Source organism: Ruminiclostridium cellobioparum subsp. termitidis CT1112, from assembly GCF_000350485.1.
GTDB lineage: Bacteria > Bacillota > Clostridia > Acetivibrionales > DSM-1351 > Ruminiclostridium > Ruminiclostridium termitidis.
The window spans coordinates 1-100,417 of the sequence record NZ_AORV01000043.1; the positions used below are offsets into that span (position 1 = coordinate 1).

General features: G+C 41.7%; 96 protein-coding genes and 2 pseudogenes. 9 read left to right on the forward strand and 89 right to left on the reverse strand.

All coding sequences use genetic code 11. The features are described from left to right. Window positions 1-25: 25 nt before the first annotated feature. The 6 genes from CTER_RS15695 to CTER_RS15720 form a co-directional block, all read right to left on the reverse strand. On the reverse strand, window positions 26-778 hold the full coding sequence (locus CTER_RS15695; protein ID WP_004627137.1) for a TMEM165/GDT1 family protein: 753 nt from the start codon (window positions 776-778) through the stop codon (window positions 26-28). Between the two features lie 219 nt (window positions 779-997). Beyond that, on the reverse strand, window positions 998-2,374 hold the full coding sequence (locus tag CTER_RS15700) for a PhoH family protein (protein WP_040761360.1): 1,377 nt from the start codon (window positions 2,372-2,374) through the stop codon (window positions 998-1,000). Window positions 2,375-2,447: 73 nt separating this feature from the next. Continuing rightward, window positions 2,448-3,287: a histidinol-phosphatase HisJ family protein gene (locus CTER_RS15705; RefSeq protein ID WP_004627084.1), complete on the reverse strand. Its 840-nt coding sequence runs from the start codon at window positions 3,285-3,287 to the stop codon at window positions 2,448-2,450. A 126-nt stretch (window positions 3,288-3,413) separates the two neighbouring features. Continuing rightward, on the reverse strand, window positions 3,414-3,923 hold the full coding sequence (locus CTER_RS15710) for a hypothetical protein (RefSeq protein WP_004627121.1): 510 nt from the start codon (window positions 3,921-3,923) through the stop codon (window positions 3,414-3,416). A 263-nt stretch (window positions 3,924-4,186) separates the two neighbouring features. Beyond that, window positions 4,187-5,014 carry a TerC family protein gene (locus CTER_RS15715; RefSeq protein WP_004627106.1) on the reverse strand — a complete coding sequence of 276 codons (828 nt, stop codon included), beginning with the start codon at window positions 5,012-5,014 and terminating at the stop codon, window positions 4,187-4,189. A 191-nt stretch (window positions 5,015-5,205) separates the two neighbouring features. Then, window positions 5,206-5,847 carry a DedA family protein gene (locus tag CTER_RS15720; protein WP_004627101.1) on the reverse strand — a complete coding sequence of 214 codons (642 nt, stop codon included), beginning with the start codon at window positions 5,845-5,847 and terminating at the stop codon, window positions 5,206-5,208. A 295-nt stretch (window positions 5,848-6,142) separates the two neighbouring features. On the opposite strand from CTER_RS15720, the gene CTER_RS15725 reads away from it, so the two are divergent. Continuing rightward, complete coding sequence (locus CTER_RS15725; protein ID WP_004627158.1) at window positions 6,143-6,751, forward strand: CAP domain-containing protein; 609 nt, start codon at window positions 6,143-6,145, stop codon at window positions 6,749-6,751. A gap of 106 nt (window positions 6,752-6,857) precedes the next feature. Here CTER_RS15725 and CTER_RS15730 read toward each other — a convergent pair whose 3' ends face one another. From CTER_RS15730 to CTER_RS15780, 11 genes are all read right to left on the reverse strand, one after another. Continuing rightward, complete coding sequence (locus CTER_RS15730; RefSeq protein WP_004627165.1) at window positions 6,858-7,091, reverse strand: glutaredoxin domain-containing protein; 234 nt, start codon at window positions 7,089-7,091, stop codon at window positions 6,858-6,860. Window positions 7,092-7,239: 148 nt separating this feature from the next. Then, entirely contained in the window at window positions 7,240-7,884 is a 645-nt protein-coding gene (locus CTER_RS15735) for a DedA family protein (protein ID WP_004627085.1), read from the reverse strand. A gap of 186 nt (window positions 7,885-8,070) precedes the next feature. Beyond that, on the reverse strand, window positions 8,071-9,180 hold the full coding sequence (locus CTER_RS15740) for a serine hydrolase (protein ID WP_004627071.1): 1,110 nt from the start codon (window positions 9,178-9,180) through the stop codon (window positions 8,071-8,073). Window positions 9,181-9,374: 194 nt separating this feature from the next. Then, the gene (locus tag CTER_RS15745; RefSeq protein WP_004627115.1) at window positions 9,375-10,118 is read right to left on the reverse strand and encodes a GntR family transcriptional regulator; all 744 of its coding nucleotides are present in this window, start codon (window positions 10,116-10,118) and stop codon (window positions 9,375-9,377) included. Window positions 10,119-10,274: 156 nt separating this feature from the next. Further along, window positions 10,275-11,702 (reverse strand): adenylosuccinate lyase, encoded by a 1,428-nt coding sequence (purB, locus tag CTER_RS15750; protein ID WP_040761364.1) that lies wholly within the window; start codon window positions 11,700-11,702, stop codon window positions 10,275-10,277. Window positions 11,703-11,902: 200 nt separating this feature from the next. Next, on the reverse strand, window positions 11,903-13,183 hold the full coding sequence (locus CTER_RS15755; RefSeq protein WP_004627166.1) for an aspartate aminotransferase type Ic: 1,281 nt from the start codon (window positions 13,181-13,183) through the stop codon (window positions 11,903-11,905). Between the two features lie 251 nt (window positions 13,184-13,434). Further along, window positions 13,435-14,370 carry a dipeptidase gene (locus CTER_RS15760; RefSeq protein WP_004627053.1) on the reverse strand — a complete coding sequence of 312 codons (936 nt, stop codon included), beginning with the start codon at window positions 14,368-14,370 and terminating at the stop codon, window positions 13,435-13,437. 23 nt (window positions 14,371-14,393) lie between these two features. Next, window positions 14,394-14,774 carry a YraN family protein gene (locus CTER_RS15765; RefSeq protein WP_004627038.1) on the reverse strand — a complete coding sequence of 127 codons (381 nt, stop codon included), beginning with the start codon at window positions 14,772-14,774 and terminating at the stop codon, window positions 14,394-14,396. 78 nt (window positions 14,775-14,852) lie between these two features. Continuing rightward, on the reverse strand, window positions 14,853-15,152 hold the full coding sequence (locus CTER_RS15770) for an EscU/YscU/HrcU family type III secretion system export apparatus switch protein (protein WP_004627073.1): 300 nt from the start codon (window positions 15,150-15,152) through the stop codon (window positions 14,853-14,855). A gap of 28 nt (window positions 15,153-15,180) precedes the next feature. After that, window positions 15,181-17,049 (reverse strand): flagellar hook-length control protein FliK, encoded by a 1,869-nt coding sequence (gene fliK / locus CTER_RS15775; protein WP_004627151.1) that lies wholly within the window; start codon window positions 17,047-17,049, stop codon window positions 15,181-15,183. A gap of 21 nt (window positions 17,050-17,070) precedes the next feature. Next, window positions 17,071-17,838: a ribonuclease HII gene (locus tag CTER_RS15780; RefSeq protein ID WP_004627074.1), complete on the reverse strand. Its 768-nt coding sequence runs from the start codon at window positions 17,836-17,838 to the stop codon at window positions 17,071-17,073. 172 nt (window positions 17,839-18,010) lie between these two features. Between CTER_RS15780 and CTER_RS15785 the strand changes: the two genes are divergently transcribed. Then, window positions 18,011-19,528 carry an ABC transporter substrate-binding protein gene (locus tag CTER_RS15785; protein ID WP_004627105.1) on the forward strand — a complete coding sequence of 506 codons (1,518 nt, stop codon included), beginning with the start codon at window positions 18,011-18,013 and terminating at the stop codon, window positions 19,526-19,528. Between the two features lie 110 nt (window positions 19,529-19,638). On the opposite strand, the gene ylqF is transcribed toward CTER_RS15785, so the two are convergent. The 13 genes from ylqF to CTER_RS15845 all read right to left on the reverse strand — a co-directional run bounded on the left by ylqF (window position 19,639) and on the right by CTER_RS15845 (window position 32,150). Continuing rightward, window positions 19,639-20,556 carry a ribosome biogenesis GTPase YlqF gene (ylqF, locus tag CTER_RS15790; RefSeq protein ID WP_004627125.1) on the reverse strand — a complete coding sequence of 306 codons (918 nt, stop codon included), beginning with the start codon at window positions 20,554-20,556 and terminating at the stop codon, window positions 19,639-19,641. Window positions 20,557-20,596: 40 nt separating this feature from the next. Then, window positions 20,597-21,280 carry a signal peptidase I gene (lepB, locus tag CTER_RS15795; protein WP_004627169.1) on the reverse strand — a complete coding sequence of 228 codons (684 nt, stop codon included), beginning with the start codon at window positions 21,278-21,280 and terminating at the stop codon, window positions 20,597-20,599. A gap of 214 nt (window positions 21,281-21,494) precedes the next feature. Then, on the reverse strand, window positions 21,495-21,845 hold the full coding sequence (gene rplS / locus CTER_RS15800) for a 50S ribosomal protein L19 (protein WP_004627168.1): 351 nt from the start codon (window positions 21,843-21,845) through the stop codon (window positions 21,495-21,497). A 160-nt stretch (window positions 21,846-22,005) separates the two neighbouring features. Then, the gene (gene dcd / locus CTER_RS15805) at window positions 22,006-22,527 is read right to left on the reverse strand and encodes a dCTP deaminase (protein ID WP_004627172.1); all 522 of its coding nucleotides are present in this window, start codon (window positions 22,525-22,527) and stop codon (window positions 22,006-22,008) included. A gap of 78 nt (window positions 22,528-22,605) precedes the next feature. Further along, window positions 22,606-23,595, reverse strand: coding sequence for a Gfo/Idh/MocA family protein (locus CTER_RS15810; RefSeq protein ID WP_004627066.1), 990 nt, complete (start codon window positions 23,593-23,595; stop codon window positions 22,606-22,608). A gap of 132 nt (window positions 23,596-23,727) precedes the next feature. Next, on the reverse strand, window positions 23,728-24,582 hold the full coding sequence (locus tag CTER_RS15815; protein ID WP_004627067.1) for a class I SAM-dependent methyltransferase: 855 nt from the start codon (window positions 24,580-24,582) through the stop codon (window positions 23,728-23,730). Continuing rightward, complete coding sequence (locus CTER_RS27055; protein ID WP_004627056.1) at window positions 24,583-25,569, reverse strand: GNAT family N-acetyltransferase; 987 nt, start codon at window positions 25,567-25,569, stop codon at window positions 24,583-24,585. Between the two features lie 23 nt (window positions 25,570-25,592). Further along, the gene (rsgA, locus tag CTER_RS15825) at window positions 25,593-26,645 is read right to left on the reverse strand and encodes a ribosome small subunit-dependent GTPase A (RefSeq protein WP_004627044.1); all 1,053 of its coding nucleotides are present in this window, start codon (window positions 26,643-26,645) and stop codon (window positions 25,593-25,595) included. After that, window positions 26,645-26,794 (reverse strand): hypothetical protein, encoded by a 150-nt coding sequence (locus CTER_RS28340; protein WP_004627133.1) that lies wholly within the window; start codon window positions 26,792-26,794, stop codon window positions 26,645-26,647. The genes rsgA and CTER_RS28340 overlap by 1 nt, the downstream gene beginning before the upstream one ends. Before the next feature lie 628 nt (window positions 26,795-27,422). Further along, window positions 27,423-28,895 carry a sulfatase gene (locus tag CTER_RS15830; RefSeq protein ID WP_004627119.1) on the reverse strand — a complete coding sequence of 491 codons (1,473 nt, stop codon included), beginning with the start codon at window positions 28,893-28,895 and terminating at the stop codon, window positions 27,423-27,425. Between the two features lie 29 nt (window positions 28,896-28,924). Then, on the reverse strand, window positions 28,925-29,803 hold the full coding sequence (locus CTER_RS15835) for a carbohydrate ABC transporter permease (RefSeq protein ID WP_004627155.1): 879 nt from the start codon (window positions 29,801-29,803) through the stop codon (window positions 28,925-28,927). A gap of 11 nt (window positions 29,804-29,814) precedes the next feature. Then, complete coding sequence (locus CTER_RS15840) at window positions 29,815-30,708, reverse strand: carbohydrate ABC transporter permease (RefSeq protein ID WP_004627162.1); 894 nt, start codon at window positions 30,706-30,708, stop codon at window positions 29,815-29,817. 98 nt (window positions 30,709-30,806) lie between these two features. Continuing rightward, the gene (locus tag CTER_RS15845) at window positions 30,807-32,150 is read right to left on the reverse strand and encodes an ABC transporter substrate-binding protein (protein ID WP_004627094.1); all 1,344 of its coding nucleotides are present in this window, start codon (window positions 32,148-32,150) and stop codon (window positions 30,807-30,809) included. Between the two features lie 343 nt (window positions 32,151-32,493). On the opposite strand from CTER_RS15845, the gene CTER_RS15850 reads away from it, so the two are divergent. Continuing rightward, window positions 32,494-34,305, forward strand: coding sequence for a cache domain-containing sensor histidine kinase (locus CTER_RS15850; protein WP_004627098.1), 1,812 nt, complete (start codon window positions 32,494-32,496; stop codon window positions 34,303-34,305). A gap of 20 nt (window positions 34,306-34,325) precedes the next feature. Then, window positions 34,326-35,891 (forward strand): response regulator, encoded by a 1,566-nt coding sequence (locus CTER_RS15855; protein WP_004627054.1) that lies wholly within the window; start codon window positions 34,326-34,328, stop codon window positions 35,889-35,891. 11 nt (window positions 35,892-35,902) lie between these two features. Here CTER_RS15855 and CTER_RS15860 read toward each other — a convergent pair whose 3' ends face one another. The 53 genes and pseudogenes from CTER_RS15860 to CTER_RS16115 all read right to left on the reverse strand — a co-directional run bounded on the left by CTER_RS15860 (window position 35,903) and on the right by CTER_RS16115 (window position 85,970). Continuing rightward, on the reverse strand, window positions 35,903-36,439 hold the full coding sequence (locus CTER_RS15860) for a chromate transporter (protein ID WP_004627171.1): 537 nt from the start codon (window positions 36,437-36,439) through the stop codon (window positions 35,903-35,905). Between the two features lie 13 nt (window positions 36,440-36,452). Beyond that, window positions 36,453-37,037, reverse strand: a complete 585-nt coding sequence (locus CTER_RS15865) for a chromate transporter (protein WP_165585968.1) — start codon at window positions 37,035-37,037, stop codon at window positions 36,453-36,455. A 632-nt stretch (window positions 37,038-37,669) separates the two neighbouring features. Continuing rightward, window positions 37,670-38,956, reverse strand: coding sequence for a glutamate-1-semialdehyde 2,1-aminomutase (gene hemL, locus CTER_RS15870; RefSeq protein ID WP_004627031.1), 1,287 nt, complete (start codon window positions 38,954-38,956; stop codon window positions 37,670-37,672). 38 nt (window positions 38,957-38,994) lie between these two features. After that, on the reverse strand, window positions 38,995-39,957 hold the full coding sequence (gene hemB, locus CTER_RS15875; RefSeq protein ID WP_200859474.1) for a porphobilinogen synthase: 963 nt from the start codon (window positions 39,955-39,957) through the stop codon (window positions 38,995-38,997). A gap of 22 nt (window positions 39,958-39,979) precedes the next feature. Further along, the gene (gene cobA, locus CTER_RS15880; protein WP_004627148.1) at window positions 39,980-41,533 is read right to left on the reverse strand and encodes a uroporphyrinogen-III C-methyltransferase; all 1,554 of its coding nucleotides are present in this window, start codon (window positions 41,531-41,533) and stop codon (window positions 39,980-39,982) included. 2 nt (window positions 41,534-41,535) lie between these two features. Continuing rightward, window positions 41,536-42,444: a hydroxymethylbilane synthase gene (gene hemC / locus CTER_RS15885; RefSeq protein ID WP_004627128.1), complete on the reverse strand. Its 909-nt coding sequence runs from the start codon at window positions 42,442-42,444 to the stop codon at window positions 41,536-41,538. A 90-nt stretch (window positions 42,445-42,534) separates the two neighbouring features. Continuing rightward, window positions 42,535-43,167: a precorrin-2 dehydrogenase/sirohydrochlorin ferrochelatase family protein gene (locus CTER_RS15890; protein ID WP_004627082.1), complete on the reverse strand. Its 633-nt coding sequence runs from the start codon at window positions 43,165-43,167 to the stop codon at window positions 42,535-42,537. A 31-nt stretch (window positions 43,168-43,198) separates the two neighbouring features. Beyond that, on the reverse strand, window positions 43,199-44,122 hold the full coding sequence (locus tag CTER_RS15895; protein WP_004627112.1) for a glutamyl-tRNA reductase: 924 nt from the start codon (window positions 44,120-44,122) through the stop codon (window positions 43,199-43,201). After that, the gene (locus CTER_RS28345; RefSeq protein ID WP_165585969.1) at window positions 44,082-44,243 is read right to left on the reverse strand and encodes a hypothetical protein; all 162 of its coding nucleotides are present in this window, start codon (window positions 44,241-44,243) and stop codon (window positions 44,082-44,084) included. Before CTER_RS28345 ends, CTER_RS15895 begins: the two co-directional genes overlap by 41 nt. A gap of 249 nt (window positions 44,244-44,492) precedes the next feature. After that, window positions 44,493-45,389, reverse strand: a complete 897-nt coding sequence (locus tag CTER_RS15900; RefSeq protein ID WP_004627095.1) for an NAD(P)/FAD-dependent oxidoreductase — start codon at window positions 45,387-45,389, stop codon at window positions 44,493-44,495. 73 nt (window positions 45,390-45,462) lie between these two features. Next, window positions 45,463-46,701 (reverse strand): O-acetylhomoserine aminocarboxypropyltransferase/cysteine synthase family protein, encoded by a 1,239-nt coding sequence (locus tag CTER_RS15905; protein WP_004627152.1) that lies wholly within the window; start codon window positions 46,699-46,701, stop codon window positions 45,463-45,465. A 19-nt stretch (window positions 46,702-46,720) separates the two neighbouring features. Continuing rightward, window positions 46,721-46,972, reverse strand: coding sequence for a sulfurtransferase TusA family protein (locus CTER_RS15910; protein ID WP_004627139.1), 252 nt, complete (start codon window positions 46,970-46,972; stop codon window positions 46,721-46,723). 104 nt (window positions 46,973-47,076) lie between these two features. After that, window positions 47,077-47,940 (reverse strand): 4Fe-4S dicluster domain-containing protein, encoded by an 864-nt coding sequence (locus tag CTER_RS15915; protein WP_004627163.1) that lies wholly within the window; start codon window positions 47,938-47,940, stop codon window positions 47,077-47,079. A 157-nt stretch (window positions 47,941-48,097) separates the two neighbouring features. Next, window positions 48,098-48,514 (reverse strand): M67 family metallopeptidase, encoded by a 417-nt coding sequence (locus CTER_RS15920; protein ID WP_004627149.1) that lies wholly within the window; start codon window positions 48,512-48,514, stop codon window positions 48,098-48,100. 170 nt (window positions 48,515-48,684) lie between these two features. Next, window positions 48,685-49,500 (reverse strand): HesA/MoeB/ThiF family protein, encoded by an 816-nt coding sequence (locus CTER_RS15925; protein ID WP_004627164.1) that lies wholly within the window; start codon window positions 49,498-49,500, stop codon window positions 48,685-48,687. After that, the gene (gene thiS / locus CTER_RS15930; protein WP_004627062.1) at window positions 49,497-49,712 is read right to left on the reverse strand and encodes a sulfur carrier protein ThiS; all 216 of its coding nucleotides are present in this window, start codon (window positions 49,710-49,712) and stop codon (window positions 49,497-49,499) included. The genes CTER_RS15925 and thiS overlap by 4 nt, the downstream gene beginning before the upstream one ends. 34 nt (window positions 49,713-49,746) lie before the next feature. Continuing rightward, complete coding sequence (locus CTER_RS15935) at window positions 49,747-51,555, reverse strand: GTP-binding protein (RefSeq protein WP_004627036.1); 1,809 nt, start codon at window positions 51,553-51,555, stop codon at window positions 49,747-49,749. Then, entirely contained in the window at window positions 51,556-52,437 is an 882-nt protein-coding gene (gene cysD / locus CTER_RS15940; RefSeq protein WP_004627129.1) for a sulfate adenylyltransferase subunit CysD, read from the reverse strand. Window positions 52,438-52,489: 52 nt separating this feature from the next. Beyond that, window positions 52,490-53,206: a phosphoadenylyl-sulfate reductase gene (locus CTER_RS15945; RefSeq protein WP_004627103.1), complete on the reverse strand. Its 717-nt coding sequence runs from the start codon at window positions 53,204-53,206 to the stop codon at window positions 52,490-52,492. Window positions 53,207-53,252: 46 nt separating this feature from the next. After that, window positions 53,253-54,452, reverse strand: a complete 1,200-nt coding sequence (locus tag CTER_RS15950; protein WP_004627050.1) for an ROK family protein — start codon at window positions 54,450-54,452, stop codon at window positions 53,253-53,255. Window positions 54,453-54,503: 51 nt separating this feature from the next. Beyond that, on the reverse strand, window positions 54,504-55,577 hold the full coding sequence (locus CTER_RS15955) for a sulfate/molybdate ABC transporter ATP-binding protein (protein WP_004627176.1): 1,074 nt from the start codon (window positions 55,575-55,577) through the stop codon (window positions 54,504-54,506). 117 nt (window positions 55,578-55,694) lie between these two features. After that, window positions 55,695-56,573, reverse strand: coding sequence for a sulfate ABC transporter permease subunit CysW (gene cysW / locus CTER_RS15960; protein WP_004627167.1), 879 nt, complete (start codon window positions 56,571-56,573; stop codon window positions 55,695-55,697). A gap of 57 nt (window positions 56,574-56,630) precedes the next feature. Continuing rightward, complete coding sequence (gene cysT / locus CTER_RS15965) at window positions 56,631-57,479, reverse strand: sulfate ABC transporter permease subunit CysT (protein WP_004627141.1); 849 nt, start codon at window positions 57,477-57,479, stop codon at window positions 56,631-56,633. Window positions 57,480-57,496: 17 nt separating this feature from the next. Beyond that, window positions 57,497-58,588: a sulfate ABC transporter substrate-binding protein gene (locus CTER_RS15970; RefSeq protein WP_004627042.1), complete on the reverse strand. Its 1,092-nt coding sequence runs from the start codon at window positions 58,586-58,588 to the stop codon at window positions 57,497-57,499. Between the two features lie 276 nt (window positions 58,589-58,864). Next, window positions 58,865-60,190, reverse strand: a complete 1,326-nt coding sequence (locus tag CTER_RS15975; RefSeq protein WP_004627076.1) for an O-acetylhomoserine aminocarboxypropyltransferase/cysteine synthase family protein — start codon at window positions 60,188-60,190, stop codon at window positions 58,865-58,867. A gap of 274 nt (window positions 60,191-60,464) precedes the next feature. After that, window positions 60,465-61,373, reverse strand: coding sequence for a PLP-dependent cysteine synthase family protein (locus tag CTER_RS15980; protein ID WP_004627070.1), 909 nt, complete (start codon window positions 61,371-61,373; stop codon window positions 60,465-60,467). Window positions 61,374-61,425: 52 nt separating this feature from the next. After that, complete coding sequence (locus CTER_RS15985; protein ID WP_004627150.1) at window positions 61,426-62,610, reverse strand: trans-sulfuration enzyme family protein; 1,185 nt, start codon at window positions 62,608-62,610, stop codon at window positions 61,426-61,428. 5 nt (window positions 62,611-62,615) lie between these two features. Then, complete coding sequence (locus CTER_RS15990) at window positions 62,616-62,948, reverse strand: NifB/NifX family molybdenum-iron cluster-binding protein (protein ID WP_004627136.1); 333 nt, start codon at window positions 62,946-62,948, stop codon at window positions 62,616-62,618. A gap of 18 nt (window positions 62,949-62,966) precedes the next feature. Next, window positions 62,967-63,812, reverse strand: a complete 846-nt coding sequence (locus CTER_RS15995) for a MetQ/NlpA family ABC transporter substrate-binding protein (RefSeq protein ID WP_004627110.1) — start codon at window positions 63,810-63,812, stop codon at window positions 62,967-62,969. 60 nt (window positions 63,813-63,872) lie between these two features. Continuing rightward, window positions 63,873-64,583: a methionine ABC transporter permease gene (locus CTER_RS16000; RefSeq protein WP_004627132.1), complete on the reverse strand. Its 711-nt coding sequence runs from the start codon at window positions 64,581-64,583 to the stop codon at window positions 63,873-63,875. After that, a pseudogene (locus CTER_RS16005) lies at window positions 64,580-65,372 on the reverse strand (methionine ABC transporter ATP-binding protein). Before CTER_RS16005 ends, CTER_RS16000 begins: the two are co-directional and overlap by 4 nt. An 8-nt stretch (window positions 65,373-65,380) precedes the next feature. Further along, window positions 65,381-66,697 (reverse strand): nitrogenase component 1, encoded by a 1,317-nt coding sequence (locus CTER_RS16010; RefSeq protein ID WP_004627156.1) that lies wholly within the window; start codon window positions 66,695-66,697, stop codon window positions 65,381-65,383. Beyond that, window positions 66,681-68,162, reverse strand: coding sequence for a nitrogenase component 1 (locus CTER_RS16015; protein ID WP_004627033.1), 1,482 nt, complete (start codon window positions 68,160-68,162; stop codon window positions 66,681-66,683). Before CTER_RS16015 ends, CTER_RS16010 begins: the two co-directional genes overlap by 17 nt. Window positions 68,163-68,218: 56 nt before the next feature. Next, on the reverse strand, window positions 68,219-69,097 hold the full coding sequence (gene nifH, locus CTER_RS16020) for a nitrogenase iron protein (RefSeq protein WP_004627179.1): 879 nt from the start codon (window positions 69,095-69,097) through the stop codon (window positions 68,219-68,221). 198 nt (window positions 69,098-69,295) lie between these two features. Continuing rightward, window positions 69,296-69,652 (reverse strand): NifB/NifX family molybdenum-iron cluster-binding protein, encoded by a 357-nt coding sequence (locus tag CTER_RS16025; RefSeq protein WP_004627161.1) that lies wholly within the window; start codon window positions 69,650-69,652, stop codon window positions 69,296-69,298. Window positions 69,653-69,734: 82 nt separating this feature from the next. Then, window positions 69,735-70,640: a radical SAM protein gene (locus CTER_RS16030; protein ID WP_004627182.1), complete on the reverse strand. Its 906-nt coding sequence runs from the start codon at window positions 70,638-70,640 to the stop codon at window positions 69,735-69,737. Window positions 70,641-70,835: 195 nt separating this feature from the next. Then, window positions 70,836-71,000 carry a YezD family protein gene (locus tag CTER_RS16035; protein ID WP_004627154.1) on the reverse strand — a complete coding sequence of 55 codons (165 nt, stop codon included), beginning with the start codon at window positions 70,998-71,000 and terminating at the stop codon, window positions 70,836-70,838. A 207-nt stretch (window positions 71,001-71,207) separates the two neighbouring features. Beyond that, window positions 71,208-72,716: a nitrogenase component 1 gene (locus tag CTER_RS16040; RefSeq protein WP_004627160.1), complete on the reverse strand. Its 1,509-nt coding sequence runs from the start codon at window positions 72,714-72,716 to the stop codon at window positions 71,208-71,210. A gap of 72 nt (window positions 72,717-72,788) precedes the next feature. After that, window positions 72,789-74,132, reverse strand: coding sequence for a nitrogenase component 1 (locus CTER_RS16045; RefSeq protein WP_004627174.1), 1,344 nt, complete (start codon window positions 74,130-74,132; stop codon window positions 72,789-72,791). A 145-nt stretch (window positions 74,133-74,277) separates the two neighbouring features. Then, on the reverse strand, window positions 74,278-75,213 hold the full coding sequence (cysK, locus tag CTER_RS16050) for a cysteine synthase A (RefSeq protein WP_004627173.1): 936 nt from the start codon (window positions 75,211-75,213) through the stop codon (window positions 74,278-74,280). Window positions 75,214-75,463: 250 nt separating this feature from the next. Continuing rightward, window positions 75,464-76,105 carry a CBS and ACT domain-containing protein gene (locus CTER_RS16055; protein ID WP_004627060.1) on the reverse strand — a complete coding sequence of 214 codons (642 nt, stop codon included), beginning with the start codon at window positions 76,103-76,105 and terminating at the stop codon, window positions 75,464-75,466. A 210-nt stretch (window positions 76,106-76,315) separates the two neighbouring features. Continuing rightward, a complete protein-coding gene (locus CTER_RS16060; protein ID WP_004627027.1) occupies window positions 76,316-77,020 on the reverse strand; it encodes an ABC transporter ATP-binding protein in 705 nt (234 codons plus the stop codon). Next, window positions 77,013-77,797: pseudogene (locus tag CTER_RS16065) on the reverse strand (ABC transporter ATP-binding protein). Before CTER_RS16065 ends, CTER_RS16060 begins: the two are co-directional and overlap by 8 nt. Then, window positions 77,798-78,766, reverse strand: a complete 969-nt coding sequence (locus CTER_RS16070; RefSeq protein ID WP_004627147.1) for a branched-chain amino acid ABC transporter permease — start codon at window positions 78,764-78,766, stop codon at window positions 77,798-77,800. 4 nt (window positions 78,767-78,770) lie between these two features. Continuing rightward, window positions 78,771-79,655: a branched-chain amino acid ABC transporter permease gene (locus CTER_RS16075; RefSeq protein WP_004627157.1), complete on the reverse strand. Its 885-nt coding sequence runs from the start codon at window positions 79,653-79,655 to the stop codon at window positions 78,771-78,773. A 160-nt stretch (window positions 79,656-79,815) separates the two neighbouring features. Beyond that, window positions 79,816-80,985 (reverse strand): ABC transporter substrate-binding protein, encoded by a 1,170-nt coding sequence (locus CTER_RS16080; protein ID WP_004627048.1) that lies wholly within the window; start codon window positions 80,983-80,985, stop codon window positions 79,816-79,818. A gap of 124 nt (window positions 80,986-81,109) precedes the next feature. Continuing rightward, window positions 81,110-81,805, reverse strand: a complete 696-nt coding sequence (trmD, locus tag CTER_RS16085) for a tRNA (guanosine(37)-N1)-methyltransferase TrmD (protein WP_004627045.1) — start codon at window positions 81,803-81,805, stop codon at window positions 81,110-81,112. Then, window positions 81,805-82,314 carry a ribosome maturation factor RimM gene (gene rimM, locus CTER_RS16090; RefSeq protein WP_004627099.1) on the reverse strand — a complete coding sequence of 170 codons (510 nt, stop codon included), beginning with the start codon at window positions 82,312-82,314 and terminating at the stop codon, window positions 81,805-81,807. Before rimM ends, trmD begins: the two co-directional genes overlap by 1 nt. Before the next feature lie 251 nt (window positions 82,315-82,565). Then, window positions 82,566-82,796: a KH domain-containing protein gene (locus tag CTER_RS16095; RefSeq protein ID WP_004627144.1), complete on the reverse strand. Its 231-nt coding sequence runs from the start codon at window positions 82,794-82,796 to the stop codon at window positions 82,566-82,568. A gap of 74 nt (window positions 82,797-82,870) precedes the next feature. Further along, complete coding sequence (gene rpsP, locus CTER_RS16100; RefSeq protein WP_004627175.1) at window positions 82,871-83,116, reverse strand: 30S ribosomal protein S16; 246 nt, start codon at window positions 83,114-83,116, stop codon at window positions 82,871-82,873. An 84-nt stretch (window positions 83,117-83,200) separates the two neighbouring features. Next, a complete protein-coding gene (ffh, locus tag CTER_RS16105) occupies window positions 83,201-84,547 on the reverse strand; it encodes a signal recognition particle protein (RefSeq protein ID WP_004627081.1) in 1,347 nt (448 codons plus the stop codon). Between the two features lie 65 nt (window positions 84,548-84,612). Continuing rightward, on the reverse strand, window positions 84,613-84,969 hold the full coding sequence (gene ylxM, locus CTER_RS16110; RefSeq protein WP_004627090.1) for a YlxM family DNA-binding protein: 357 nt from the start codon (window positions 84,967-84,969) through the stop codon (window positions 84,613-84,615). Window positions 84,970-85,202: 233 nt separating this feature from the next. Next, window positions 85,203-85,970, reverse strand: coding sequence for an NYN domain-containing protein (locus tag CTER_RS16115; protein WP_004627153.1), 768 nt, complete (start codon window positions 85,968-85,970; stop codon window positions 85,203-85,205). 586 nt (window positions 85,971-86,556) lie between these two features. On the opposite strand from CTER_RS16115, the gene CTER_RS16120 reads away from it, so the two are divergent. The 3 genes from CTER_RS16120 (at window position 86,557) to CTER_RS27060 (ending at window position 89,893) form a co-directional block, all read left to right on the forward strand. Further along, a complete protein-coding gene (locus tag CTER_RS16120) occupies window positions 86,557-88,194 on the forward strand; it encodes an OPT/YSL family transporter (protein ID WP_004627122.1) in 1,638 nt (545 codons plus the stop codon). Between the two features lie 57 nt (window positions 88,195-88,251). Further along, a complete protein-coding gene (coaW, locus tag CTER_RS16125) occupies window positions 88,252-89,094 on the forward strand; it encodes a type II pantothenate kinase (protein WP_004627117.1) in 843 nt (280 codons plus the stop codon). A 115-nt stretch (window positions 89,095-89,209) separates the two neighbouring features. Further along, window positions 89,210-89,893 carry a hypothetical protein gene (locus CTER_RS27060; protein ID WP_004627108.1) on the forward strand — a complete coding sequence of 228 codons (684 nt, stop codon included), beginning with the start codon at window positions 89,210-89,212 and terminating at the stop codon, window positions 89,891-89,893. A gap of 141 nt (window positions 89,894-90,034) precedes the next feature. On the opposite strand, the gene fabF is transcribed toward CTER_RS27060, so the two are convergent. Further along, window positions 90,035-91,267 (reverse strand): beta-ketoacyl-ACP synthase II, encoded by a 1,233-nt coding sequence (gene fabF / locus CTER_RS16135; RefSeq protein WP_004627058.1) that lies wholly within the window; start codon window positions 91,265-91,267, stop codon window positions 90,035-90,037. Window positions 91,268-91,382: 115 nt separating this feature from the next. On the opposite strand from fabF, the gene CTER_RS16140 reads away from it, so the two are divergent. Further along, the gene (locus CTER_RS16140) at window positions 91,383-92,321 is read left to right on the forward strand and encodes an AraC family transcriptional regulator (RefSeq protein WP_423219205.1); all 939 of its coding nucleotides are present in this window, start codon (window positions 91,383-91,385) and stop codon (window positions 92,319-92,321) included. 26 nt (window positions 92,322-92,347) lie between these two features. Here CTER_RS16140 and nrdG read toward each other — a convergent pair whose 3' ends face one another. Together nrdG and CTER_RS16150 are read right to left on the reverse strand one after the other, a co-directional pair. Next, entirely contained in the window at window positions 92,348-92,857 is a 510-nt protein-coding gene (gene nrdG / locus CTER_RS16145) for an anaerobic ribonucleoside-triphosphate reductase activating protein (RefSeq protein WP_004627078.1), read from the reverse strand. 406 nt (window positions 92,858-93,263) lie between these two features. Continuing rightward, window positions 93,264-95,573 carry an anaerobic ribonucleoside triphosphate reductase gene (locus tag CTER_RS16150; protein WP_004627088.1) on the reverse strand — a complete coding sequence of 770 codons (2,310 nt, stop codon included), beginning with the start codon at window positions 95,571-95,573 and terminating at the stop codon, window positions 93,264-93,266. Window positions 95,574-96,028: 455 nt separating this feature from the next. Between CTER_RS16150 and CTER_RS27730 the strand changes: the two genes are divergently transcribed. Further along, on the forward strand, window positions 96,029-96,202 hold the full coding sequence (locus tag CTER_RS27730) for a DUF1540 domain-containing protein (protein WP_004627047.1): 174 nt from the start codon (window positions 96,029-96,031) through the stop codon (window positions 96,200-96,202). 520 nt (window positions 96,203-96,722) lie between these two features. Here CTER_RS27730 and CTER_RS16155 read toward each other — a convergent pair. The 3 genes from CTER_RS16155 to CTER_RS16165 form a co-directional block, all read right to left on the reverse strand. Then, the gene (locus tag CTER_RS16155) at window positions 96,723-96,944 is read right to left on the reverse strand and encodes a YdbC family protein (protein ID WP_004627113.1); all 222 of its coding nucleotides are present in this window, start codon (window positions 96,942-96,944) and stop codon (window positions 96,723-96,725) included. Window positions 96,945-97,006: 62 nt separating this feature from the next. Beyond that, window positions 97,007-97,987, reverse strand: a complete 981-nt coding sequence (locus CTER_RS16160; RefSeq protein WP_004627178.1) for an ROK family protein — start codon at window positions 97,985-97,987, stop codon at window positions 97,007-97,009. A gap of 78 nt (window positions 97,988-98,065) precedes the next feature. Then, window positions 98,066-99,934 (reverse strand): APC family permease, encoded by a 1,869-nt coding sequence (locus tag CTER_RS16165; RefSeq protein ID WP_004627159.1) that lies wholly within the window; start codon window positions 99,932-99,934, stop codon window positions 98,066-98,068. Between the last annotated feature and the right edge of the window lie 483 nt (window positions 99,935-100,417).

The window sequence follows — 100,417 nt, forward strand, 5'->3', positions numbered from 1 at the left end:
ATATGTCCGGCAATTTTTTTAAGAGCTATTTTTTTGCTGCATCCGGCTTTTGAAGTTTTACCTTGCAGTATTGGCCCACAATCCTGTTTTGTTCTTCAACAACTTTATTGTTCTTTATTAATAAATATGCAGCTATACCTGTAACAATGATAATTGAAATCATACAGACAATAATGGCCCAAAGCGGAAGCTGAAGCATATCACCGGCCACCTGGTAACTGCCTATCAAACCAAAGAAAATAAATACTCCGGCCGATATAAGTTTAATAGTTCTCTCAGGTATTTTCCTGCACATGACCACCCCGACTATAATGCCGATCCCATCCGCAATTAACATTCCGGTGGTGGTTCCTGTCAAAATCCCAATGGGGCTGGCAGGGAACTTTGCTGCAAGGGCAATAGTGGCCAGCTGGGTTTTATCACCCATTTCGGCAATAAAAAATGCTATTGCAACCGTCACTACCGCTCCAAATTTTGTTGTCCTGTTCTCCTCGCCCTCCAGTCTGTCACCTCTGATTGTCCACAATCCAAAAAATATGAAGGATAATGAAGCAATTGCCTGTATCCAGATTTGAGCCGCTTCAAAACGGGTTATAAAATTACCTACTGCAACAGCTAACGCATGGTTTAAAACGGTAGCTATAAATACGCCTGCCAATACTTTTGCCGCTTTGTACCTGGTGGCAAACGCCATTGCCAGCAGTTGCGTCTTATCCCCCATTTCAGCCAGGACAACTGTCCCGGTTGAAAACAGGAATGCAATTAAATTAGAATACATTTTTACACCCTCTCGGTTTCTACATAATAAAAAAATATATTAAAAAAGACTTTTAACATAACCCCTCTAGAAAAGGTTATGTCAAAAGTCTCGTTACCCAATCGGTTACAAAGCCAGGCATTTACGCCAGTATGTTGACTTTGTATTAAAAACTACTCCCTTTTAACATGTTCAATGATAATATATTAATTGATGGCTTGTCAATACAATATTCAGATTTTACATTCTCTTTGCCGCTTCATAGGCAAGCTCCGAGCGTTCACATTCTTCATCGGTAAGAGTAATCTGGTAACACAGGGGACTTCCCTTCATTTTTTCAGCTGCATAACTCAGTCCGTTTGTCCTTATATCGAGAAAAGGATGGTCTATCTGCTCGGGGTCACCTATCAATATGATTTTTGTGCCCCTTCCGGCACGTGTAATAATCCCTTTTACTTGCTTCGGAGTCAGATTTTGTGCTTCATCGATGATTATCCACTGTTTTACGATAGACCTGCCTCTTATAAAGGCAATAGCCTCGGTATTGATTATCTTCCGGTCAAAAAGTTCATCTATTTTATCCTTCAATTCCTTTTCACTTTTATACCGTTCGTTTTCGTCATTGTCAATCAACACCTCCAGATTGTCTATTACAGGCCGGAGAAAGGGAGCTATCTTTTCCTGCTCGGTGCCTGGCAAAAAGCCTATATCCTCATCGAATTTCACATTGGGCCGGCATACCAGTATCTTCCGGTAGGACTTGTTGTTCTCGGCAACCATTTTATGAAGGCCTACAGCAAGTGAATAAAACGTTTTTGCAGTGCCGGCCGAGCCCTTTATTATGACAAGTGGTGCTTTTTCGGCATCCAGCATCAAAGCTTCCTGTATAAATTTTTGTCCCGCATTTCTGGGAGATACACCAAAGGGGTGCTCATGCATGAAGTTGAGAGGAACGACCTCCTTGCCGTCAAACCGTGCCAGAGCAGTATGTTTTTCATTTTTGACAGAGTGGATTATCAGGAACTGGTTTGCAAAAAGTTCGACTTTTTCCTTTTTGTCCGAATTATTAGGGAAATAAAACAGATCCTCTGCTAAAAGCTTTGAGTTCTTGTAAAAATCATTCAGTTTCTTCTCGGTAGTATAAGCTTCCACACGCCCTCTGTACTGCTCATCGTACACAGGCACCTGTTCTGCAAAAAAATCCTGTGCGGCAATTCCCAGAACATCGGCTTTGATTCTGGCAAAAAAATCTTTTGTAATCAGAAATACTTTTTCTCCATTTTCCTTTAAGCCCTTGCATACTTTCAGTATCCTGTTATCGTTCACACTGCCTATCCAGCTCTCGGGAAGCTTTACCTCGTGAAAATTCATCTCTATACGCAGGAGACCTCCGTTATCGAGCTTGACACCCTTGTTCAGATTTCCTTTTTCCCTGAGTCCGTCAATAAGCCTTGCTACATGCCTTGCATTTGCTCCAAGCTCGGTATTGTCCTTTTTAAATTTGTCCAGTTCCTCCAGTACCACCTCGGGTATAACAATGTTATTATCGGCAAATGAATATAGTGCATACGGAGTATGCAATAAAACGTTAGTATCCAGAACAAAAGTCTTCTTCAATTTCTTCATTAGTTACCGCCCCTGTCCATATTTTTTTAATTACATGGTAAACCGCCTGCTCTGTGAAAATACATCAGGCGTATTGCTTGTTGTAACCACCAATAGAAGCTTTCCGGGATATTTTTATCATAGAGGGCTGCCTGTTTACATAAACGGTTATATAATCAAATCCTGCCTGCTCAATCATTTCGATTCCTTCCCTGATACCTTTTCCCACATCCTCTGCAGTATGCGCATCAGAGCCTACCGTAATTATCTCTCCCCCCAGCTGCCTGTACAGGCTCACTATGTCAAGGTCGGGCAAACAGGCTTTTGCAAACTGTCTCAAGCCTGATGTATTCACTTCAATTCCTTTACCGTTCTGAATGATTTTTCTCAGAATTTCTTCAAGTCTGTCTCTGTAATCAATTAAATTGGCCTTGATTTTATAAATGGAGGTATACCTTTTGATAAGATCCAGGTGGCCTACGCAGTCAAATTTATTCCAGCTGACCAATGCCTTTAGTTCTTCAAGATATCTGATGCAATAGTATGGTGTATTATGTTCATTGTACGTTATTTCCCCAAAATCCAGGTTATCGCTCATTTTATGGGCTGAAGCCAGAACATAGTCATACTTGTGTGCTTCAAGCAATTTTTCGGAATATTCCGGATATATGTGCGGTTGTCCAAGTTCAACTCCTCTTTTTAGTTTAATATCTTTCGCAAAAACCGACTCAGCACTTGAAATCTCCTCAAAATACCTGTCGGCATCATAAAATGGATATTTTTCATTTCCTAAAGAAGGCTCGAAATGGTCAGTTACGGCAATTTCTTTTAAACCTGAATCAATAGCTTTTACGCACATATCATATATTTTGTTCTTTCCATCACTTGAATTATCCGAATGCGTGTGGTAATCAATTAGATACATATATAATTCCTTTCTTGATCCAGCTGTTTTTTCTTTACAATTATAGAATAATACCTTAATATTAATAATTCATTAAAGCCTCCTTAATTTAAGGTAAATTCTAAAGAAGTTTAAATTATATCAAGCTCAGTCTTCTGCAAAATAATCGAAATCAAAATGCTCCTTCTTACTGCTGTGTTTTACACCAAGGATCTCACTATCCTCGAAGCCATCATAATGTTCTTTTACAGCATCAAAGGATTTTTCTTTCTCATCTTTAAGGGATTTCTCTTTTATATCCTTATAGGATTTCTCTTTTACATTATATTCCTTCTCTTTATTTGATTTATGTTTTGAGTTTATGTTAAATTCTTCATATTCATTTTCATGAAATCCATCAAATTCATCGGTTTCAAGCAATTCATCCAGGATGCCCTTTTCCTTTAACAGCAATAATAAAATGAGCCCCTCCCATAAGGTTAATTTTTGATTTTTACATTTCTTCTTATGTTTTCTCGTTTCTTCCTCATAATATTGCAGAATAAGCTCCTTAAGTATCTTATCATTGTTAGCATGCATATCAGGAGCCTTGTTTTTATCTTTAAATGTTGAATTATTGACTTGCGTATGCGGCCTTTTTCTGCCATGTCTTCTCATACATATCGCTCCTTGCCCAAAATAGTGCCATAATATTATATGAATAGTTAACATAAATTGTAACAAAAAACCAGATCCGCAAACTTTGAATAGATCTGGCCAAAGATTTAAGTTGACTTTATTCCAAGGATTTTTAATCCTTACTGACTGAGGTTCTCCCTGAAAAACGCCGGGTTAATATCACCTCTGTATATTTTATGTCAACTTATAAATATTTGTTACAAACTTTTATACTAAATTACATAGCAGAGGTTTTATTAACTCTATGCCTTTCCCGTTTTTCGGCTAATCATCACCGATGCCACAATGCTAACGGTTAAAATAGAAATAATCACAGCCAGGGAAAGTCCAACGGGTATGTGTACACTGAACATTAACAGTGCCAGCTTAAGACCGGTAAACGTGAGAATCAGGGCTACACCATACTTCACATATTTGAATTTTTCATGAAGATTTCCCAGTACGAAGTACATGCTTCTAAGCCCCAAGATTGCAAATATATTTGATGTATAAACTATAAACGGATCAAGTGTTATTGAAAAAATAGCCGGTATGGAGTCCACTGCAAATATTATGTCTGTGAACTCAATGACAATAAGAACTGCCAGCAGAGGTGTAGCGTATAATACTTTGTTTTTTCTCACAAAAAATCTGTCGCCCTCCAGACTGTCACTGACCGGAATAAGCCTGCCAATAACCTTTAGTATCCTGCTGTCCTTGACATTGTTATCCTCATGTCCGAACATCATTTTGATACCGCTGAAAATAAGGATGGCTCCGAATATGTAGAGCATCCAATGGAACTTATTAATAATTGTTACTCCCAACAGCACAAATATCAGCCTTAAAACGAGAGCTCCGGCAATTCCGTAATTCAGTACCCGCCTTTGATATTCCGGTTTTATTCCGAAACTGCTGAAAACCATAATAAAAAGGAATAGGTTATCAATGCTCAGGCTTTTCTCAATTACAAAGCCTCCCATGAACTCCAGAGCCTTTTCCTGTCCCATGAAGAAATAAACTCCCGTATTAAATACCAGTGCCAAACCGATCCAGAACGCCACCCAAATCAGGGCTTTTTTTGTTGACATACATGTACCTCCAGTTTTTTTATTTATATAAAAAGACTCTGAGACAAAACCTGATGGTTTTGTCTCAGAGTCTCACGAATTGTGGATATACCGGGCAAATTGCCGTAATGACGGTTAATCCTCTGTCGTTGTTACAGACCGTTACTCCCTCTGTTTGCTGCTTTAATACAATTAGTTCAGCCAGTTATATTTTAGGATTTGTTTCTTCTGTTTGCCAGCCACGTAATAACAACCGGCAATAGGGAAATACCTATTATAGCAAGTATAACCAATGTGAAATTCTCACTCACTACCGGAATGTTCCCAAAAAAGTAGCCTGAAGCCACGCAGATGGATACCCATGCTACTCCGCCTGCTATATTGTAAAGTATGAATCTGCCGTAGGACATACTGCCCATTCCCGCAACAAAGGGTGCAAAAGTCCGTATAACAGGGATAAACCTTGCCATAATAACGGTTTTCCCTCCATGCTTACGGTAGAATTCATGAGCTTTATCCAAATGTTTTCTATTTAAGAATCTGACATTTTGCTTTTTAAAAATCCTGGGCCCCAGGAACTTGCCAATGTGGTAATTCACCGTGTCACCTATGACAGCCGCCGCAATCAGAACACCGGTTATCAACCATATATTCATGGTCCCTGATGCCGATAGGGCACCAACTACGAAAATCAGAGAATCACCCGGCAGAAAGGGAGCCATAAACAGGCCTGTCTCGCAAAAAATAATCAAAAATAAAATTACATATGTGAACCCTCCAAAATTGTTTATCAATTCTGTCAGATGTTTATCCAAATTAATTATGAAGTCAAGCAGCGTGTAGATTATGTCCATTCTTCCTCCGTGTTTTATAAGTATATCCAAAATGTATCCATCTATTAAAATACTATTAAAATAAAAGCAGTAAATCAAAAAAGATACTTATAGAAGTGTTTAAAAATAAGCTGTTTGGCCACTGTATCAAGATTGTAATATGTTAAGTGTGATTTTGTCAATTAAAATAATGTTAATTAATTGTAAAGAACTTCTTAACAAATGCTTTTAATGCATAATATTTCAATTTTTTTAAAAATTTGTTGGTCATATTATTGCAACAAACACAAATAATAGTCATTGAGGTGATATAATTTTGAAAAAAATATTGATTATAGCAACATTGGTTTTCAGCTTGCTGACAGTAGGAGTTTTTGCTCAAACCTATACTTGCAAGCGCGGTGACACCTTGTCCGGAATAGCTGCCAAGCACGATACCACCATAAGCAGGTTAAAATCCTGTAATCCACAGCTTAAAAATTCCAATGCCGTTAAGCCGGGACAAAAGCTGACAATACCTGACCAAGGCAGTATCTCCGATTATGAAAAGGAAGTTGCAAGGCTTGTTAATGTGGAAAGATCCAAAAGAGGCCTGCAGACTCTAACTTTAAATGCGCAGATATCAAAGGTAGCCAGATTAAAGAGTCAGGACATGGTTAACAAGCACTATTTCTCCCATACCTCACCAACCTACGGATCTCCTTTTAAAATGATGGAATCCTTCGGTATCAGGTTCTCAACAGCAGGCGAAAATATCGCCTATGGACAGAAAACACCTGCTGAGGTTATGAACGGCTGGATGAATTCACCGGGACATAGAGCAAATATTCTGAGCTCCACCTACACAAATATCGGTGTCGGTCTTGCTAAAACAAGCACCGGCGTCAAGTATTGGACTCAAATGTTTACAAAACCTCTAAAGTAGGTATTGTATTGATCCCAATCAGTTTCCAGGTATAAAATAAAAGCAGTGTCCTTGAGCCGGCTCATTGGATACTGCTTTTATTTATGCTTTTAATTCTCAAGATGTTTTAAGAAGCGTCAAGAAGCTTGTCTATATATTCCTTATCATAACCTACAATTATGTTACCATCGATGTCAATTACCGGGACAGCCCGCTGACCTGACTTTTTTATCATTTCCAAAGCCCCTTTGGTGTCCTTTGAAACGTCAACGTCCACGTACTTTATGTTGTTGGAATCCAGGTGTTCCTTAAGTACATTGCACCATTTACAGGTCGGTGTGGAATAAACCTTTATTGCCATACAAATCCCCCCTTAATCAGCAAAACATTTCCATTTCTCCTTTTGCCAAAATAGTGTAAATCCGTATATTAACAGTAATACTATAATGATACCTCATAATTGGACTTGTAAACACAAATTTAAGTAAATATTTTCCATATACAAATGTTTATAACTCCGACGAATCGGACTGCTTTTTCCTGGATTTACGGGATTTGTAGATAATATAGCCTATTATTGCTATAACGGCAATAATGGCCACCGAAGCCATATTGAACACAGACAGGAAACGTTTGACCTGCTGGATGTTTTTACCTATTACACGTCCGATCAAAAGATAAATGACCTGCTGCAAAACAATTGAAAACAAAATATAAGTAAAATATATTCTTTTCTTTACCTTAAATACTCCTGAAAACAAAACCATGATTGAACTGGTACCCGGAATGAATTTGCTCAGAATCAAACCATACTTGCCATACTTATGGAATACTTTTTCAGACCGTTTGATATGTTTTTCATCGATATATTTCAATACAAGCTTGTATTTGAGTACTTCATCACCCTTTTTATATCCGAACCAGTATACCAGGATAGAACCTATAAGACTTCCCATTACAGATACAAATAAAACCATAAGAAAATGGAAATTGGGCCCAATTGTCGTCAGATATCCTTCAAAAACTATAATAACATCTGATGGATACGGAGGAAAAACCAATTGGAGTATACCTGAAACTAAGAAGAAAATATATGTAACTACTGGATTTCCGTTGATAATGCTGTGTATAGAGTTAAGAATAAAATCCTCCATTAAAAATAGCTTCCTCCCTTGTTTAATTACAACCGATATTCAATTAATTATACCCTTCTTTTTATAATATGTCTGAACATGAATAAAAACAGCCCATAAATAAAACAAATTTATAAATGAGCTGCAAATAATTTATCCATAAAAATAGGATAACCGGTTTCCAATATTTTATTTAAAGTTAATTTATTATTTTGCCTGTACAGGTGTCTCTGCTGCATATGCCTCTTCAAAGTCAAATATCTTTTTGGAAAGTGCGGCTATATTGTTGCAGGCTGTTCCGAAATCCACATCTTCGGTCATTACAGAAAGAACATACGGGTGCTTTCCGAATACTATACCCACATCATTGGCTGTTTTGGTCTGATTTCCGATTTTATGTGCAACTTTCACACCTGTCAGCTTTGCGCTGATTCTGTCATTCCAGTCGGTGTTTTCAAGATTGTTTATCAGCTCCCCATAAACAGCTTCATTGTCCAGGTAATGACTGTACAGATCCCTGGCTACAAGAGCCATGTCATAGGGACAGGAACGGTGGGTCTTGCCGTAATAAACCTTTCCTCCAAGGTCGGTCAGATACTTGCGGACATTTTCTATGCCTACCTGACGGATAATCATGTTGACACCGCAGTTATCACTCTTGCGGATAGCGAGCTTTGAAGTCTCACGGACAGTGTATTCGGTCCCATATGGTGAATTTTGTATGATTCCGGTACCGTACTCCAGATCCTCCTCCTTATACACGAGCTTGTCCTCAAGGGATACCTTGCCTGCCTCAATGTCCTTGAAAAGAACCATATTAATTGGGAGCTTGGAGGTACTTGCCGCAATATACTCAACCTGGTCGCTGACATTAACCATTTCACCCGTAGCCAGATCAATATAGGTTACGCCGTACCTGCCTGAAAGCTTGGAGGTATAGTCGGTAATAATTTTTTTCAGTTCGTCCATCCTGCCGCTTTTTGCCGCCGTGCCGATTTTTGGCAAATACCCGTGTGCCTGGGTAGTAACACCATTAAGGTCGGAATTCGATCCATTGGCCGTACTATCCGATGGCTGCCCGGTCGAACCTGCAGAACCGGAATTTGTTGCGGCAGAGTTTGCAGCAGTGCCCGGCCCGGTTTGTGTCACAGCAGTCTGACTGCTGCCGGTATGGGTTGAATCTCCGGCTTTTGATGCTCCTGTTACATTATCCCTGTTTAAAAACAAATATACTGCCATAACAACTGCAACTATAGATAAAACCGTTGCAGCAACAACCAGTGCTCTTCTTTTTTTATATTTTCTTCCGTTTTTCATATGATACCTGCTCACCTTTCCTCCTGTTATGCTCAGTACGAAGTTGAAATTAACTTTATGCAATAAAAACATTTTTTCCAAATCAACAGCATCTAATTTTAACACTATTGGTACACTGGATTCAAATACATTTTAATTAATATTTTCTTAAATACAGTTTAATTATTGACATTTCCACTGCATTCTGTCCTTTCTTACTGTTTGCTGTTTTCAAACATCAATCTGCAATTATCGGCCCTGTACTTGGAAATTATATACTCCACTGCCTGTCCGCTCTTTGAAAACAGGGTATTCTGAAGCTTTATGAGGGGCTGGCCGGGTTGGACCCTCAGCAAAGGCGAATCGTTGTTATCGGCAAATACTATTTCCAGAATACTCTTGCTTTTTTCAGGAATAAGAGGATATTTTCCTCTCAGAATGTCAATTGAGGATTTCCCGTCTTTAAGCTGGTTGACAATATCCGGAAACAGATTTACGGGAATATAGGACTTATTCAGCAAATAAACTTCATTGGCCTGATTATTTATAAATGATAAATAAGTGATTACGGTTACCGGCATACTGCTGTTATAGTTAAAAATGCGGTTAAGTATGTCAATTGACGAACTCTCTACTACGGATATGTCTATTATATTTTTCCCGGCGGGAGCCTGGCAGTCAAGAATGGAATCTGTGAATCCGGTATAGTTTTTGATATCTATAACATTCTTGCGTCCATAAACAAAAGTTCCTTTTCCCTTTTCCTTGTATAGATAACCGCTGTTTGTCAGCTCGGTTATGGCCTGTCTCACCGTAGGCCTGCTGATATCATACAGCTGGCAGAGGTCCTGCTCGGAGGGAATCTGGGTGCTGGGGGCATATTCATTGCTTTCGATCTTTTTTATTATCATGTCCTTAAGCTGCAGATACAGTGGGATGCTGCTGAACTTGTTTATCATATGTAACTCTCCATTCCGGTTTAATCAAAGTTAAACCCTGTATACTTTTCTCTTGTGTAATTAAATCCTAACAAAAAAATAAAAGATGGGATGATGTATTGACATCCTATCTTTTATTATATCAAACTTGAATCCAACATCAATAGGTCTCCGAATCTATACCTTCAATTCAACCTTTATGTCGGCCAGTTCACTGCCGGCAAGCACCGGCCTGACTTCATCCTCAATGAATTCCACAACCTGCTCGGGGCTTCTGCCGATGTAGTTCTTTGGCTCGAGTACGGCTTTAAGTGCTTCCAGAGACATTCCGAACAGCGGATCAGCAGCAATTCTCTCAATAAGGTCATTGGACTCGCCATCCACTTTAACACGCTTGCCGGCCTCCATTGAGTGCATTCTGATCTGTTCGTGGAGCTCCTGCCTGTCTCCCCCGTGTTTTACAGCCTCCATCATTATGTTTTCGGTGGCCATGAAGGGCAGCTCATCCATAACATGTTTCAGTATGACCTTAGGGTAAACTACCAGGCCGCCTGCCACATTTATATATATGTTAAGGATGGCATCAATGGCAAGGAAGGCTTCGGGCACTGAAATTCTCTTGTTTGCGGAGTCATCCAGGGTTCTTTCAAACCATTGTGTGGAAGCGGTTATTGCAGGATTCAATGCATCCACGATAACATATCTTGCCAGGGAGGAAATTCTCTCACATCTCATGGGGTTCCTTTTATAAGCCATTGCAGATGAACCTATCTGCTTTTCCTCAAAAGGTTCCTCCATTTCCTTCATGCTCTGGAGAAGTCTCATATCGTTGCTGAATTTATATGCGCTCTGTGCTATCCCGCTGAGAACATTTAAAACCCTGCTGTCCAGCTTTCTGGGATAGGTTTGGCCAGACACGGCAAAAACTGCTTTAAAACCTATTTTGTCGGCGATGAGCCGTTCAAGCTTTTTAACTTTTTCATGGTCACCGTCAAACAGGTTCAAAAAGCTTGCCTGAGTTCCGGTTGTTCCCTTTGAACCCAGCAGCTTCATATTTTCAATTGCATGCTCCAGGTCTTCCATATCCATCAGGAGCTCCTGGATCCAGAGTGTGGCTCTTTTTCCCACCGTTACAAGCTGGGCCGGCTGGTAATGGGTAAAACCCAGCGTGGGCATATCCTTGTATTCCAGGGCAAAATCCGAAAGTTTCTTTATAAGAATGAGCATTTTACTTTTAACAAGCTTCAATGCCTCGGTCATGACTATAATATCGGTATTGTCCCCGACATAGCAGGAGGTCGCTCCAAGATGAATGATGGCCCTGGCATCGGGACACTGCTCACCGTAGGCATGCACATGGGACATGACATCGTGCCTGAATTGTTTTTCATATTGTTCGGCGGTTTCATAATTGATGTCATCCTTCATTTTTTTCATCTGTTCCAGCTGGGCATCGGTAATATTCAGGCCCAGCTCCTTTTCAGCCTCAGCCAGTGCTATCCAGAGCTTTCTCCAGGTCCTGAACTTCATATCTGGTGAAAATATCTGCTGCATTTCGCTGCTTGCATATCTTGCATTAAAAGGACTTTCATAAACATTTTTCATCATTCTAATCTCCCTTCGTACCGGATATATTATACAACAAAAACCGAATATTTGCATCAAAAATATTAAAAATGTTCGGATTATTTCTTTCCAAAAAAAGTGCGGGATACAAATCCCGCTTTAGACATTTATGAATATTAGAACGTATACGGAATACTTTCTAAACTCATGTAAAATTATATGCTTAATCCCTTATTCGTTCAAGCCATTTCTAAAAATTTCTTTGCAGAAACCAGCCGTATACTGATACAGAATATCTCTATGGCCTTCTTAAGCTCTTCTACAGGCGGCAGCGTGGGAGCTATCCTTATATTTCTGTCCTTAGGATCTTTTCCGTAGGGATAGGTCGCTCCGGCCTTTGTAAGTACCACTCCTGCTTCAAGTGAAAGCTTTTCAACCTCTTTGGCGCAGTTGTTGAGAGTGTTGAGGCTGATGAAATATCCACCGTTGGGTTTGTTCCAGGAGGCTATTTCCTTTCCTCCCAGTTCTTTTTCAAGGATCTCATTAACTATATCGAATTTAGGCTTCAAAATACTTGCATGTTTTTTCATATGCAGGTTGATGCCGTCAAGATTTTTAAAATATCTGACATGTCTCAGCTGGTTTATTTTATCATGGCCTATGGTCTGGATGGTCATGCTTTTCCTGATGCCGTTGAGATTCTCAACACTTGCTGCCATAGCTGCTATTCCGGCTCCCGGGAAACTGATTTTTGAGGTGGAGCTGAAAACGTACACCATGTTATCATTTCCGGAGGCCTTGCAGGCAGTCAGTATGTTTTTCAATTCATCAGGCTTGTCGGACAAATGATGTACGCAATAGGCGTTATCCCAGAATACTCTGAAATCCTTTGCTTTCGGTCTTAGAGCCGCAATTCTGTCGACCACCCTGTCGGAATAGGTGATTCCATCCGGATTGCTGTACTTTGGAACACACCACATGCCCTTGATACTGTCATCTTCTGAAACAAGTTTTTCCACCGTATCCATGTCAGGACCGTCCTGCCTCATATCAATGGTGATCATTTCAATTCCGAGCAGCTCGCAGATTGCAAAATGGCGGTCATATCCGGGGCTTGGACATAAAAATTTGACCCTGTCCAGCTTTGACCAGGGAGTACTGCCGAGAATACCAAGCGACATGGCTCTTGCAACCGCATCATACATCAGGTTCAGACTTGAGTTTCCACCAATGATGACTTCACTTTTATCTACGTCAAGCATTTCTGCAAAAAGTTCCTTTGCTTCCGGCAGACCGTCTAGAACACCATAATTGAAGGTATCGGTGCCGTCAGCCGCCTTGCGGAGTTCCCTCGAAGGAATATCAAGAATCTCCATACACATGTCCAGCTGTTCCGAGCATGGTTTGCCCCTTGTCATATCAAGCTTTAGCTTTTGCTCTTTAAATGCATTATATCTTTTTTCAAGTTTTTCTATCTCATTTTGAAGTTCATTTTTGGATAATTTACTGTAGCTATTCATTATCTTCTCCTCTCAAAAACAATATAACCAATAATAATTCTAATACATATTATTCTTGTTTGCAAGTTTATTGATCTTTTTATTCAAAAAATTATTTACCAGCAGACAAAATAAAATTTAAAAGAATAATTATGCAAGTATAGCCTGATTAAGCTGCAGTTATTTTGAAGAAAGTAAAAAAGTCAATTACCTATCGGCTGAAAGCCCATAGTAATTGACTTTGGTAAGCAGCATTCTTTTTATAGTATTTGTCAAAGTACGCTTTTTATAACCCTGATAAAGTTTTCCCCGGCAATTTTTTTAACCAAACCCTCGCTATAGTTCAGCTTGAGAAGCTCATTGAGGAGATTGGAATAGCATTGTACGCCTTCCAGCCCTTCAGGTGTGGATTCAATACCGTCAAAATCGGAACCCAGACCAAGAGTGTCCTCACCGGTAAGTGCCACAATGTATTCAATGTGAGAAAGCGCATCCTTTATTGAGGCTTTTCCCCCGTCATTGAGGAACACCGGATAGAGGTTCAGTCCCGTAACGCCGCCGTTTTTCTTCAGGGCAAGCAATTGCTCATCGGTGAGGTTCCTGGGATGACTGCACAATTTTTTTGAATTTGAATGAGATGCAATGATGGGAGCGGCAGTCAGGTTTATCACATCCCAGAAACCTGCCTCCGATATATGTGAGACATCTATCAGCATTCCAAGCCTGTTCATCTCCGTGATCACGTCACGCCCAAAAGGTGTCAGTCCCCCTCCCGATATCCCGTCAATAACTCCGTCGGCTATCTGGTTCCTGTAATTCCAGGTAAGCGTCATACCCCTTACACCCATTTTGTAAAGCATCCTTAAAGAAGCCAAACTTCCCTCCAGTGCTTCACCGCCCTCAATTGTGAGAACGGCTGCAATTTTTCGGCCGGCAAATGCGTCTTCCATATCGTTGTAATTACAGCATAACATTATGTCCTGTTTATTGTTTTCTATCTCCTGGTACAGCCTGTCGATGATACTCAGAGTTCTCTTCAGCGCTCCCATTTTAGCATGCTCAGGGGAAATAAACGCCGCAAAGAACTGGACATAGCTGTCGTAATTCTTTAGTCTGCTTATATCAATGTGGCAGTTGTTTTTGCGGAGTCCCTCCCCGCATTTCATTATGGTGGTTATGGTGTCGCAATGGGCATCAACAATAAGCATATCAGTCTCCTTTTAAAAAAATTCTAAAATGCATTCTCTATATGGTTTATACTTTTGATAACGGAGTTGAAATTAACATCTTTTGTGAGTATGATTTCAATGACATCAAACCGTACACATGCGCATGTACTTCCTGTATTTGAAAGATAGATGGCGGCAATCCGGTGTATTTTTCTCTGCTTAGCTGCTGTTACCGCCTCTCCGGGAGAACCACAGGTGCCGGTGCGTCTGGTCTTAACCTCTATAAAACAAATATATTCGGCATCTCTTGCAATTATATCTATTTCACCCAAACGACCGACTCTGTAATTGGTTTTTAAAATTGCATATTTTTTCTCAAGAAGGTACTGAACTGCTTTTTCCTCACCGTCAGCACCCAGCTTCCTGGTATTTATGCCGGTCATATGACTCACCTTCTTTTAATGTTATGGCAGCCTGCCACTTTATCCAGTTCCGATTGCCTCAGACACCTTTTTAAAAGCCTAATCCTCGTAATCCTGACCGTAGCTTTTGTCCACGCTTCCTATGAATATAAGGATTTCGGCAACAACGTCATAAACCTCCGGCGGTATCTGGTCGCCGATTCCAAGAGCCGAAAGAGTTTGAGCCAGCTCAGTATTCTGATATACAGGTATATCGGCCTCTTTGGCCTTTTCGATCATTTTTTCGGCTACAATTCCCTTGCCTGTGGCAACCACTTTCGGGGCGGCATCGGTCTCGGGAGAATACTGCAGTGCTGCTGCATGCCTTATGCCTTTCCTGTTTTTATCCTTGTCCTGCAAATTCCCACCGCCTATAATTAAGTATGAATTAAATAGAAATATCAATGTTATTGGAGCTTTTAATAAATTCCTTTTTTGCCTCTGCTTCAAAATTAACTATATTAATGGGTTCATCCATGAGCCTGTAGGTAAAGTCCACAAGCCTGAAGCCTTTTTCAAGCAGAGAGTTGTAAAGCTGTTTGTGGTGTTCCTTCAGCACAGGAAACACCTCACTGTTTTCAAGTCTGAAATTTGTGCTTATATTTTTCCTGTCAACACTTAGGAGAGTATCTATCCTTCCGATATTATTGCTATCCAGGGATATAAGCACAGTCATATTGGAGGGGTCAAGCTTTTTGGATCTGGAGCCCTTTTTCAGCATATACAGCTCACCGGTGGTATTCTGATTGAATATGCTCAAAGGAAGCTGCACATACGAACTATAATTGTTGAGCTGATTAATAAAATTCACATTGCTTTCCAGATTGTTCACTATTGTGCCGGCAGCTTCCCTCATCCCCTGGGGCAGCAGCTGCAAAGTACTTTTGAGAGTCTGCAGGGCAGCGTCCATTTCTTTATACAGCCTGACAGGATCAATATTCTGGCTGGTTTCATCAATCCTGACAAACAGACTTTCAAGGGTTTTTACAGCTGCTGCGAATACTCTTTCCTCCCCGGCAAGCTGCTTTGCTGCCGCCAGCTCTTCACCCGACAACTTTCCCGAGTTCATAAGCGCAGTCAGTTCCTTATTAAATGCGTTTAATAAGGTCAGTTCGGATTTGCCGGAGGGCGTTTCCCCCTTTAGCATGTTAAGGAGCTTTTCAGCAGTTGAGTTTAAGCCTGAGTTTTCCGTTTGGGCGGGGTTGCGGGCAATGTCTGCTTTATCACCGGTTTCTGCCGGTAAATTTCCCGGCTTGGGGGCTGTGTCAATCTCTGAGGTATTTGCCTTAACCGGTGAACTTACCTGGTCATTGACCGCTTTACCGGCCCCTTCCGCGCCCGATTGGGCCGGCTTGGCTGTTTGTCCCGTTTCACCGCTGTTTGTCTTATTATTAACAACTGCTTCTCCTGCTGCTTCCTGACCGGCCGTCCCGACAGCCGGCCGTGTGTTTGCCGAAACATCCGGCACCCTGCCGTTTTCAGCAGGATTGGCTGACGCTTTGGCCTGATCTTGGCCGGCAGCAGCTGGAGTGCCATTATTTTGAACCGCCTGATTTTTGATTTCTTCCCCGGCTTTTGCAGTCAGTTCACCTTTTTCGGCCAGTGAAGCCGCTATTTTCTGCACCAGCCTGTTTAAGGCAGAAGCGTCTGCCGGCAAATCAGTGCTGCCTTTTATCCGTGAATCCACCAATTTTGCAAGTTCCGAGATATCATTGCTGAGCTTCAGCCTTCCGGCCAAAAGACTCTGCAGCTTGTCTATGTTGTTTGTATCTTCCGACAGCTTTGAAGCTGTCAGGAATGCTGCTTCATTTGGCTTTAAACCGGCATTTGCCTTTAGCAGCCCGGTCATTTTAGCCATATTCTCTTCGGTAATCGGTAAATTTTGCTGTGTCAATGCCTGGGCAATCTGCAGGTTCTGTTCTGTAAGAGGCAGTTTAAGTGCAGTCAGTACATTCCTGATATTTTCAAAAGCCTTATCGGTTTGAGGCTGAGTTGCTTTTTCAGCAACATCAAAGGCCGGCCGGCCGTCAACAAAACCCTTAAAGGTCAGATTTACAAATTCGCCTTCGGCTGCTTCGACCGGCGCCGCCGCTGCACCTGAAACCACCGTGCCGTCAGAAAATTTCAAAGTCAGCTCGCTTCCTGAATTCTCAAGGATCTGAACCCTGACATTATCGCCCGGCTTTAATTTGCCCATTATATCAGAACCATTATAGGTCGTGTTTGCTGCGGCAGAAGTAAAGCTGTCTATTCTCAAACCATATCACCCCACAATATATCAATCGGTAAAGTTTTTTACAAAGCTTAATCTATGTATCGGACAAAGTCCGAATTTTTTAATAGCTGAAATATGCTGGGGTGTTGCATAACCTTTATGTACTGCAAATCCATATTCCGGATATATGTTGTCATATTCCTTTAAAAGCCTGTCCCTGGTCACCTTTGCCAGAATTGATGCGGCGGCTATTGAAAAGCTCAGGCTGTCACCTTTGATTATGGGGACTTGTTTTGTCTTAATGTTTTCAAGCCTCACTGCGTCGAGCAGAATGCAGTCAGCCTGCGGCTTTAGCTGTTCAAGGGCTCCTGTCATGGCGCTTTTTGTAGCATTCAATATATTTATGTTGTCTATGCACTTTTCATCAATGGCCTGAATGCCATAAGCAAGTGCCTTTTCCTTGATTATTTCAAACAAGGCTTCTCTTTGTGCCTCACTCAATTTCTTTGAGTCATTTACACCTTCTATGGTCACACCTTCCGGAAAAATCACCGCTGCCGCAACAACCGGACCTGCCAGCGGCCCCCTGCCGGCTTCATCCACACCCGCTATGTATCTGAACCCTTCTTCCCGGGCCTGTCTTTCAAAGGACAGCAGCTTTTCAAGCCTCTCTGCTTCGGCTCTCTGCTTTTCCTTCAGCCTGTAATATCTCTCCAGGAGCTTTGCCACTCCCGAGCCTTGATTTCCAAAGGATAAAAGATAATCAATTGCCTCATCCACCGATTTTTCCTGAATCTGTTCCTGTATTTCCTTAAGGGATAATTTTACCATACTTCCTCCCTGACTGAATTTTTGCTTTATTTTATCAATATTTATACTTTACTACAGAATTAAGGTGTTGGCTAGTGTCACAATATATTGGCTCCGGTTGTATTTCGTCATTGGAACAGCAGATCGGATGTGTTATAATTTCTATTATCTGGATATAAAACGGAGGTATAAAATGAAAGTATCAATGAAAAATTCTCATGGCAAACCGGTTATTATTCTTTGTTTGCTGTTTATTATGACTTTTAATTTCGGCAATCTTCAAACTGTCAGCGCAGAACCTGATGCACTTAAGGATGCTCCGAAATTGGAACAGGTCAGGCTGAATTGGTTTTTTCCTTCCGGCGGCGGCGATCAAAAGGATATGGCCCAGGTTGAAAAGGCAATCAACGAATATCTTGAGGGGAAAATCAATGTGAATCTTGATCTGGTTACCTGTCCCTGGAATGAGTATGATACGAAATTGAGAACCGTCATTGCGGCCGGTATGCCTTTTGATATCAATTTCACCTCAAATTGGACCGGCGACTACAGAAAACTTGCATCAGATTCGTTTTATAAAGATATCACCGATATGCTGGACACCTATGCTCCCAAAACCAAAGCACTGCTTGGCAAAAATATTTTAAAGGGCGCCGAAGTCAATGGCCGCATATATGCCATACCTGTCTATAACTCCTCCATCGTGAACTGCTACGGCATTCTCCTGAACAATGACCTTGTTAAAAAATACAAGATAGATATCTCCAAAGTAAAAAAATTACAGGATCTTGAACCTATTCTGAAAACCGTAAAGTCAAAGGATAAGAAGTTAATAGCATTTTACCCTTCCGATAAATACGGGAATCAACCGGAAATCGTAAATCTTTTAAATTATGACAAGCTCACGCCTTATTGTCCCGGAGCAGTCTTGCGAGACGGAAAAACTACCAAAGTAATAAATGAATTTGAGACAGGCGATGCAAAGAATTTGTTCTCCTTGATGAACAAATGGTATAAGGCAGGTTATATCCCAAAGTCCGCATCCCGGGGAAACCAATTTTTTGATTCCAATAAGAATAACATTTTTGCCATGTATTCCGGAATCACCGCCAATACCCATGAAGAAATGATAAACTACAATAAGCTGGATATGATTCCCGTCCAACTTGGCAATTCCGCACTCACTACCGGCGGAATAAGAGGTGCAATGCAGGCAATTTCCTACAAATCGGAAAATCCTGAACGGGCACTTGTGCTTCTGGAATTGGTCAATACCGATAAAACACTTTCCGATATGATCAATTATGGAATAGAAGGAGTACATTACAGGAGAACCGGAACAAACACCGTCACTCAGCTACTGCAAGGTGAAATCAGCTACAATCCGTCAATGGCATGGCTATTTGGAAATGAATCCACAGCCAGCTCACTGTCCGGGTGGTCTCCTGAACGCTGGAATAATCTGGATAAGAGACTTAAAACATCGGTAGTATCACCTCTGATTGGCTTTGAATTCGATTCGTCTCCCATAGAGGAGCAGATGTGGAAAATAAACAGTATTACGAATAAATACCTGTTTGACCTGTCCTTTGGAAAAACCGATCCTACTGCCACTCTTTCCAAAATGAACAGTGAAATGAAGAAAGCCGGCCTGCAGAAGGTATTGACCGAAATGCAGAAACAGGTGGATAATTTTAAAATTAAAAAATAATATACCTTTATTTGAGCTAAAATATATGTGTTGGAAGCAAACCCACAGGCATTGATAACAATTCCTGTGGGTTATTTTTTATAGTTTGCACCGGGGTTGTTTTACCCTGCTTAAAGGTCGGTAGCTGTCTGTACTTCGGGGCCAACTTCTTTAACAGTTCCGGTTTCCTCCCTGTCTCCCGGCTTTTCAAGGGTTATCCTTCCGATTTTTCCGCCTCTGAACTCATCAAGAACTATAGCCGCTATCCTGGAATAGTCGATCTGTCCTTTCGAAACAATACAGCCCCTCTTCCTGGCAACCGTTTCCAGCAGCTCAAGAGGCTCAATATCTTTCAATATACCGGGCTCAAGCTTGAATCTGGTACAAAGCTCGGCAGGATAGTTTTTTGAGAGCCTGACAAGCAATTCCATGGCAGCTTCGGCAATATCCATTATGTCGTCTTTTATGGCACCTGTAAAGGCTAGATTCATACCAACTTCCTGATCTTCAAACTTTGGCCACAATATACCCGGAGTGTCCAGCAATTCTATTTCGGAATTGATCCTTATCCACTGCTTTCCTCTTGTGACACCGGGCCTGTCCCCTGTTACGGCAGTTGCCCTTCCCACTATCCTGTTTATAAAAGAAGATTTTCCCACATTTGGAATACCAACTACCATGAGTCTTACCGGAGTAAAGAGCTTGCCCTTTGCCCTGTCTCTTTCAATCTTTTCCGACATGAGCTCTCTTGCACGGGCTTTTACTTCATTCAAACCCTTTCCGCTTATTGAGTTTATCAGAATGCATTTTATTCCCTGCTCCGCGTACCATTTTACCCATTGTCCGGATATCTGCTCGTCTGCAAGATCGGATTTATTAAAAGCAACAAGCCTGGGCTTGTTATTTATCAAAGTATTAATTTCGGGATTTCTGCTGCTGAAAGGTATTCTGGCATCAAGCAGTTCTATGATGACGTCGACCAGCTTTAAATTTTCGGCAATAAGCCTTCTGGTCTTAGCCATATGTCCCGGAAACCACTGTATATTCATCTAATTCTCCTTTGTGTAATAATTGCTGCTTTAATCAGGACTACTTGAGTCCTCCGAATTTTGCCAAAGGCCAGATTCTCAGTACGGCCCGGCCTATAACCGAATCCACGTCTATGGGGCCCACCTCGCTGGATCTTGAATCCAGACTTTGTTCTCTATTATCACCCATTACAAACAACTTATTCTCAGGAACAGTAAAAGGCAGCTGCATGCCTTTGGATTCTGTAATACCTTTTACATAGGGCTCTTCGAGTTTTTTATATTCGCTTTCCCCGGCAGCTTTTCTATATACAAAACCATCATGTATATCGATCTGATCACCGGGCAGTCCTATAACTCTCTTTATATAATCCACTTCACCCGGATTTCTTATGGGCAGATATTTAAATATACTTTTAAATTGTCCTTCCTCATGCATAAAAACTATTATATCGCCACGGCTGGGTTCACTGAAAAAATATCCTGTTTTGTATACTATGACGTTATGTCCTTCAAACAGGGTATTTTCCATTGATACCATATTTACCTGGTAGGTCGAAAAAATGAAGGCCTTTATCAGCATGGATATCAATACTGCTGCAACAATAACAACGGCCCATTCAAAAATTTCTCTGCCTATAGAATTTTTTTTCTTTGGTTTTATATCGGAAGACTGCTTGTCTTTATTTTCAGTATTCAATTTTTCCAGTTTTTCTTCATTATTCTCATAGTTTTGATTCTCCATAGGAAAACACCTCGTAGACTTTTATTATTTAATAAATATCAAATCGTTTCTATTATATATAAAAACACAAAATTATACAAATTACATTTATTTAACATCAAAAAACAACTTAAGCAATAGTGCGGTATGCCCGCGCACATTTCCGGAACAGACTAAAAACCCAGAGACATGATGCCCCTGGGTTTTCCGCTGTGTTCATACAAACACGTATAACTTATTTAGTCTGAAGCTTTTCCTTAACTTTGGCAGCCTTACCTACTCTGTCACGCAGATAGTAAAGTTTGGCTCTTCTAACAACACCTTTTCTAACTACATCGATATGATCGATTCTTGGTGAGTTAACCGGGAAAATTCTTTCAACACCAACACCGTAGGATACTCTTCTGACAGTAAAAGTTTCCTTTAAGCCGGAACCTTTCAAAGCTATGACAGTACCTTCGAATACCTGGATTCTTTCCCTGGTTCCTTCTTTGATCTTTGCATGAACCTTAATAAAATCACCAATTTCCAATTTAGGAAGGTCAGTTCTTATCTGTTCATTTTCAATTGCTTTCAATATATCCATTTTCAAATTCCTCCTTCCTCTCCTAGATGTTCGTGCATCCTGTACAACCTTGTGCAGAGGACCATCCGTATTACATACGCAGTGTATTATAGCACAACCTTTATGTACTGTAAAGCTCTTTTTACTCTTTTGCCATAATTATCAGTTTTCAAATCAGGTGCTATTTGTTAAAGTCCTTGTATAACAGGCTTGGCTGAATACCGGTATTGTTCTGGTATTTGCCGCTGCTGTATTTTTCGTATTCTCCTTCAATTGAATGATAGTAAATCTGGCATATATCAACACCGGCATAAACTCTGATAGGCTGGATGCAATATATCTCCAGGGTCCAATACCCTGAAAAGCCCACATCTCCAAACCCCGCCGTCACATGAATGAACAGTCCAAGCCTTCCGATTGAAGATCTGCCCTCCAGCATTGGCACATATTTTTCGGTCCTTGTATACTCTTTTGTTCTGCCCAGATAAAGCCTGTTGGGCTCCAGTTCCAGACCTTCCTCGGGTATGACAAGGTTTTTCGCTTTGTTTTCCTTCTTCATATCCAAATATTTATTCTCATATACCAGCAGTTCATTGTGCAGCTTCAAATTGTAACTGTTGGGATTCAGCTGAGCCGGGTTGAAAGGTTCAATAAAAATATCCCGTCCCAGCCTGTTCTGTATTTCCTTGCCTGATAAAATCATATTCTTACCTCCTGATTGCAGTTTATTCACAGGCAATACACGGCAAACAGCCTGTTTATCCGCTAAAATACTATTATATCATGTCTGCGCTTTATCGGCAGCAAAGACCACTCCCGCATCTTTTCTGGCTTTTACAGCCGTTTCAATGACTGCCACAGAGTGGTCGAACAAGCCGTAACATCTTTTATAGTCCCTGTTTTCATATATGTCCGCAAACTCCTTTATTTCATAAACAAATCTATCGGAGTTTGTGTGATAATTATACGTTTCAACGCTGCCACCCCTTCCAACCTCAAATGATGTACAACTGTTAACCGGACCATTTACCCTTATATACCCCTTTGTCCCCTGGATAATTGCAAAACTGGGACTATTGCTGTCCTTCGCCCCGGTGCACTCACATATGAAATCATCATATTTAAGAAGGGCGATACCCGAGGTATCAATGCCGTTACCTGCAAGGTTGGCAGAATATTTTACCTCCTTCGGCCTTCCGAACAAACCGATTGCAAAGTGCAAATTATAAATGTTAATATCCGTCAGAGCCCCTCCCGAAAACTCCGGGCTGAAAATATTTGTTACTTCACCCAGCAGAAATTTGTCATATCTGCTGGAATACTGGGAATAGTTGCATTGAACCAGCTTCAAATCTCCTATTGCTCCAATATGTTCTTTCACCTTCTTATAGTTTGGGAAATGTATGGTTGTAACCGCCTCAAATAAAAACAATTCCTTTTCCCTCGCCAGGTCAGTCAAGGTTTTTACTTCCTGAACCGTAGATGTAAACGGCTTTTCACATATTACATGCTTTCCCTTCTGCAGGGCCTTCAATGCCTGCTTGAAATGAAGGCTGTTCGGAGATGCTATATAAATAAAATCAATATCACCGTCACTAAGTAATTCATCATAATCTGTGTAATATCTCTTTACATTGAATTTATCCGCCAATGCCCGGGCCGTTTCCTCCCTCCTTGAAAAAACAGCCGTACATTCAACATTATCCACCTGTTCCATTCCTGTTAAAAAATCCTCTACAATGGCTCCGGTTCCCACAGTACCTATTCTCATCGGCTTACCTCGTCTTTAAAGTATTTTTGCTGCAATATTTGCTCCGCTGATTTATATTATAATACAATTGCCCTGCTTTGAGACAGCCCCAAAACCAGGTGTTTTTTGCTTCTGATTTTATTTCTCATTGTGTCATGAATTTTTTTGAGCAATAACGGCTATCCATTCTCCATCCCCGGTATACACACTGCCGGTGAGATCGTTCCATACAGTCTTCAACTTAAACCCGGCCTTACTTAATAATTCCTTCACAGCTTCCAATGAATAGTCATGAAACCAGTTTCTGTACACCTTGCAGCCACTTTCATCAATAATTATGTACTGATTCAGCCACAAGTCCCTGTCAGGGTAATCAAAGCACATTTCAAGCACCAGATGCCGGCCCGGCCTCCAGAAGCCCTGATCACTATAATACCAATTGTTCTGAATTTTGTTCTGAGTTCTGAGTTTCCGGGTCGAAACATCGAAGATAAAGACGCCATCCTTCTTCAGTGCTTTTTTTACTGCCGCAAGCAACTGTACCAGTAATGCCTCCGGAAAAGTATTAAGCTCACCGTAAACCTGAATTACGGCATCAAATTCATTTTGAAATTCCAAATCAAAGAAATTCACACAGTGATATTCGACAGGCAGGTTTAACTCTTCAGCTGCGGCTCGTGCATATCCAATTGAATGTTCTGAAATATCCACTCCCACAACCTCCATACCTGCCATAGCCAGCCTTTGGGCATATAGACCGGGACCGCAACCAAGATCCAACAGCCTCATTCCGGGTTTGAGGGCACCTGCTTTAAACAGGTTATCTATAGTCCGGTCTATGGTCTCAACTTTTCTGCTGGCAGCATCATGGTTTTGGCTGAGATGGGCCTCCAGCATACTCCGGGATATATGGGGATCATCCCAGAAGGTCTTTTCCCCCGGCTCAAAGGGTTCCGGCTTTTTAGAATATCTGTTTATGATATCAAGAGTTTCTTTATATATTTGCAATTATTCCACCCTCCCGTCCTCAATGTCAAACATAGGCGGAAACACAATCAGCCCCGGTTTCAAAGCACCGCTTTCCACCTTTGCACAGTAATCTTCCATCAAGGTTCCGTTTATAAGAACCTTGATCATAAATGCCGTGTATGCTGCATTCTGGTCAGTAATTTTTATGTTTCTATTTCCTTTACTCAAGGTATGCAGATATTCACAGGAAATGGTAGTATGTAAATCCCCTCCTGGTTTACCGTACTTTTTATGAGCAAAGTAAGTCAATATATCAAATACATCTTCATCCTCCGCCAGAAGTTCCTTTATACAAAAACTGCTGTTGTCATATCTCACAAATCCAATGCTCTGTTTTTCCCTGACAACTACCGAACAACGTGCTCCAATGCCGTGATTATGCCATTCACTGATATTTTCACCCGGAAAGAGTGCAAGACGGTCGGACCTGTGGCACTGATGCCACTTTTCAATTATCCATGGAAGGTCCCTGGTGGAAACCGGCCTTAAACTGTAGGAATCGCAATTAAATTGTCCAGCATTTATACTGACTTTTGACCCTTTTTCCGAAAACATTCGGGTCTTGTAGCCGAAACGCGGATAGTAACTGTCATGTCCGCATAACAATGAAAAGGTATGCCCCAATTGTTTCAGCCTGTTATGGCCCTCCTCAATGAGTTTTTTACCTATGCCCATTCTCTGATAATCGGGATGTACCGATATGGGAGCCAGCACTGCTCCCTTTGTCTCATTCCCCTGTACAATAAATTTATAGGGTGAAAACAATGCGTGACCGGCAATTTTTCCATCCATCTCGGCAACAAGCGATAGTTCGGGATTATACCCCGAACCATGCCTGAGCAGGTCTACAAGCACAGGTTCCGATACATACTGGTTGTCGGGGTGCCACCCTAAAAAAGCCTCGTAGGTGACATTTGCAACACCTGTATAATCTGAACTTTTTTCACTTCTGATTTTGATATCCATACGCATCCTCCTAATTCAGTACCCTAAAACTTCCCTTTTGCAAAATTCTTCTGGTACTTTGACAGCTGGCGCCCCCACTGCTTCTCCTGAAGTCTCTGCTTTCCGTCCTTCTTTGATTCCATAAAAGCAATTTCCTTCTGCAGTTTCAGCCAGCTATCCCATCTTTTCTTCTCAAGTTTTTCGGTCTCCAGTGCCTCCCTTACTGCACAACCCGGCTCATCCCGGTGTTTGCAGTCGTGAAAGCGGCATTTCAGAACAAGTTCCTCAATGTCTCTAAACATAATGTCCATACCGGTGTCGGAATCCCACAGGGAAAGTGTTCTCATTCCGGGAGTATCCAGGATCAGCCCTCCTCCCGGCAAAAGTACAAGTTCCCTGTGGGTGGTGGTATGTCTGCCCCTGCTGTCGTCCTCACGTATTGACTGCGTCTTAAGAATTTCCTCTCCGGCCAGGGTGTTTACCAGTGTAGACTTGCCCACTCCCGACGATCCCAATAACGCCACTGTTTTGCCGGGCAGCAGGTATTTCCTTATATCCTCGATACCCTGTCCCGTCACAGAACTTATGGCGTGAACCTCAACACCGGGAGCTGTGCCGTATACCATACCCAGCTTATCAGCCGTATCCCCGCAGCAGTCGGCCTTTGTCAGCACCACCACAGGCACAGCACCGCTGTCCCAGGCAGCAATCATATACCTTTCCAGCCTTTTCATGTTAAAATCCCTGTTAAGCGACTGTATTATAAAAACGGTATCGGCATTTGCTGCAACAATCTGTTCCTTAACTTCAATTCCGGCTGCTGCTCTCGAAAACTTGGTTTTTCTCGTGAGAACAAATCTAACCAAAGTATCTGCCCCCTGTACCGTTTCAAGACCGACCCAATCCCCCACAGCCAGTTGAAGGCTGTTTCCCTCTTTCTGCAACGGTCTGCCGACCGTAAGTTCACCTGAATCGGTCATAACCTTCAGCTGCTGCCCGAAATCAGCAATGATACGTCCCGGGAACATAATCCTCTCCGCCGTTTCTTTCCATTGGGTTTCAAAAAAATCATTCCATCCATAATCTTTTATATTCATCAGTAATCATCCTTCATAAATTTTTTTTCGTCCTGTCTGCGTTTCTTTTTATTCTTCAGGCTGTTTTCCTGAACTCTTGTTCTGGGATTTATAACCCAGTTTCTCCGTATTTCCTTCATATAATCAAAAGTAGTTTTCTTTTTATTCATCGTTACCCTCCATTCTACGTGGTATCCACGTAAACAAAAATTTAAATACTGGCGTCACGAGCAAATTTCTTGATATTTTAGTGTCCCAAACTGAAAAATGGACATAAAAAAATCCGCAGATAGCGACCACCTGCGGATATGATTGAAAAATTCATACTTTCCCGGACAATAAAAAAACACGCTACTAATGCGTGCCGACAACTACTCAATAATAAAACGGCTAAATAAATAAATTATTTACAAGCTGTTCATTACTGTCGTATTTAATTGCATCCACCATACAGTTGCTCGAAAGAAGCCGCACCGGAACAAAGTATATAAAAAACTCCTCTGCACCGTGCCATTATTCAGTTAGCAAAGAGCCACCCCAACAATTAATTTTAATGACATACAACAACAACTCCTTTCTTCTCATATTAAAATTATATCCTTTTTGATTATAAAATATATTTCCATTCAATGTCAATAGTCAAACAATAAAACCTTGTCAATCAGCAAAAAGAGACCAAGTAAAGGCTGCATCTGCTTTAACTTAGTCCCTTATCTGTTTACTCAACAAAGCTTGTCAGAATATTCATTATGAAATATGTAGTTTTAATTTACTTCAGTCAGCTCCTTTCAAAAAAAATTATTCTTGCTTAAGGCCAAGCCGTTCAAATTGTTCTAAAGGACATTCTGCGTTTTCCATGCAGCTTATAAGTTTTTTGCAGAGCAGGCTTTCCAAATTTTCATCTGAAATGGGATGCTGTTGAGAGTAATCGTCTTCGATGTCATAAAGTTCATTTTTTAAAACATACTTGATATCACCATATATATCCTCATTGTTCTTTGGAGGAATTCTATATACCGGATAATTGGTATAGGGTAAAAATCTGCCCATTTCAATGCTGTCAGCATACTCATTACCATAATACCTCCAAATTGTCGTAGGAATTCCACAGTAATTATATAACGGTTTATTCTCACCGTCCTTTGGTGCTCTAAAATAGGTATATTTGCCGTCAAAAATATTTACAGCTCTTCCAAACCAGCCGTAAATCAAACCTTCACGGCCTTTAACACTATTTCCTATTACATCAAGCAGCGAATATCCCTTTACCGTCTCGGGCACTTCACACTTGTGATATTTCAAAACTGTAGGCATAATATCAATATTCTGTGTAAGTGCCGAAACTCTGCTGCCTGAGCAGACTCCCCCGGGTAAGCGCATAAATAATGGTATATGTGCCATTTCATTGTAGGCATGCATAAAGTTCTTTCCTGTGAAATTATGTTCACCCAACATATGACCGTGATCAGTAGTAAAAATAATTAATGTATCCTCATACATACTATTTTGTTTTAAAGTCTCAATAAATTTGCCAAACCACTTATCCGTCATTGAAAGTGTTGATTTATAACAAGTGTTCAATCTCTTGACGGCATCTTCCGGTTCAGTTACCGAGGCATAAGTGGACCAGTTGAATTCTTTCCCATCATAGTGCTCGTTATAAATGTCATGAAATTCCTGCGGACAGTCGAATGGCTCATGCGGATCAAAGGCCTCTACAAGCAGGAAGAAATTGTCTCCTCCCTTATTTTCCCTCACCCATTCACAGGCTGCTCTGAATGTCCTGGGAGAAGGGTATTCGGCATCTGTTGTAAACCTTTGCCTGTTTAACAAATATTGTGAAGATTTTTTACCGTAACTTTCCCTGTCAATTTCCGGCTGCTTCAATCTGGATACCCATGCGTCAAATTCCTGTCCTCTGTGATAATCCCAGGTGTTGAACAAATATGTGTAGTTCTCTCCGCCTATTTCAAAATAATGGGTATGGTCGGTGATTATATGTGTATAAAAACCATTTTCTCTCAGGCAGGCCGGCAGGGTTATATCAAAAGGTTCGATGGGCCCCCAGTTTCTTTCCAGAAATCCAAGTCTGCCGGTAAATATATCACGTCTGGCAGGCATACATGGTGCTGATCCTATAAAATGATTATCGAAAACTACGCTGTCGGCTGCAAATCTGTCAATGTTGGGTGTATATGCATCTGAGCCGGGATTATAAATTTTTAAATGATGCCTGTTAAGGCTGTCCAGCAAAATCATTATAGTTCGCATTGTCTTCTCCTTTTTTTTAAGACCACTGTTTAACCTTTTATTCCGGTAGTTACTATGCCTTCAATGAAGTACTTTTGCATCAATAAATATAGAATTATCAATGGAAGCATTATCAACGTAGTTGATGCCATTAAAAGATTCCATTGAGTTATAAACTCATCCTTAAAAACTGATAAAGCAAGTTGTACGGTCCACATCTTTTTACTTGAAGTGATGATTAACGGCCAGGTATATTCATTCCAGGTTGTAGTAGTTTTTAATACTATTAGAGTTGCAAAAACCGGTTTGCTTAAAGGTATATATATACGGGTAAAGGTCCCCCATTTACTTAAACCGTCTATTTTAGCAGCATCATCCAATGATTTTGGGAAATTCATGAAAAATTGCCTGAACAGGAATACACCGAAGGCACCTGCAATATATGGAGCGATCATTCCTGCATAAGTATTTATCAGACCGGTGCCCCCCTGACCCAATATATTGTTTCCGCCTGCCAAAGGTATATATCTCATCAGTACGAAATTCGGCAGCATTGTAACCTGTGTTGGTATCATCATACCCACCAGGGCCAGGACAAACAAGAAATCCCTGCCCTTAAAAATAAGTCTTGAAAATGCATAGCCAGCCATTGAATTTATTACTAAACTGATCAATACCGATAAACATGTAACATATGCCGTGTTAAAGAAAAATCTTCCCCATGTTGTGCTCTCTAAAGCAAGTTTATAATTGTCAAATCTCCATTCATGAGGAAATAGCGAAAAAACTCCTGATTGGATTTCAGAGCTGGTCTTTAAAGATGTCATTACCATTATAAAAAATGGGACAATGATTATTATTGCAAAAAAAACAAGTAAGAAATAGTACAAAGACTTTTGATAGCTTTTCATCCCAATTGATGATTTCATATTACACCCCCTTATCCAATGTCCAGATCCTGACCCTGATTTCCATACTTAAAATTAATAAGTGTAAACACAAGAATTACTAACAATAACACCACGGCCTGAGCGGCTCCGTAGCCCATCTGATACTCGGTGAAAGCCCTTGTGTATATCTGATGCACAATTGTTGTTGTTGAGTTCATCGGACCTCCTGAGGTCATTACATTAACCTGTTCAAATACATTGAATGCATTAATTGTGCCGGTAATCAAAATAAAAAAAGTAACAGGTTTAAGCATAGGCATAGTTATGTGCAAAAAACGCCGGAATCCGTTTGCCCCATCAACCCTTGCTGCTTCATACAGATATCCCGGTATATTATTTAGACCTGCTATATATAAAGTCATATAATATCCCATACCCTTCCAGATACCCATTACAATAATAGCGCCAAGTGCATATGTGGAATCATAAAGCCATTTTTTTGGTTCCTGTCCCATAAGACTTATTATTTTATTGAACAGGCCTGAGGATGGTTCATATAACCATAACCAAACCATTGATATGGATACCATGGAAGTAACATATGGCAAATAGTATAAGGACCGGAAGAACTTGATTCCCTTTATTGCGGTATTAGTAAGCGCTATAGCAAACACAAGTCCCAAAGCCATTGTAAAAAACACAGTAAATAATACATATATGAAAGTATTTTTTATTGATATAAAAAACAAACTATCGCTTAATAACTTTACGTAATTATAGAAACCAACAAAATTGATGCTTTTTAAATTGAAATTTGTAAAGCTTAAAGCTATATTAATTGCAATCGGTGTGAAAACAAAGAAGAAAAAGAATATATAAAAAGGTGTTATGAATAAATATCCGCATTTATCGTAATTTAATGCAGAAATGTTTTTTTTGGACATTTTAGCTCTCCATTTCATATAAGATATGACTTATGTCAGATTTATATAAATTACGGACGGTACATTGTCTGCCCGTCCGTAATTTATATACCTGGATGTTATTTTGAAATCTCCTTAAGCAATGCGATTTCAGCATCCTTCAATGCCTTTTCAGCCGAGCCTTTCTGATTAATAACTACTTCATAGGAATTTGAAACATATTTGTTGTATACGCTTATCCATGGCACTGTAGCTTTACCCTTACCATTCTTAACATATTCCATGACAACTGAATTAAGTGCGGGATCCTTTTGAATGTAATCCTCTTCCAGAGATTTTCTTATTGGCGGGAATAATTTTTTGACCGATCTGTCCTGGATAATCTCTTTAGAAAGCATATACTGCATTAATTTCCACGCTTCCTCCTTATGGCCGGATGTTTCACCCATTGCATACAGCTGATATCCGCAGAAGCCAACCGCAGGCTTATCATCGTTGCTGAACATGGTTAAATACCCCAATTGGTCAGCAAGATCAGGATTATTTTCCTTAAATTGAGCAACCTGATTAACACCTATATTTCCTATAGCACTCTTTTTATTCATAAAAGGTTTCTCATCACCCTTTTGTTGATCATGAGCTATATAATCCTTCTTTGCAGCCAGGTCGCCAAGGAACTGGAGAGCCTCGATTGCCCCCTTATCGGTAAAGGACGGTTTTAGATTTTGCTCATCTATTATCATTGAACCATTTGAACGCATAAACGGCTCGGTAAAAACCAAAGATGAATCTACCGAAGGCAAATCAAAGCCTGCCTGGATTACATTACCCTTATTATCTTTTTTGGTTAATTTATCTACTACTGCTTCAAGTTCCTTCCATGTTTTAGGAGGCTTTTCAGGATCCAATCCCGCTTCCCTGAATAAGTCCTTTCTATAAACAAATATGTTGGGATTTGGAGCACAACCAATGGCTACCTGCTTTCCCGCATATTTTCCCATTTCATATGCACTTTCAAATATATCATCCTTGTCGGCCCATTTTTCAATATATGAATCCAGGGGTTCAAAATCATTTAATGAACCACGCGTACCAACCTCCGCAAGTACTATATGTATTACATCCGGATATGTTCCGCTTAATACCGCAGCATTAAGTTTGGTTTCCTGCTCCGATATTACCGGGGACATACCGGTTGCTTCTACTTTAATTCCCGGATTCTTTTCTTCAAAGGCTTTTACATACTCTTCCATTTCGACTTGCGTTGCCTTATCAGTACCCTGATACCAGTATTGTAAAGTAACAGGCTCTTGTTCTTCTTGTGCTCCGCTTGCTTCAGCTGCTGAAGCTTTTGCAGTATTACCGGTATCAGCTGATGTATTGCTGCCGCATCCTGAGAAAGCTGTAATCAGCATAAAAATTGCCAGAATCAAAGAAATTAGCTTTGAACTTTGTTTTTTCATTTGCTACCTCCTAAATTTTTATTTGTTTACTTAATATAATTATTATCCTTGTATAACTGCCAGCATTCAACTTTGTAAATTTCGGACTTCTAGTATAATTTTTAGATAGAATAACGTCATTTTAAATTTTTGTATATAGTTTATTACTTTTTGTATATTTTTTGGCTTATACTGCAGAATGCAGATATAAGGGCTATTTCACGCTAAATATTGGTTGCTTGACACCCAAAACATATTATACTAAAGTTAGTCTTAGGATAAGACTTCAAAAAGTATCCATAGCAGGAAGACAAGTGATAATCCATATCAGGAGTGTTTTTAGTCGGGAAGGATCAAGTTATTTATGAATAAATTCAAATTTATTTTCGCCAGGGATAGTCTATTTGTCAAATTAATTACCAGATTTTTGGTCATATTATTTTTACTGTCCCTATTAATACAAATAACTTCTTTTGCTCAATATGGACGTGCAACCCGAAAATTTCTTTCAGAGAACTATTTTCAGATGCTTTCTCATACCGAAAGCAATATTGATTTGCTAAATAGACAAATTATTCATATGATCAGCCAGTTTGACTTGAACAGTGATCTGAACTATTACCTTTCAGAACCGATAACCGAACAATTTATGAAATATCGGATGGTAGATAAAATGAATACATATTTATCTACTTTTTCTGCACTTTTTGATTCATATAAAATCCAAGTAGTTTTAATCGGGCAGAATGGACAGGTTTATACTAATAATAATCAACTCCTTGCAATGCCAATTGAAGATATATATGAACAACCCTTTGTAAAAGAGGCTTTAAGCAACTACAGGAAAGTGTTTTATAAAACAGGCAGACACGGTATCACAACCGAGACGCAATTCAGCAATGTGACTTTGATTTCAAAAGCAATTCATAATATGTATACCGACAAACTTTATGGAATACTTATCGTAAGTATTGATGAAGAAGCCTTTTATAAAACCTATAACAAGCTCTTAAATAGAAATAATCGTTTTGTTATAGTAAAACCCGATGGATATGTTTTGTCAGACAGTGTTCGTTCAAACGTTGGAAAAAAAATGCCGGAGCTTTATAACATTGCGCTGAAGCAGCAGGATCTCGCGATAGATAAACATAATATTGAGTATAATAATAAAAAGTATATCGCCATGTCAAAGTATATTCCATTGTACGATTGCTGGCTAATTGAATTTTCAAGCTACGACCTTGTAAATAAGGAGAATAATATTATTCTGTTTAATATTTCAATGATAAGCCTTGTTTTTATCTTTATAAGCTTGTTGTTTACTTTCTATTCGATTAATTCGGTGACTACTCCGATAAATAAGTTATCCGAACTCATGTTTAATTTTACCCATAACAAGAATCCTGAACGGATTAACTTCAAGGGCTGCAGAGAAGTTGAAATTGTAAGTGAAGCTTTCAACTCAATGCTTGATGAAATTAACAATTATATAGAGAAGCTTAATTTGGAAAATGAGGCTAAGCGTCAATCTGAACTGACAAGTTTACAAATGCAGATAAAGCCCCATTTCTTATATAATACCCTCACATCTATCAAGTATTTGACAATTTACGGAAAAAAGAATCAAGCTGTTGAGGCTATATCGGCTTTAATTCAGTTATTAAGAAAAACAATCGGTGACAGTACCGAGTTAATACCTCTCTCAGAAGAGCTTATGCTTGTCAAATACTATATGATAATACAACGCTTCCGTTACGGAGACGGGGTCCATTTAGTCGTTAATGTAGATACTTCCCTGGAGCTATATCAAATACCAAAATTAATTTTACAGCCGCTTATTGAAAACAGTATATTCCATGGATTTACAGACACTAACCCAAGAGGCACAATAAGTATATTTTCCCATCTGGAGGAAGATAAACTGATTATTGATGTTATTGATAATGGTAATGGCATCCCTCCTGAAACATTGGCAACTCTTCTGGAATATGATTCCGTTCCGGAAAAAGGAAAGTTTTTTGGTATCGGAGTCAAAAATGTTGACGAGCGTATAAAACTGATATATGGGAATAATTTTGGTTTATCAATAATTAGTGAATTGAATTTTGGTACTCAAATAACAATAAAATTACCCGCAATAAAAATGGAAAATACTGACCCGGCAATTGAAAAATAAAACTGCATGAGGTGATAAGAATGAGTGTGGATTTAACTAAAATTTTAATAGTGGATGACGAATTATTACTTCGGAACGGTATCAAATATATTTGTGATTGGGAGGCTGAAGGTTTCAAGATAGTCGGAGAAGCCGGAAATGGCAAAGAGGCTATGAAGCTTGTTCAGGAATTGCAGCCCGATATCGTCATAACCGATATTATTATGCCTGAAATGGATGGCATTGATTTAACCGCGCAAATAAAAAGTCAATATTCTGATATTTCCATTTTAGTATTAAGCAGTTATGATAACTTCAATTACGTAAAATCAATTTTCCTTAATGGAGCCGGCAATTACCTGTTGAAGCCTAATCTCGATGCATCTCAATTAATTGAAACCCTGAGAAAATTAAAGCCCTTGACCAAGCCCAAAGAGAATAGTATTAAGCACACTGCGGAATATATATTGCTTAAAATGATAGAGCATGAGGATTTTAGAAGTAATAATGCTCTCCTATCCTTAGAAGAGAATACCGGGATCTGCTTTGACAGCAATGAACCTTTCTATTTGCTCAATTTGAAACTTAATTGTCCGCCAAGTGATATCGGACAAATTAAGACTGTCCTCAAGTCAGAATTGGCAACAGGCATAAATACAAAAAAAGCTGCAATTGCCGCATATAACAAACAAAATATTGTTGTGCTGCTTCAGTCGGCTTGCAGGGAACCTGAAATCATCAAGCTCTTTGATAGAATAATGGGATCTTCCTTTATGCTGCAAAATGCCCCTATAGCTGTTTGCATGTCTGAACCTTTTTACGATATTTCAGCCTTGTCCCGGATTTTTCATAATACGCTGAACAAATGTGAATATGGGTTTTATTTTACCACCAATATTATTATTTCAGACAATATGATTAATCCAAGCTATGTGTCCATGAATACAAAAGAGATTTCAAAAGAATTGGATATACTTAATATTGAAAGAGTAAAAGAACTGATTATTGATTATGTAAAAGCAGTAAATGAAACCTTGTCCATAGAACCTTATTTGTTAAAAAAGAATATTGAAAGCCAATTCTATTTTACTATTCAGACTATTTCATCTGCGGGTTTTAATGTAAGTGAATTGAACAAATTAAAGATTAAATTTTTTAGAATTATAGATGAAGTATCAAACTATGTTGAACTCATAAAGGTGATTAATAATGCCTTTAATGATATAGCCGATACTATAAGTATTGAATTGAATGCAAGAAACCGGGATGTTTTATCCCCTGTTTGGGAGTATATTAACTCCCATTGCTGCGAGGATATTAAATTATCTGACGTCGCGAGTGCTGTCCACTTGAATTACAGCTACCTTTCAAGTCTGTTTAGGATTAAATCCAATGAAAGCTTTACTGATTGCCTGCATAAGGCCAGAATAAACAGAGCAAAGGAATTACTCCGCACCCAAAACATAACTATTAGTAATGTCAGTACCATGGTAGGCTTTATAGACCAGAGCCATTTTTCAAAAGTATTTAAAAAACTGGAGAATATGTCCCCTAAGGAGTATCAGAAAATATTCTATTCCAGAAATGTTACATCAAATAAAAAATAGCTTCATATTTTTTAAAAAATAAGCATACCTGTCAAAGCTGATGCAAGCAGAATCAATAATGGATTTATTTTTATGGTGTTAAGTATAATAAAAACCGCACCTATTAATAAAATACTTTTAATATCGCAGCCATTCATACTTATGATGTTATTGGATACTGAAAGCCTGAAGGCCGCATAAACTATAAGCGCCGAAACAGCAGGACGCAGCCCGTAAAATATTCCCTTTACAATAAAGTGCTCACCGTATTTTAATAGAATTTTTCCCAGTGCCAAAATTATCAATAATGATGGCAGTATTATCCCCAGACATGCTATAACTGCTCCCGGGTATCCATACATGTGAAATCCTACCAGACTGGCGCAATTTGCTGCAATAGGTCCGGGTGACATTGAGGATACGGCAATAATTTCAGTTAATTGGGAAGTATCTATCCAATGCCGGCTTAAGAGTTCCCTTTCGATAATTGGAATTATCGCATATCCACCGCCGAAACCAATCATACCTATTTTAAAAAAAATTGAGAATAGCTGAAAATATGTGTTCACTTGTTTGTTACCTTTATTTATTGAATTTTAATTTTACAAAGCTCACCAGAATACCTATTCCAGCTCCGGCAATAATAATAAAAACAATACTTATGCGTTGACATAAAATTAAGACAACATTCGCAGCAAGAAATATCCCCCAACAGGTTTTATCTTTCAAAGACACAAAACCCATTTTGCAGGCAGCAATAAGTACCAATCCTATAACTGCTCCCTGGATACCTTTTGTTGCTGACTGCACCAATGGTATTTCTCTGATATTGTCATATATCAAGCCCATTGCTACTATAATTATAAAGGTTGGGATTGCAGTTCCCATAAATGCCGCCAATGCTCCTATTACTCCATTGATATTGTATCCGATTAATGTCGCAGAATTAACTGCTACAGCACCGGGAACCGACTGCGCTGCTGCTAATGTATCAGCCATCTGTTCATTATCAATCCACTTTTTCCGGTCTACCACCTCCCTCTCAATTACCGGGACCATTGCAAATCCGCCGCCAAAGGCGATAGGTGATATTTTTAAAAATACCAGGAATAACTCAACAGCCAGAGACCACTTTGATTTTTTGTTTTCTGTATCATTATTTATCACAAACACACCCTTTTCCATAGTACCTATCTTTTTGAAAGCACATTGCAGCCAACCTTTTCATTCTATTTCCTGGAAGAATATCCTCATACCATAAATCAAAAATGCTTTCTAAAAAATTGTATATCTTTGAGATGTAAATGAGTATTCACTAACTCCCGATTCTTCCTCCAACGGATCAAGACATTTATTTCATTAACCAACTTTTATAAAGCTATATAAGTATGTGATTCATTTCAATAGTAGCAACCTATATTTTAAAAGTCAAACCAGTAGCGGAAGTCCTAAAAAATGGCTGTAACTTTCTAAAAAATATACAAATTATTAAGTTTAGCATAAAAGGAAGGTTTGGATAATTTAAATTTGTGAGTACAATTATAGTATGCATATATTATTTATATGTTTTCATCCATTCGTTGGGCGGATAAGCCGGAGGCGGAGTTGTCTCAAATTTAACACACAATCCTGCTTTATTTATTAATAAGGCAAAAACTGCTTTGAACAGTTATAAAGCCATGGCAATTCCCCTTGCGGCGACCGGTCATTTAATCCCGGTCATTGCATCGGCTGCCATGGCACTGAACTCATTGTGCATATTTATGAATTTCCTGTTATCGTTTAGAAAAATATTAACACTAAAGCAGTGAAAAAGCATACTCTATAGCTGCTTTGGTTTCAGCAATATCCTTTTCAATATGGGCATATGACACAAACAGTGCTTCAAACTGTGAGGGAGCAATATAAATACCTCTATCCAGCATAAACGAGAAATATTTTTTAAATTTCTCCAGGTCTGACTTTACCGCACTGCTGTAATCCACAACCACCCTGTCGCTGAAAAAAACACTTAAAAGCGAGCCCACCCTGTTAATACTTATATCGGTTCCGTACCTGTTTGCAGCCTCTGTATATGCATCTTCCAAGGATTTGCCCAGGCAATCCAAACGCTGGTAGAAGTCCCCTGTCTGCTTTATGGTCTTCAACGTACTGATGCCGGCAGCCACTGCAACAGGATTGCCTGACAAGGTTCCTGCCTGGTATACAGGGCCCAGCGGAGCTATTTTCTCCATTATTTTCCTTCTTCCTCCGTATGCGCCAACAGGCATTCCTCCGCCGATAATCTTTCCCAATACTGTCAGATCGGGCTTTATGCCATACAACTCCTGAGCTCCCCCATAGGAAACCCGGAAGCCTGTGATCACTTCGTCAAAAATCAAAAGCACACCGTGATTTTCGGTCAGTGTACGCAGCTGCTTAAGAAAATCAATATCCGGAAGCACCAGCCCCATATTGGCGGCAATGGGCTCAATTATAACTGCTGCAATTTTGCTGCCATATTTTTTGAACAGCTCCTGCAAACCTTCCGCGTCATTGTACACGGCTACAAGGGTGTTCCTGGAATAATCCGCCGGTACTCCCGAACTGTCGGGCACCCCAGCCGTCAGGGCGCCTGAGCCGGCTTTGACCAGCAGGCCGTCACTGTGCCCGTGGTAACAGCCTTCGAATTTAACTATCAAATCCCTGCCGGTGTAACCTCTTGCCGCACGTATGGCACTCATGGCAGCCTCTGTTCCCGAGCTGACAAGTCTGAGCATTTCCATGGAAGGAATGGCCTCACATATTAATTCGGCCAGCTGCAATTCATTCTCAGTGGGCGCCCCGAAGCTCGTTCCGTTTTCGGCGGCTTCCTTTATGGCCGCAATGACGGCAGGCTGCGCATGTCCCAAAATCATCGGGCCCCAGGAGCAAACGTAATCAATATATTCATTTTCATCAAGGTCAAAAAGCCTGGAACCCTTTCCTTTTTTTATTACCGGCGGCTTGAGACCAACCGATCTGAAGGCCCTGACAGGACTGTTTACTCCTCCGGGCATATAATTGCAGGCTTTATCAAATACTTCTTGAGATTTTATGTTATTCATGGGGACAATTCTCCTATAATATAGACTTACTGTATGTTTTATTTCAGCCAGGCTGCCGCATCAATGGCAAAATAGCTGATAATTATAACTGCACCGGCCCTTTTTATTGCCGTCAGGGACTCAAGTGCCGCGCCTTTTTCATCAATCCAGCCTTTCCCGGCAGCAGCCTTGATCATGCAGTATTCGCCGCTGACATTATAGGCCGCCAGCGGATAGTCATATCTGGAAGCTGCCTCATGGATAATATCCAGATATGCAAGGGCCGGTTTTACCATTATTATATCGGCTCCTTCATCTATATCCAGCTCTATTTCCTTCATGGCTTCCTTCCTGCCGTGATAGTCCATCTGGTAGGTTTTTCTGTCTCCAAATGCCGGAGCAGAGCCGGCCGCATCTCTGAAAGGGCCGTAAAAGGCAGAGGCATATTTGGCACTGTAGGCCATAATTGCCTTATCGGTGAAAGAACTGCCGTCAAGAGCTTTCCTTATGGCAGCCACTCTGCCGTCCATCATATCGGACGGGGCAATTATATCGGCACCTGCATCAGCCAGGCTGACAGCTGCTTTTGCTAAAACCTCCAGGGTCAGGTCATTATCTATCTTGTTGTCTTTTATAATCCCGCAATGCCCGTGACTGGTGTATTCACACAAGCAAAGGTCAGCCGACAGAACAAGTTCGGGGAACCGCTGTTTTGCCTGCCTTAGAGCCTTTTGAACAATACCGTCACTGCAGAAGGCACCGGTTCCGACCTCATCCTTCTCATCGGGTACACCAAACAGGAGCACGCCGGGAATCCCCGCCTTCTGCACCTTTTCCAGCTGGAAGAGCAGCCGGTCCACCGAGTAATGATTTATTCCGGGCATTGAGGCTATTTCTCTTTCTATGCCTGCACCTTCTGCAACAAACATGGGATAAATAAAATCTTCCACATTTATATTTGTCTCTCTCACAAGTTTTCTCAGCCCGGGACTGGTTCTGAGTCTCCTGGGTCTTTTTATCAAATCCATTTTTACCTCCGGAAGCCTATTGTTGAGTATTTAACCTTCTATTTTCGGAAAGTTCGATTATTTTATTTATTATTCCTTCTGAATTATACTGTTCAGCAACTGCGGTTACGGTGATTCCTTCCTCTGCGGCGGCACCGGCGGTGACCGGCCCGATACATACCATATGGGCGGGCAATTCCCGTATTTTTTCCTTCCCCAGTATGGTCACAAAAGCCTTCACTGCCGACGGGCTTGCAAAGGTTATGATGTCGGCCTTTTCCAGCTCGGGAACTAAATAATCCAGCCTGCTTCCCAGATTACTGGTTTCCGCCGTGTAGACAGCTATTTCGTCATAAGCTATACCATTATCCTTAAAGCCCCGGGTCAATTCAGGCCTTGAAAGCTCCGAATCAATCAGCAGTATTTTATCCCTGCCTTCTATTCTTTCAATCAATCCCGATAATAACTCCTTGGATGTGTATTTCTCAGGAATATAATCCGGATACAGGCCCTTTGAATTAAGTGCCTTTTCAGTGGCTGAGCCCACCACTGCAAGCTTGATGCCATAAAGCCTGCGGATATCTGTCTTCAGCTGGTTGAGCCGCCTGAAAAATATCTCAACACCGTTTGCACTTGTAAATATCAGCCAGCTGTATGAGTCAAGCCTGTTCAAAGCCGTATGAAACTGCTCGTTTTCCTGCACTTCGGTTATTTTGATAACAGGAAATTCAGTCACATGGGCTCCATGTGCTTCCAGTCCTTTAACCAGAGTATCCGAGTGTTCGGCAGGTCTGGTGACAACTATCCTATTGCCCGAGAGCACTCCTTTACTATACCACCCAAGGCTTTCACCAAGTTCCGCGACCTGGCCTGCAACTATAACCGCAGGTGATTTTACCCTGTAATGCACACACTTTTCGGCAATATCGGACAATGTGCCGTTAACCACTCTCTGCCCGGGCCTTGTTCCCTTCTCAACAACAGCAACAGGTGTCCGGGGTTCTTTTCCAAACTTCATAAGACCGCTGCAAATTTCGCCGATATTTTTTACACCCATGAGAAAAACCAGGGTGCCTTCCTGCTTTGCAAGTGTTTCAAAATCACATAGGGGCTTGTCTTCACCATCCCCCGAAATTTTATTTTCAACCGAATGGTGCCCGGTGATGATATGAAGTGATGAGGCATGCTCCCTGTGTGTGACAGGTATTCCTGCATATGCAGGAACAGCTATGGCGGAGGTGATGCCGGGCACAACTTCAAATTCTATCCCGTTTTTATGAAGGTATTCACATTCTTCTCCGCCCCGTCCGAATAAAAACGGGTCACCGCCCTTCACCCGGGCTACCGTCCTGCCTTCATTTGCATATTTCAGAAGTATTTTATTTATCTCCTTCTGCGGCACCTGGTGATGCTGAGGCTGTTTTCCCACATAGACAAATTCCGCCCCATCATGAGCAAACCCCAGCACATTGCTGTCAATAAGCCGGTCATATACGATGACATCGGATTGCTTGATGGCCTCTGCGGCTTTTAAGGTCAAAAGCTTGTAATTCCCAGGCCCGGCCCCTATAATATATACTTTTCCGGCCATAATCAGCAATCCCCCATATTTATTTGATTTTGTACCATAAGGTCGGCAAGCCTTTCTCCAAGGGTGGGGGTCTGCCGCTTATCCCCTTCAACCGCTGCCCGTAAAACAGTCTTACCGTCATTTACAGCCAGCATTCCCGTTATTTTCATTTCATTGCCGCTGATGACGGCATGTGCCGCGACAGGTGTACTGCAGCCGCCGTTAAGCCGGATCATGAAGCTTCTTTCGGCCTCCAGGGCCAACCATGTGTCCGGACTGTTTATGGAATTTACAAGCTCCTGCATTTTTCCGCCCTTTCTGACCTGAACGCCTAATATGCCCTGTCCTATGGCGGGAATCATCTCTTCAACGGGAAAACAGCAGCCGCATTTTTCATGCAGCCCCAATCTTTTCAGTCCTGCTGCCGCAAGAACTATGGCATCGTATTCACCTGCGCCAAGCTTATCCAGCCTGGTAAGAACATTGCCCCTCAACTGCCGTACATTAAGATCAGGCCTTAAGGCAAGGAGCTGGACCTCACGGCGGATACTGCTTGTCCCCACTACCGCTCCAGTCCTCAGCTCCTTCAGACTTTGGCCGTTTGTTGTTACTAAAACATCACGGGGATCTTCCCTCTCTGAAACAGCCGCGATTGTCAATTGGCCTGGCATGACGGCAGGCATATCCTTCATACTGTGAACTGCCATATCTATTTTGTCTTCAATGAGCGCATTTTCTATTTCGTTGACAAACAGGCCTTTTCCGCCTATCAGATCAAGTCTTGTATCCAGAAGGACATCCCCCCTGGTTTTCATTCCCACAAGCTCAAACTTGAGTCCGGAGAACCTGCTTTCCAGCAGATTTACAATCAACCTGCTCTGAGCCATCGCAAGTGCACTTTCACGGGTGCCCACCCTTATGGTTCCATTCATAGTCCAGCTGCCTCCATTAAATAGTTTATCCTGTAAATAATTTATTTTTCAAATAGTATTTACCGCCCAAAACCCGGCAATGGGCTACATCTAAGCCCTGATTTTCTCTTCGTGCCGCTGCAGCACCCCATTTAATGCCCGGGGGGTAATTTCGCCCTTTGAATAAAACTCCTCAAGAACATTCCGAAGTTCGTGCTCTTTCTCAGGCTGGGTGAGGCAGCTTTTGCGGACTCTGCTTCGGAAACCGGCAAGCATCTCCACAATTTCGGAATAATCTTCGGGAAATATCTCCTCCGTAATTTTTCTGATTTTTTTTGAAAGTGCCGGATATACCCCTGATGTTGATATTCCAATAGCTAAAGATCCTCTTTTAACTATTGACGGAAATATAAATGTACATTTTTCAGGATCATCCACAACATTAACAGGTATATTCATATTTACCGCATCTTCATATACCTGTTCATTTGTTTCCATTGACGAAGTGGCAGCCACAACCAGGTATACCTCATTAATATCATTTTTTGTATACGTACTTCTTATAATTTTTAATTTATCCTGCTTTTCCAATTCAACTAATGAGCTGCATGCTTCAGGAGCAATAATAATTATATCAGCTTCAAACCTCAATAATATTTCGGCTTTTCTGTATGCAATTGCGCCCCCGCCCACTATTAAACACCGCTTTCCCTTAAGGTCGACATACATCGGGAACATGGCCATATCAATTACCCCCGTTTAAAAACACATATTTTCATACCTTCGCAAAATTATTTCTCTTATTGTACCATCTCATAAACTCCCCGATATGGCAGTTGATTTGCTCGTTAATATATTCAAAATCAAACGGCTTTTCCTTGTCTGCACGTGATGGATTTGCATTCTTAAGCTGATCTATGTTATACAGTTTCACGTTATCCAGTTGTTCCATCGCCTGGTCAAAGTCCCTTGGTACCGCCAGGTCTATGAATAAATAAGGTTTTTCCTTATCTTTCATTGTTTCCTCCAGCATATCCAGGGTAACTGTATAATGAGGGCTTAAGGTGGCGCCAATAATAACATCCGACTGATGGATATACAAATACCTGTCATTATAATCCACAGTCATAAAAATATTATCGTTTTGTGTCCGCCCATCAGTATCAGCCGCACTCCTCTTTGTCATGAGGATATTACTGCAGCCTGTTTCAAACAACACTTCCCGCACTGCTTTTCCTATTTCTCCAGAGCCTATGATGAGAACTTTTTTACCGGTCAGCTCCTGTTTATACAGCGCTTCAAGCAGCTGCCCCACCTGACCTGCAACTGAAGAAGCTTTTTTGATCTCTATTCCTCTGGTTTTGATTTTTTTTGAGGAAGTAACGGCAAGCCTTGACAGGGTATTTAAAACAGCCCGGGAGGTTCCGTATTTCATGGATATTTCATAGGCTTTTCTGAACTGTCCCAATATCTGGTCTTCCCCTAGTATCATTGAGTCCATACCCGCTGCGACCTTCATAATATGCCTGATTGCATTGATTCCTTCATATATGCAAAAGTACTTCTTCATTCTATGGAGGTCAAGTCCCTTCAGAAGGCAGAAGTTCTTTTCAACATTTGCCACATCCAACCGGGAAGCTTCTGAAAAAACATGTATTTCAGTCCGGTTGCAGGTTGAAAGAATAGCGCATTCCGAAATCGCCCCCCGACTTTTTTATTCCGGAAAGCATTTTTTCATATTCGTCCGGCCCCATACTGAATTTTTCCCGTATTTCTACCGGTGTTGTTTTGTAATTGACTCCAACAACATATATTTTCATTTAATCTCCATGTTCCCAATGTACCAAATAAATTTTATCTGTGTCTTGCCAGCTAAAAAAATATTTAACGGCTGAATAATATAATCAGTGAAGGCTTGATACCCCCACTGATGCATATTTATTTTATTAAATTTGTCCAGCTGTAATTGTTGTTCAACTTATAATATAACTATTATAACTAATTACCTTTAAAATTCAAAATATTTAAATTAACTCGTTGTATTGTTTAAAGTTACTTCCAGCAATGATCTATTTTGCTTCTGTTCTTGCATTTTTTTCTCTTACAAGTTCAATTATTTTTCTTGCAGCCATCGCTCCCTGCCCCACGGCAGTAGATACCTGCTTGAAGCCTCCTGTACAGTCACCAGCGGCAAATAATCCTGTTATATTGGTTTTCTGATCCTTATCAACCGTTATGGATGCACCTTCTGTGATTACACCAAGCTTTCTGGCAAAATCGGCACTGGATGCACTGTCATTGGCAATAAAGATTCCGTCAAGATTTTCAGCAGTGCCGTCTGAAAAATGAATTCTTTCAAGATAATCCTTGCCTTCCAGCTTCAGAATAGTCTTATCCACTATATTGAACTTTTCATGCAAACTGCTGTAATCACCGCTGTACTCAAGCTCCCTGCCGTTTGTGTATATTGTTATGTTTGAAGTGAAGGGTTTAAGTTCTTCGGCCTCATGAGCGGCAAAATCCTTGTGTCCAAGCACACCAACCTTAAGATTTCTGTAAAAGAAGCCGTCACAGGTAGTACAGTAGCTTACCCCTATGCCTTCCAGTTCCTTAAGTCCTTCCAGGTTCAGTTTCTTCTGAGGCTGTCCTGTGGCAAGAAGAACGGTTTTTCCGGTATAACTTTTTTCTGTGGTTATGACTTCAAAATCCTCACTTTGGTTTACTCCCAGAACTTCTTCCTCCGCTATATCGGCACCGAGCCTTTTGGCTTGAAGTTCCCCCGCTTTTAGAAGCTCACTTCCGCTGATTGCTTCGGTAAACCCGAAATAATTCTCGATTTTATGGGCCTTTAGCAATTCACTGCTGTTTTTTCCTATCACCAGTGTTTTAAGGTTTGCACGAACAGTGTACAGCGCTGCCGATAACCCGGCCGGACCCTTGCCCACAATAATCACATCGTAAATCATATTAACCTCCATGAGCCGCATAGCGGCTACAAAATGTGATGAAAATTTATATCCTTTAGGTTAATTGGCCATGTTATGGCCTTGACATCTTCTCCAAAGCCTGTTCAAAATCTTCCCTGATATCTTCAAAATCCTCTATACCGACACTGATACGGATAAGATCGTCATACACACCCATCTTCTCCATTTCCTCAACGGTATTGGTTGCATAAATAGTAGATGCCGGATGGATGACAAGTGTCCTGACATCACCGATATTTGACAGGTTATAGGCATATTTTAAGGAATTTATGAGCTTGAAGGCATTTTCCTTTGAACCTACCCTTATTGTCAGAATAGCACCGAATTTATCTCCAAACTGTTTACCCGCAACTTCAAAATCATGAGAAGCTTCCAGACCCGGATAATTCACTGCGGTCACACCTGGGTGGCTCTGAAGTGCTCTGGCCAGCTGCAATGCGTTGCTGCAGAGACGGTCCATTCTCAAGGCCATGGTTTCCAGGCCAAGGCTGCAGAGGTATGCATTAAAAGGTGCCATACATGCGCCGAAGTCCTTAAATAATGTCTTTCTGAGTTTTGCAAGGTACACAAACCCTCCGAATTTTTTATATGCATTAAGTGAAGGAAATTTTTCAAAATCCCATTTGAACTTTCCTCCGTCCACAATAATTCCCCCTATGGAGTTTCCGCTGCCATTGATATATTTTGACGTTGAATGAATGACAATATCTGCTCCAAGTTCAAAAGGCTTGACCAAATAAGGAGTAGTGACAGTATTGTCGACAACAAGCGGTATTCCATGGCTGTGGGCCAGCCCGGAAAGCTCCTTGATATCGTATACATCCAGCTTCGGATTTCCTATGGTCTCAATATATATGACTCTGGTCCTGTCATTAATGATTTCTTCAAAACTTTCAGCAGAATTATCTTTTGCATATCTTGCAGTAATGCCGAAATCCTCAAAACAACCGAACAGTGAATATGTACCTCCAAAAATTCCGCTTCCCGAGACTATTTCTTCCCCGCTCCTTACAATATTCAGCAGTGCAAGAGTAACTGCCGCCATGCCCGACGAGCATGCTGCAGAACCCACACCGCCCTCCAGAAAATTTATCCTCTTTTCAAAAGCTTCAATGGTCGGATTGCTGATTCTGGTATACAGGAAGCCTGGTTCACGCCCCTTAAAAATATTTTCCAGCTTTTCGGCAGTTTCCTGTTCAAAGGCTGAAGACTGGTAAATGGGAACTGTGGTAGCTCCGGTTTTACTGTCTGCCCCGAATTCACCATGTAAAAGTGCAGTATTAAATTTCATTTTTTTAAACCCTCCTGCATTAACCTCCTAAGCCGCCCTTTTCAACAAACACGGTAAAGGTTCCATCTTCATTGTTAATGACGTTCAGAACCTTATGCCCCTCATCTTTAAAACTTCTGGGCACGTTCTGAATAGGCTCGCCCTCATTCATTTTTACTTCAAGTATCTGACCGTCCTCCAATTCTTCCAGGGCAACTTTTGCCTTTACAAAGGTAATTGGGCAAACCACATCAGTTATATCAACAAAATCATCAGCTTTTATATTTGACATTTTTAACCTCCTAAGCCATGCTATGGCTTTGAGCCGCATCGCGGCCACAAAATGTAATGAAAACCTATATCCTTTATCGCAATGTGGCGAATAAAGGAGGTAAATTACAATACGCTTGCAACTTCTTTCTCAAGCAGTTCCCAGCCTACTCTGTCCACGGTGTTTCTAAAACGCTCGCTGGACTTGCCGTTTTTTTCATAAAATTTTAATGTAGCATCCACCACTCTGAAAAGTTCATCCGTTGTGAAAACAATCGGCAGAAGCTTTTTCCCTATTGCTATCCTGTTTCCAAACAAACCTCCGAAGTAAATTATAAATCCGCTCCGGCCTTCCCATGCCCCGGTGGGACAGGCTCTAACACATCTGCCGCAGTAGTTGCAGGCTTCTTCCTTAAAAGCCAGCTTTTTCCCCGCCTTGTCAACGGTTATTGCCTTTTCACGGCATACAGCCTCACACAAACCGCAGAAAGTGCAGGCATTTTCCTTCCATTCTACACTTTCTCCGCCCTTAACGCCCAGATCGTTTTCCTCGGCTTTAAGACAGTTATTGCAGCAGGCGGTAATTCCGAATTTGAACTTATGAGGAAGTTCCCTGCCGTGATAACGCCTGTCAAACTCGTATGCCAGTTTTGTGGAGTCAATAATACCGTTGGGACATATTTCGCTGCCCTGACAGGCAGTAATGGTCCTTACTCTTGGTCCGCAGACTCCCGGCTGGAGATTTGCTTCGGCCAGTTCAGCCTTGACCTTCTCCACATCTTCCAGCTTTATAAACGGTATTTCCATACTTTGCCTGGAAGTCATATGTACATAACCGCGGCCGTATTTTTTTGCTATCTCATGAACCTTCAGCAATTGGTCGGCCTGTATCTGACCACCGATAATCCCAAGTCTTAATGAAAAATTGTCCTTCTGCTTCTGGCGCATAAAACCGCCTTTTTTTAATTCCTTATAATCCACCTGTGCCATATAATCTCCCCTTTACGCTCCCAGCGCGTATACAAATAGTAATGAAACAAGCATATGCCAGCCTCTTGATTGCTCAAATGCGCAAATAAGCCAAGGGCTTATTTGTTATGCAAAGCGTACGATGAATGCACGAAATGTAAACTTCGCATTTTTCGCGCTATTCACCTTCTATAATTAGTTTTTCTTCACCAACTTCACTCTTGCTGATATTGAAGCTTTTTAAAACAATATTCCTGTCATCCATTAAAGATATTATAAAATAGCTGGCTTCAGGATCAAAAGCAAGTCTTTTATCTTCTTCCGAAGGCCTTGAGGGTGAAGCCGGATGACTGTGAAAGTTTCCCAGCATGAACCATCCGTTGCTTCTCATATCCTTAACGGCGGCAAACTGTTCTTTCGGATCCATGGAAAAATGCTCGGGGCTGTGATCTGTGTTGGTAAGCAGGTATACTTTTTTGACATATTTGATATCATTTTCAATTATACCGCCGAGCAGCCCGCATGCCTCATCAGGAACAGCCTGCATGGAGTGATCCAATATTTCTTTATATTGCTTTTGAGTAATTACAATCAATTATAGCACCTACCTTCCATATCAGGAAACCGGAAACCTGTTTGTACTTTATAGTAGCATAATTTCCTTACCCTTAACATCGATAAAATTTACTTTTTACTGTAAATAAATTTTTCTATTCTTATAACACCTTATTTATAACAGCCTATTAAAATAACCGGACAACAGAATTAAGTATGCTTTAAATCGCAGACTGCCTGCTCGTAATCAATTAAAGTCTTTATGGAGGGATTTTCTCCGCAAACCTGACATTTTTTATTATAAGGCAGGTTTATTTTTCGAAATTCCATTTTAAGCGAATCATAGGTTAACAGCCTGCCGGTGAGCAGTTCGCCAACCCCAAGAATATATTTGATTGCTTCTGTTGCCTGTATGGTTCCGATTATTCCTCCCATTACCCCGAGAACACCGGCCTCCTTGCAGGTCGGCACGGCATTTGCAGGCGGAGGATTCTGAAATACACATCTGTAGCAGGGTCCCTGCCCGGGAACATATGTCATGGTCTGACCTTGAAATCTTATGATACCCGCATGAGAAAAGGGTTTTTGAGTGAGTACGCAGGCATCATTTATTAAAAATTTGGCAGGAAAATTGTCGGTTCCGTCAATAATAAAATCATAGTCCCTGTCATTAATGATATCCTTGATGTTGGAAGAGCTCACCCATTCCTTGTAGGCAGCCACCTCCACATCCGGATTCATTTCGTTTATGGTTTCCTTGCCCGAAATTACTTTCGGCTTTCCCACATCCTTTGTCAGATGTATTATCTGTCTTTGAAGATTGGAAAGCTCAACGGCATCGAAGTCCACAAGTCCGATGGTGCCCACACCTGCCGCAGCCAGAAACATTGCTGCCGGTGCGCCGAGGCCTCCGGTACCCACAATGAGCACCTTCGACTGGAGCAGTTTCTTCTGCCCCTTGACTCCTACTTCTTTAAGTATGATATGTCTTGAATACCTTTCAAGCTGGTCATTGGAAAAATTCATAATTCCGCGGCTCCTCCCCCCATGAAGTAAAGGAATTCAACAACATCTCCGTCCTTTACCGGCAGTGCTTCAAAATCATCTCTGCTTACAAATTCATCGTTGATCTGCACCGTCACATAATCCTGCATTTCTACATTCTGAAAGCCAAGCAGTCCTCTCACAGTTAATTCCTTTTCAAGCACTACTTCTTTTCCGTTCACTTTAATTTTCATAAAATACCCCCTCTTATTAATTTAAACATACTTTTTATATATAATAGTCCAGTATGATTTCCTGTTGTTTTAACAAATCACATATGGTATCCACAGTGCTGTCAAGTGACCGGCCGGTGCTTATATTGCTGTCGGGCTTGAAGCTGTTGAAGGGCGATTGGCCTACATTGACTATTATTATTTCATTAGGCTGGTTCAATAATTTAAGTTTTTCAGCTTCATAATCATCCAGGTCGAATACCGAGGTGATAAAAATCTGTCCGGCATCTGTGAATATTCTTGCAAGTTCGCCTATCTGCCTGATCTGGCTGTCCCTTGCCTGAAAATCGGTGGAACTTTCTGCTGCAAGTCCGTTCAGCAAACTGGATACCCCCAGATAGTAAGCCTTATAGTTTCTTTTGAAGAGTCTGTCCTCCAGATTCTTACCAATGTCCCGGATTGCTTTTTCGTTTTCTTCACTTCCCGAGGTTATAACAATAAACTTGGACTTGTGTCCATATATCTCTTCTCTGTCGGTAGCCGGAATAAGACCCTTTTCCCAGAGATATTCCCTGTCTCTGATATGTTCAACAAGACTGTTGTCACTGTCGGGTACGCCCTCAAGAATTATTCCGCCTCCTGAAATTTCATAATTGTCTACTATAACAAATCTCCCGGTCAGCTCTATATCCGAGATTGCATCAAAAGCAATTGGCTTGGCTGTTTCCAGAATACATTCGGCAACATCATGTCTTTCAACCTGATCCTTGAAGGTATCGATGTTGAGTTCCGCAGCATCAATAATATTTAAGATTTCAACCAGCTTTACGGCTATTCTCATTGTGCCTATCTTCAATTTATAATTCTTGTTTTTTATCAAAGGCACATGTCCGACCCAGAATATATTGACTCTGAAGCGTGAACTGAGAACAGGCTGTGTTTCACCAGCCTTGACCATCAGCTCTCCCGGCTTTATGTATATCTGTGTTTTCAGTGTAAAGCCTGCGGCCTGGTCGGCATATACAGTATGGGCAGGAGCGGTATTAAAGCCTTCAACACTGTTTATGACACTTCTCTTTTTGGACGGCAAAAATACAACCTCGTCACCGGTTTTTACAGTTCCGCTCAGTACAGTACCTGCAACGATCCTCCTGTCGTCATTCTCCTCGGTAAACTTGTAAATATCCTGTACCGGCATACGGAAGGGAAGCTGCCGGTTCTCCTTTTTGTTTGCAAAGCCGTCAAGCTGCTCCAGAACGGTGGGACCCTCATACCACAGAGTGTTTGCAGATTTTCCTGCAACATTGTCTCCGTTAAAGGCACTTATCGGTATAAAGTTAATGGGCTTGATGTTTATTTTATCAAGAAACTCGGTAAATTCTGACTTTATCGAATTGAATATGTTATTGTCAAAGTCCACCAGATCCATCTTATTTACAAGCACAACAACCTGCTTTATACCAAGCATTGAAACAATATGCCCATGACGCTTGGAATTCTCCCTTATACCTTCCTTGGCATCAATGACCAGAAGTGCCGCTTCGGCTCTTGATGCACCGGTTACCATGTTTTTGAGGAATTCAATGTGCCCGGGCGCATCGATAATGATGTAATCCCTCTTTCCTGTTTTAAAGAAACACCGTGCGGTGTCAATGGTGATGCCCTGCGCCTGTTCGTCCTTGAGAGCATCCAGCAGGAAGGCATATTCAAAGGGTCTTGAGTTCTTTTTGCAATATTCCTTGACTGATTCCAGCTTTCCCTCCGGCAGTGAACCGGTATCGGCAAGAAGCCTTCCTATTACGGTACTTTTACCGTGATCCACATGTCCTACGATTACTATGTTCATCTGTTCTCTGTTGTCCATTTACATGTAACCCCCTCTGCGAAGTGTCTCAAGTCCTCCCCCGTCGTCCTTGTCCTGGGCGCGTCCTGATCTTTCGGCTATGTTTGCAAACTTGCCGCTTTTTAATTCCTCTATGATTTCACCCACATTCTTTGATGTGGATTCAACCGGTGTTGTGCATGGATAACAGCCCAGAGACCTGTATCGTTTTCCTTCCCCCTGGTCAAAATAAAGGGAGGTTATGGGTATGTTTTCACGTTCAATGTATTCCCATATGTTTAATTCTGTCCAGTCCAGCAGCGGATGAATTCTTATATGTGTTCCGGGAGCAAAGTCGGTTTTGAACTGGTTCCAGAATTCAGGCGGCTGATCTCCTACATCCCAGTCATTTTCCCTGTCCCTTGGGGAAAAATATCTTTCCTTGGAGCGGCTGCCCTCTTCATCGGCTCTCACTCCCACAATGACACCGGTATACTTCTCCCTGTTATTGTCAGGTACATATTTACCGGTCTTATGATCCATTACGTACCTGTTCCATTCACCGGACAGGGTGTTTTTCAAAGCTTCCGATTTAAGTGACTGGCAGCAGGTTATCCTGTCCACTTTCCCGTCGGGGAAGGTTTTCTTTTGTGCCAGGGCTTCGGAATTTTCACCGTAAACCATGGTCAGCTTCCACTTTAAAGCCAGATCATCCCTGTATTCAATCATTTCAGGGATTTTATAATGAGTATCAATGTGCACCAGAGGTATGGGCACATGTCCGAAAAATGCCTTCCTTGCCAGCCACAAAAGTACCGTACTGTCCTTGCCTATAGACCACAGCATACAGATGTTTTTAAATTCCCTGTAAGCTTCTCTGAGTATGTGAACACTCTGTGCTTCCAATTTATCCAAATGATTCATAGCTTAACCTCCGCAATTTTATATTTATGGCTTTGAGCCGCACAGCCGCCTGTCAGGCCGGAGCATGACCGCCCAAATGCAGACCGCATTCCTTCTTGTCAGGGTCTTCCCACCACCACCGGCCGCTGCGCACATCCTGACCCGGCTGCACCGCTCTTGTACAGGGTTGGCACCCTATGCTGCGGAAACCTGTGCTGTACAGATGGCTGTAAGGAATGTCATTTGCTTTTATGTATGCCCAAACCTCCTCTTCACTCCAGTGCACTATGGGATTGATCTTATATATGGAATTACCCTCATCCCATTCAAAGATTTCCATATCCTGCCGGGTGGGCGACTGCTCTCTCCTCAAACCGCAGATCCAACCGTCAACGGTGCTCAAAACTCTCTTCAGAGGTTTTACCTTTCTTATATCACAGCATTTTTTTCTCAGTTCCACACTTTCATAAAAGAAATTTGGTCCCAGCCTGGATACCAATTCCTCAATATCCTTGCTTTCAGGAGCATAAACTTCATAATTGAACTTGTACCTGAGCATGGTCTGCTCCATGAGATCATAGGTCTTTTGAAAATGTCTTCCGGTATCAATTACAAAAATCCTCGCCCCGGGGTCAACCTGCAAAAGCATATGTGTCAGCACCTGATCTTCTATGGAAAGACTTGATGCCAATGCTATTTTTGAAACACCAAGGTTTTCTACTGCGTAACTGATGACCTCATCAGGTTTGGCATATCTGCCGTTCAGTGCTTTAAGCTCCAATTGTTCCATGTTTATAACCCCTTCCGCTTTCTATTAACAAATTTATATTAACTGATTATATTAGCTTCTTATTTTCCAGCAGGTTTTCCAGTACAAGGGCGGCCGCTCCTACAGAAATTGCATTTTCATTGAAATAGCCCCCATTGCTGAAAAACAGCTTTCCCGCTCCGTGAGTCCTGATTTTATCCAACGCGGTTTCGGTGCATTTTTCATAGAAAAGCCCGGAGTGTTTTATCAGGGGACCGCTTAAAATAACTATACCGGGATTGAGCAGTTTAATCAGATTTGCCAGTCCGACCCCCATTATTTCAGCCCCTTCGATAATGACCTGCCGGGCTGAACTGTCACTGCTTTCAGCTGCTTTGCAGATATCTATATATGAATATTTATCCTGCAGCTCCTGGGCAGCACTTTTTTTACATTCCCTGAATCTTTCGGCAATGGAATAAATTGAGGAGTACGTTTCAATGCACCCCCTGTTGCCGCAGGAACATTTCTCGCCGTTAAGGTCGATTATCATATGTGCAAATGCATCTTCGGAGTCATTTATATTCCTGACAAAAACTCCCGAGGATATCAAGCCCGTTCTGATGCCCACCCCGCAATTGATATATATGACGTTTTTTATGCCCTTGCCTATTCCAAAACAGGTCTCGGCCAGCACCGCAGCATTGGCGCCATTGTCAATTACCACCGGAATCTCAAGCCGTTTTTCAAATATGGATTTGAGGTGGATATTCTCCCAGCCCGGGGCCTCAAAATTTTCAGGATTTAATACAACACCGCTGTTTCTGTCCAACGGGCCTACAGTGCCGATACCCATTCCGATAATACTGCCGTTTTGCCTGATGATTTTTTCCTGGACCTCCCTGATCCAGCTCAAAATAATACTTAGCGTCAACTTGGGAGTTGAATCGCCGTTCATTTCAAATCTATACTTTTTTACTGGCTGCATCTTCAGGTTGGTCAATACAACCTGTGTATAGGTTCTTGATATGTCAATGCCGATAAGATAGTACTTCCTGGAGTCTATGTCGTATAGAACAGGCTTCCTGCCTCCGGTGGATTCTCCGATTTCCGAACCGGCAATCAGCTTTAACTCCTCCAGAGGCTGCATCATTCTGCTGAGACTGGTCAGCTTTAAACCCGAAAGTTCGGACAGGGCACTTTTTGTTAAAGCCTGGTCATGCAAAATCAAACTTAAGATTTTTTTGGATTCCAAAGTTAATCCGCTGAAAATATTGCTTCTGTTCATAATTCCCACCAACTTCTTACCAATTTAGTCAAAAGTATACAAAAAAATATTTCAGATAATATAGTCCTCGGGTATAAATACTCTGAAATCCTTGGGCTTGACGTAGACTGTCTGCTTTTCCTTCAACATCAGCTTTTTATAGATTTCCTTGCTGATTTCAGCCTCTATATATTCACCTGTATCAATTCTTTTCATCTCAAGATTTACGATTGGTCCAACAGCCCTTATAAAGATGATATTTGCAGCAATAAACCCGTTTTCTCCGGCTTCCAGGCTTATTTCCATATCATGGGGACGTATGTAGCTCACAACATTTCTGTCAGCGGTTTCGGTATGCTCCGGTGCATCAAGCTTTAAGGAGCCCAGTTCGATCTTTCCGTTGTGCACTCTGCCGTGGAACAGGTTGACGTTACCAAGGAAATTATAGACAAAAGGATTGGCAGGGTTGTCGTATACTTCCTCTGGAGTCCCTATCTGCTCAATTTTTCCCTGATTCAGAATGACGATCCTGTCGGCTACATCAAGTGCTTCCTCCTGATCATGTGTAACAAAAACACTTGTGATTGGATATTCATCATGCAGCTTTCTGAGCCACCTTCTGAGATCCTTTCTCACTTTTGCATCAAGGGCTCCGAAGGGTTCATCCAGCAGTAAGACTTTTGGTTCGACAGCCAAAGCCCTTGCAAGTGCAATCCTCTGTCTCTGTCCTCCTGAAAGCTGAGCAGGGTAACGCTTTGCCAGCTCTTCCATTTTTACAAGGGCCAGCAGTTCATGCACCTTCTTTTCAATGGCTTCCTTTCCCGGCCTCAGTTTGGAGGGCCTGACCTTCAAACCGAAGGCAATATTTTCAAAAACCGTCATGTGTTTAAATAGCGCATAATGCTGGAATACAAAACCCACTTTTCTGTCCTGGGTACTTTTACCGGTATTATCCTCACCGTCAAATATGATGCTGCCCTGATCCGAGGTTTCCAGACCGGCAATGATTCTGAGCAGTGTTGTTTTCCCCGAACCAGACGGTCCCAGTAAAGCTACAAGTTCACCGGTGTTGATTTTCAGATCAATATTACTGAGCGCTTTAAAGGAATCAAAAGACTTTGTAATATTGGAAATTTCAATACTCATATTAACCTCCCAAGCCATGTTATGGCTTTGAGCCGCAATAGCGGTCACAAAATAATAATAAAATTTTTGCTTGCTCCTCTACCGCTATAAGGCGAATAAAGGAGGTTAATTGGCCATTTATTTAAACTGCTGTTTGATTTTCCAGTCCGAAATATTCTTAATAATCAAATTGATAATGGCTATAACAGTCAAAAGTGATGCTACCGCAAAAGCTGCCGAAAATTTATACTCGTTATACAGGATCTCAACATGAAGTGGTACTGTATTGGTCAGGCCTCTGATATGTCCGGATACAACCGAAACAGCTCCGAATTCGCCTGCAGCTCTTGCAGCAGTCAGCATTACGCCGTATAGCAGCGCCCACTTGATGTTTGGCAGAGTTATGAGCCAAAAGGTCTTAAAGCCGCTGGCTCCCAGTGTCAGTGCAGCCTCTTCCTCCGCCGTTCCCTGGGATTCCATGAGGGGTATCAGCTCTCTCGCAACAAAAGGCAGAGTGACAAATAATGTTGCAAGAATGATTCCGGGTGGTGCAAAAATTATCTTTAAGCCAAGTTCATTCAAAAGGCCGGCCAGAATGCCATGACTGGTACTGAACAACAGTACGAATATCAAACCCGCAACCACCGGTGATATGGCAAAGGGCAAATCTATTATGGTTACCAGCAGATTTTTGCCCTTGAACTTAAACTTTGCAACAGCCCATGCCGCTACCAATCCGAATACTGTATTTACCGGTACAACAATTGCAATTGTGAGCAAGGTGAGTTTTATAGCTGCCAGAGCAATGGGATCATTTATAGCGGCAAAGTAGACCCCCGCCCCCTGTTCAAAGGCTTTTACAAAAACCGATATGAGAGGTATCAGCAGCATAACGGTGAAGAATAGTAATGCGATTGCTGTCAGCACTATTCGAACAGCCTTTGAATCCCCGGAAGCTTTTTTCTCCTGCCCGGGCTTATTTGAAGTTTGTAAATTTATAGGAATACTACCTGACATGGGACCTCCATATTCAAAAATAAATAATTAGCAGCCTGAGTCCTTCAAACAAATTTATCAAGTCTTGTGCCTGTTACTTGCCCACAATTGAAACAGATTTATAACCAAAAGCATCAGAAACGAGATAATGAGCATAATGGCAGCAACGGCTGTTCCTCCGGCATAATCATACTGTTCAAGCTTTGTTCTGATCAACAGAGGAGTTATTTCGGTTTTCATGGGCATATTCCCTGATATGAAGACTACCGAACCGTACTCACCCAGAGCTCTGGCAAAGGAAAGTGCAAAACCCGTAATCAACGCCGGCATCAGCTCCGGAATAATTATTTTCCGAAAGGCCTGGAATCTGCTTGCACCAAGACAGGCTGCAGCCTCCTCAACTTCGGTATCAATGCCGTGCAAAACCGGCTGGACTGTTCTGACTACAAAGGGAAAGCTTATGAATACCAAAGCAATGGTTATTCCCAGCGGTGTATAGGAGATTTTTATACCCAGCGGTTCAAAGAGTCTGCCTATCCACCCGTTGGGAGAATACAGGGTTGTCAGAGATATACCTGCAACAGCCGTGGGCAGGGCAAAGGGTAAATCTATCAAACCATCTATAATCTTTTTGCCGGGGAAAGTGTATCTTTCCAGTACCCAGGCCAGTAAAAGACCGAAAACGGCATTTACAAGTGCTGCCAGAAATGAAGTACCAAAGGATATCTTCAGGGATGCAAGTACTCTTTCGCTGGTGGCTATTTCCCAGAAGCTTCTCAGTCCAAGGCTGGAGCTGTTGATAAATACCATGGAAACAGGAATCATTACCAGCAGGGTTATGTAAAAAAGTGTCACTCCCATGGTCAGCCCAAATCCGGGTATTACGCTTTGCTGCCGAAATTTCAACGGTTTAACTGCCAGATTCATGAATTCACCTCTGATTTTTATTTTTTAACGTAAATCTGATCAAATACTCCGCCATCATCGAAGTGCTCTTTCTGTGCCTTTGTCCAGCCTCCAAACTCTTCATCGATGGTAAATAAATTTATCTGAGGGAACTGATTTTCATACTTCTTTGCTATGGTTTCATTTCTCGGTCTGTAATAGTTTTTTGCAGCGATTTCCTGTCCCTCATCGCTGTATAGGTATTCCAGATATGCTTCGGCAACCTTTCTGGTTCCCTTTTTATCAACTACTGAATCAACTACAGAAACCGGCGGTTCGGCAAGTATGCTTACAGATGGAACAACTATTTCAAATTTGTCTTTTCCAAGCTCATTTATTGAGAGAAAAGCTTCGTTTTCCCAGGCAATCAGAACATCGCCAAGTCCGCGTTCAACAAAGGTGGTAGTGGCACCCCGCGCTCCTGAATCCAGTACCGGAACATTTGCAAAGAGAGCTTTTACAAATTCCTTTGCCTTCTCCTGATCATTATTGTTCTGTTTCAGGGAATATCCCCAGGCTGCAAGATAGTTCCAGCGTGCCCCTCCCGAGGTTTTTGGGTTGGGAGTTATTACCTGGATTCCCGGCTTGACAAGGTCATCCCAGTCTTTTATATTTTTTGGGTTTCCTTTTCTGACAAGGAATACTATGGTTGAAGTATAAGGTGTTGAATTGTTTGGCAGACGCTTTTGCCATTCCTTGTTTATCAGTTCTTTGTTGGTATTGATGGAATCAATATCATATGCCAGCGCCAGTGTGACCACATCCGCTTCATTTCCGTCAATAACCGTTCTGGCCTGACTCCCTGATCCGCCGTGAGACTGTTGGACTGTGACATCCTGTCCCGTTTTATCCTTCCAGTATTTAACGAACGCTTCATTGTATGCCTGGTATAATTCACGGGTGGGGTCGTAGGAAACATTTAATAGTGTGACCGGTTTACTGCTGTCGGCACTGCTTACAGCTGCCGCATTACCGGATGCCGATGATGCTGATGCAGTATTTGAGCTGTCTCCGCAGCCGGCCAAAACCGATGTAGATAATATCAGACTTAAAATCACCAATGCAACCCTTGTCAACTTTCTTTTTGCCATAACTGTTCTCTCCTTTTCTATTTAGGCATGATTAAGCAATAACTTTCACATTTTAAGACCGCTATTTTCTGCCATACTGTTTAAACATAGCTTATTATTTTATATTAGTATTCATATAGCATTAATATGTTATCATCTAAAAAAATAATAACCTAACAATACAGCGTCAAATTATTCATATCATTCTTATATGTTTAATAAGTTATTGAAATATTAACATGTGGTTAAAAGTCTGTCAATAGTTTATTGAATTATTTCGCTAAAGCAAAAATCAGATCAGGCAACATCCTCGGATTTATTTGAAAAGGCATTACCGAACGCATTTTCCAGATCTCTTATCAAATCATCCGGGTCCTCAATTCCGATGGACAGTCTGATGGTTTCGGGAGGAATTTTTGCAAATTTTTGCTCCTCGGGTGTCAGTTCTCCATGAGTGGTTTTAGGTGAATTAATTATCAGTGATCTCGCATCCCCCACATTAGCGTGATAACTGAAAATCGTCGCAGAATCTATAAAGGTTTTTATCTGTTCCTCGGAAGCTTTTAAGCCAAATGTGAATATTGATCCTGCCCCCTTTGGAAGGTACTTTTTTGCCAGACTTTTATATTTGCTGCCTTTTGCAGCAGGGTGGTTTATCCATGCTACTTCTTCCCTTGTCTCAAGAAATCTGATTATTTTTTCAGCATTTGAAACCTGCTTCTGTACCCTTTCCGACAGGGTTTCAAGTCCCAACAGAGCCAGATATGCATCAAAAGGCCCAAGGGCTGCTCCAAAATAGGCCAGGTAATTTATTCTCACTCTGGTAGTAAAGGCTGCCGTGCCAAAAGCCTCCAGGAAGCTTCTTTCATTTCCGCTTGAATCCCTGAACAGGTAAACAGGTGCGGTAAACTGCGGAAACTTCCCATTGGCCCAGTTGAATTTCCCGCTTTCCAGAATCAATCCGGCTATGGCATTGCCATGCCCGTTAAGTGCCTTTGTGGCAGAATAAACTACTATATCCGCTCCATATTTAATGGGGTTCAGCAGATAGGGTGTTGCAAAGGTATTGTCTACAATTAGAGGAATATCATTTTCATGTGCTATAGCGGCAAGGGCTTCAATATCTGCAATTGTCGCATTGGGGTTGCTTATTGTTTCAACAAACAGGGCTTTTGTGTCGGGTTTTATTTTACTGCGCCATTCCTCAAGATGGTCAATATCACTTACCTGGTCGATTTCAATGTTGAAATTGGGATAGATCTTCTTGAAGCTGTCGAAGGTACCCCCGTATACCTGTGCCGTAGTCAGTATTCTTCCTCCGCCCTCAGCTACATTAAACAGTGAATAGGTAACTGCGGCCATACCGGACCCTACGGCTATTGCCGCCGATGCACCGTCCAGCGCTGCAATCCTTTTTTCCAGGACGTCAACAGTAGGGTTGCCTACACGTGTATAGAGATATCCGAACTCTGAAAAGCTGAACAGCCTTCCTGCCCTGTCGGTATCTCCCAGATCAAAGGAAGCTGTCTGGTATACCGGAACTGCTACCGAATAATTATGCTCCTTTGGATCATAGCCCGCTCTCACCTTTAAGGTATCAAAACTCAAATCTGAAATTTCCATACATACACCTCTTTCATTTTTTTATAAAAAATAGAGACTGTAAATAAATACAGTCTCTGGCTTTCCAGTCGACATTTATTTTTTAAAAATTTGGTTAATTTAATACGTTGTCTGGTTTGTCGATCAACTTTCCAGGAAAAATTGTTTGGAATTATACTGGTACTTCCGCACTAACGTCAAGCAATGAAGGCACACAAAGCTGAGAGTCGGTTAAATCTGCACAACGCATTAAAATTCATATTGATAAATCCCTATTAAAAATAAAATCATTTTTCTAAAATATATTCTTGCTTATATACCTGTCGCCCCTGTCGGGAAAAATCACCACCATGCTGACATTCTCAACCCGCTGGGAGATAACTCTGGCTGCATACAGTGCTGCTCCGGAGGAGGTTCCGACCAGCAGTCCTTCTTTTTCCGCCACCTGCCTGACCTCCTGTAAAGCCTGTGAATCATTGACCTTTATTACTTCATCTATCAATGTATTGTCCATGGTTTCAGGCATAAAGGTATTCCCTATCCCCTCTATACTGTAACACCCCGGCAGGCCTCCGCCCATGGTGGAACCCACAGGATCGGCCAGCACACCTTTTACATTGCCGTTTCTCTCTTTTATATATTTCAAAACACCTGAAATAGTTCCGCCGCTGCCTGCTCCTGCCACTATATAATCTATTTTTCCATCCAGATCCCTGTATATTTCCGGGCCGGTGGTATAATAATGGATTCTGGGATTAGCCTGGTTGGTGAACTGGCTCAGACACACAGAGTTTTCAACGGTCTCAAGCAGTTCCTGAACCTTTTCAAAAGCCCCGCTCATCCCCTTTTCAAGAGGTGTCTGTACGATTTCAGCCCCAAGAGCCTTCATAATGGTCAGTTTTTCCTGAGAAAATTTTTCAGGAACGGCAAATATGATTCTATATCCTTTGTTTAATGCAGCCAGAGCTATACCTATACCGGCATTTCCGGCAGTGGCCTCAAGAATTGTGGAGCCTTCCTTCAGTATTCCATTTTTCTCGGCATCCTCGATCAATGCCGTCCCCATCCTGTCCTTTACACTTCCCCCGGGATTGAACAGTTCCAGCTTTGCAAAAACTTTTACCGATTCCTTTATTCCCATATTGTTCAGTCTTAGAACAGGGGTATTTCCAATAAGCTCGCGAATGTCATTGTAATATTTCATATGGACCTCCTTTTATGCTTTAACAAGTTGATAGTTATAACAGATGCTCCTATTATTTTCGTTTCGCCTTGTTAAAAGCATTACCGAGGTCATTTATTATGGCTTCCTTATCTTCAATACCAACCGACAGACGAATCAAGTTGTCGACAATCCCTACCTTCTGTCTGATTTCGTACGGGATGGAGGCATGGGTCATGCTTGCGGGATGGCTTACAAGTGATTCAACTCCTCCCAGGCTCTCTCCGAGAGTAATCAGACTGACATTCTTAAAAAACAGCTTTATATCATAGTCTTCGGATAAAACGAAAGAGATCATTGCTCCCGGGCCGTATGCCTGTTTTTTGTGTATTTCATAGCCTTCCGAAACCTCAAGCCCCGGATAATATATTTTTGTCACACCTTCATGATTTTTAAGAAAATCCACAACATGCCTGGAATTTTCAATGTGTCTGTCCAATCTCACTGCCAGTGTTTTGATTCCTCTCAGCAGCAGCCAGGAATCAAAGGGCGGCAATACTCCGCCGGTTGCATTTTGAAGGAATTTCAGACGTGCAGCGGTCTCACTGTCCTTGACAACCACAAGACCGGCAATTACATCACTGTGCCCTCCAAGATATTTGGTAGCACTGTGGATTACAATATCTGCTCCAAGCTCCAGGGGCCTTTGCAGATACGGAGTCATAAAGGTGTTGTCAACAATGGTGAGCGCCCTGTTTTTCCGGGCAATCCCGGCTACTTTCCCGATATCGGTTATTGTCAGCAAAGGATTTGCCGGACTTTCCACGATTACTGCTGCAACTCCCGGAACCACTTTGCTCTCCACCTCGTCAATGTTTGAAGTATCGGCGATTTCATATTCTAGGCCGAAGTTTTTAAAAACCTTGTCCAAAACCCTGAAGGTGCCCCCATATACATTATTTGAAATGATAACCCTATCACCGCTTTTCAGCAAAAGCAGCACAGCTGTGATTGCTGCCATTCCCGAGGCAAAGGCAAAGCCGGCTTCTCCTCCCTCAAGCTGGTTGATAAGTGCTTCAAGTGCTTCCCTTGTGGGATTTCCCGTTCTCGAATATTCATATCCCTTATGCTGTCCCAGTTCAATCTGCCTGTAGGTGGAGGTTTGATAAATGGGCACACTTACTGCGCCCGTTCTTTCATCCCCGTCTATTCCCCCGTGTATTAACAAAGTGTTAAAATTGCTTTGCATGTGTGATTCAGTTAACATTTCACTTTCCATATGTTTTAGCCCTCCTTCAAAATATTTTTTTCAACAAACTTCTTCAAAACCTCGGAAACAGAATATGGTGCTTCAAAAACTCTGAAACCTTTTTTGTTGACAAAGGACAATGCTCCCATACCTATCTGGCCTACTATTATTGACCGGCAGTCTTCAATAAGCTTTAAAGTTCCTGCAAATCCATCTTCATCATGCTTATTGGCAGCCCTCTGCTTTCTGTTCTCAATATATTCAAAACCGTCCTCATTTATATCATATATATAAAAACTGGATGCCCTTGCAAAGTGAAGGTCTATATTTACACCGTCACTGCTTGCTACCGCAACTCTTTGACCCATTTAACTACCTATGCCTTCCTAAAACGCCGGTATTACTGCGCCTTTATATTTTTCCTCGATGAACTTGCGAACCTCTTCTGTTGTTAATGCATTTTTTAATGCTTCTATAGCAGGCTCATTGACTCTGCTGCTTTTGGTAACAAGTATATTTGCATAGGGAGAATCCTTGCCCTCTCTGAATAGGGCAGAGTTTGCATCAATGCCGGCTTCAAGTATTTTATTGGTATTGGTTATGTAGCCGTCAAAATCATCCTTCAATCTTATCAGTTGAGCCGAATCAATTTCCTTGATTTCAATTTTCTTTGTGTACTCTGCTATGTCCTTTACCGTGGCCGAATGCTCCGGCAAATCGCTCTTTAATTTGATGAAACCGTTTGTTTCAAGAATTTTCAGTGCCCTGTACTCATTTGTCACATCGTTTGGTATACCTATTACGGCACCCTCAGGAATTTCTTCCTTTGTTTTATATTTTACAGAGTAGAGACCAATTGGCTCAACATGTATATTTCCTGCATTTGCCAGGTCATAACCCTTTTCTTTTTTTAGTGAATCAAGGTAGGGCTGATGCTGGAAAAAATTAACGTCAAATTCTCCATTATCGGTATCTTCATTGCCGTGGTCATTCTGTAAAATTGTGATTTCAAGATTCACTCCCTGTTCGGCAAGCTTGGGTTTCACAAAGTTCAGCAGTTCGGAATGCGGTACCTGGTCGGCCAGCACCTTCAGGGTAACCGGATTGGCCTTTGACAGGGTCTGCCCGGCAGCAGCACTTCGGCCAGCCGCAGTATCCGACTTTCCGCAGCCTGAAACCACCATTAAAATTGATATAACTCCTATGATAACTGATAAAAATTTCTTTTTCATAAAATTGATCGTCCTTTCGTTTTGTATAAATTGTTTTAACTTATTAATCAGCAATTTTCTTTACATCAGAAATCTTTTCTTTATGATATGTTTTGAAAGTGTATCCCCAAGAAACTGAACAAGCTGAACGATTATTATAAGCACCAGCACCGCAGCGATAAGTATATCTGTCTTGAACCTGGAATAGCCGAACCTTACTGCCACATCTCCCAGACCGCCTGCTCCGAAGGAGCCTGCCAGAGCAGTTGTGGCAATTATGGCGATAATTGCCACAGTGAAAGCTCTGATCAGTGAAGGTAATGCCTCCGGTATTAGGACTTTGGTTATTATATAAATGTTCGGAGTGCCCATAGCTTTGGCAGCCTCTATTTTGCCTTTTGCAACCTCCAGTATGCTGCTTTCCACAAGCCTCCCGAACATGGGAACACAGCTTGCGACCAAAGCCAGTATACATGCTTCGGGCCCATAGGCTCTGCCGATAAAAAATCTGGAAAGCGGCAGTGTAAGTATTATAAGTATCATGGAGGGAAGTGATCTCAGTACATTGACAATGGCTCCCAGCACTCTGTTGAATATTGGGAGGGGATGTATTCCCTGCTTATCCGTAACAACGAGGACTATTCCCAGAATAACGCCCAGGAGGAGGGTAAAGACGGTAGTCAGGACTGTCATATACAGTGTGTCTTTTATAGCAGGTGCTACAATCTGCCATACATCTTTTCCGAATGCACTTCTGATAACTTCAAAAATACTGCTGTTATTCAGATTCATATATACTCACCCTCCTTTACCCACTGGTTTGCGGCAAATTCCGCATTTATTTTGACAAACAGCTTTGCCGTGTCACTTCTGGGATTTTGAAATATGTCCCGGACAGCTCCCTGTTCGACTATAACTCCGCTTTCCAGTACAGCCATATTGTTGCAGGAATATTTTATAACCTCCAGTTCATGGGTTATCAAAATTATGGTGAGACCCAGCTTTCTGTTTATATCCTTCAGGAGATCAAGCACCGAAAGAGTTGTCTGGGGGTCAAGGGCCGAGGTTGCTTCATCGCTCAGCAGTACATCCGGATTGTTGGCAAGAGCCCTGGCAATTCCCACTCTCTGCTTCTGTCCCCCGCTCAGCTGTCCTATTTGACAGTTTATTTTGTCACTTAGTTCCACAAGCTCCAGAATTTCCTCCACCCTGTTTCTGATATGCCTTTTATCACAGCCGGCAATTTCAAGCGGGTAGGCTACATTTCCGAAAACAGTCCGGGAATCAAAGAGATTGAAGTGCTGAAAGATCATTCCGATTTTTTGGCGGTGATGATTCAGCTCTTTTTTTGTACAGTGCCGTAATTTCATGCTCTCCAATCCTTATCCTGCCGCAATCGGGTTTTTCAAGCCGGTTCAGACATCTTATAAGCGTTGACTTTCCGGCTCCGCTGAAACCCACAATTCCAAAAATATCGCCTTGCTCAAGCTCAAGATTGATACCTTTTAATACTTCTACATTTCCATCCGCGTTTTTAAACGTCTTATACAAATCTTCTATTGATATGAAACTGATCCCCATGCTAACCTCTATCTGTACGTATTCAGCACTCTGTCATATATGTCTTCAATTGTTCTCAAGCCGCCATTATACCCTGCATACCCGCAGTTAAGCACCAGCCTGTAGGTTACGGGAGCACTGATTATAAGCAGGTCGGCCTTGATATCGCTGGCGAGATCTCTTTCCCAGCCGCTTCCCAGTATTATGGCCCTGTTTTTCTGGGGCTCTTCCCTGATTTCCTGCTGTATGACCCCGCCGTCTATGGAAAACGCCACTTCGGCGGATCTTAAATCCGAAATCCCCGCAAACAGCTTTTTTATTTCCTCCCTGAATTCCTCAGGTGTATCGTCTATCACATATTGTTTTGCCGGAATAATACCAAGTTCATTTAAAAGAAATTTTGAGAAACCTATGGAATAGGCAGCATCCAATATGGTATAAAACCTTCTGGGTATGCCATATCTGAATTCAAGCATGAAGTCGGCGGTTCTCTCAATAAAGGAATAATATTTCTCCTCTTCCTTTTGAATAAAGGCTTCAACTTTTTTGCTGTCCAGCTTCCCAAAGCCGGCGACCTGTTTTAAAAATCTGGTTGTCTCTATTCCGCCTATGGGAAGATATGGGAAATGTACATACGGCGTTCGGTATTTTTCCTGGAGATGCTTTACTATTCCAAGCCCGGTCCAGGTGTTGATTAAAATATTGAACTCGGCATCGGGAATGGTTTTCCATTCCTCCACGCCCCCCGATCCATTTCCGAAAAGTATGTTTACCTTCAAGCCTATTCCCTCAAGAATACGCTTGATTTCTTCCAGATTTCCATTCCAGTAGGGATCCTGGTAAGGAACGGTGGCAAATACATTTACAAGACCTTTTTGAATATTTCCGCCCTTGTTGTGAACATCTACATATTGGTCTATGATGGCATTTACAACTGCCTCATGGCTGACATAGTTATTGCTTTTGAAGCCGCCGGTCTCAGCATAGACAATGGGTCTGCCCTGTGCCTGGTACTCACCTGTGACCCTGCCCACATCATCCCCTACTATATCTGAGGTACAGCCTGTGAGTATAACATACAGATCGGCATCTATGACCTTGAAAGCACCGTCAACGACATTCCTGAGCCTTCCTTCACCACCGTACACCACCTCGGCTTCGCCGGCGTTTGTGCAGGGAATGGTATTTCCTCCCGCATAGCCCTCTCCCTGGCCGATAAGGCTGCTTACCTTGGAACTGCAGCCGGGGCCTGCATGCAATATGGGTACCCCTCTTTTTATGGCAACAACGGTTTGTTGTGCTCCTATGGCACAGGAATATCTGGGCTGCTCAATAAACTTCAACATCAACATTACCTCCCAGGAAAGAGAATGGATCCTGCTCCAGCCACCACTTCGTATACGGCATGGAGCTGTGCTTTGCAAGATTTGTCACAAATTCTTTATTATCAAGTGTTTCAAGTATTCTTTCGGCATAGTTCAGAACTCCCTGGTATCCGAAGCCAAACTGTTCATCACCTATCAAAAGCGTCGGTACTCCCAGCTTTGCTCCCCAGAGCGTCATTCCCCCATGTCTTGCTATCATTATGTCGGGACGTACTCTGTTCAGTATGTTAACAAGTTCGTAAGCCTGCTTGTTACAAACATTGTAGTTATGAACGTCTCCATAGGTATTGACATCATGGGCCAGAGCATCGGAGGTGGGATCATCATTGTCATATATGGGATCATGATGGAATATGGCAGCCCCCTGAACCTGAAACCCAAGTTCCCTCAAAAGTGCTATCAGAGCATGGCCGTGAGCCGCGCCTGCTGTCAGATATGCGGTTTTTCCCTGAAGTTTTTTGCGGTATTCCTCCAGAAGCGGCAAAACCCTTGCATGCTCCTTTTTGATATATTCCTCGATTTCAGCTTCCCTGTTGAGAACCCTGCCCAGCTCTCCAAGCCATGCATCTGTACCGGGTATGCCATAGGCAGGGGGAGCTTTGATTTCGGGTACACCGTACACCTTTTCAAGGGCTGCGCCTATATAGGTTCCCAGTGTGGGACATATCTGTATGGTAGCTGCCGCTTCGGAAATATATTCAAGGTCTGCTACGGTGGAGAAGGGAACAACATAATTGGCTTCATAGCCAAGAGGTTTCAATATGTCGTCAAATATCCTGCTTCCCCAAAAGTTTATTATATTTACCTTATTGGTCTTCTTTCTGGGCGGTTTGACAATTTTTCTGACTATTGAGTGGTAGGCCGAATCAAAGCCGGTAGTCCAGATTTTTGATTTGAAGCCCTCGCAGTAGCAGCCTACCACAGGTATTCCCAGCTCTTCGGTCATATCGTTTGCCACAAATTCCACATCATCACCGATGATGGCCGAAGCACATGAAGTGGTGATGAATATGGCATTGGGCCTTACTCTCTCATAAACCTCCCTGACAGTCTCCCTCAGTTTGGCTGTGGCACCGAATATGGTATCCTTCTCCTCTATGTTTGTGTTAAAATATCTTCCCATTGCGGTTGGCAGGTCTCTTTCCATCTGCCCTACCCTGTAAACAAAGTTAAAACTGAAGAAATCTCCCGAACAGCCAACCGGAGCATGATTGATAATGGCCGCATCCTTGATCATGGAAAGCTGGCAAAAAGCATTTCCCGAGCTGCAGCCCATACATTGGCTGAAGCTCCTGGTACTGTCCTGAAGTTTTCCTGTTCTTGCACATTTAACAAGCTCACCGGCCGAACCTTCATAACCGGTTATCGAACCCAGCCGAACTTCACGAATCTGCACCTCGGGACTTTTTATATTAATTGAACTCACCCACAAGACCTCCTTAAATACTGGTACTTACACTGGTATATATATTGGGAAATATATTACAGATTACCTGCTGCTTCTGTCCTCACTTCACCGGTTTCCAGGGCCAGCAGATAATCTCCCCATTTTGCGGCCCAGGCCCTGAGGTCGGAGACCTCCAGAGGTGCCGGAACCTTTGACTGCTCATGTACGGCAATCTTAGCCGCAAGTGATTTATATACCTGCGCCTGCTTTGAGTCAGGAGCTGCTTCAATTGTTGTCTTTCCCTGAAGCTCACTTTGTGTGACGGTAACCGACCGGGGCACATATTCAACCACCTGGGTATTTGTCTGCTTTACAAAATCATCTATAATATCTTTGGCATAGGGAGCATTTATTGAATTTGCAATAACCCCCCCAAGCAGTGCCCCGCCTGAATTTGAATATTTGTGTATCCCTTTGAAAAGGTTATTTGCAGCATATACTGCCATGAAATCGGCCGAGGAAACCGTAAATACATGTTCGGCAATACCTTCCCTGATAGGGACTGCAAAACCTCCACAGACAACATCACCGAGAACGTCATATATAACATAATCCAGGTCCAGTTCCTCAAATATATTCTGCTGTTTGAACAGCTGCACCGCCGTAATTATTCCTCTTCCCGCGCATCCCACACCAGGTGCGGGCCCGCCGGCCTCTACACAGTAAATTCCGTTGAAGCCTTCAAATATAACCTCATGTGCCTTAACTGAATTTTTCTCACGCAAGGTATCCAATACGGTAGGTATATAATTTCCCCCTCTGAGAGTATTGGTGGAATCACTTTTAGGATCGCAGCCGAACTGCATTACCTTGTAGCCTGCTACAGAAAGCGCCGCGCTGATATTTGAAGTTGTTGTTGACTTTCCTATACCCCCTTTACCGTAAATCGCTATCTGCTTGATCTTTTTAGCCATTTAATTCCTCCGTTCCGCTGCTGTGCAGCGACATAAATAGTATTGAAAAGCCTCTTGAGGCTTTTTGCGGCTTGAAATGAAAGATGAATGCTCTGAATGTATTTTTCAAGCTTGCCTCCTGTCCCCAATACACCTGTAAAATTAATTTGTGTGTCAATTATTAAAATTCATTGGGGTTATAATTTTTTAAAATATGATTTATTTACTAACTGTATCCTTTGAGTGAATCAGTGAAGCAATAACTTTATTCAATGCCGTATAAATCAGATCGGGAATTACATATGCCCTTATTCCGGCATTGCCCAGTGCCTGTTCGGCACCGTACCCTATCTGGGAAACCACCACTACACTGCAGTCCGACAAATCTCTTATTACCTGCTCCAGAGCCGGTTCACTGTGCTGGCTGGAGCTGCAAGGCGGTACGGTGTTTCTGATTTCCTTGAAATCCCACTCTCCACCATCGGAAATTTCAAAAATAATAAATTGTCTGCTGTGGCCGAAATGCTGATTTACAACTTTGCCATCACTGCTGGCGACCGCTATTCTGTAAGACATAATGACCTCCTGTCTGTAACTCAGACACATTTGCTTTAAATGTCAAAATCTATAAATATTAATAAAAAATATAATTTTTACCTTATCCGTGTGAAAAGGTCTGCAAGGGCTGATCATAAAGCAGCTCGGCCAGATCCTTTCCTTTTCCTGGAATCCCGCAGGCATCGGCCCGGCACTGCTGGCAATGCCTGAAAACCTGAAGATATTTTTCGGCAGTTACCCTGGCACTGTTCAATTCGCTACAATCGGGAGCTCTGTGGCTGATCAGCTCATTCTGGGGGATCAAAGGTATGATGTTCATAACCGAAGCACCTGCCTCCGAAGTTACTTTAGCTATCTCTTCAATATGCTGCAAATTGATTCCCGGGATCAGAACGGTATTGACCTTCACGGTAACTCCTGCACGGCTTATTTTCCTGATACCCTCCAGCTGTTTATTTATCAGGACTTGAGCTCCTTCCCGTCCTCGGAGGTATTCACCCTTGTAAAATATTCCTGAACATATATCCTTTAATATTTCAGCATCAACGGCATTTACAGTAACGGAAATTGTCTTTACGCCTGCCTCGGTGATTCTTTCGGCGTATTCGTACAGCATCAGTCCATTTGTGCTGAGACATTTTATTAATTGGGGATATTTTTTATCAATCAGTTCAAAGGTCTCGAGTGCGCCGGCGGTTGCAAGAGTATCCCCCGGTCCGGCTATTCCTACAACTGTTATATCGGGGCAGAGCCAGAGTGCCTTTTCAAGCGTATCCAAAGCTTCCCTGGGATTCAGAACCTTACTTGCAACCCCCGGTCTGTTCTCGGTTTTATTTATGCTTCTTTTACAGAATTTGCATTGAATATTACATGTAGGACTTACGGGCAAGTGTATGCGTCCGTACTTGAAGTGAGCTTCACCGCTGAAACAGGGGTGCTTCTTAACCAAATGATCAAATTTTTCTTCTGTTGTTGCAACAGAAACATTTAAAGAATTAATTCCCACAAAATACCACCTCTTTAAAAACTGAATTATTTTCTTAAAAGACATAGATATACATATACATATGGCTGTTCCGGTTAAATTCCACTTTTGTTTGCCAGTCAACAAAAAAAGACCAAGCAAAGCCTTTCTCGGCTTAACTTAGTCTCTAATATCTTTAGTCAACTAACCTATTGAATAATTTTCAAAAATATGTAGTTATTTAACTCTTACCTTCTCATTCTTTTCAATCTGAATGAGTCTACCGTCTTGAAATACAAGTGTTATGGAGCCATATTTCAGAGTCTTTGCCATTTCGTATAATTTCTCTAAATCATCTTTTGAGATTGGTACTTTTAACTGATTATCCTGAGCTATACCCACTTCAGCACCACCTTTACGAAATTGTTGGAACTTATATTTCATGCTCCTTAAAAATCATATTATTTCGTATAAATACAAATTCCCATTAAAATGATTAATCATATATGTTTTATATGTTATTAAGAGTATAGTATGAGACCGCCCAAATGTCAATAGGTTTTCGTTAAAAAAATTACATATTTTGAAAATATGTAATTTAAAATTTGTTTATAATGCCAGGCTGCTGTCGATATAAGAAAATGGATTTTTGCCGTACCATTCTGCTTTATATGGCAGTTTTATATTATTCTTCAAATTTTTACTGAATTGGGTGTTCTTCAGGACTTTTGCGACCCTTTTCGTCAATTCATACATACCTGAATAGCCCATATAGTTTAGTGATTGCACAAAAATCGGAAACACCGGAATGCCCTGCTTTGCTGCCCAGCCGTTAATACCTGCGTGACCTACATAAAGATCCGGTTTTAATTCCTCAAGGAGGTTGGCCTGTTCAAAAGGTTGACCTGTTGCCACATTAAACAGAATATTTTCCTTCCCGGGCAAACCGTCAATCAGAGGATCTGCAAATTCATCATAATGGTAGCCTCTTACACCAAGTACTTCGAAACCTATATCCTGGAACAATTCCGCAGTTGTTAAAATTCTGATTTCCCCGCCTGACAGCAAAACCCGTTTGCCCTTCAACTGATTTCTGAAAGGCTCCAAGGCCTTGTTCAGTGCCTTTGTCTCAGCCTCGATCAAACCTTTTGCCCTGTCTGTCTCACCAAAAAATCCAGCTATATCCAGCAGCCATTTGCCGGTATTGCGGATGCCTATGGGTATGGTATGAAGTATATATGGAATATTATATTTTTCCTTCAGATGCTTGACGAAATAATCGTCATGAGTAGCACAAATACTGATATTCAAGGCTGCTTCGGTTGCCAGTTCAAAATCATCGGGATGTGCAAAGCATGGAAGAAATCTCACATTCAGCTCCAAAGCCTTCAATAATCTCTCAAGTTCCAGCTCATCAGCCCTGCTCATGGAGGAAACATTAAGAACATTCACATTGCGGCTTCTCCTATACTTTTCCTTCATCACTTCGAGTTCATCTTCAATCAGATAACCGTTTTCCTCCGGTTTATCCACCAGGTTTCTAAGAATCCCATGGTAGGCTGAATCGTATGCACTGGCCATAATCTTTGTCTTGAAGCCCTCACAATGCACAGGTACCAGTTTTGCAGCGGTCTGCTGCTGCAGCCCGGCTACCACACCGTCGATATCGTCACCGATCAACGCAGGAACACAGCTGTTTACAATTATAATGGAACTGGGCCTGAACTCATTATCAGCAAATATAATTGCTTCCCTGAGCTTTTGCTCGCCTCCGTTGATAACATCCCCCTCATCAAGGTTTGTATTGATCCATATGTAACCCTTTGCATTACTGTCTCTGAGTTTATGATACTGGGTGGTCAGAGCTCCGAAAGAAAGTCCTGCACCCCCGCAGCCTATGGGGCCGTGTATTATTACAACAGAATCCCTTATTGTATTCAATATTGACATACTCAGATTCAGCTGACAGCCCTGGGTCTGGGCAAAAGTTCTTTTGGTTTTATTCAGACAGCCTTTCTTTCCCGTCCTCGATAATTCACAGCAGGAACCTCCGAAAGCATTACAGGCCTTTAATCTGTCCTCCCTGACAGGTGGTGTTTTTTCTTTGATATAATTCATCCTAAACTCCATTCCGCTGCCGAGCAGCCCACAAATACTAATAAAAAGACGCTTTTTTCAAGTCAGCCTTCACTATCTACTTGCCACAAGAACACCGAAAATATCTTCCGTCAGCCTCAAAGCGCCGTCATAGCCCGCATAAGCCCTGTCAAGCACAACTCTGTTGCATACCGGGTATGTCACACTTAAATGCCCTGCGCTTATCCTGTCAGCCGCATCTCTTTCAAAGGAACTGCCAAGGATGAAGGCGGGACTGAAGCTGTTGTAATATCTTTCACCGTTACCCGGAGTACAGTGATAATTAACCTCTTTAAGCACACCTGACGTATGTGTATTAAAAATAACTTTTGGTTTAATACCTGATGCATAGTTTTTAAATCTTGTTAAAATCAAAGCTCTGTCAGCAGCACTCAGATTGTCGTCAGTGATTATTACCAGCTCGGGCAGCCAGCCTATATCATCGGAAAGATATCTGGCAAGTGCCTGGGCATAATTTGAATCACCCACCACAACTGCATATCTTTGAAGATCGATATCGCTGTAAATATCCGCAAGTCTTTCAATATAACCGTAATACCGCTTTTTTTCCGCCTTTATGACAATGTCTGTAAAGGCCCCATCAATACCCAGTGCCCTGCCGACTTCATTCATAAAAAGTCCGGTGCCATAGTCCCCAATCGGAAATGGGACACTGATATACGGTACGTTGTGCACCTCTTCAAAAACTTTTGCCGCTTCTATTCCGAAGGTATCCGATACAACAATATTCAATACCGCTCTGGAAGAGTCTTTCAGGTCGGAGAGTGTCTCACCCTCTCCGAAAAAGGTATTAACGCGGTAACCGAGTTTGGAAACAAGACCTTTCAGTACCTTTAGATTCCCCTTCCAGAATACATCCTGTACCGGAACCACTCCCCACAGGTTTACAAGCTTTTCATCCTTTTCCTCGTGCTTTTCAACATAATCCCTGAACAAGGCTTGAAGTACCAGATCATAGCCTCTGAAGGAATTTCCCTTGAAACCCCCGGTATTTATTGCATAAACCGGATCACCCCTGGTCTTGAAATGACTTGCGACACTCCGGACATCATCACCAATCATCTCAACCATGCACCCTGTCAGCACAAAATAAAGCTCACCATCCACAACCTCAAGAGTTTTTTCTATCTGCTCCTTAAGCCTCTCCTCTCCTCCAAAAATGATTTCATTTTCATATACATTAGTGCTTGGCAGCGCCAAACCACTGCAGTAACCGCTCCCGGCGTATCCTGCGGCACCGTTGTGAGCATTGGCAAGATTGCTGCCGCAGCCCGCCGCGGCATGAATGATAGATATTACTCCCGGCAGCGCACTTAAGGTTGATATTGCCCCGCCCAGCGAACATAAATACCTTGGACGATCAATAATTGTGCTCATTAAAATACCTCCTGAAACACAGTTCTATATTATAGTATTCCTATATTAATACTATGTTTTGTGATTTAACTAAAAGGGTTTAACCCCCTTTAATATTAAAAATATATGTTGATTTTTGGGTCATTGCTGTATAGCTGTTCCAGTTTTAAACATCCTGGAACAGAACAGTAGACAGATACCTTTCCCCTGTATCCGGAAGTAGAGCAACTATGGTTTTTCCCTTGTTTTCAGGTCTCTTTGCCAGCTGCACGGCAGCAAAAGCGGCGGCACCTGACGAGATACCTACCAGCAAACCCTCCCTTTTTGCCAATTCCCTGGCAGTATCTACGGCCTCTTCATTTTTTACCTTGTATATTTCGTCGATTATACTTCTGTTGAGAACATCCGGGATGAAACCTGCGCCGATACCTTGAATTTTGTGTGAACCTTTTACTCCTCCCGACAATACCGGCGAGTCAAAGGGCTCAACAGCAACAATCCGAACTTCCGGTTTTCTTTCCTTCAACACTTCTCCCACACCGGTAATAGTCCCGCCTGTTCCTACTCCTCCTACAAATATATCAACCTTACCATCGGTATCCTTCCATATTTCCTCTGCAGTGGTTCTTCTATGTATTTCCGGGTTGGCAGGATTCTTGAACTGCTGCGGTATAAATGAGTTTGGAGTCTGTGCGGCAATTTCTTCAGCTTTCCTTATTGCTCCGGGCATACCGTCAGTACCTGGTGTTAAAACAAGTTCCGCACCTAAAGCCTTTAATAGGCTTCTTCTTTCAACGCTAAAGGTTTCAGGAAGAGTTATCACAAGTTTATAACCCTTGGCTGCCGCCACAAATGCAAGAGCTATACCCGTGTTTCCGCTGGTAGGCTCGATTATGACCGTATCCTTGTTAACAAATCCTCTTTCCTCGGCATCCTTTATCATTGCATATCCTATTCTGTCCTTGACACTGCCGGCCGGATTGAAATATTCAAGCTTTACAAGCAATCTGGCCTGGAGGCCGTTGGCCTGACTGTAATTGGACAGCTCTAAAAGCGGAGTATTTCCAATCAGATCTGTGAGGTTACTTGCTATTTTTGACATATAATCTCCCTTCTGCATGTATGCATTTACTTCAGTAATACATGCAAAAAATAGTAACAGGTTTTATCTTCCCTCTCAATAACGCCGTTAATATCGGCAAAAACACTTCTACAGGGTATAAAAAAAAGAGACAATGCCTTAATACCATAATGGTATATCTCATTGCCTCCGGTTTTCCAGTCAGTAATAGTATTCCTATTTGTTTACTAGTATTTTATACTACACCAATCGGTCTGTCAATATATAAATTTTATTTGTTCTGAATTCTATAAATTATCCTGGCGCCCTGTTCTGCAATATATTTCTCAATCTCGGTGGTGTTGAGCGAGTTGGTTCCTATGACAACATTGCTCTTTCCGAAAGCACTGCTGTATACCGCTACATGAGTTATATTGGCATTGAATTTTGCAAATGTACTTGTGATCATGGACAGCATTCCCGGGGCGTCATCCACCTCGATGGTCATTCTGGTACCGGGCTCTCTGAAGCCGAGAAGTTCTATAAAGGAATCAAATATATCACTTTCTGTAATAATACCTACCAGCTTTTCGTTATCGACTACAGGAAGAAATCCTATGTCATTATCCCTCATCAAAAGTGCTGCTTCTTCCAGAAGAGCATTGGAAGTTACAGTTACAGGATTCTTTGACATTATGCTGCTGATTTTGGTCTTTGCAAGCAGGTAAGTTATTTCACCCATGCTTAATGCCGTTGCTTTGGAGGGGGAAACCTTTACAATATCCCCTCTTGACACGACACCCACCAGCTTTCCGTTGTCAACAACCGGCAGACGCTTTATGCCGTTATTTTTGATTATTTCCTGGGCATCCGGAATTGTCTGTGCCGGTGAAATTGTAAAAGGATTTGAAGTCATTTTGTTTTTAACAAACATATTAGCCTCCCAAGCCATTTTATGGCTTTGAGCCGCATAAGCGGCCACAAAATAAAATTTTGGTTCACTCCTCTTTCGGCTATGAGGCGAATAAAGGAGGTTAATTGGCCATGTACGCTTTGCGCACATCAAATATTATGGTGCAGATATTCCAGCTTAAAACCTGTTAAAATTGCAGTGCAAACCGCTTTAAAGTCAAGCTCCCCGCTGCTAGCCGCCCAGATACGCTTTTCTTATTTCATCACTCTGCATCAGTTGGGCTCCGGTGCCCGACAGTACTATGGAACCGGTTTCCATTACATATGCCCTGTGTGCTATCTGGAGTGCCATGCTTGCGTTCTGCTCAACTAATAATATGGTAGTACCGGCCTGATTTATGCTTTTTATTATGTCAAAGATTTCTTTGACAAACAGGGGTGCCAGACCCATTGAGGGTTCGTCCAGAAACAGCATTCTCGGACTGCTCATCAGTGCACGTCCCATTGCAAGCATCTGCTGCTCCCCGCCTGAAAGTGTTCCTGCCGCCTGTTTCTTTCTTTTTTCAAGAATGGGAAAGCGCTGGTACACCATTTTCAGATCCTTGCCTATTTGCGCCTTATCCTTTCTGAGGTATGCACCCAGCTCGAGATTTTCCAGAACGGTCATGGTTGAAAAAACCCTTCTGCCCTCCGGAACCTGGCATATTCCCATTTTAACCCTGTCCTGAGGGGATATTGAAGAAATATCCCTGCCTTCAAAAATTATTGAACCTTTGGTAGGTTTCTTTAATCCTGAAATTGTACGCAGAGTTGTTGTCTTTCCGGCACCGTTGGCACCTATCAAAGTTACTATTTCTCCCTGATTAACGGTTAGTGAAATGTCTTTCAATGCATGAATCACGCCAAAATGCACATCTAAATTCTTAATTTCAAGCATTGTCGACCTCCTCTCCCAGGTATGCTTCAATAACCCGTTTATTTGTTTTTATTTCCTCAGGTGTGCCATTGGCAATTATCTGCCCGTAGTCAAGCACGTAAATCCTCTCACAGATTTTCATGACCAGTGACATATCATGCTCTATAAGCAAAATTGTCAGATTGAACTGCTTTCTGATAGACTGTATCAGGTCTGTCAACTGCGCGGTTTCAGCAGGATTCATACCTGCGGCGGGTTCGTCCAGCAGGAGTACCGACGGTTCGGTGGCAAGGGCCCTGACGATTTCAAGATGTCTTTGTTCACCATAGGGCAGATTCTTCGCCATTTCATCCTTCTTTCCCTCAAGATGAAATATCTTCAAAAGCTCAATGCTTTTTTTCTCCAGCTCCTTCTCAGCCTTGGCATATGAGGGAAGATGGAGGAAAGAAGACATCAGGCCGTATTTTACGTTTTGGTTCATAGCTATACGGACATTGTCCAGAACCGTCAAATCCTTGAAAAGACGGATATTCTGAAAGGTTCTTGCCAGTCCGTCCTTACATACGGTATAAGGCTTTAACCCCTGTATTCTTTCGGCACACCGTTTTTAGTCAATGTAATCTTACCGGCCGTGGGTTCATAAACACCAGTAAGGAGGTTAAAGGCAGTGGTCTTTCCTGCTCCGTTGGGGCCGATAAGTCCTACCAGCTCTCCCTGCTGCAATTCAAGATTTACTTTTGAAACGGCAGTCAGACCGCCGAAGGATTTGGTCAAATCCTTAACTGTAAGAATTGCCATTTATACCTCCTCCTTTCCGCGTTTTGATTTGAGACCGATCTTTTTGAAAACGGATAATGATATTTCCTTTGAACCCATTAACCCCTGTGGTCTGAACAGCATTAATATTATCAACAGCAGTGCATATATTATCATGCGCACTTCCGAAAAGGACTGTAAAAATGTAGATATGATTGCAAGCAATACGGCAGCTATTATTGAACCCGAAATACTTCCCAGTCCTCCGAGAACTACGATAACCAATACATCAACAGATTTAAGGAACCCAAACAAGTCGGGCTTGAGGAAATAGAAATAGGATGCGTAGATCCCGCCTGCTATTCCTGCAAAAAACGCACCCATGGTAAATGAAATTACTTTATATTTTGTGGTATTTACACCCATGGATTCGGCAGCAATCTCATCCTCACGGATTGAGATACAGGCACGTCCGTGGGAGGATTTCAGGAAATTTGCAATTATTACCACAGTGCCCACAGTGAATACAAACATCCAGGTCCAGTTTACAAACTGCGGAATACCCTGAAGTCCGGCTGCACCGTTAGTAATTTCCATGTTAAGGAAAATAATTTTTATGATTTCAGCCATACCCAGGGTTGCAATGGCAAGATAATCACCGCGCAATCTCAGCGTGGGAAGACCAACAATGGCACCAACCAATGCAGCCGCAATAGCTCCGGCAATTATTCCTCCAATAAATCCCACGGTGGTAGGATTACTGATTGTAATTATTGCGCACACATAGGCTCCGATGGACATGAATCCGGCATGTCCCAGTGAAAACTGTCCCGTAAAGCCCGTAATCAGGTTCAGACTGACTGCAAGGATTATATTTATACAAATTGTAGCAAGGGTGGCCTGCCAATAGTCATCAATTATACCAACCGTTATCAGGCCTTGAATTGCTGCATAGGTAATCAATATGGAAACAAATTTTTGAAGGGTTTTATGTTTAAATATATTTTTCATATGGTCACACCTTCTCCTTGGTATTCTTGCCAAGCAGTCCGGCCGGCTTAACAATAAGAATAATTATAAGAATTGCAAAAACAACCGCATCTTTATACAGCGAGTTCCCATATCCAGATACAAAAACTTCCACTGTTCCGATAAAGTACCCTCCAATCATAGCCCCGGGAATTATTCCGATACCCCCGAACACGGCGGCGACAAAAGCCTTAAGTCCCGGAATTACACCCATTAGCGGATCTATGGAATTATAATAGATACCCACCAGTACACCTGCCGCTCCGGCCAATGCCGAACCCAGGGCAAACGTAAAGGATATGGTTGAATTAACGTTTATCCCCATCAATTCGGCAGCATCTTTATCCAATGAAACAGCTCTCATAGCCTTTCCCATTTTTGTCTTTTTTACTATGAACTGCAGTAAAGCCACCAGCACAATTGTGCTTGCCACTATTAATATCTGCTGTGCTGTAATTGTCATATTCCCAATCTTGAATCTTTCAGCCAGCCAGCCTGTCATTGGAGGATATGCACGGACATTTGCCGTTACGAATCTCATTGTTCCGTATTCAATGAACAGGGAAACACCTATTGCAGTGATCAGAACTGCAATTCTGGTCGCATTTCTCAATGGCTTGTACGCAATTTTTTCAATCAACACTCCAATGATTGTACATGCCAGCATTGCTATAACCAGGGACGGAAACACGCCTAACTTTAATGAGGTCATACAGAAATAGCCGATGTATGCACCAAGCATGTACACATCACAATGTGCAAAGTTTATTAGTTTTATTATTCCGTAAACCATGGTGTAACCCAATGCTATCAAGGCATATATACTGCCAAGGGATATTCCGTTAATCACCTGCTGTAAAAAATTATCCAATTCATTTCCCCCTTATTTAATACAGGTTTAATGGTGTATAACATAGAAGTAAGGGCGATATGAATATTATATCCCCCCTACAACAATGTAATCTCAATCAAATATTTCGAATATTACTATATGGTATTGATATTTATTCAGTTTTATAAATCATACCTTTTTATTTGTTTCCGCTCTTTTCAGCAGTTGCCTGAACACCATTTTCCAGACCCACAACAACTATGGCCTTAACCGGATTGTGGTTTTCATCAATACTGAAGGAACCTGTAACACCTGTAAAATCCTTGGTTTCAGCCAATGCGTCCTTCAAGGCTCCGGAGTCGAGGCTCTTGCTTCTCTTTAAACCGTCGGCAACAAATTTTGCCAGATCGTATCCCAGCGCATGGAAAGCATTTGGTTCCTTATTGTATTTCTTTTTGAAATCATCGATAAACTTGACAACGGCCGGGTCTTTATCCAACGAAGAATAGTGGTTGGTAAAGTATACCTTAGTAAGAGCTGACGCTCCTGCCAGGTTTGTCAGGTCAGGTGAATCAAAACCGTCTGCACCGAGGATGGGTTTGTCTATCCCAAGTGCTCGGGCCTGCTTTATGATCAAGCCTGCTTCTTCGTAATAACCGGGAAGATAAATTACATCGAAATCAAGGCCTTTGATCTTGGTTAAAATGGCGTTGAAGTCCTTGTCCTTTGCAACATAGGCCTCTTCACCCACAATTGTACCGCCTGCGGCTGTAAAGGTCTTTGTAAAGTTATCGGCCAGACCCTTGGCATAATCGCTGGAGCTGTCCTTAACAATAACCGCTTTCTTTGCACTCAGGTTCTGTGCAGCAAAGTTAGCCATGGCAGTTCCCTGGAAGGAATCTGTATAGCATATGCGGAAGGCATATTCCTTCTTTCCCGCCTTGTCGACAGTGACATCGTCTGCCGTAGCCGAACCGCTTATTACAGGAACCTTTTTCTTCTCTGCAACAGAGATTTCCGATTTAAAGGAACCCGAGGTAGCCGGTCCAAGTATGGCAACCACACCATCCTGTGAAATAAGTTTGTTTGCAAGTGTTATGGCTTCTGCAGGTTCGGACTTGTTGTCATATTTTACAGGAACCAGTTTTTTACCGTCAATTCCGCCTGCCGCATTAATTTCATCAATTGCCATCATGATGCCGTCAACCGAACTCTGTCCGTATGATGCCACACCACCTGACAATTCATAGTTTATACCTATTTTGATTTCGTTTGAGTTCGCCGCCTGTCCCTTGGAATTCGCACCGCAAGCAGTCAGTCCCGAGATCAGGAGGCCAACAGCGAGTAATATGCTAAGCTTCTTTTTCATGATAAGTCCCCCTATGTCTTTTTCTTATATGAATATTTGTTTTTTTATTCTATTATCTTTTTATCAGCTTGTCAATGCACCGCTTTAATTTATTAAGATAATAATTTATTAAATTTTATGCCTGCTATTTGCCTTTCAGGTACTCCTCGTACAAATCGGGCCTCTTTTTCCTGGTCCTCTCAAGGGATTGCTCCGCTCTCCACTTTTGTATGTTGGCATGATGCCCGGATAACAGTATTTCGGGAACAGGTCTGCCCTCATATTCCGCCGGCCTTGTATATTGGGGATATTCAAGCAGGCCGTTGAAATGGGACTCGTCACTGAATGAGCCTTCACTGGACAGGACGCCGGGTATAAGCCTGCTTACACAGTCTATCAGCACCATGGCCGGCAGTTCTCCTCCTGTGAGCACATAATCGCCGATGGAAATTTCTTCATCCACCAGTTCTTCGATTATTCTTTCATCTATTCCCTCATAATGTCCGCACAAGAGTATCAAATGTTCTTCCTTTGACAGTTCGACAGCCATTTTCTGTGTCAGCACACGCCCCTGGGGACTCATGAATATGACCCTGGGCTTTGTGTCCAGCCCTTGTGTCACAGCCCTGAACGCATCGAACACCGGCTGGCACATCATGACCATTCCGCTGCCGCCGCCGAAAGGATAGTCATCGACCTTTCTATGCTTATCCTTTGTATAATCTCTTATATCAATGGCATTTACTTCAACCAGGCCTTTTTCCTGCGCTCTGCCTATGATGCTTTCCTTCATCACAAGTTCAAAGGTTTCTGGAAAAAGTGTAAGCACATCAAATTTCATCAATCCAACAGTCCTTTCGGCAGTATTACTGATATTTTACCTTCCTCCAGCAGCACTTCTCTTACAACGCTTTTCAGAGCGGGTATCAGTATTTCTTTTCCTTCCTCATCCCTTACAACATATACATCGTTACTTCCGGTCTGAATAACATCAGCCAGGATTCCCAGCATCACGCCATTTTCATCATATACTTTCATACCCAGTATATCTGTAATAAAGAAGGAATCTTTCGGCAGCTCGACGGCATCCGCCCTGTCAATCTTCATATACAGGCCCTTTAACTTCTCGGCCTCCTCCATGCTGTCAACATTTTGAAACTTCAGGATCACAAACTGTTTGAAAAACTTAACCCCTGAAATATCATATTTTTCGAGACTGCCGTTTTTATCTATATAAACCCATTTCAGTTTTCTGAATCTCTGAGGGTCATCGGTTAAGGCTGTTGCCTTAAGCTCTCCTTTAACTCCATGAGTATTTATCAAATGTCCGACTATTAAATATTCAATCATAATTCCTCCAAATTCAGCACGGCTGATAATGAATGCTTCCCAACAAGAAAAAGGGCCTTCAGCCCCTTCTTTTTTTATGTTAAGGAAATTATCCCCCTGTTCAAATAATATAAACTTGTCATGCGTTGTATTGCTAAGATAAATAAAATTATTTCCTTAACATGGGGTTTGGAAAGGATTCCCTTCCCGGTTTAAAGGGGGATTCACGGCAGTGCCACTGGCGAAGAACAAATTGCAAAGCAATTTGTTCTTCATTGTATGATATCCACAACTACTCTTCTATTGTCCTTGACCGCCGCAGCTTTAACAACTGTTCTGATAGCCTTGGCAATTCTGCCCTGTTTGCCGATCACCTTGCCCATATCATCCTTGGCAACTTTCAATTCAAGTATGATGGACTTTTCATTCTGGATTTCATTGACGAAAACTTCGTCAGGATAATCCACAAGGGCTTTTGCAATATTCTCAAGCAATAACTTCATAATAAACCTCCGTCACTTTCAAAGGTACTATTGGAGGTTAAGCAATAACCTCCATCATCGTCCCGATAACCGGATTAACCGATTATGCCCTGCTTCTTAAGAAGTGACTTAACTGTATCAGTAGGCTGTGCGCCATTCTTTATCCACTTTTGAGCTTTTTCAGAATCAATATTAACCTGAACCGGCTCAACTACAGGATTGTAAGTACCTATTTCTTCAATGAATCTACCGTCTCTAGGGTATCTTGAATCAGCAACCACTACTCTGTAAAATGGGTTCTTCTTAGCACCTATTCTCTTTAAACGTATCTTTACTGCCATTTATTTTCACCTCCTTTAAAGGATTTAATCTCATTATTCAATTTATTCAATAAATCGTAACTTTACCGACTTATCACATATTTATCAAAAAGGCATTTTAAACTTTCCAAAACCGCCTTTTTTACCGCGTTTTCCCATGTCAGTCATCATCTTCATCAGCTTCTTCATTTCTTCGAACTGCTTTACAAGCTGATTAACCTCCTGAATGGTTGTACCGCTTCCTGCTGCAATCCTCTTTCTGCGGCTTCCGTTCAGTATGGACGGGTCATTTCTTTCCTTCTTTGTCATTGATTTGATAATAGCTTCTGTACGGGCCATTTTCTTTTCATCAACGTCAACATTCTTTAATGCCTTGGCATCAACTCCCGGCATCATTCCAAGTATATCGCCCAATGGCCCCATCTTCTTCATCTGCTGCATCTGTTCGAGAAGGTCCTCCATTGTAAACTGCATGGTACGCATTTTCTTTTCAAGTTCAATTGCCTTTTTCTCATCATAGGCTTCCTGCGCCTTTTCAATAAGACTCAGTACATCTCCCATTCCAAGAATTCTGGAAGCCATTCTGTCAGGGAAGAAGGGTTCTATATCGCTGAGCTTTTCGCCCATACCTGCAAACTTTATAGGCTTGCCTGTAACAGCCTTAACCGAAAGCGCCGCTCCACCCCTGGTGTCGCCGTCAAGCTTTGTCAAAACCACGCCGTCTATTCCAAGCTTTTCGTTGAAGCTTTCGGATACATTTACAGCATCCTGACCCGTCATTGAGTCCACTACAAGTAATATCTCATGGGGAACTACCGATTTTTTTATATCCAGCAGTTCATCCATCAGTTTTTCATCAATGTGCAGCCGTCCGGCAGTATCCAGAATCACAAGGTCATACTGCTTCATATTTGCAAACTTGACAGCTTCCTTTGCAATCTCAACAGGATTCTGATTATCTTCCAGCGCGAATACAGGTATATTTAACTGGCCGCCAACCACCTGGAGCTGTTTTATAGCAGCCGGCCTGTACACATCACATGCAACCAGCAGCGGATTTTTTCCCTGCTTTCTCAGCAAATTTGCCAGTTTTCCCGAAGTAGTAGTTTTACCCGAACCCTGGAGCCCGCACATCATAAATACTGTCGGCGGCTTTGGCGCAAACGTCACCTTGCTTTGCTCCCTGCCAAGGAGTTCGATGAGTTCCTCGTGCACAATCTTGACAACCTGCTGACCCGGAGTGAGGCTTTCCAGTACCTCCGACCCCACGCATCTCTCTGAAACCTTGTTTATAAAATCCTTAACAACTTTAAAATTAACGTCGGCTTCGAGCAAAGCAAGTTTTATTTCCCTCATCATATCCTTTACATCTTTTTCGGATACTCTGCCCTGACCGCGGATTTTTTTAATTGTCTCTTGGAGCTTTCCTGATAAACCCTCAAAAACCGACATCCCAAAACCTCCAATTCAATCCGGGTTGATATTTCAAGCTTTCCAAAGCTCTTAAATATGTAACCCTATATGCTGTTTACAAGCTCTGCAAGCTCACGCTTTGCGCGTTCCACAATTTCAGTATTGTGCCTGCTGAGCCCGCTTGTCTCAATGTTTTCAAATAAATTCCGGACCTCTTCGGCCTTCTGCTTCTGCTCTGAAAACTTGCTCAGCAGACCGAGCTTGTTTTCGTATTCATTCAATAAGGCCCTGCCCCGCTTTTCATTGTCATAGACACCCTGTCTGCTGATGTTCAGCTGTTCTGCTATCTCCGACAAAGTATAATCATTATTGTAATGAAGGTCCAGTATTTCGTACTGTCTTTCGGTCAGCAGCTGACCGTAAAAATCAAGCAGCAGAGAGATTTCATAAACTTTGTCCATAAATGCTCCCCCCAAGAAAATGCGTTATTTGTACAATAAATTTTCTTGTTGCTTTGTAAGCAGTAATGCTTAAGTCAATTACTATCCAAAAGCTTTCAACCGTAATTGACTTTGGTAAAGTATTTTTACTTTACTAAAATAGTTTAATGCACATGCTTTGCTTTGTCAAGTATTTTTACTTTACACTCAAAATAATTTTTATTATTATTTAACTGCTTATAATCAAAGTTTAATTACTTCACTCTGTTTCTGACATATATATGCTTGATTTTTGAATTGTTGGTATCACGCTCTTCTATTTCAAACTCCTTCAGCTTCTTTATGAGATGAGTGAGCTTGTAAAAACCGAAATTTCTCGGGTCAAAATCCGGCTGTTTCTTGATTATCAAATTGCCCACATCACCGAGGAAGGCCCAGCCGTTCTCATCTTCAACATCATGGATTGAAACCGAGATCAGGTTTATAATATCCTTGCCGATGGAAACAGCGTTGGACCTGGGTTCCTTTCCGGGAGTCTCATCTTTCTTCACACCGCTTTCAAAGTTGTTGTCGGTCTGCGAGGCACCGCTTATTATTTCAATATAAGTAAACTTGTCACAGGCTGAAATAAAAGGACTGGGAGTTTTTCTCTCACCTATTCCGAATACTTTTTTACCTGATTCTCTCAGTCTTGTCACAAGACGGGTGAAATCGCTGTCGCTTGATATTATACAGAACCCTTCAACCTGGCCGGAATACAGCACATCCATCGCATCGATTATCATTGCGGAATCCGATGAATTTTTCCCCGAAGTGTAACTGTATTGCTGTATGGGGGTGATTGCATTTTCCAGAAGTACATTTTTCCAGCCTGAAATTGTCGGCTTTGTCCAGTCAGCATATATCCTTTTTATAGTAGGTGTCCCGAATTTGGCTATTTCCTCCATCACACCCTTAATATTGCTGTAAGGTACATTTTCGGCGTCAATAAGTACCGCAAGCCTCATTTCACTTGAATTCATTTTTATGATACGCTCCTCTCATTTTATCCTCAATTTTTGCCAAGGAAACTTTCATGGAAAGTTTACGAGATAAATTTTAACTATTAATATACTAACATATTTTGCTTTGTATCCAAAATATTTCTTGACTTTTATTTTTTAAAGTTTAAAAGCTTCTGAAAGCCATGATTACCAGTCAAATAAATTATTGCAGTGAGATTGTGAATATGTTATCATAATATATTAGCTGGTATTCTTTAGAAACCGGACTTTCATCATTCGGAAGCTGAAAACAGCATTGGTCTAACGACTTATATCCCTTGCGGAATGAGAACGGAGGTTGATTATGAATAAATTCAATTCCACGTCAGGTTAGTACACTTCTTACGTAAGCCTTCATTAAAATATCACATTCACATTAGAAACCATATTGATATTCTTAGCTTGTTCCCTTTGTACTACAATATACATACAGAGCCTTCAACTCATGAATAATAAGTAATGAATTCAGCTGCTGCAGACACAAGTGGTCACAAGTGATATTGTTATGAATGCACGGCTTGCATGATGAAACCTTTTATATTCCTGTCAATGAGGAGGTATTACTTTGAATAATAACGAAGAAAGAAAATTTTTAGGTGTTGAACAGTTATCTCTCAGGAGTCTTGTTATCGGATCGATTGGCTCATGTGTTATCACGGCAAGTTCCATGTATGTTGCACTCAGAATGAGCGCCCTTCCCTGGCCCACTATTTTTGTTGCCGTACTCTCCATGGCCCTTTTAAAATTATTTGGAAAAACAACAAACAACGAAATCAATATCACCCAGACAGCAATGTCAGCCGGTGCCATGGTGGCCGGAGGCCTGGCCTTTACACTCCCCGGCCTATGGATACTGGGCATATGGAAGGGTTCCGAAAATTTTTCGGGCAATTATGTCAGGGTTCTTTTAATCGCCGCAGCAGGTATGCTTCTTGGAAGTGTAACCTCATATATTTTGAGATACAGATTTATTGTTAAAAATGCGCTGCCCTATCCCATCGGCCAGGCTGCGGCCGAAACCATCAAGGCCGGTGACGAGGGCGGAAAGAAATCCGTTGTATTATTCGGGACCATGGCTGCCTCCACTCTGTACACCTTTCTCAGAGACCAGCTCAGAATAGTACCCGACGCTTTTATGTTCAAGAACTCCATAGGGATTTGGAACTCACCCATGGCAATAGGTATGGGATATATTCTGGGAACTCTCTATACGGGAGTCTGGTTCCTTGGTGCGTTGATTTCAAACGCCTTTCTTGTTCCTTTCGGACCAAAGCTGGGGCTTTTTGCCGATGCTGCGGCCGCAACGGCCTTCGCAACAGCAGCTGGAATAGGACTGCTTGTGGGAACAGGTCTTGGAGTAATAATCGGGATTTTGATCTCAGGAATCAAAAAACTGCTTTCGCCAAAAAAAGATAATTATTCGGAAGCCGCCTTAGGCAAAAAGAAGTTTTTTGATTACAGCAGGATTTTGATTTTTTCGGCCACCGCACTGGCTTTCATACTGTCAGTGGCATGCGGTTTATCGGTAATCCCTTCGGTATTGCTGATCATAGGTGTATTTATTGTTTCGATAATGGCCGCTACAATAACAGGCCAAACTGGCATCAACCCCATGGAGATATTCGGAATTATAGTCCTGCTGGGAATCAGGATTTTTATAAATATCGACGCTGCCGACGCGCTGTTTGTGGCGGCTTGTGTTGCTGTGGCCAGCGGCTTTTCAGGAGATTTGTTCAATGATTACAAAGCCGGACAGGTACTGGGGACAAATCCCAAGGCCCAGCTGATTTCCCAGATAGTAGGCGGTGTGTTCGGAACTGTGGTGGCTTCCATTTCTTTATTCGCCATTATAAACCAGTTCGGTGAGGTAGGTACGGGAACAGCCCTCCCAGCAGGCCAGGCCGTTGGAGTATCGGCCATGATAAATGGCATTGGAAGTCCTGTTGTATTTGGTATCGCGGCAGCAATAGGTGCGGCTCTGTATCTCCTGGGTCTGCCGACTGCCACACTGGGAATCGGGCTGTTTCTCCCCTTTACCATCTCTGCCGCAGTTTTTCTTGGCGGAATAATCCGCTTTATAAGCGACAGGCTCAGCGGTAAAAAATCGGATGAAACAGGCAATGTTGCCGCATCGGGCTTACTTGGAGGAGAAGGTATTACAGGAGTTGTAATAGCACTTGCAAGAATGTTTACAGTTTCATAATGATACAAGTTTATTTTTAGGAATTTTTGAATATTATTAATTATAAGGAGTGGTTCTGTGGGTAAAGTTATTGGAATAGATATAGGCGGCAGCACAACAAAAATAGTAGGCTTTGACGGAAAGACCATGATAGCTCCGCTACTGGTCCGTGCAAATGATCCTATAGCGTCTGTTTACGGCGCATTCGGAAAATTTCTGACTGCTCATTCATTAAAAATTGAGGATATAGAAAGAATCATGATCACAGGGGTGGGGTCTTCGTTTATAAACAACAGGTTGTTCGGAATTCCCACCGGAAAAGTCGACGAGTTTATGGCAATAGGTATGGGGGGACTTTTCCTCAGTGATCTGAACAAGGCCATCATTGTCAGCATGGGGACCGGTACGGCGCTTGTCAAAGCTGAAAACAACACGGCTGTCCATCTGGGTGGTACAGGAGTCGGCGGCGGAACCCTCCTGGGCCTTTCAAACAGGATGCTCAACGTCCGTCACTTCGACGAACTGATCGAAGCCGCCAACGGCGGTGACCTCTCACATGTGGACCTGACCATCGGCGATATCTCCAAAGAAGTTATGGAAACACTGCCTAACGAAACCACTGCCTCAAACTTCGGAAAAATCAGTGATCTGGTTACAAAATCAGACCTGGCCATGGGAATAATAAATCTGGTTTTCCAGACCATTGGCATGATTGCAGTATTCAACACAAGAATAGATAAAATAAAAGATGTGGTGCTGACAGGAAACCTTACCAACGTTCCCCAGTCAGAGTACATTTTCACACAGCTCAGCAAGCTGTATGATGTGAATTTCCAGACCCCTCCCAATGCGGAATATGCCACAGCGGTAGGTGCTGCCATATGTTTCAGGCAAAATGTAGCCTTCCGGGAGGTTCAATAAAAATTTGTTTGCCAAATGTTATATCTATCATTTAGTACCATAATTTGTTGAATATATGAATATTTTGTAATATAATGTTGTATGTTTATTAATTATGAAAGAAGGTACATAAATAATGGGAAGCAGGTATATTAACGACGTTGCTCTTAACATGGCTCCGGAAGATGTTGAGAGTGCAATACAGCAGTATTTGAGAGGCAAGGACTTTAAATTGGTTTTTGAAAAGGGAGAACAATATTACAAAACCGGAGGAGTCATGTTACCGCTTCAAGGTTTCAAGTATGGCTATCAAAACGGTATCCTGCATTTGGAAGCCTGGGTCGGCAAAATCGGAAAGGAAATGAACATAGGTGATGGAAAGTTTCTTGGGGCGGCAGCAAAAATACCATATTATAATAGTATTTTAGCCTTACTGGAGACTTTGGAAAGGGCAAAATCAGCATACCATCAGCAAACAGATGGACAAGTACAAACACCTGTACAAGGACAGGCAGGTATGCAGGTACAAGCTCCCCCCGTGTACGCACAACAATTCGAAGGCAACAACCAAGCCACTTCTGCCGTAGCCGATGAAGTTAATAAATCCAATGACAGAAATGCAAAAATTGCATTCTGGCTATCCATTGCTTCTTTAATATTGGTATTTGGCTCCAAATTCAGTCTACTACTTAATTTAGCTTCCTATACACTGGCAATCAAATATGGTCTGAAATCACAAAAATCTGGACTTGCAATCGCCGCAATCGTTATAAACTCAATAGTTATTTTCATTACATTGTTAATTTTATTTATAGCATAAACATTATTTACCGGCGCTGAATACGCCTCAGCATCATAACCAAAATAAACACCCTTATAAGTACACGCCTGAGGAGCGGAAGCACAAGCATTCAGGTACACCGGTTCCAGGCATGTACTTATTGAGCGGTTCTTAACAAACTTATACTTTTTTCATTACCAGTGTCGCATTATGCCCTCCAAAGCCAAAGGAATTTGTCAGAGCATATGACATATTTGTTTCTTTTCCCTTGTTGGGCACACAATTCAGGTCGCACTCGGGATCAGGAGTTCTATAATTTATTGTCGGAGGCAGGAAACCTTCCTTTAATGCATGTGCGGTAATAATGGTTTCAATGGCTCCCGCAGCTCCCAGGAGATGTCCGGTCATTGATTTGGTGGAACTTACAGGTAATATTTTTGCATACTCTCCAAAAACAGTTTTAATTGCCTGCGTCTCGCTTTTATCATTTAGTTTGGTGGAAGTCCCGTGGGCATTTACATATCCGATGTCCGGGGCTGTTATTCCGGCATCTTCAACTGCAAGCTTCATGCATCTTACCGCGCCTTCCCCGCCTTCGGCCGGTGCAGTAATATGGTAGGCATCATTTGTACATCCGTATCCCACTATCTCGGCAATGATTCTTGCTCCGCGTTTTATTGCAGCTTCATACTCTTCAAGGATGAGCACACCTGCTCCCTCACCAATGATAAAACCGTCCCTGTCCATGTCAAAAGGTCTGCAGGCAGTTGAAGGATCACTGTTCGTCGTCATGGTTTTATTTGCACAAAAACCTGCAAGTGCCAGCCTTACTATAGGGGCTTCGGTGCCGCCTGCGATTATCACATCTGCGTCATTCCTCTGAATTATTTTAAAAGCATCACCTATTGAGTTGACCGAAGAAGCGCAGGCTGTGACCACACATTCGTTGAAGCCCTTTGCCCCAAATCTGATAGCAATATTTGCAGCGGCAATGTTGGGAATCATCATTGGAACAAAAAATGGGCTGACTCTTCCGGGCCCCTTTTCCAACAGGATTTTATGCTGGTTTTCCAGTGTTTCCAGACCGCCTATTCCAGTTCCTATAATGACGCCCAGCCGGTCTTTATTCAAACCTTCCATATCCAATTTTGAGTCCTCTATGGCCATCTGGGCGGCAGCTACTGCAAACTGTGCAAAACGATCCATTCTTTTTATTTCCTTTTTATCAATAAATTCAGATGGATCAAAATTTTTAATCTCTGCACCGACAATAGTAGGAAGATCCGAAACGTCAGCTCTTTCAATTTGGCTGATTCCTGATTTACCTCTTTTTATATTCTGCCAAAACTCCGCGCTACTGTTGCCAAGTGAGGAAATCACTCCGGTACCGGTAATAACAACACGTTTCTTCATAAAAAATACCTCCTCGTCCCATAAAATACTTCAAGTCTACTCCCCTAAAATGCGGGAGTGAGTGAAAGCGGGAATGATTTACATTAATAAAGATAACATGTATAATTACTTAGAAATGAACAGATATTGCTTTTTTGATTTGAGGTATAAAATTGTGATAAATACCAAGGAAACCATCAGCACATGTATTGACTTTGTCGAGAAGAATATTTCAAACAGATTCACGCTGGATGATCTGGCTCTTTATACCGGCGTGTCGAAATATTACCTGCATAGAATTTTCAAGTCATTGACAGGGCAAGCCATCATGGATTATGTTCAATCAAGAAAACTCACCTCCAGCATAAATGAACTTGTCAATACAAATATGAGAATAATAGACATTGCCATGGAATATGGCTTTGATCATGAACAGTCATATATAAGGGCTTTCAGAAAGAAATTCGGATATACTCCCTTAAAAGTGAAATCCGAGCAATTATCACTTCAAATCCAGGAAAAATTCAATATAAACGATATTATGTCGGTGCAGAATTCCGTTACCTTTAAACCCTTCTACATTTTCAAACAGAAATTCAACCTCGTTGGGAAAAAGTATAAAATACAAAGCAGATCAGGTGATAATGCCGCTAACACCCATGGCAAAGAATTTTTTTATAATCACAAAAACAGCATAGCAAACCCGGTCAATCCCGACATATATTTCGGGTATACCGACTGGAGCAATTATGAGGATGGATATGTAAGCTATATTCCCTCGGTCCAGGTTCCTGATCTGGGGAATATTCCTGAAGGAATGACTGGCATATCCATTCCCGCTCATAAATATGTGGTTTTCCGCTTTGTCGGTTTTTTTCGCCCGGATGATATAAAGGGCAGACAGGTGGGAAGGGTGCTGGTGCATTTATACCGCAGATGGATCACAAACTCAGGTTTCAAATCGGCCGCACCTTTCGAATTTGAATATATAGACACAAGCCTGTCAAATGATAACTATTGTGAATTGGATATTTATCAGCCAATAAAGGACCGGGAAAAAGTTTTTGATTCATAAATATCTCAAGAAGTTACATGCGGCCCCTATATTTCTGCAAGAACAAGCCTGCCCTGCTTCCTTGTCTTATCCATATCAATTATCCTCTGATTGGCAGAACCTCTGAATTTGAGGAGAAGATCCTTACGGCCCAGTATAAACGGACCGTCCACCAGCAGATCGGTGTTTTCCAGAAGCCCGGCATATCCCTCTCTCTGCTCCGAGAGCTCAAGCAGCCGCTCATAGGTATACCCCGTGTAGGTTATTACAGTGAGGCCCAGTTTTTTGACTTCACCGGCAAGAGCCGAGCAGACTGAAGCCTGTTCGAAAGGATCTCCGCCGCTTAAGGTTATTCCGTCAAGAAGCGGGTTCTTTTTTATATCACTTAATATTTTTTCAATTTCGATCACTTCTCCGGCATCATAGGGATGGGTCTGGGGATTGTGGCAGCCCGGACAGTTGTGTGAACAGCCCTGGGTAAAAACCACCATACGGATGCCCGGCCCGTCGGCAATAGATTCATTGATAATTCCGGCAATTCTCAGCTGTACACCCATATATTCCTCCCATGCTGTACTTGCATTTGTTCCATACACATAAAACTTAAATAGCTCGCACGTACGGTTGCACTAAAAAGCCGAATAGTTTAAGTACATCTATGCTGTACAATCTAAAAAATACAATTAAACTTTAAGTATATCTATACCGTACAATTGCACTAAAAAAACTGAATAGTTTAAGTACATCTATACTGTACAATGCCTCTAAAAAAATACACCTAAACTTTAAGTATTTCGTACTGTACAATTGCACTAAAAAAACTGAATAGTTTGAGTACATCTATGCTGTACAATGCCTCTAAAAAATACAATTAAACTTTAAGTATATCTATACCGTACAATTGCACTAAAAAAACTGAATAATGATACTTTCAGTATCATTATTCAGTTTTTGACCCATATTTTACATGTGCTTTACTCTGTCCCTTACCTCTGCCTGCTTCGCGTCGTTGAAGCGTTCAAGCGTTCCCACCAAATAGCCTGTAATACGTCTGATTCTTTCAAATTTTCTGTCGCCTTCTTCTCTGCCGCAGCTTGGGCAGGTGTCTCCGATTATTCCGGTATAGCCGCAGGCAGGATCTCGGTCCACAGGATGGTTAATTGAGCCGTAACCTATTCCCGACTCCTTCATTGCCCTGATGATCTTTTCAAAGGCGTCCAGATTGTTCAAGGGGTCACCGTCTACTTCAACATACGTAATATGGCCTGCATTGGTCATTTCATGATACGGCGCCTCGATTTTTATTTTGTCGATGGCATTTATCTTATGATATACAGGAACGTGGAAGCTGTTTGTGTAATACTCCCTGTCGGTAACTCCTTCAATAACTCCAAAGAGCTTTTTATCATATTTTATAAATCTGCCGCAGGTGCCCTCGGCAGGAGTTGCTATCACACTGAAGTTCATTTTGTACTTCTGGCTGGCCTCGTCCATCCTCTTTCTCATATAGCCGATGATTTCCAGGCCAAGATTCTGGGACTGTTCGGACTCACCATGGTGCTTTCCCGTAAGGGCTTTCAAGCACTCGGCCAGACCTATGAAGCCGATTGTCAGTGTGCCATGCTTCAGCACTTCTCCGACTTCATCCTCCCAGTCCAGTTTGTCTGAATCCAGCCATACCCCCTGCCCCATAAGAAATGGAAAGTTTTTAACCCTTTTTTCGGCCTGTATCAAATATCTCTCATAGAGCTGGTCAATAACCAGGTCTATTTTCTTGTCCAATTCATCAAAGAACATATTGAGGTTTTTATTGCTTTTCAAAGCAATCCTTGGCAGGTTGATTGTAGTAAAGCTCAGATTTCCCCGGCCGAAAATAGTCTCCCTGGACGGATCATAAGTGTTGGCTATTACTCTTGTTCTGCAGCCCATATATGCAATCTCGGTGTCAGGATTCCCTTCCTTGTAGTACTTAAGGTTATAGGGGGCATCAATAAATGAAAAATTCGGGAAAAGTCTTTTGGCGCTTACACGGCAGGCCAGCTTGAACAGATCGTAGTTGGTATCTCCCTGCTTGTAATTTACCCCGTCTTTCACCTTGAAAATATGTATCGGGAATATAGGTGTCTCACCATTTCCCAGACCTGCTTCGGTAGCGAGCAAAAGGTTCTTTATAACCATTCTTCCTTCGGGTGAAGTATCGGTACCGTAATTAATCGAACTGAACGGCGTCTGCGCCCCCGCACGGCTGTGCATTGTATTCAGATTGTGTACAAAGGCCTCCATTGCCTGGAAGGTTATCCTGTCGGTCTCGCTTTCGGTTTTCTTAACCGCAAAAGCCTGAGCCTTATCCAGAACCGCTTCATCCTTTACATATTCAAGAAGGTACTTCCTCTCTGCCTTTATATAGGCTTCCATCCTGTTCAGCAAAGGCTTTAAATTATGTTCCTTGTTTACCAGTTCGCTCACTGAATTAATTTCAGTCTCCAGATCCCTGTCCATTAAGAGCTCAAGTGACTTTCTAAGGTTTTGCCTGTAGCCTCTTTCAAAGGTCTTGGCAACTCCGAGCGCCATTCCGTAGTCAAAGTTTGGAATACTCTGCCCGCCGTGCTGATCGTTCTGGTTTGATTGAATGGCGATACATGCAAGGGCGGAATAGCTGTTTATATCATTTGGTTCCCTCAGATAGCCGTGTCCGGTGCAGAACCCTCCCTTGAACAGCTTGACAATATCGATCTGGCAGCAGGTGGTTGTCAGTGTAAGAAAGTCCAGATCATGGATATGTATATCTCCTTCGTTATGAGCCTTTGCATGTTCAGGTTTCAAAACATACATTTCATAAAACTGTTTTGCACCTTCCGAACCATATTTCAGCATGGTGCCCATAGCAGTGTCACTGTCTATATTGGCATTTTCCCTCTTCAAATCGTTATCTTTGGCATCTTTAAAGGTAAGTTCCTCATATACCTTCATCAGGCGCGTATTCATCTCTCTGACTTTTGTCCGCTCAGCCCTGTATAATATAAATTCCTTGGCAGTCCTGGCATGTCCGGTTTCAATCAAGACCTTCTCAACTGCGTCCTGGATTTCCTCAACATTCGGTACTCTCTTGTCCATTGATTCCTCAATGTAGGCTACAATCCTTTCGGCCAGCTCCACGGCGGTTTTATAATCCTTTCCTCCTGTTGCGCTTGCCGCTTTAAACACTGCACTGGCTATCTTTTCAATGTTAAAAGGTACTTCTCTCCCATCACGTTTCCTGATTTTGGTAATCATTTGTAACTTGCCACCCCTCTAAATATTTTACACAGCATTTCATCAAAACAGCACAATAAATATGAGCAATGCTTATTGCTCAACAGTGAACACGTTTATGTCTTTTTCTCAATATTTAGTTTGACCAAACGCTCTAACCGGAATGTGCCGGCTTTATATAAAATTTACAAAATATTATTTGAAACTGTTTGAATTGTAGAATTATGTAGTATTGTGTTATAAAAATTTTCCTTTTTTTAATGCCATATATTGTGTATTAATACTATCACCAAGCAACATATTGTGTCAACATGAAATTAAATTAGTATTACTAGTTTTTTCCCAATTTTTCTTTATAATATTTACTTTTTTGCCATTTCTCTATTTTTTGAGAAAAATTATATCGAATATTAAATTAATAAATACTAATAATATATATGAAATACTATTTTCCTTACAGAAAAGGAGTGATATCAATGAATCCGTTTAAATCACACAACAATCACAATATAGAGTGCAGCATATATACCTGTGCAAATCATAGTAAAAATGACGGGTATTGTGCATTAAACAAAATCAAGGTAGGTACTCATGAAGATAATCCTACAGAGATTGAGTGTACCGACTGTCAATCTTTCGAAAGGAAATAGTACCTTACCCAAGCAAATACAGTGTCCGCCAAGGGCACAATAAAGCCAGGGCATGATCGTCCTGGCCACTTTTTATTGTCCGGGTTTAATTCACTTTCAGATAAATTCTATTAGAATCAACTGGTGCAATGTGCAATCCGTTGAGTTAATTACTCTTTTGTGCCAATTAAATCTTGCTTTGCTTTACAGACAGATTTATTTTGAATAAACTTGTAACGTGAGGACAACTTCATAAAATAAGATGCACGGTTAAAAACAATTACGATGAATTGTCGACGAAGGTAAAGCGGTTTTGCCGGCAAAGCAGCAGGACGCTGCTTTGAGCTTCAAATCGAGACAGGATGTCGAGTTTGAGCGACGGCAAAATCGCTTTATAATGAGACGATACAATTTTCGTAATTGTTTTGGGTGCACCCTTATTTTATGAAGTTAGTACGGAAGTTACAGTTGATATAATAAATTACACAGTAAAGCAAGCCCAAATTAATAAGCACAACGAATTAATTTATGTTTTTAATCCTTATAAATCCATGCTGTTTAATAACTTCTTCAGCTCAATGAGTTCTTCCCTGGAAAGTGTCACACCCTTACCCATTTTCTCATGATCCGGCGACCAATCACGTATGTCGTATTTTGGCGCCCTGTCATTCCAGCTGATAAGGTTCAATTCCTTATACCAGCCCTTATTTGACTCCGCTAAAACTCCAATAGTTTCCGTTATTTCATATTTTATATCAGCCATAGCCTGCCTCCAATCCTGCGTATTAAACGCATATAAATAAACCGGCACAAATAAAACATTTTTTATATCAGATCTGATAATTTTTCATCCTTAAAGGCGCCCAGCATGGCTGCTCCAACTATTATACCGGCATTTCCCATCTCGGCCATTTTAAATTCCGGTATATGTAATTCCTTACAGTAGATTTTTTCCCTCAAAAGATCCACAAGCGGATAAACAAGGCTGTTTCCCAGCTTGCTGATAGGTCCGGCGAGTATGACAACTTCCGGCATTAAAATATTTACAATATTTGCAAGGCCCTCTGCAAAATAAATAACATATTCCCGGCATACCTGCTTGGCCATTTCGTCACCTGCTTTGGCAGCTTCGAATATGGTAAGCTCGGTTATCTGGTTGTTGCAGCAGTTCGAAGCGATATTTGCAAGTATTGAATCCGGATATTTTTCAATTAACTGTTTTGTCTGGTTGATCAATGCCGATGCAGAAGCATACTGCTCCCAGCAGCCTTTCCTTCCGCAAATACACGGTCTGCCGTTAAAATCTATCACCATATGGCCAAACTCTGTCCCTCCAAAATTCAGCCCATTGTAAATACAGCCCTCCAGAATGATACCTCCGCCAATACCGACTCCTACCTTGACAGTGAGAGAATTGCCGGTACCGTATGCAGCTCCCAGCAAATATTCGGCGATTGCAACACAGTTTGCGTCGTTTTCAACGTAGACAGGAACATTAAAATATTTTTGAATCTCTGCTCTCACATTAGCGTTACTAAGATTCATCGTATAATTTTTTAGTACTATCCCATTAAAATTGTCAGTTATCCCGGGACAGCCGACACCTATATACCTGACATTTTTAATCTCAAGATCTTCATCACTGAGAATTTTTGAGACCAATGCGCACATATCCCTTATGATCTCTTCAAATTCCCGGTCCTTGTTGGTGGGAATAGTGTCACGACGCAATAATTTACCATTCTTGTCCAGGATTCCGGCCACTATGTTTTTTACACCCAGCTCAATTCCAATACTATATTTCATAATTTAAACGCCTCGACTTTAAATAATTTATTACTTAATTATATATTAATGCATAATGCACAATAGAATAAATAGTGTTTAATCATATTTCGGATTATTCAATACAAAATCATCGTCACGCAGCTGCAGCGGCATGACAGATACTACTATATGCTTATGCTTGAGCAGCTCTCTTTCAATATAATACCTTGTATTGTTGTGAAGGATCTTATGCCACCATTTCTTTACTGCAAATTGGGGAAGGATCACTGTAATCATGTCCCCGTTCTGATAATCATACTCGGCCGATTCAATGAACTTCAGCAAAGGATCTACAACCCTTCTGAAAGGCGAGTATTTTGTGATTAACGGAATATCTATATTCAGAGCATCATACTTTTCCTTTATCTTTTTTGCACTTTCATCATCAATTGCCACACTGAAGGCTACAACATTTTCAGATATGGTTCTGGCATACCGCAGTGCTCTCAAGCTGGATCTGTTGATACTCTCAATGGGCACTATGACCCGGTTTGTATACACTGCCTTATTTATATCGAATTCGGCGATTTCTTCAGGCTTTAACCTGAGCTGTCTCATAACCGCATTGTAATGCTTCTTTACCTTGAAAACCATGAAGATCAACACAGGAATCAATATGACTACAAGCCATGCTCCTTCTTCAAATTTGGTAAATGCGATTATAACGACAACTATTGCGGTGACAACCGCACCAATGCCATTGATAACAGCCTTGTACTTCCAGCCTTTTTCCTGGCTGTTTTTCCACTTTACAAACATCCCTGTCTGGGCAAGTGTAAATGAAATAAAAACACCTATGGCATACAGCCCCAGCAGACTGGTTACCTTTGCCTTGAATATAATCATCAGTATTGAGGCAACTATGGACAATAGGATTATGCCATTGTCATAGCTGAGTCTGTCCCCTCTCATACTGAGCTGACGCGGAGCATAGCCTTCCTTTGCCATGAGCGATATGAGCATGGGGAACCCCGAATATGCAGTATTTGCTGCCATTACCAGGATTATGAAAGTTGTAGCTGTTATATAGTAAAACATAAAGCCATGTCCGAAGATTTCTTCGGCTATGAGCACAAGCATGGCGTTGCCCTGCGGATTAACCTTGTATAAATTTGCCAGTACCGAGCTTCCTCCGAATAAAATGAGTATTATCATCGATAATAGAAACAGAACTCTTTTTGCATATTTTTTACTTGGATTTTTAAAATTCGGAACGGCATTACTGACTGCTTCGACACCTGTAAGAGCAGTACAGCCATTTGAGAAAGCCCTTAGTATGAGGATTATCGATAAAGGCTCTACGACAGCTGGCATATTTTTCGGCGGCGGCGGCACATACCCTCTTTTTATATTAATAATTCCCCATACGATCATTATGACAATGCCAAAAATGAACAAATAAGCAGGTATTCCAAATATTCTCGAAGATTCTCTTATTCCCCTCAAGTTGCCTATCATGAGCAAAACCACCAGGGCACATGCAATCAATACCGAATAAGGCTTGAACTCTTTAAAGGCCGTTGTAAACTGTTCAACACCCGAGGATATACTAACGGCAACCGTAAGTATATAATCCACAGCCAGAGCAGCTCCTGCCGTAACACCCGCATGTATTCCCAAATTCTCCTTCGCTACTACAAAAGCACCGCCTCCATTTGGATAACTGTCTATTATCTGTCTGTACGACAACATCAGGAGCATAAGCAGACAGATAATTGAAACCGAAATGAACGACATCTGTCTGTATGCACCCAGGCCGATAACAGGTATCAATACCATCAGCACTTCCTGTCCTGCGTATGCAACAGAGGATATAGCATCACTCGATAAAATAGGCAATCCCCACAGGACGCCCATTTTCTGATCATTAAGAGCTTCATTCTTCAAAGGTCTGCCTACTAAAACTCTTCTTATTTTCTTATACATAACAACTCCACCTGTCTACTACAATGTAAATAATTTTAACCCTTTTGCCGTAGTGAATAATAATTGCAACTTGGAATATTTGACAGTTCAAAATAACTATTGTATTCTATTCCTTTTTAATTGTATTTACAATATAATTTTTTAATATATTTTTACTATTACATAAGATAGTATTATATACACTTTTTAATAATTTAGCAACAGATTTTTTATAATTTATTCATAAACTATGAGTATTTTTCTGTTATATTTATTCGATCAGGCTTTTTATTATAATTCTACAAATTATTGATAAAAATATTATATGGATTAAGACTGTTTTTATAAGTTAAAAAAAATGGATGGACTCCAACGCGGAATCCATCCATTTAGCTTTTATTTAAATTATTTATTTCTTTAAACTCTCTATAAGATCGTTGATCTCCTTTGACTGCTTCATCAATTCGTCTAAGTTTTTTTCTGTAATTTCATCCAGTCTTGGCC

Bases quoted from the DNA above. Each gene is read 5' to 3' on its own strand.
- CTER_RS15760 (WP_004627053.1), bottom strand. From the start codon at position 14,370: ATGCTTATTGTTGATGCCCATTGCGACACCATAACCACCATAATGAAA.
- CTER_RS27060 (WP_004627108.1), top strand. From the start codon at position 89,210: ATGGGAAGCAGGTATATTAACGACGTTGCTCTTAACATGGCTCCGGAA.
- cysK (WP_004627173.1), bottom strand. From the start codon at position 75,213: ATGTCAAAAATAGCAAGTAACCTCACAGATCTGATTGGAAATACTCCG.
- CTER_RS16000 (WP_004627132.1), bottom strand. From the start codon at position 64,583: ATGAATCTGAATAACAGCAGTATTTTTGAAGTTATCAGAAGTGCATTC.
- CTER_RS15780 (WP_004627074.1), bottom strand. From the start codon at position 17,838: ATGGTAAAATTATCCCTTAAGGAAATACAGGAACAGATTCAGGAAAAA.
- CTER_RS15975 (WP_004627076.1), bottom strand. From the start codon at position 60,190: ATGGAAATTTCAGATTTGAGTTTTGATACCTTAAAGGTGAGAGCGGGC.
- CTER_RS27055 (WP_004627056.1), bottom strand. From the start codon at position 25,569: ATGGATATCAAAATCAGAAGTGAAAAAAGTTCAGATTATACAGGTGTT.
- CTER_RS15715 (WP_004627106.1), bottom strand. From the start codon at position 5,014: ATGTCAACAAAAAAAGCCCTGATTTGGGTGGCGTTCTGGATCGGTTTG.
- CTER_RS16165 (WP_004627159.1), bottom strand. From the start codon at position 99,934: ATGTATAAGAAAATAAGAAGAGTTTTAGTAGGCAGACCTTTGAAGAAT.
- CTER_RS16060 (WP_004627027.1), bottom strand. From the start codon at position 77,020: ATGCTTGAAATTAAGAATTTAGATGTGCATTTTGGCGTGATTCATGCA.
- nrdG (WP_004627078.1), bottom strand. From the start codon at position 92,857: ATGGGTGTACAGCTGAGAATTGCCGGAATTATCAATGAATCTATTGCC.
- fabF (WP_004627058.1), bottom strand. From the start codon at position 91,267: ATGAAGAAACGTGTTGTTATTACCGGTACCGGAGTGATTTCCTCACTT.
- CTER_RS15705 (WP_004627084.1), bottom strand. From the start codon at position 3,287: ATGTATCTAATTGATTACCACACGCATTCGGATAATTCAAGTGATGGA.
- CTER_RS16150 (WP_004627088.1), bottom strand. From the start codon at position 95,573: ATGATTACCAAAATCAGGAAACGTGATGGGAGAGAAGTACCTTTTAAC.
- CTER_RS15695 (WP_004627137.1), bottom strand. From the start codon at position 778: ATGTATTCTAATTTAATTGCATTCCTGTTTTCAACCGGGACAGTTGTC.
- rpsP (WP_004627175.1), bottom strand. From the start codon at position 83,116: ATGGCAGTAAAGATACGTTTAAAGAGAATAGGTGCTAAGAAGAACCCA.
- CTER_RS15970 (WP_004627042.1), bottom strand. From the start codon at position 58,588: ATGGCAAAAAGAAAGTTGACAAGGGTTGCATTGGTGATTTTAAGTCTG.
- CTER_RS15765 (WP_004627038.1), bottom strand. From the start codon at position 14,774: ATGACCGGCATAAATACCAGGAAGCTGGGTGCTGACGGTGAGGAAAAA.
- CTER_RS16045 (WP_004627174.1), bottom strand. From the start codon at position 74,132: ATGAGCACAATTATTGATCGTCCAAGGTATTTATGTTCGCTGGGCGGG.
- CTER_RS15995 (WP_004627110.1), bottom strand. From the start codon at position 63,812: ATGAAAAAGAAATTTTTATCAGTTATCATAGGAGTTATATCAATTTTA.
- nifH (WP_004627179.1), bottom strand. From the start codon at position 69,097: ATGGCTAAAAAGATCAAGCAGATAGCGATTTACGGTAAAGGGGGTATA.
- CTER_RS15730 (WP_004627165.1), bottom strand. From the start codon at position 7,091: ATGGCAATAAAGGTTTATTCCACACCGACCTGTAAATGGTGCAATGTA.
- CTER_RS28340 (WP_004627133.1), bottom strand. From the start codon at position 26,794: ATGAATAAAAAGAAAACTACTTTTGATTATATGAAGGAAATACGGAGA.
- CTER_RS15950 (WP_004627050.1), bottom strand. From the start codon at position 54,452: ATGAACAGAAGCAATATTTTCAGCGGATTAACTTTGGAATCCAAAAAA.
- CTER_RS15935 (WP_004627036.1), bottom strand. From the start codon at position 51,555: ATGGACAACAGAGAACAGATGAACATAGTAATCGTAGGACATGTGGAT.
- CTER_RS16025 (WP_004627161.1), bottom strand. From the start codon at position 69,652: ATGTCTTACAGAATAGCGGTCGCCAGCAGTGATGGCAAAGTTGTAAAT.
- CTER_RS15710 (WP_004627121.1), bottom strand. From the start codon at position 3,923: ATGAGAAGACATGGCAGAAAAAGGCCGCATACGCAAGTCAATAATTCA.
- ffh (WP_004627081.1), bottom strand. From the start codon at position 84,547: ATGTCGGTTTTTGAGGGTTTATCAGGAAAGCTCCAAGAGACAATTAAA.
- CTER_RS15810 (WP_004627066.1), bottom strand. From the start codon at position 23,595: ATGAGAATAGGTACTGTGGGAACCGGAGCCATTGTAGAGGATTTTTTA.
- CTER_RS15740 (WP_004627071.1), bottom strand. From the start codon at position 9,180: ATGAAAAACGGAAGAAAATATAAAAAAAGAAGAGCACTGGTTGTTGCT.
- trmD (WP_004627045.1), bottom strand. From the start codon at position 81,805: ATGAAATTTGATGTGCTTACACTTTTTCCAGAAACCTTTGAACTTGTG.
- CTER_RS28345 (WP_165585969.1), bottom strand. From the start codon at position 44,243: ATGAAAATATATGTTGTTGGAGTCAATTACAAAACAACACCGGTAGAA.
- CTER_RS16155 (WP_004627113.1), bottom strand. From the start codon at position 96,944: ATGGCTGATATAAAATATGAAATAACGGAAACTATTGGAGTTTTAGCG.
- CTER_RS15925 (WP_004627164.1), bottom strand. From the start codon at position 49,500: ATGAATTTTTCCAATGACCAGCTTGAAAGGTATTCAAGACATATCATA.
- CTER_RS15905 (WP_004627152.1), bottom strand. From the start codon at position 46,701: ATGAAATTTAATACTGCACTTTTACATGGTGAATTCGGGGCAGACAGT.
- CTER_RS15990 (WP_004627136.1), bottom strand. From the start codon at position 62,948: ATGGGTCAAAGAGTTGCGGTAGCAAGCAGTGACGGTGTAAATATAGAC.
- rimM (WP_004627099.1), bottom strand. From the start codon at position 82,314: ATGATTGAATATTTAATAGTCGGACATTTGATAAATACTCATGGAGTT.
- CTER_RS15855 (WP_004627054.1), top strand. From the start codon at position 34,326: ATGAGTGTGGATTTAACTAAAATTTTAATAGTGGATGACGAATTATTA.
- cysD (WP_004627129.1), bottom strand. From the start codon at position 52,437: ATGAATCATTTGGATAAATTGGAAGCACAGAGTGTTCACATACTCAGA.
- ylqF (WP_004627125.1), bottom strand. From the start codon at position 20,556: ATGAATATACAGTGGTTTCCGGGACATATGGCTAAGACCAGAAGGCTT.
- CTER_RS15835 (WP_004627155.1), bottom strand. From the start codon at position 29,803: ATGAAATCATCAATTGGGATGAAAAGCTATCAAAAGTCTTTGTACTAT.
- rplS (WP_004627168.1), bottom strand. From the start codon at position 21,845: ATGGATATATTGAAAGCAATTGAAAATGAACAGATAAGAACTGACCTT.
- CTER_RS16040 (WP_004627160.1), bottom strand. From the start codon at position 72,716: ATGAATTATATCAAAGAAAAAACACCACCTGTCAGGGAGGACAGATTA.
- CTER_RS15830 (WP_004627119.1), bottom strand. From the start codon at position 28,895: ATGCGAACTATAATGATTTTGCTGGACAGCCTTAACAGGCATCATTTA.
- CTER_RS15850 (WP_004627098.1), top strand. From the start codon at position 32,494: ATGAATAAATTCAAATTTATTTTCGCCAGGGATAGTCTATTTGTCAAA.
- CTER_RS16070 (WP_004627147.1), bottom strand. From the start codon at position 78,766: ATGAAAAATATATTTAAACATAAAACCCTTCAAAAATTTGTTTCCATA.
- hemC (WP_004627128.1), bottom strand. From the start codon at position 42,444: ATGAATGGAACCATAAGGGTGGGCACCCGTGAAAGTGCACTTGCGATG.
- CTER_RS15845 (WP_004627094.1), bottom strand. From the start codon at position 32,150: ATGAAAAAACAAAGTTCAAAGCTAATTTCTTTGATTCTGGCAATTTTT.
- CTER_RS27730 (WP_004627047.1), top strand. From the start codon at position 96,029: ATGAATCCGTTTAAATCACACAACAATCACAATATAGAGTGCAGCATA.
- CTER_RS16010 (WP_004627156.1), bottom strand. From the start codon at position 66,697: ATGTTGAAGTTTATTGAGCAGCCCAGATATTCCTGTGCCATAGGAGCA.
- CTER_RS16160 (WP_004627178.1), bottom strand. From the start codon at position 97,987: ATGAAATATAGTATTGGAATTGAGCTGGGTGTAAAAAACATAGTGGCC.
- CTER_RS15720 (WP_004627101.1), bottom strand. From the start codon at position 5,847: ATGGACATAATCTACACGCTGCTTGACTTCATAATTAATTTGGATAAA.
- thiS (WP_004627062.1), bottom strand. From the start codon at position 49,712: ATGAAAATTAAAGTGAACGGAAAAGAAGTAGTGCTTGAAAAGGAATTA.
- CTER_RS15910 (WP_004627139.1), bottom strand. From the start codon at position 46,972: ATGTCAAATATAAAAGCTGATGATTTTGTTGATATAACTGATGTGGTT.
- CTER_RS16080 (WP_004627048.1), bottom strand. From the start codon at position 80,985: ATGAAAAAGAAGCTTAGCATATTACTCGCTGTTGGCCTCCTGATCTCG.
- CTER_RS15890 (WP_004627082.1), bottom strand. From the start codon at position 43,167: ATGGCCATGTTCCCGATGTATGTCGACCTTAAGGGAAAGCGGTGTTTA.
- CTER_RS16115 (WP_004627153.1), bottom strand. From the start codon at position 85,970: ATGAATTCAAGTGAAATGAGGCTTGCGGTACTTATTGACGCCGAAAAT.
- CTER_RS15945 (WP_004627103.1), bottom strand. From the start codon at position 53,206: ATGGAACAATTGGAGCTTAAAGCACTGAACGGCAGATATGCCAAACCT.
- CTER_RS16055 (WP_004627060.1), bottom strand. From the start codon at position 76,105: ATGTTTGTTAAAAACAAAATGACTTCAAATCCTTTTACAATTTCACCG.
- CTER_RS16095 (WP_004627144.1), bottom strand. From the start codon at position 82,796: ATGAAGTTATTGCTTGAGAATATTGCAAAAGCCCTTGTGGATTATCCT.
- CTER_RS15985 (WP_004627150.1), bottom strand. From the start codon at position 62,610: ATGGAAAGTGAAATGTTAACTGAATCACACATGCAAAGCAATTTTAAC.
- CTER_RS15915 (WP_004627163.1), bottom strand. From the start codon at position 47,940: ATGGCACAGGTGGATTATAAGGAATTAAAAAAAGGCGGTTTTATGCGC.
- cysT (WP_004627141.1), bottom strand. From the start codon at position 57,479: ATGAATCTGGCAGTTAAACCGTTGAAATTTCGGCAGCAAAGCGTAATA.
- CTER_RS15980 (WP_004627070.1), bottom strand. From the start codon at position 61,373: ATGAAATATTACAATGACATTCGCGAGCTTATTGGAAATACCCCTGTT.
- dcd (WP_004627172.1), bottom strand. From the start codon at position 22,527: ATGATTTTATCAGGCAAGGAAATACAGAACAGGCTGGGACGGGATATT.
- CTER_RS15755 (WP_004627166.1), bottom strand. From the start codon at position 13,183: ATGAATAGCTACAGTAAATTATCCAAAAATGAACTTCAAAATGAGATA.
- hemL (WP_004627031.1), bottom strand. From the start codon at position 38,956: ATGAATAACATAAAATCTCAAGAAGTATTTGATAAAGCCTGCAATTAT.
- cobA (WP_004627148.1), bottom strand. From the start codon at position 41,533: ATGGCCGGAAAAGTATATATTATAGGGGCCGGGCCTGGGAATTACAAG.
- CTER_RS15745 (WP_004627115.1), bottom strand. From the start codon at position 10,118: ATGATAAACAAGTTCAGCAGCATCCCACTGTATCTGCAGCTTAAGGAC.
- CTER_RS15735 (WP_004627085.1), bottom strand. From the start codon at position 7,884: ATGGAGGATTTTATTCTTAACTCTATACACAGCATTATCAACGGAAAT.
- ylxM (WP_004627090.1), bottom strand. From the start codon at position 84,969: ATGGACAAAGTTTATGAAATCTCTCTGCTGCTTGATTTTTACGGTCAG.
- CTER_RS15955 (WP_004627176.1), bottom strand. From the start codon at position 55,577: ATGAGTATTGAAATTTCCAATATTACAAAGTCTTTTGATTCCTTTAAA.
- CTER_RS15900 (WP_004627095.1), bottom strand. From the start codon at position 45,389: ATGATTTACGATGTGATTATTGTGGGCAAGGGTCCGGCCGGGTTATCG.
- rsgA (WP_004627044.1), bottom strand. From the start codon at position 26,645: ATGAATATAAAAGATTATGGATGGAATGATTTTTTTGAAACCCAATGG.
- CTER_RS16140 (WP_423219205.1), top strand. From the start codon at position 91,383: ATGAACAGATATTGCTTTTTTGATTTGAGGTATAAAATTGTGATAAAT.
- CTER_RS15840 (WP_004627162.1), bottom strand. From the start codon at position 30,708: ATGTCCAAAAAAAACATTTCTGCATTAAATTACGATAAATGCGGATAT.
- lepB (WP_004627169.1), bottom strand. From the start codon at position 21,280: ATGGAGAATCAAAACTATGAGAATAATGAAGAAAAACTGGAAAAATTG.
- cysW (WP_004627167.1), bottom strand. From the start codon at position 56,573: ATGTCAGGTAGTATTCCTATAAATTTACAAACTTCAAATAAGCCCGGG.
- purB (WP_040761364.1), bottom strand. From the start codon at position 11,702: ATGAAAAATGTTTATGAAAGTCCTTTTAATGCAAGATATGCAAGCAGC.
- CTER_RS15785 (WP_004627105.1), top strand. From the start codon at position 18,011: ATGAAAGTATCAATGAAAAATTCTCATGGCAAACCGGTTATTATTCTT.